We start from the raw sequence: 112,793 nt of genomic DNA, 5'->3' as shown, positions 1-112,793 counted from the left end.
AACGCCATGACGCCACCGGCGGGATGGACAGCATTGCCGCCACCTTGTCGAACGACGACATCCCGGCGGTAGCCCGCTACCTCGCCAGAATGTCGCCCGAACGACAGGGGACAGTAGCCCGATAGGTTCCGGCAGGACAGCAGAAAGTCAGCGGCATGCGCAGGTCGAGCAGCAGGCAAAGAATGAGCAGGCGCATACCGTCATGCCTGATGACCGGCGTGGCGCTGGTCATCATGTTGTGCATGGCGGTCGCCATGGGCGTGGTGCCGCGCAGCGCCTACCATGACCCAGATGCACCTCGCCGGCGGGAAGCCATACACTTGCCCGACCTGCGCGACCAGCTCGAAAGCCTGGCCGATGCCAGCGCAACCTACATCCACCAGGCGCCGATGCAGCGCGGCGACACCGTCGCCGCGCTGCATCGGCGCCTGGTGGATGACCCGGACGCACAACAATTCATCCCCGGAAATCCCGCGGCACGCGCCCTCTTCCAGCTTCAGCCGGGCCAGGTTGTGCTGGCTGAGGTCGACCAGGACAACCTGCTGGTCTCGCTACGCGCCTCCGTTGACGGCAATGTGACCGTATCACGGGAGCTGGTGATCCAGCGCGCCGGCGAAGAGCGAGGCTTCAAAGCGAGCGTGCACACGGTCAGGAACGAACTGCGCTACGAAATGCGTTCCGGCATCATCGCGGATGGCGGATTCTTCAAGACGATGGACGTCGCGAGCGTGTCCGAAGAGATCGTCCGGCAGATGGCCTCGATCTTCTCGGGCGTGGTCGATTTCCATCACGACATCATTGCTGGCGATCGCTTCCGCATTGTCTACGAGTCCGGATTCCGCGACGGCGCATTCGCGCGCAACGGCCGCGTCGTGGCAGTCGAATTCCTCAATCGCTCCCAGCTTTATCAGGCCTTGTGGTATGCCGACGGCGACAGCAACGCCGGCACCTATTACACCTTCGACGGCCGCACCATGGCACGCCCGTTCCTGCGCTCACCCGTCGAGTTTTCGCGCATGTCGCCTTCGGCTGGCGCAGTCACCCGCTGCGCCATCGGTGGATCCAGCACAAGGGGATCGACTTTGCGGCCCCGACCGGCACCAGGGTGTTCGCCACGGCGGACGGCACAGTGGACTATGTCGGCCAGCAGGCCGGCTACGGCAATGTCGTCATCCTCAAGCATCATGGCGGGTATTCGACCTACTACGCGCCCTTGTCGAAGTTCGCTGGCATCGAGCGGGGTCAGCGCGTCACGCAGGGCCAGCTGATCGCATACGTCGGGCAAAGCGGCTGGGCTACCGGGCCGCATTTGCATTACGAACTCCGCTTCCATGATGCACCACAGAATCCCCTGAGCGTCATGCTGATGGGACCGGTCATGCTGTCCGGCCATGCGCGCCAGCGTTTCCTCAGTCATGCGGGCAACCTGTTGAACCGCATCCAGTTGCTGCGCGGCATAGACATGGCATCCAATCGCTCCTGAGACACCTCTCCTGTCCGGCATGCCATTTCAGTCACAGGGCTGTCCGAGGCGCCCAGATAAAGCGCCGCATTGATCATTTTTCGCCCGTGCACGCCGGTTGCACCATGTGTGGCAGCGCGTATTCTGGTTGTAGGTTTCCCATCAGCGCTGGTGCCGGGCTACTTCCCTGATGGAAATGCCAGGCCGCCGACTGCGGGACAGATCATGCCCAAACAGCCTCATGACGGATCGGGAAAGGATCGTCCCTTGCCCCACGACCTCGGGGAGGGAGAGCTGCACTTCAGGCTGCTGGCCGACGGCATACCTCACATGATCATGACCGGCGATGCGGATGGCCGCATCGATTACTGCAACCGGAGGTGGTCAACCTATACCGGCCTCAGCCTGGAGCAAACGGACTCCGGCGCCTGGCAATCGGCCATCTACCCCGAAGACCTGACGAACAACCTTGCACGCTGGAACGAGGCGATTTCGCGAGGCTGCGAATACGAGATCGAGTATCGGCTGAGAAGGGCATCCGATGGCGCCTATCGATGGCACCTCGAGCGCGGGTCGCCATTGAGAGACGACGATGGGAAGATCACCAAGTGGCTTGTATCCTGCGCCGATATCGAGGAGTTGAAGCAGGCGCAGGTGGCGGCGGAAAGCGCCAACCGGGCAAAATCGGAGTTCCTGTCGAGCATGAGCCATGAGTTGCGCAATCCCCTGAACGCCATCCTTGGCTTCGCGCAACTGATGGCCTCCGACTCCCCCACGCCATCCCCCGCACAGCAGGCCGGCATCGACCAGATCCTGAAGGCAGGCTGGCATTTGCTGGAGCTGATCAACGAGGTCCTCGATCTCGCCAAGATAGAGGCCGGGCAGGCATCGCTGTCCCCGGAGCCGGTATCGGTGGTGGAGACCCTGCATGAATGTCATGCAATGCTTGAGCAACAAGCGTTGAAGCGCGCCGTTCGCATGCGATTCCCGATGCCCGACCTCCCGTGTTTCGTCCGCGCTGACCGGACCCGCCTGAAGCAAATCCTGCTTAACCTGCTGTCCAATGCGATCAAGTACAACCGGGACCAGGGCACGGTCGAGGTGCAAGTGCTGAGCGTGACCGACGATCGCGTCCGCGTCAGCGTGCGCGACACCGGCGCAGGCCTGGCACCGGGACGGCTCGCACAACTGTTCCAGCCGTTCAACCGGCTCGGGCACGAGGGGGGTCCCGTGGAAGGCACGGGTATCGGCCTCGTCGTGGCAAAGCGGCTGGCCGAAACGATGGGAGGCGCCATCGGGGCCGACAGTACGGTTGGCGTGGGCAGCGTATTCTGGGTCGACCTGCCCGCTGCACGCCCGACGGAGATGGATCGTGAAAGTGCAGAACCTGCGGAACCGGCCCAGGCGCAACCGCAGGGCCGCTCTTCAGTGCATTCCTTGCTGTATGTCGAAGACAACCCCGCCAACCTGAAGCTCGTCGAGCAGCTCATCGCGCGCCAGCCAGACGTGCAACTGCTGACTGCGATCAATGGAACCCTTGGCGTCGAGCTCGCGCGCACCGCGCTGCCCGACGTCATCGTGATGGATATCCACCTGCCCGATATCAACGGCATCGAAGCGCTGAGACGCCTGCGCGAAGACGCGAAGACCGCCCGCATTCCCGTCATCGCCCTCAGTGCCAACGCCATGCCGCGCGACATCGAGAAGTGCATGGCTGCAGGATTCTTCCGCTATCTGACCAAGCCGATCAAGCTCAATGAGTTCATGGACGCAATGCGTGCCGCCCTGGACAAACCGCCAGCCAAGGCGGTTCCGAGCGAACAGCGCGAAACACCATGATCAGTGCCTCGGCCGTCCTGTCGGCAAGAATCCTGGTCGTTGACGACATGGAGTCCAATGTCCTGCTGCTCGAGCAGATGCTGCGCAGAGCCGGCTATGTCTGCATCGCATCGACCATGGATCCCCATATGGTTTGCGACCTGCACCGCAGGAACCACTATGACCTGATCCTGCTCGATCTTCAAATGCCCGGCATGGATGGCTTTGAGGTCATGGAAGGACTGAAGCAGGTCCAGGCAGACAGCTACCTTCCGGTGATCGTCATTACCGCCCAACCCGATCACAAGATCCGTGCACTGCAAGCCGGTGCGAAAGACTTCGTCAGCAAGCCATTTGACCTGGCGGAGGTGCTGACCAGGGTTCGCAATATGCTGGAAGTGCGCCTGCTGCACGAGGAATCGTTGCAGCATGGAAAGAAGCTCGAGCAGACGGTGCGTGAACTGGAAGCGAGCCGGGAGACGATCGTTCGCCAAAGTAGCGAGCTCAGACGCCTTTACGATCAGCTCGTCTGCGAACAACAAGTAACGGAGCGGCTGTTGCTCAACCTGCTCCCCGCCCCCATCGCCGAGCGTTTGAAGCTGCGCTCCGATCTCGCGAACGCCGGTCCCCCGGAAGTCATCGCCGAAAAGTTCGAAGAAGTGTCGGTACTGTTTGCAGACCTCGTCCAATTCACCAGATTTTCTCCCACCCTGAGCCCGGAACGGCTTGTGGCAGTACTGAACGAAATATTTGCCGGCTTCGACGATATCGCAGACAGCCGGGGACTCGAGAAGATCAAGACAATTGGCGATTCCTATTTGGCGGTCGCCGGTCTGCCCCTGCCTGTGGCCGATCATGCGGCCCGTGCCACGCACATGGCATTGGACATGATCGAGTCATTGAATCAGTTCAATGAGCGCAGCGGCTTCGACCTGCAATTGCGAGTTGGCATCCACAGTGGTGCTGTCATAGCGGGCGTGATCGGGCGAAGAAAATTCATATATGACCTGTGGGGTGATACCGTGAATATCGCCAGCCGGATGGAGTCGCATGGCATTGCCGGCCGCGTTCAGATAACGGCGGCTACCCGGCAGAGACTAGGGCCACCGTTCGTGATAGAGGAGCGCGGGATGGTTACAGCAAGGGGCATTGGTGACTTGCCCACCTGGCTCTTGGTTGGGAGAACCACCGACGCACTCAACTGAGCGGAAGCCGATGCCTCTGCGCAACGGCACCATCGATCGAACTGCCGCAGACTTCGCTGGTGCATGAAGCCGAGAAATACCCGCGCGAGGATGCGAACCTCGCCCACTACGATTCGGTCTTACACAGCGTCTGCACGAAGCGCTCGTGGTTCGCGCTCCTGGGCTCCTCGACGGCGAGCTTCCTTCATCCGACAAGCCATCCGAACACGCGCCGGGCCGGCGGACACGGCATCGTGCGCACGGGTGCCTGGAGGAGCGGCTCCTTGCCCTGCGGAAAGAGAAGGCGGACCACGCAATTCCGCACGGCTGCCCGACTGCCCGTATAGCCTCGCTGCTTGAGTTCTTGCCTGCTCAGTTCAGGAAAGCGACAGCCCTGGGCGATTCGTTCCTCGATATTGCTGCGATAGGATCCAAAGGAGTCCGACCCCGCGCCCTGGGCGCGCGCTCCGGCAAGGTCCCCGGGGTGATGAAGTTGCGCACGGTTCGTTGGTCGATTGAGAGCTCGCGCACGATTTCTTTCATCGTGCCGCCCTGGGCGCGTGGCGCCATCACACGTTCGTACAGTGCCTCCCGCGTGGCGCGTTGCTGAACGCTCAGGCGCTGCCATGACCACAGCGAGTTGCGGCTCAGCACTCCCTGCCGGCCCAGGATCACGCCACCGACCTCGACTTGCTGCGCGGCTTGACGCAGTTGCGGCCCGATTCAGTACAGCAGCCTCTCCACGTTGTCGCGCAGGTTGCATAGCAGATGCAGCGATCGGAGACTTGCTTGGCTACCGGCAGTGCGATGTCGACCGCCTTTGCAAGCCGGCTGCCGCCTCACCACCGAGGGGCCTGACCCATCGCGGGCAACGCCCGAGCCTGCGATCGCGTTCGACTGCCAAGGAGTCGGTCGCTCCAACGATGGCAGCCAAGACAATGTGCCGCGCAAACCGCACGGCACGTTTCACTTGCGCAGCAGGATGCCTACCGGTGCCTTTCTTGTAAAAGAAGTTTAGCCGAGGTTTATTTTTACACAACGTGTGTTGCGTTAATTATAGATGCGAGCTATTGTTTGATCCATCGCTTCGAGCCGACGATCCATCACCACAGAACAAAGGAGACTCAACATGCTCATCACCCCGCCCCTACCACTTCCGGGCGCTGATCTCTCGTCGGCGACCCGTGTCGGCGACATGATCCGGGTGTCCGGTCAGGTGGGCTTCGACCTGGCCACCGCCACAGTGGCCAGGGGATGTAGGCACAGGCCCGCCAGGCATTCGAGAACCTGAAAACCGTGCTCGAAGCCGCAGGCGCCAGCATGGCCGACCTCGTCGAGATCATGATCTTCCACACCGACCTGCGCAGCGACATCCACGAGTTCGTCAAGGTGAAGGATGAATATTTGCCCGACCGCTATCCCTCATGGACAGGGGTCGGCGTGAGCCAGCTGGTCCGCCCCGAGTTCCTGATCGAAATCCGCGCCATCGCAGTAGCCGGCTGCGGCGCCGGCTGATGGCATGACGCCACGGTCCACAGCCTCACAAGAAGGTGCACGTGACCAGGAATCAGAAGAACAGCGACAACGCTGATGGAGACAAGGACATGAATCGCCCAGACACGATCGTCAGGCCCGACAAGGGACCCAACCTGCTTGCCCGGTTGGACCGGCTGCCGGTCATGGCATCCCATTACATCTGGGCCGCGCTGCTCGCGGCCAACCTGATGCTGGAGTACTATGACAACGCCATCTTTGCGTACGCCAGCCCGACGATCAAGGCGCACACCAACCTGAGCACCGAGCAGATCGGCCTTGTCAGCAGCGCATTCTTCATGGGGATGATCGTCGGCGCACTGATGGGAGGAAAACTGTCTGACAAATTGGGGCGGCGTTCGGTGCTGGTATGGACCACCGTGCTGTACTCGCTGGGCGCGCTGGCGACCGCGTTCGCGCCCAATTACGAGACCATACTGGCCTCCCGAATCGTCACGGGCATCGGCGTGCAGGCGGCCACATCGGTACTGCTGGTCTACATCGCCGAGATGTTTCCTGGCAAGGCACGTGGCCGCTTCGTCTCCATCGTGACGATCGGATTCGTGGTCTCCGCCGTTGGGGCAGCGGCACTGGCCATGTTCTATCTGCCGCACAGCAGCCCCGGCGCCTGGCGCAACCTGTTCCTCGCGGGCAGCATCGGGCTGCTAATCGCTCCGCTGGCGCGCGTGGTCCTGCCGGAGTCGGTGCGCTGGTGCGTCTCGCGGGGGCTGACCGACCGCGCCGAGAAGATCGTCGGCAAGCTGGAAGCTCGCGCACTGCGCCGCGGCCCGCTCGCCGAGCCAGCGATCGCAGACGTGCAGGAACACGCCAGTGCGCCGACGCTACGCGATCTTTTCGACAACAAGGCCGTTCTGCGCACCATGGCCGTCGTCGCGTTCGGCTATTTCGGCGCCACCCTGGCCTATTACTTGTTCGCGCAATGGGGCGCCTACGCACTTGTATACAGCCTCAAGTATTCCGAGGAGCATGCGTACCAGATCACCTTCCTCTGGAACGTGATCTATTGCGTCACGCCGTTCCTCGCCATGCTGTTCCTGGACCGCTATGAGCGCAAGTCCACCATCCTGGCCGTATCCGTGCTTAGCGCCCTGCCGCTGGTCGTGCTGGGCCTCTCGGCCAGCAGCTGGGTGCTGATCGCCGCGGGAGGCATGGCTTCCATCATCACCGGGCTGGTTGTCAACGCCTACTACACCTATATCCCGGAAACCCTTCCCACGCCGCTGCGCGCACTGGGCAGCGGCATCGTGATCTCCTGCGGGCGATTCGGCGGCGCCGCCGCCGGCGTCCTGGGCGCGGCGCTGTTCTCCGCCGGCGGCATGGGGGGCGTGATGCTCGCGGCGGCAGCCTGCTACATCGTCTTTTCCATCCCCGTCGCACTGTTCGGCCCACGTACCACGAACCGCTCTCTCGAAGCCGTCACCGACGAAAAACCCGGTGGTGCGGCGGGAACGCGTTCCTCCCAGGACACGCGCATGGCCGCCTGACCGCAGCAGTGTTCCCCAAAACCAATGGAAAGCACCCAAGTGACTGAGAACCTCAAGACTTACCGAACGTTAGGCGGATGGATAGAAAGGCCCGCCGACCTGCAGCCACAGCTCGATGGCCACACGATTGCGGATGTGGTGATTGTCGGCGCCGGCTTTGCTGGCCTCTGCGCGGCGCTGGAACTGGCGCGGCACAAGGTGAAAGTGGTCGTCCTCGAGCGCGATTTCGCCGGCTCCGGCGCGAGCAGCCGCAATGCAGGCTATCTCTCGGGTGCGCAGGGGCTCAAGTATGACCGCTTCCTCCAGCGCATCGGCCACGAGAAAGCGAGGCAACTAGTCCGCTTTTACGAAGACGGCGTCAGCTTCGCCGAGGCCAAGTTCGCGGAGCACGGGATCGACTGCGACTACAACCAATCGGGGCTCATCCGTGCCGGCATCGACCCCTCGCAGGAAGCCAAGGTGCGCGAAGGCATGCGCATCGGCGCCGAACTCGGATGCCTGTCGGAGTTCCTGGACCAGGCTGAAATGCGCGCGCGCGGAATCCCGCCGGCCTTCCTGTTCGGCAGCTACGTGTCGAACGGCGGCACGCTCGACCCCGGCAAGTACGTCTCGGGCCTGCGGCGCGCGGCCCTGCGGGCTGGCGTGACGATCCATGAGAACACGCCTTTGCTGTCCTACACCGAAGGCCCGGTCGTCACGGTGCGGACACCGCGAGGCAGCGTGAGTGCGCCGGTCCTGATGCTTGCCACCAACGCCTACACGCCGCAGCTCGGCCCGCTCGCGGACAAGGTGGTGCCGTTGCGGCTTTCGGCCATCGAAACCGAACCGCTTTCCCCGGTGCAGCTGGCGGCGCTGGGATGGCCGCGGCGCGAAGGCATCACGACAGTGCATTGGGTCATGGAGAGCCACCGCCTGACCGCGCGCAACACGCTCGTGGTGACGACCAAGCGGCTGCGCTACCCCTTCGGCTCGCGCACGCCTGACGTACCCGAGCACGGCCAGTATCGTGAGCTGCAGAGGGCTTTGCACGATCGCTTCCCGCCACTGAAGGGCATCGCCATCAAGAACTGCTGGAGCGGCTATATCAGCTATGCCAATGATGGGCTGCCAGTCGTCGGCGCCACCGGAGCGGATCAGAACGTCTATTTCGCCGCGGGTTGCTCCGGGCACGGCGTCGGCACCCAGGGCATGGTCGGCCACATGATGGCCGAGAAGATCCTGGGCAGCGAGAACCCGCTGCTCGCGATGCTGATGAGCCACAGCCCGCCCTCGACGCTACCCGAGCCGCTGCGCTGGTTCGCTCTCAACGGAGCACTGAAAATGGCAAGCCGGCTGGATGAGCGCTTGAACCGCAAGGCGCGTGCGACATGAGAAAGCGCCCTTTGGATGCCGGCATCCAGCCATGGCACGACACTGCATGACGGCGGGGCCTTGCACCGGCCATCGCCTCACCTGAAGCTCCGCACGGAAATTCTGATGAGAGAGCTGTACGATGTCGCCGTGATCGGCGCTGGCTTCGCAGGCGCGACCGCTGCCCGAGATCTCAGCATGGCGTGCCGCTCGGTGGTACTGCTCGAAGGGCGCGACCGCATCGGCGGCCGAACCTGGTGAGGCAAAGCCCTCGGCGTGCATCTGGATCTGGGCAGCACTTATGTGCACTGGGCCCAGGCGCATGTCTGGCGCGAACTCAAGCGCTATGGCATCGGCCTGGCGACGCCGGTGCCGGTTAGCAGGGCCTACTGGTACGCCGTCGGTCTGGTGCACTCGGGGATGCTAGCGGAACTCAAGCAACTGGCCGCGCCATTGGTCGCCCGCTTTTTTGCAGACCCCGGGCGCACTTTCTGCCGGTGGACGACCTGGCCGTCATGGATGTTGACAAGCAAACCGTCAGCGACCGGATCGACCCGCTGCTGCTGTCCCCGCACGACCGGGATCTCCTGCTCAACGCCATATCCATTCTGGTTTGCTCCGAGCACGAGCAAGGACCTGTATTGGCGCGCGATCTGCTTTGGCGACTGGCACGTCTTCAAGGAGCTTGCCGGGCATTGGCCGAACGACGGTGCGGATTCAACCGGTCGATGCAACGCATTGTTGGAATCGTTCAGCCGGTGTATCGAAGTTTAGGGTCTTGCGGGGACGTTCATTGAGGCGCCTCCGGCGACCTCGCGCGGCAGGCCCAAGCACCCAAGGGGCAAGCGGGAGAGAGTTGCATCGAGCCGCGCCGACGAACTGGTAGTGACTTTCGAGAGCTTGGTATCCACCAGCCCCGGGACGATGCCGTTGACGCGGATGCGATCTGGCGCCCAGGCTTCTCCCAAGGTGCGGGTCAGTCCCACCACGCCAGATTCGGATGCGGCATAGGCAGGATTCCCGCGCACGGAACGAAAGCCCGCGATCGAGCTCAACGTGATCAACGTGCCACCGCAGTCGCTGAGCTTCGGCCGGAACATGACCGCGTAGGCCATCACGCCCGACAGGTTGACACGCAGCACCTCGTCGAAGATCGTCATTTCGAATTCGGCGCGCACGTAGATGATGATGCCTTGCGCAAGCACCAGCGCATCCAGGTGATCGAAGGCGGGTTGAACCGCGCGACCGCCGCCAGGTCGGAAGCGTCCACCCGCGCACAGTGCAGGCCGGGAAGGTCGGAGCCCGTCGTCGATGCTGTAGTCGGACGCCCTGGCGCGGATGCTCCAGCAAAGCCGATTCACCGTTGGGCAGCGCCTCAAACGAACTCGCCCCGCGTCGGCCTATGGCATGGCACCCTTCTCTGTCCTCCCGTCAGCCAGTAAACAGCCAGTCTGCGGGAACTCCCGGTCGTCTTGGCGTTGCCATTAGAACCAGTCTGGCGCCATTGTCATCGTCGTATTGTCGAGACTGCGCAGGAGTGCATGATGGGGCTGCATGCGCGGCAGTTCGTGACGGAAAAACCAGCGGCAGGTCTGCAGCTTACCGCGATAGAACTTCACGTCGTCGGCATTCGTGGCATTCGCGAGCGCGCGCGACGCGGTAAGCCCCTGGCGTAGCCAGAGCCACGCGACAACCGTATGCCCGAACACTTCCAAGAACGCGTTCGCCTGCGACAATACGAGCGTCGTGTGCGCGGTAAGCGCCGGGCGCAAGATAGCGAGCGTTGCGCCGAGCTCCCGCCAAGCATGCGAAAGATCACGCGCTTCGTTGTCGAGTTCCGCAAACTCGCTCGCCTGCCTCACGGTCGTATCGATCTCACGGCCGAGCACCGTCACCCCATGCCCTTCGCGGGCCACGATCTTGCGGGCAAGCAGATCGATCGCCTGAATCCCGTGCGTGCCTTCGTGAATCATGTTGAGCCGGTTGTCCCGATAGAACTGCTCGACCGGATATTCGCGCGTGTAGCCGTAGCCACCGTGGACCTGGATCGCGAGACTGTTGGCTTCGAGGCACCACTGCGATGGCCACGACTTGACGATGGGCGTCAGCAGGTCGAGCAGCACCTCGGCCTCGGCGCGCACGCTTTCGTCGTCCGCGGTGCGCAGGTCGTCGACGAGTCTTGCCGCAAACAAGCACAGCGCAAAGCCGCCCTCGACGTACGACTTTTGGGCCAGAAGCATCCGGCGCACGTCCGCATGCTCGATCAGCGGCACCTGCGGCACATCCGGCCGTTTTTCTCCGGGCGGGCGCCCCTGGCAGCGATCGCGCGCGTACTGGAGCGACGCGAGATAGCCCCGATAGCCGAGCATGGTCGCGTTCATCCCGACGCCGATGCGCGCCTCATTCATCATCTGGAACATATAGGCGAGGCCGTGGTTGGGCTCGCCCACAATCTCGCCGATGCATGCGCCGCGCTCGCCGAACGACAGCATTGTCGATGTGGTGCCGCGCCAGCCCATCTTGTGAATCAGTCCCGCAAGGGCGACGTCATTGCGCTCACCAAGGTTGCCGTCCTCGTCTACGAGATACTTCGGGACGATAAAGAGAGAAATGCCTTTCACGCCGGGCGGCGCACCCGAGATCCGCGCGAGCACCAGATGCACGATGTTTTTGGACAGATCGTGATCCCCACCTGAGATGAAGATCTTGTTACCGGTGATCGAATACGTGCCATCTGGATTCGGCACCGCGCGGGTCGCCAGGTCGGCAAGGCTCGAGCCGGCTTGCGGCTCCGTCAATGCCATCGTGCCGAAGAAGCGGCCCTCAAGCAGCGACTTAAGATACTTGCGCTTTTGGGCGGGCGAGCCGAACCGCTCAATCACGTTGGCATTGCCGCTCGTGAGACCAAGGTACGAGCTCGTCGCGATGTTCGCGCTCTTGAACAGCGACTGGCACGCATGGGACACCAACGCAGGCAGTTGCATTCCGCCGGCTTCATAATCCTTGCCGGCGGCAAGCAGCCCGGCTTCGCAGTAGGCGCGTACCGCGTCGTGCACTTCCGGAATGGTTGACACGCTCTCTCCGTCGAACTGCGGCTCATGCTCGTCGTTGAGTCGGTTATGCGGAGCGAATTTGTCTTCTGCGATGGCCTGCGCTGTGTCAAGCGCAGCCATGAATGTCTCTCGGCTGTGCTCGGCGAAACGCTGTCGTTGAGTCAGTGCATCGGCATCGAACAACTCGAACAGTTGGAACTCCAGGTCGCGTCTATCAATGATTGTCGCGTTTGGCATGTCGACCTCCGGAATAGTCAAATTGCAGACTTACAGTCCGCATTGCTGAGATTGAGCCACGCTTCCAAGAAGAAGCGCGCGAATGTTTTGGCCTCAAAGGAGCCAAGCAGGCGAAGCTGTCTTTGGTCTGGCCTACACCGAAAGATCAGGGACTTTGCGGCGCGCCGCCGCGGTCGATGCTCACCCCAATCGATATACGCCGTCTTCGCTCACCTGCACCCGACCGTCAGCAAGGAGTTCGTCCAGATGCTGCGAGATCGTACGGGCCTCTGCACCGTTTACCCACGGTGCCTCAAAGCCCGCTGGATACAGTAGCCTGCGCTCGACCAACTGCGCCAGGGTCTTTGGCGCTTCACCAACCAATGCCAAGAGCCGCTGTTCGCGTTCGTCCAGCTTGGCTGCATAGGCATTAAGGTCGCGCAAGAAGCGTTCGCGATCGGTGTAGATTCCCCGGTGGTGAGACGTAACCCATACCTTTGCCGGAATATCTGGCAGTCGCGCCAAGCTGCGACGGAAATCGCGCAGGCTTGAACAGGCGTCGCCATAGTAGGGACCAAATCCAGTCAGATCGATATCCCCGATGAAGGCCACCCCTTCGGGTTCGACCAGCAGGACCGAGTGGCCCGGCGTGTGGCCTGGCATGTGGATCGCTTGAATTCGCGATAGGCCGACATCCCAGGTCGCGCCGTCCAAGTAACCTTGCGCGTCTGGTCGCGGCGCATAGAAGAAATTGCGCTGGAACTTGGCCAGCATCTCCGAAGCGTACGTGTCGTCCGCGCCGAATGCGTCGCGCAATCCATCCCAGCTTCGTGCGGCGGGCAGGTCCGCCTCATGTACATGTACAGAGGCCTCGGGAAGGCGGTGCAGACCGGCCATATGGTCCTCATGTATGTGACCCATTACCACCAGTTCCGTAGCTTCGAACCGGGCTCCGAGGTAGTTCGAGACGATCGGAGTGTCAAAAGCCGCTAGGGTGTCCGTGCCTGCCACGATCACCTGGTTTCCGTCGGGATATTTTCCGTTCGTCTCCCCGAAGTAGACCGAGACGCGACCAAACTCGAAGCGTTGGATGGATACTTGGGCACCGGGGCTTCCCGGAAACGACGGAGCAGTGGTCATGGCGGGTCCTCAAAATGATGCATTGCGAATATGCCGACTGGGCGAAGGGCTGCGGCAAGCGCCGCGCGATCGCCACAGAAGTCTCACGCCCGACCGGCAGACGTCCGCTGAACGCATTGGTTTCCCCTTCAGGATCAGCTACCTAGTCCTCACGGATCGTGCGTCCTGTCTGGGTCAAGCGGAGAATCATTTTATGATAACGCCCGTCATCTCAATTATGGAAGGCAGGGTAATCCCTGCCCGACCGCTATCCCGACGCCTCATGAGATCTGCACGTTATTTTACATCACACTTGTTGCCTTAAATCTGCCTGCCTGCTAACCTGAAATCCAACATGCCGCGAGCAGGACCAGCGCGTCATGCTGGACGTCGCGTGAGAGGCGCTTAGGAGCGTTGGGCCAAGGCCCAAGCGAAACGAGGAGTCTTGCGCACGACAGGGACGGGCGAATTTGCCCGTGACATGCCTGATGTACCGGAAGCGGCCCAGACAGTCGGCGGCTCACGACCTGCAGTGGCAATCCGCGCCCAATGCCGTGGCGGGAGAGGCTGGCTCGATAGAACGGTCGCTCAGAGTGGATCAGGCCAGACTATAAGGAGGAGACACAGTGACAACAGTTTCAATTTCAAAGAGCGGCAGCTCCGCGATCGAAAGCGAAGGCGAGAAGGCGGTGTTCGCCAAGGTGAGTCGGCACATCCTTCCACTGCTGCTCGTTGCTTACTTATTTGCCTACATCGATCGCATCAATATTGGCTTTGCCCAGCTTCAAATGAAGAGCGATCTGCATTTCACCGATGCGATGTTCGCGCTGGGCGCCGGTTTGTTCTTTGTCGGCTATGCCTTGTTCGAAGTGCCCAGCAACATAGTGTTGGAGAAAATCGGCGCCCGCAAAACCATCCTGCGCATCATGGTTGGCTGGGGCGCCTGCGTGATCGCGACGGCATGGGTGTCGGCGCCGTGGCAGTTCTATGTTTTGCGTTTCTTCCTGGGTGTATTCGAAGCCGGCTTCGTTCCCGGTGTCATCCTGTATTTCACATATTGGTATCCCCCCGCCAGGCGCGGGCGCGTCATCTCGATCTTCATGACTGCGGTCATGGTCGCGGGCATTCTGGTTGGCCCTTTCAACGGTGCAGTGATGAAGTTTGGTGACGGCTTCCTTAGCCTTCATGGCTGGCAGTGGATGTTCATCTCCAATGGTGCGCCTTGCCTGCTGATCGGCGTGCTCGCGTTCCTTATCCTCAGCGACGGACCGGCTGATGCGAAATGGCTGACCCCTGAGGAGAAGCGGCTGGTGATTAACTGCCTGGAGCGCAACCAGGCTTCGGCGAAGCATGGCGATCACGGAGCGCTCCGGACGCTGTTCAGCGACCCGAAGGTTTATGTGCTGTCCTTGACCTATATGCTGAACCTCGCTGCCCAATATGCATTGGTGTTCTGGGCGCCATCGATGATCCAGAGTTGGGGGGTAAAGGACGTCTTTCACCTCGGGCTCCTGAAGGCAATTCCCAGCATCGTCGGCGCGGCAGGGATGATTCTGATCGCTCGCAGTTCCGACAGCATGTCCGAACGGCGCGGGCACTACGTTTTCTGTGTTGGTCTCTCTGCAGTGTCCCTGGTGGCGATGGCAATGTTCAAAGGCGATCTCGTCCCTTCGTTGCTCTGCTACTCGCTCGCGGCCGTCGGCATGGCAGCCTCGCCAGCCCTGCTCTTTGCATTTGTTAGCGAATACATGTCAAAGGAAACTGCGGCGGCCGGCATCGCCCTCGTAAGTTGCCTGGCTAACCTGGGCCCCGCAATCAGCCCGTCGATCAACACCTGGATCCTGACGACTACCGGCGACCAGCAGTACAGCCTGTACTTCATCGTATCCATGTTCATGGCGTCCGGTTTCGTTATGGCTATGGCGGCACGATCTCGTCCGGCGCTGAGCGCTTCGCAACGGGCATAGCGCCACGTTATCCGGCAGAGCCGGTGCAGGAAGTGGTGAAACCAAATAGACGGGACGCCCGCTTACGGGCGTTTCCAAACAGATGATCGACCGCCCTTGCATTGGCTAATCGAGCGTGGCTTCAGGCCAGGCGACGTCCAGCGATAGCCCGTCAACGCTTCCCTAGTGTCCCATCGCGATACCCATGGTTGCGACGTGGCGGACCGGCGCGGCATCGGTCCCCACTCCAATACGATCGTCGTGCTGGCCGACGGTTGGATCTCTTTCATCAAAAGCTGGTACCAAAGGATTTTTCTGAATGGACTTTGTGCGCTACGACGTGTGCGGCCCCGTGGCCGTGCTCACCATGAACAACCCGCCGGTGAATGGCCTGGGATACGTGCTGCGCAGCGGCATCGTGGCCGGCCTGGACCGCGCACTGGCCGACCCCGCAATCCACGCCGTCGTGCTCACCGGTGGCGAATCGCTGTTCTCTGGCGGCGCCGACATCCGAGAGTTCGGCACCCCCAAGTCGTCACAGTCGCCTGACCTGCCAGACGTGATCCGCGCGCTTGAGAATGCCACCAAGCCGGTGGTAGCCGCGATCGCCGGCCACGCGCTCGGCGGAGGCCTGGAGCTGGCCATGGGCTGCCACTTCCGTGTAGCAAGGAAAGACGCCATCCTGGGCCTGCCTGAAGTCAAGCTCGGACTGCTGCCTGGTGCCGGAGGCACCCAGAGGCTGCCGCGCGCCATCGGTCTTGAGCATGCGCTCAACATGATTGTCTCGGGCACGCCGCAGAAGGCTGCAGCCTTTGAGGGCACTGCACTGATCGATGCACTGGTGGACACCGACGTCGTATCGGCCGCCGTCGGGTTCGCCCGGCAAGTTGCCGCGCAGACACGTCCGTGGCCCCGCCTGCGCGACGTGAGAATGCAGGCCGTCGGCACCGATGCCTTCCTCCAGTTCGCACGTACCAGCATCAAGGCCAGCGCCAAGGGCCTGCCCGCGCCGCTGGCCTGCATGGAAGCGGTTGCCGACAGCGTCACGCAATCGTTCGACGAGGGCCTCAGGCGCGAACGTGCCGCCTTCCTCGCTCTGGTCAACACACCCGAGTCGCGCGCTGCGCGCTACGTCGTTGCGGCCGAGCGCGCCGCTGGCAAGCTGCCCGATGTCCCGGCCGACACCCCGCTGCGACCGATCCGCACGATCGGTGTCATCGGGGCTGGCACCATGGGCGGTGGCATCGCGATGAACTTCCTGAACATCGGGCTGCCGGTTGTCTTGCTGGAGACCAGCCAGGAAGCCTTGGACCGCGGGCTTGCCACGATCCGCCGCAACTACGACAACAGCGCCAGACGCGGCAAACTAACCGCTGAACAGGTCGAGCAGCGCGTAGCTCTGATCACGCCCACGTTGGACTACGCAGACCTCAAGGACGTGGACCTGGTGGTCGAGGCGGTATTCGAACAGATGGACGTCAAGGAAAAGGTCTTCCGTCAGCTTGACGCGGTGTGCAAGCCCGGTGCCATCCTTGCATCCAACACCTCCTATCTGGATATCAACAGGATTGCCGGCTTCACCCGGCGCCCGCAAGACGTTCTGGGCCTGCACTTCTTCAGCCCGGCCAACGTCATGCGACTGCTTGAAATCGTGCGCGGCAAAGAGACCGCCGACGACGTGATGGCCACCGCCGTTGCACTGGGCAAGCGGATTCGCAAGATCCCGGTGGTTTCGGGTGTGTGCGACGGCTTCATCGGCAACCGGATGGTTGCCCGCTACGGTGCTGCAGCTAATGAACTCATTGTCGCTGGCGCTTCACCACAGCAGATCGACAAGGCACTGGAACGATTCGGCTTTGCCATGGGGCCCTTCCGCATGGGCGACCTGGCGGGCCTGGACATCGGCTGGGCCACGCGCAAGCGCAAAGCCGCGGAAGCCGGTGTCCCCTGCGACCCCACTGTGGCCGACAAGCTGTGCGAAATGGGCCGCTTCGGCCAGAAGACGAGCGCGGGCTGGTACCGGTACGAGCCCGGCGCGCGCGACGCGCTGCCGGATCCGGCCGTCGAGCAATTGCTGGCGGAGTTCCGCACCACCAAGGGCGTGACCCCGCGCATGATCAGCGACGAGGAAGTGGTGCAGCGCTGCGTCCTTGCATTGGTCAACGAGGCTGCGCGCATCCTGGAAGAAGGCATTGCCGTGCGCGCCTCCGACGTGGACCTGGTCTACCTCAACGGCTACGGATTTCCGGCTCGCCACGGCGGCCCGATGTGCATGGCGAACGAGATGGGGCTGCCCAATGTGGTGCGCACGCTGCAGGGTTTCGCCGCCAGACCCGGATCGTTTGACTGGTGGCAGCCTGCCCCCCTGTTGGTCAAGCTCGCGCAGGAAGGCCGCAACTTCGCCTGACGCACCCGCACTCAATGAGGAAAGCAAATGATTGACGCCGTAATTGTTTCCACCGCACGCACCGGTCTGGCCAAGAGCTGGAAGGGCGCATTCAATATGACCTATGGCGCCACGCTGGGCGGCCATGCCGTGCAGCACGCTGTCGGCCGGTCCGGCATCGATCCGGCCGAAATCGAGGACTGCATCATGGGCGGCACCTTCGGCGAAGGCACTACCGGCGGCAACATCGCCCGTGCCATCGCGCTGCGCGCCGGTCTGCCGGTCACCGTGGGCGGCGTAAGCGTGAATCGCTTCTGTTCGTCCGGCCTGCAGACCATTGCGATGGCTGCCCAACGCATCCAGACCGAAGGCTGCACCGCCATCGTGGCTGGCGGGGTGGAAAGCATCTCCTGCGTGCAAAACGAGTCCAACACGCACATGCGCCGGGACCCCTGGATCGTGGAGCACAAGCCCGAGTTGTACTGGAGCATGCTGCAGACCGCCGAGACCGTGGCTCAGCGCTACAACATAAGCAGGCTGGCGCAGGACGAATACGGCGCGCGCAGCCAGCAGCGTGCCGCCTCGGCACAGGCCGCGGGCAAGTTCAAGGATGAAATCGTGCCCATGACCACCACCATGGGCGTGCTGGACAAGGCCACGGGGCACGTTACCACGAAGGAAGTGACCATCAATGCCGATGAAGGCATCCGCCACGACACCACGCTCGAGGCGGTACGCAAGATCCGACCCGCCCTGCCCGGTGGCGTGGTCACGGCCGGCAACGCCAGCCAGTTTTCCGACGGGGCGTCGGCCTGCGTGGTGATGAACGGCAAGCGCGCCGAACAACTGGGATTGCAGCCGCTTGGCATATTTCGCGGCTTTGCTGTCGCCGGCTGCGAGCCGGACGAGATGGGGATAGGCCCGGTCTTTGCCGTGCCCCGCCTGCTGAAGCGCGCCGGCCTGAAAGTCGAGGACATCGACCTGTGGGAACTCAACGAAGCCTTCGCCTGCCAGGTGCTGTACTGCCGGGACCGGCTTGGCATCCCTGAAGAACGCCTGAACGTGAATGGCGGCGCCATTGCCGTGGGCCACCCTTACGGCGTCAGTGGCGCGCGGCTGACCGGCCACGCGCTGATCGAAGGAAAGCGCCGCGGTGCCAGGTATGCCGTGGTGACGATGTGCATTGGCGGCGGCCAGGGTGCGGCCGGCCTGTTCGAAATTTGCTGAAGGCCAAGACTATGAGCGTCAAACAATTGTTCCAACTGGACGGGCAAGTGGCCCTGATCACCGGGGGCTCGCGCGGCCTGGGCCTGCAAATGGCAGAGGCCCTCGGCGAAATGGGCTGCAAGGTCGCCATCAGCGCGCGCAAGGCGGATGAACTGGCCGAGGCGAAGGCGCATCTCGAAGCCCGTGGCGTCACGGTGCAGACCATCGTCAGTGACCTGCAGCAGACGGACCAGATTCCTTCGTTAGTCGACGGAGCGGTGGATGGCCTGGGTCCCATCGACATACTGATCAATAACGCCGGCGCCACCTGGGGCGCGCCCGCGGAAGACTATCCCGACGAGGCCTGGCACAAGGTGATGAACCTCAACATCAATGCACCGTTCGTGCTCTCGCGCGAGGTGGGCCGGCGCTGCATGATCCCGCGCCGACGTGGCAAGATCATCACTATCGCATCCGTGGCCGGGCTCAAGGGCATGGGCCCGGGTGTGCACACCATCGCCTACAACACTTCCAAGGCCGCTGCCATCAACTTCACCCGTGCACTGGCCAGCGAATGGGGACGCTACGGCATCAACGTCAATGCGATCTGCCCTGGCTTCTTCCCGTCGAAGATGACTGCCGGGCTGCTGGACCGTATCAGTGAGGCCGTTATCGCGCGCACGCCCCTGCAACGCCTTGGCGGCGACGAAGATCTGATGGGCGCGGTCGTGTTCCTGGCCAGCGACGCCTCTCGCCACATCACAGGGCAATACATTGCCGTCGATGGCGGCGCTTCGGCCATCTGAAGGGACAGCCGGCAAACGTGTTGCCAGACCATCTGCACAGAGACGCCGTGACAGAGACTGGCACGACACGCCCCAACACATGAAACCCCATAACTCTGCCATGCCCGCGCTGCACGCTGCACACTGGCCGTCCGGCCTTCCGCGGCACCTGACCTTGCCCGAGACCAGTCTTTGGTTCAACGCTGAAGTCTCCGCACGTCGGTTCCCAGACAAGCCGTTCATTCTCTACTACGACTCACCGCTGACATTCTCCGAGTTCCACGATCAGGCCGAACACCTGGCCGGTTACCTGCAGCAGGTATGCGGCGTGCAGGCGGGGGACCGGGTACTGCTGTACCTGCAGAACAGCCCACAATGGGTGATCGCCTATTACGCGATCCTCCGCGCCAACGCGGTGGTGGTGCCGGTCAACCCCATGAACCTGACTGAGGAACTCGCGCACTACGTCAGCGACAGTGGAGCGAGCGTGGCCATTGTGGCTCAGGACCTGCTGTCCCGACTGCAACCGCTGCATCGTCCCTCGGGCACGAGCCGCGGCGACGCGCTCGATCACCTCGTGGTGGCCACTTACGGCGACTACCTGCACATCCCGACCGACCTTCACCTCCCCGATTTCGTCTGCGCGGCGCGTCAGCCAGTGCAAGGCAGCGGGCTGCACGCCTGGGCCGACGCACTGGCCGCCGCCCACAAGCCCGGGCCTCACACAAGCGGGCCCGACGATCTGTGCGTCATGCCATACACATCGGGCACCACCGGCCGTCCGAAGGGCTGCATGCACACCCACCGCAGCGCACAGTGCACGGCCGTCGGCCCCATGCAGTGGACGGGGCGCAATCAGGACGCTGTCATTCTCTCCGTGCTGCCCTTCTTTCACGTCACCGGCATGGCGACCTGCATGAACGGCCCGCTCTACCTGGGCGCCACCATCGTCATCATGTCGCGTTGGGACAGGGACACCGCGGCAGAACTGATGCAGCGCCATGGCATCACAGGCTGGCTGGCCATCAGCACGATGGTGGTGGACTTTCTCGCCAACCCTCACCTCGGCGACTACGACCTCTCGCGCCTGGCCAGTATCCGCGGCGGAGGCGCCGCCATGCCCGAGGCAGTAGCCAAAAAGCTCAAGGACCTGCTAGACCTTGACTACCTTGAGGGCTACGGCTTGTCCGAAACCATGGCCGCGACCCACCTCAATCCGACGCACCGCCCCAAGGTCCAATGCCTCGGCATCCCGGTGTTCGACGTCGATGCGCGCATCGTGGATCCAGTGACCCTGCAAGTGCTGCCACAAGGCGAAGCCGGCGAAATCGTCATCCACGCCCCGCAGGTGATGCAGGGCTATTGGCGCAACGAAGCGGCCACGGCAGAGGCCTTCATTCATCTCGACGGCAAGCGTTTCCTGCGTACGGGTGATCTTGCGCGCATCGACGAAGACGGATACTTCTTCATGATGGATCGGCTCAAGCGCATGATCAACGCGTCTGGCTTCAAGGTCTGGCCTGCCGAAGTGGAAAACCTGATGTACCACCACCCGGCAATCCAGGAAGTCTGCGTGATTGGCGTGCGCGACACCAAGCGCGGCGAAACAGTCAAAGCCGTCGTCATACTCAAGCCCGACCAGCGCGCTCACGTGTCCGAGCAGGACATCATCGATTGGGCCAGCCAACACATGGCGACCTACAAGAGTCCACGCATCGTCGAGTTCGTCGAAAGTCTGCCAAAAACCGCTTCCGGCAAGATCATGTGGCGGCAATTGCTGGAACGCCAGAGCGAATTTGACAGCCAGGGAAGCGGCACATAACTACCTTCCGGAGCCCCGCACGACGAGCAGCTCTTCAAAAGTCGCATGCGAAGGCGTCCGTAGCCTGGCGAACTCATCTCCCTCTTGTCGCATCGACGAGGCGACGCGTGAGTTTGCCAATACACCCGCAGAAGGCAGTTTGCGCACCTGCCCCCGCTAAGTGACACACCGGCGCAGATTCGCAGGACGGCCACCAATACCACATCGTCGCCCCCTGTGTGCATATCGCTCGGGTGCCATCCGATCCGCAGCGGCGGGCGACCTGCTGCCGCTACTTCTACCGCTTAGCCAGCGGCTCTGTTGCAGCGCATCCGAGGAACAGGGAAAACACTGATTCCTTCTTTAACATTACACTTGTTATTCTAAACATCTCGCAGCCGACTGTATTGCCGTGATCTTTCAGAAAAGTGCTTGTCAAAGGGGCAAGGGAAAGGATTGATCAATTTCTCAGATGTATTTCATAACAAATAATTATTGACATAAGATGGAGGAGAAAAACTGTGAAGATTAAATTTGGCTTGGTGGCGGCTGCAGCAATGGCGGCAGGCAGTGTCCACGCGCAATCTGGCGTTACGTTGTACGGCGTTGTGGACGCCGCGCTTCGCTATACCACGAATCAGCCCAGCGCAAATGGTCCAAAGAGCCAGGTTGCGCTCGGAGAAGGCCCATATAACGGAGGCCGATGGGGCCTTCGTGGTACAGAAGATCTAGGGGCAGGTTCCCAAGCGATTTTTGCTTTGGAAAGTGGTTTTATGTTCGATACAGGGAAGTCTAGCCAGCAGGGTCAATTGTTCGGGCGTCAAGCTTGGATCGGCCTGTCGAATAAGACCTGGGGCACGCTTAAGTTAGGACGCCAGTATGGGTCCGCACAAATTCTTCTTTGGAATTTTGACCCACTCTACACGTCAAATTTTATTGAAATTGGATGGGAATATGGGTTTCCCGGGGTGCGGTTCGACAATACTGTTGAATACTCCAACACTTGGGGTGGCCTGAATGTAAACGCGCAGTACTCGCCCGGAGAACAAACTGGAAACACGTCGCGAGGTCGAACCACACAATTTTCGACCACATACGAGACGGGAAATCTGATGTTCGGCGTGGCAGCGCAACAGTCGACAGATGCTAATGGCAAAGATCTGAGGCTGTGGGAAGCCGGCGCACGCTACGCCTTTGGCACCTTTATTGTGATGGGCTATTACATTGACTCTCGTCGCGACGCCGGCTTTCTCGCTGGCGCTAGTGGCACTACCGCACCGCTGGCTAATGCGAGCTTCATTAGCAACGCCAATACTGTAGCCGGTGTGAATACACAGACCTCTTTGCGGCACGACCGCGCCGGCGTTCTCGGCTTTCAATATCGGCCTCAAGGAACTGCGTGGAGCTTTTATGGTGCATACATGAGAGACAACGTAGCTGGTGCATCGCGAGGCGCGTCCGGCATTATCCAAAGTGCCTATCTCAGTGCCATGTACAGTCTATCGAAGCGAACCGATGTCTACGTGGAAGCGGATCATAGCTGGCTCAGAGGAGCTTCTTTGACAGACCCGAATAGCCCGATTGGTACCTTCGGTGGCGCCAGCAATCGCACCGGGGTGGCACTTGGCATGCGCCACAAGTTCTAACCTTTAAGCATGAGCCTAGTCCGATTTTCATAAAGCGGTAGGCGCTGCCTCGCTTTGCCTAGCCCGAGTCCGCTGCTCGAGAGGTAGCTAGCGGACCCTGCAGATGAAGTCTTGCTACCGTCGCGGTTTCCAATCAAGGGCGTCCGCCTTCTGCGCAACACAGGTGACGGGTCACGCCAGAATCCACCGCCCTCGCCAGTTGGCCACCCACAAGTGCAGATGCCCGGCTTCGCCGGACGATTCCTATCGTGAACCGAGGAACTGTCCTTTGCGAGGAGCCTGTTTGCTCCCGTTGCTCGTTCCGAAGATTTGGATGTGACATTGATCACCACACTGTCTCGCTTCTTGTTGCCTAGACTTAAGACAACGATCGTTGTGTAAAATATGAAATTCGACTATTCTTTCTTTATCACCAGAACAAAGGTGAGCGATCGTGGAGGTTGCGATGGATGAATCATCGCGGGAACGTTCCGAGGCCCGTTGGCACGGATCCCGTTTTTGCCGGTGCACTAACCGGCCATCGGCGGCTTCCGACTGCAGGCAGTCTTCATGATTTCAACGTGGAGACCGATTTCCACTACCTCAGGACCACATCTCAAGAAGAGAGACTCATGATGCTTACCACCCAGTCCCAACGAGAGGCGTTCCGCAACGACGGCGCCACCCTCATCAAGAACTGCCTCAACGAAGCACAGTTGGCACAGTGCTATGAGGTGTTCCAGTGGAACATGGCCAACCCGGGCCCGCACCTCTCTAGGCAACAGAACGGGGACACGCTGGAAACCCATATCGACAACGCCAACCCCTACTCCAAGGAAAGGCTGGATTCCCTTGCCGCAGCAATGCCGTTTGGTCAGATCTTCCAGGAGCTGTGGGGCTCGGAACATGTCTGGTACTTTGCCGAGGAGATATTCGCCAAGCAAAACGGCAAGAGTATGCGTGGCCCGTGGCACCAGGACACCGCGAATCTGCCTTGGGCTGGTCCCCACTGGGGCAACGCCTGGATTACCTTCCAGCCCATCCCCAAGAAGAATTCGCTGGAGATCATTCGCGGCTCCCACCTCGGCATCCAGTACGACGGCGCCAGCTTCAGGAACCCCGACGATCCGACGGATCCGCTCTACGGCGATGGCTCCCTGCCACGCCTGCCACATATCGACAAGGAACTCGCGGCAGACCCCAAGGCCTGGGACGTGATGTCCTGGCAGATCACCCCCGGCGATGTCGTTTTCCTTCATCCGCGCTCGCTACACGGTGGCGCGGCCGTCGACGCTGAATGTCCGACCCGCCACACCCTGGTGATGCGCTTCTTTGGCGACAACGCCACGTTTCGCACCCTGCCGATGTCGCACCCGCGCTATGCGCGCAATGGCCCGCTCTTCAGCAACGAAATGGCGAAGCTCAACGAAGGGGACCCGTTCCGCTCGCCCATTTTTCAGCAAGTCGCCTGACCAGGCAGTACGAGGAGCACCACACCATGAAACGACAAATGATCAACCCACCGCTGACCCAGGCATCGTATGAGCGCCTGCACTTCTCGGCGGCAACCCGTGTCGGCGACATGATCTGGGTGTCCGGCCAGGTCGGCATCGATCGGGCAAGTGCCACCGTGGGCCAGGGCATGGAGGCGCAGGCCCGGCTGGCGTTTGAGAACCTGAAATCCGTCCTCGAAGCGGCAGGCGCCACCATGGCCGACATCGTCGATATCATGACCTTCCATCTCAGTATGCAAGGAAGCGATATGCAGGCGTTCGCCAAGGTCAAGGATGAATTCCTGCCCGACCGCTATCCCTCGTGGACGGGCGTTGGCGTAACCCAACTGGCGCGCCCCGAGTACCTGGTCGAGATTCGCGCCGTTGCGGTGGCTGGCTGCAGCGCCGACTGACGGCCAGATGCCGCGGCCTGCGGGGCGTGGCAATTCCCGTCCCTCAATCCGTCTTGCCGCTCGCAGCTTTCCTGGAAACGCGTTGTCTGATGCGCCGGGATGGCTGTCCCCTGAAACGGAGCCACGGACCACTTCATGCACTCGTTTGTTCGTGCAGCCTTTGAAAGAAGCATGACCACAGAACAGCGAACACTTGAAAATCGAAAGGAAATTCGCATGACCAGCACCAAAGCACGACGAGTCGGCATTTATGGCTCCGGCCGGGCAGCCGGGCAGATCCTCAACGCCCTGGCATCCAGTACGCACACCCTGACCGCTGCGATCGTCTTCTTTGATGAGCAGGCGGGTCAGGACATCGGGACGCTGATGGGTAGTGAACCTGTCGGAATCTTGGCGACGACAGACCTGGAAGGCGCGGTGCGCTCCGGCCAGTTTGATGTGTTGCTCTACGCTGGCCTGTCGGGCGATGTCCTCTTCAAGACCATGGAGCTGTGTGCCGATTTCGGTGTCGATCTGGTACATGCCTGCTTCGTGCACCCGCGCCTGCGGCTTGCGCCGGAACTTTTTGCGCGCCTGCAGAAGCGCGCAGCGGAAACAGGTTCGCGGATTGTCGGCACGGGCATGTTGCCGGGCCTGTGGCTGGATGTAGTCCCCTCGGTGCTGACAAGCGCGCTGCCTGCCCCGGTCTCCATCATCGGAGAATCCCTCTCGGACATCACATCATGGGGTTACGGGGTACTGAACAACGAACTGGGCATAGGACAGCCTCCGGCTCCGCCCGGATCAGCGGACGGGCACCCATCTAAGATCGGTCTTATCCTTCGAGAATCGGCAGAGATGATTGCCGAGGTGCTGGGCCTGAACGGTGCGCAATCGGAGGAGCGCGGTGGACTGGTGATCGCCGAGGCCCCCACTGAGGTTCTCGGCATCCAGGTTCGCCCAGGGGACCGCGTGGGCTTTGACGTCTCCGCCGTGGTCGTGCACGGCGGAAAGGAGAGAGTACGGATCGCATGGAAAGGCGTACCCAACGGCTCGTTTCCCGACTTTAAACCTGCTCTGACGATTAAGGCCATCGGCGGCGATGGCACGGAGATCGTCCTGGACATCACTCGCCCAATGGACCCTTACCCTGGCACGGCGGCGCGCTTCATCCACGCCATCACCGGGGTGCAATCACTTCCTGGCGGACTGCACACGCCTGTGCAACTCAGCATCTGATTGGCGCTCTCGCGGATGAGCATCCGCGAGACGACGGATGCAATGGCCTTATCCAATATCCCGAAAATGACCGTATAGCTCAGGTCGAAGCACCGCACAATCGGTATTGTGAACTGTGTGTTACACAGAGGCCTTCACCGCCACGCCCAGGAGGAACTCCCCCAGATCCGTCCGATGAAACGGAACGCTCTCGACGGGCCCCGCACATCAGCCGGTGCCCATCCCAGTGGTCGGCATGCAGGATGTTACACTTGAACGCAGGCTCCGCCCTTGCATTTGTTTCGATACCGACAGCGATAGCGAGGCGGCTTCGTTTTGATAATGTCTGGCTATCGTTGATTGTATGACCAACAATCGCACCCTCTCTGGAAGCACCCGCCGCCATGCCGACGACGGTGAAGTGGCACCGGCCGTCCGGGCACGTGGACGACCTGTGGGGGACCGCGAGGCGAAGCGGGCTGAGTTGCTGAAGGCAGCTATCTCAGTTATCGCGCAAGAAGGCCTGGCTGGCGCTTCACTGCGCAAGGTGGCGCAGCGTGCGGGATGCACGACGGGCGCAATGACCTATTACTTCGAAAATAAGGAGGGAATGGTCGCTGCGATTGCCGAAAATCTGTTCGACCAGTCCAACAGGGTGCTTGGGGGGACCCAGGATCGGATTGATCTCGCGACTGGCTTCCAGCGCTGGTTTGGGATGAAGACGGACGATCCGGACGTATGGCTGGCGGGGTTTCAGTTGCTGGCTTACGCGCGGCACAAGCCGGAGTTCGCTGCCATCTATGAGCGGCGATACAAGCAGTATCGCGAGGCCCTGACTTCGATGCTCTCGAAGGGACAGAGTCGCGGCGAAATCCGTGGCGACATCCCTGCCGACCTGCTGGCAGACCAACTCTGCGCGATGGGCGACGGCTGGATGATGATGCTACCGATCGAACCCAAGCGGTTCAAGCCGGCCAGAGTGCGGGCCCTGCTGGAGGCGACGATCGCCTTGATCTCGCAGCCCGCGCCGCAAGCAGGTACGACTCATAAGACAAAGCGTCCCACACCTTGACCGTCTCTTGGTGGCGTACTCCGGTGTTGATATCGGACAGGTTGCATCTGCGCCATCGCAGCAGCGAACTCTCTGCAATTCCTGCATACCATTGACGCCAATGTGCCTGCCAAGCTCGTCGCGCGTCTGATGATGGAGGCTATGGCACGCACAAGACGCCTTCGATAAAGGCTTGGCTTGGCTGGCAAGCGTCGTCCAGACGCACCTCATTGTCAAAATTGTAGACGACCGTAGTTGGGCGGAAAGCCGACGTAGTTGAGCGTGGGACGAACGGCAGCAATTGGCCGACTCGGCCGTTCGGCGCTGCGTAGTCGAATGACTCCGCAGGGTCGGTTGCGACCTCGACAACGTCACTAGGCAGGCCGGTGAAGCGTAGAGCCTTCACTTTCGCCTTGGCGTCTCTGATTTATGCGCCTGGGCAATTGCCGAGCGAGCAGTGGTGGAAGTTGCCTTGTAACGGCCCGACAGCCCGGTCTCAGCGAGCGGGCCAGCCGCGTCCCGCCGCTTGAGCGCCTTCACGCGTCTACAGTTGACGGTGTCGTAAGCTATGGCAGGCGCACCTGCCTGTCCAAGGTCATCTAATTAGAGCGCCGTGATGACGTTGGAGGTTCGCCGCATGCTTTCCCAGTCATTCCGACGCGCTGATACCGTATTGCGAGACTGAGAGCCAGCTTTGGCAACGATCCAAAGCTCTATGACATCGTCCGGGCCATCGCCAATAGCGCTCTTGATGTATTCTCTTTGCCGGACTAGGCGGCGCATGCGCCTTCGCCACGCACGGCGCCGATTCGCTCGGACGCAATACTCTCTGCGGTGCCACGCGGCCGCTTTTGCAACGCGCCAGTTCATTCGGCCCTAGTGAGCCTGCTCCGCAATGCGGCTTGTGCACCGACATCAGAAAGTCCTCGGTCGCCATCTGTGAGAATAAGACGAGCCTCAAGGAGTGGGCTCCACCCTTCTCCGTCGTCGTCCACCGCGAGCCAGTGCTCAACCCGCGCCCCCGCACGACTAATGTACGTCGCAATTTGCTGATAGCGCGACGCCGCAACGAACCAGTTGCTATCGAGGCGATGAGCGCCCTCACTATTGCGCCCCATCGCTGAATGCCATGTTCCCCCAATGACGCGATCGCGTAGCTCCTTGGGGAGATAGCTCTTGGCCCGACTGAATCCTAGAAGGCGAACCCATGACGTCGAAAGGACAATCTTCAGATCGGGGTAAGGTGCCAGAATTCGGGCAAGGATGGGGGCCCACATGAACAGTTCACCATCTGCCCGCAGCACCGGGCGGCCGTTGATCAAGTAGACATGATCAGGGTGCAAAACCCCGTCATAGTCGAGAAATAGGATCATTGGCTTGAGCAGTAAACCAACACGAAGCGGTTGCGAGAGACGCGACGTAGCCAGATGCGAAGCCACGAAATCAACGTAAATCGTCCCAAGCGCAATAGCGTTGACCGTCTCTTGCATGGAAAAGGAAGTCGTGATCGCGCTCCTCGGGTAAGAGCTTGACCGCCAGCCATTGCGCGCCCTCGAGTGTGCAACGAAGGGAAACCTTACTACCTTGCTTCAGGCAGATTTCCAGCCTTTCTAAGTCCTCAAAAAAAACTGCTTGCGCGACATCTGCTTGTTCTACGACAACGTGTAAGCCGAACTTCGACACTTCGACTTCGACCTTCTTTCGATCGGTCTGGACCTTCAGTTCAGCCTTTACGGATCTGCGGCCTTCGGCCACCGCTGTTCGGCGTGCGCTACGTGAGCTCATACGAGTTTGTGTATTCAACGAGGGCCCGCATTCTATCCTCAATTATCCTATTTTGGGATTTTTTGAGATCGATGGTCGCATTCGCGAGATGAAGACCATCCATTCCGAACGGTACGCGGTCGTCGTCGCCGAACTTCGCAAGGCCCGACTCGAACGAAAAGTGACTCAAAGCTCACTAGCAGAGCTTTTGCAAAAGCCGCAATCGTATGTCGCTAAGGTCGAATTGCTGGAGCGGCGGCTCGACATCGTCGAGGTTGTGGACTGGCTGCATGCGATCGGGCTCGAGCCTGCCACCTTCTTCCGGCGTTTTGATTGGTGGTAGCGTTACGGCTGCCTCTTCGGTTTCTGCACAACGCGACGCCTTGTCTCCAGCGGTACCGTCGCTGCTCGATCAATTCGAGGTAACGGCCGGTTCAACTCGGCTTGCGACATGCCTTTGACGTAGGCGTTGTACTGCCACACTACGAACTGCTCGAGCAATGTCGCGTTTTCTTGCTTCAGGCGAGCGTTCTCATTTTCCAGCCGCGCAATGCGTTCCGCCGCTAGCCTGGTGGAGTGCGGGAGAGCCGGAACATCGCCCTCTCCGGATCTAACCCGAGCCTTCGCCAATGTGAATGCAGCTTGTATGCGGGCAATCCGAGACAAGGTCTGCCGTGTCGGACTCATACCGATCACGCGCACGCTCGCATCACTTAAAGCCGCCCATGTGAGGGGCCCCTTCCAACCGTCCAAAAGCTCCACGAGCTTGAGGATATCCCCATCCCTCAGGTGTCGCCCCATCTCAGTTCTTCTTCAAGAATAGACTCGGCGCCATAGTTGACTCCAACACTTCTGATCGGCCACGCAGCGTGCGCCGCAACGGACTAAAGTCGCCGTCATCTCGCAATCGGATGATGGTTCCATCGGGGATTGCGCGATCTTCTAGGATGGATATCAGTTCGGCCAATCGCGCCTTGGTCTTGGCGTGGATCTCGTACCATCGATCCGCCCCAGCCGAGCCTTGCGCGATTTCCCCTTCGGCACGCTCTACCAGTTCGGACACTTGTTGGTAGCGTTGACGCAACCGATCCACCCGGCTATCCCCTTTGATGCATACCTGCTCTGTGCAGTTCAGACAGTCGCGGAAGCGCTGGCACGGTGACATCACGTAGTCATGGATACAGAAGCCGAACTCCGTGACGTGAGCGGTCGGTATGGCAAGCGAGTTGAACTCCTGTCGCGTCATCGGCAATTTTTCCGCAAGCCGTTCCGATATCTCCTGGAAGGGGCGATCTAGCCTGAGATTGCTGTCATGAGACCGGAGCATCTCGACAAGCTCAAACTCCGACATGTGATCATAGGCGCGATTCTGCCGCACATCGATGCGCCCGGACCATCGCGCCAACTCCGCTTGGCCCAATCCACCACGTTGCGCCAAGGTGTTCAGGTAGTGACGAAATTGATGCGATGTGATCTTATGAGCCGAGGCCTCCGACGTTTGGTAGCCATGACGCTCAAAGATTGAGGGACTCTGAACTTGCGGGCGGTCTCCCATGTCGTTGTTGAACACGTTAACGTTCGGCCACGCCAGTTCAAGAGCACTGGGGCATTTGCAATCCGTTCGCAACTGCCCTCTGCGAAAAATGAACAGAGCATCTCGGCACTTTACGCCCCGGCTGGCATCGCGAAAGGGGAAACTCTTCGGTAATCGTTCGTGCGCCCATCGATTCAAATCGCGAAGCGTATGAACACGTTCAGCACTCGACAAGCCCAAACTAATCAAGAATCTGCGTCCGGCGGGCAACTGGCCAAGGCCTAGCGCCTCAAGTACCTCTTGGCTCCCTAGCGGCTGGCTTTCGCGTATGTCGGGCGAACTCTCATGTCTGAAGAACCGATTGGGGTTGTCCTCCAACCATGCGGCTAGGCGACGCGCCTCCTCTGTCGCGCGCCTTATTCTGGCAATCGCCTCGCCCGCAATGCTCTCCATTGACGATGGGATCCACTTGATCCCTGGCAGCCCGCCTTTCCCGGGCTGAAATCGCCATCCATATGCGCGAGTGCCATCCCTCTTCTCTTCCCATACCTCACAATCGGCGCGCAGCGCCAATAACTCGGAAATACGACATGGTGCGCAGAGCAACATCGCGGCCACACTGGAAGTGAAGATATCGCGGGCGTGCGTAGGATTCGATGCAAATATGGCAGCGATTGCATCGAGCGCTTCCCTTTCGGGTAGCCGACGATCCCGTAGCGCCTTTGCTTTCGCGCCGGTTCGGATCGAGCTATTCGGCCGGGAAATAGGGTTCCTCCATTCTATGGGCTGGTGCACACACCGCTTCGACGTTACGAAGAAAGCGAGCAACTGGAGTTCCCGCCCAACCCTGTAGGCGCAACTCGGCGAGTAATATTCGCGGGCAATGACCGCAGCACGATCAAAGGCCGCCATGTCGGCCCACGTCAAATCAGACCCACCTTTGCCGTCGAGCAAGGCGCGCTCCAGACACCTGAGCGCGAGAAGCTTACGTACGGCTGACTTGGGTTGGAGCCCCTCGTGGTATCTGCAGTAGGCTTTCGCGAAGTCTAGAAAGGGGGATGTCAGTACCAGTCGATCATCCAACTTGCGCGTGCGTTGATCGACGTTACCAAACGTCACGCCTGCCGCTGGCCACATATGGCTATCCCAGTCTAGGTCAGCGCCTAGTATCGTGAGCTCATTCCGGCAGTAATGAATGAAATCCTTCAGATTCCGTTTGACCGAGGTTCGACTACGGGGAGAGAAGTGAGCTATCGTCATCGACCGCTTCCTACGCTCATGCTGGCCTTCCGTCCGTCGCACAGCCGTATGACTTGGGCGACGGCTAGCATGGTGCGATCCGTGACAGAAGCTATCGTGTTGTCGCCTGTGAGTTGATTAACCCGCGCTCGATCCGCCTCAAGCCACGCCAGCACGCTGCGGTGCGGGCCATCCAGCCACGGTTGGAAGTGTTGGCACGTGTAACACGCGATCGGGGCGAGCGCACCGCAGAATCCGTAATGGCCACACGTCCCCACGCCATTCCCATCATTTGTTCTCACACGACTAGACCGGTCGTCACCGCGCACCGCTTCACTCTCGCGATCAACCAGGATGCCCGCGAACGCTTGCGCCATTGGGGCGAGTTGCATGGCCACAGCGGCATTGATAGCCTCCACGTGCTCTGGGACGTTTTCCACATAGACCTTGACATTCTGCGTGTCAGAATGATCCAACAGCTCGGCAATTACCAGCTCGCCGTAGCCTTCCCTGGCCGCCCGAGTGCCTAATGTGCGACGCAGGCGAATCGGGAAAATGCGCAATGGCGCACCGGTTCTTTCTGATTGAATTGCGAGCGTGCCGACGATTTCTTCCAAGCATTTCCGCATGGCATGCGTTTCCATGTGCAATGCTTCCGACTGCAGTATCGATCGAAGTGTCTCTACCGACTCGCGCCTGATGCCTTCGATATCGCTCCATTTCGGAAACATTGGCATGAGCTCGAACAAGTCAGGACACTGACGAAACGCAGGAATCCTTTGAACCAACAATGCGCGATGCTCGCATAACAGCTGATGTAACGCCTCACCGATGTCTGCGGTCAATGCACAGGGTTTAAATTCGCTGCGCCAATCCGCACCGCGCTGCTTTCGTCTGGGTACTTTCAGCACGTACTCTCGCTCTCCATTCGGAGTAGTCACGAAAACAAAGTCGCACATCTTCAGATCGCCAACTTGCGACGGACGTCTGCCAGTCGCGATCATTAGCCTTGCAAATACATACTCGGGCAGGCATATGAAGCCGGATTCATGACTTCGATCCAGGCCGGCTATCAACCCTTCGTACTCAAGATCAGATAGCGCTCCCTGAATGGGGCAACTCAGAGAAACTGCTTCGCCTTTGAGGTTTCCTCGGAGTCGCCATTCACTCAGTAGGTCTGGAACGCCATGCCCTATGCCTGGATAGCTCAACCTGCACCACGTTTTCAATAGTCCGGAGATGGCAGCCATGTACCATTCGTGTGCTCGGTCGAGTGTGCCCCGATAGGAGATCAAGTCCTGCGTGCGGATCTGACGAACCTTCCCATGCGATGCACGGTTGATAAAGCGCACGAATCCCGCCATGCGCCAAGCCAGATTGTTCGTATGCGCCGCAGAAGCAGTTACCGCATAGTGCGCCAACACCTTACGCATGCTGGTCCGAACAGGCTCGTCCGTCTGTTCGTCTATCCAACAAAGCGAAAGGTTTACGTCCCGTGACAAGCGCCAGCGATCGTCGAGCGGCGAGAACTCCGCCCCCCCTTTGGAAATGACGCGCTCAGCCCTGTCCTCCACAGCAACGTTACGGTTCATGGCGATCCTTTCCACTAGCCCTCAGCGCCTGGAGTTGCAAAGAAGCCTGCTTGGCCAGCTGTTCCGTGCGTCGGCGCAAATAAGTTGCCGCGCTGCCCGAAGCTTCTCGCCACCCCATCCAATAGGAGCGCATCTTTTCTTCGTCCGCCACTGAAGTATTGCTGGCGTCCATCCGCGCGGAAAATCGCTCGTTCCACGTGTGGCGCAATACGTGAGGCGTCAACGCGGCCAACTTCGGCTCGGCACTTCTCAACAATGCAAAGATTTTCTCCAGCCCTTTGATCGACATCGGCAACCCTTCATGCGGTCCGCGCTGCTGTGTCACGATCAAAAAATCGTGGCGCTTTGCGCGCGGCAACTTGCCACGATCGTGCAACACATACTCGTAGACCGCTTTCGACAGTTCCGGAGAAACGGGAAGCCTTCGGTCCAATGTCTTTGCAACAGGCTGGTTTGGTCGGGGATCCTGCGGGTCGTCGTGGCGACGAGCGATGATGACTTCGTTAGCCTGCAGATCAAAGTCTTGTATCTTGAGCGCGAGCAGTTCGCCGGCTCGCACACCCAGTTCGCTCAGCAAACCGATGATCAATGCATTGCGTGTGCGTAACGCCGGAGCGAATGGGTTGCCGGAGAATGATGGGTGTACCAGTTCCGCTAGTCGCTGTTGCGCCAAGGTGTCCAAAGACCGACGGGCGCCGAAATTGCTGCCGCGACGCATGCGTGGCCGGCTCATCTCGATGCGAGTCACCATTCGCGCTAGCGGCTTTCGATTGGCCTCGTCTGCGCGAGAGCGATCCAGAATATAGTTGCCGAGCCAATTCACATATTGGGCGATATAGCTCAGACGAATATAGTGCGTGTTCGTGCTGATGCGCGCCGGTGAACTGGCTGTCCGGGATAGGCGCGTGCCTTCCGTCCGGCGCGGCAACGCGATGACCTTTGGGCGAGCGTGTCCGTGAATAGCGCTCTTCGTCTGTGCGAACGCACGAAGAGATTCAATCTCCGTATCGTTCAGGAACGCCTTCGCCTTGAAGCGCTCCTCTAGGCTGATCCCTCGGTCGTCGGCCCAGCGGAGAAGCATTCGCAAAGCGGCGAGCACAGCGAGGATGGTGTTAGGCGCCTTGCTTGCATTGCGTACCTGAGTGGTGACATAGAGCGTAGGCAGGTAAACAGGTATGCCATGTCCGTCCAGCAACACCGGCACTCGTTCACCATCAGCAAACTTGGCGACACGGATACGGAATGGCCGACTTATGGAAGTGGTTTGATCCAGAGTTGGCACGCGCCACTGCTCCATCAAAAATGAGACGTGGCGATACGGTGACAAATAACAAACAGAACGTCAACGTTAGTTAATCTAACCCGTTCGGAAGAAAATTCCACAATCTCATGCCAACGCAAACGGAATTTTTAAAGGAACGTCGTTCACCATGATCAACAAGCGGAATGTCACTGCCGCTCAGCAACAATTGGCGAACACAATCGCAGTTCAAGGGACTTATTCCAAACGGACGGATTCGACGTAACAGACCAACAGACCAACAGACCAACAGACCCAATCAGATCTTGTGGTTGCTACCACCGCCCTACGCAAAACATGTCATTGCCCCATCGTGGAAAGAAACCAACAACCATGCCAGGCAAAACTACACACGCCCGGAATGAAAAAGCCCGCAATTAAGCGGGCTCCAAGGTGAAACTTTACAAAAGGTCGTAAGGTAGGACCTAGAACGGGATATCGTCGTCCATATCCTCGAAACCATTCGAGGCCGGCTGCTGCGGCCGGCGCGCAGCGCCACCGCCCTGGCCGCCACCCTGGCCGCCACCCTGGCCGCCACCCTGGCCGCCCGCCTGACCACCGCGGCCACCGCCGTAGCCGCCGCCCGACGCTTCGCGGCTGTAGCCACCGCCGCCACCTGCGCCGCCACCACCGTAGCCGCCTTCGTCACCGCCACCGCCGCCGCCACCCTGGCGCGAGCCGAGCATCTGCATCTGGTCGGCAACGATTTCAGTGGAGTACTTGTCCTGGCCCGACTGGTCCTGCCACTTGCGGGTGCGGATGCGGCCTTCGATATAGACCGACGATCCCTTGCGCAGGTACTGGCCGGCGATTTCGGCGATCTTGCCGAAGAACGAGACGCGGTGCCATTCGGTGGCCTCCTTCATCTCGCCGCTCTGCTTGTCCTTGTAGCGATCGGTGGTCGCCAGGCGGATATTGGTCACGGCGTCGCCGCTGGGCAGGTAGCGGGTTTCCGGGTCTGCGCCGAGGTTGCCGACGAGAATGACTTTGTTGACCGATGCCATGTGAATGTTCTCCAAAAGCCACGCGCTGTGTTGAAAAGCGTGGCAATACGATGACGGTAAAGCGGATGTAGTGTGACGCGATACTGCGGTGACGTAAACGAACATCGCGCCCCCGGCCAGACGTCGGGTGGCGCGATCATGCTAGGCCTTTTCCAGGCCGGATTCTTTACGATGTGATGCGGATCAGGCCGGCGTTGCCGGTGCAGCTTCCTGCCCGCGCGCCGGCGGCGCCTTCATGCTCCAGGCGATTATAAGCCAGAGCAACAGCACCACCGCGCAACCGACGAACACGGCGCTGCGCCCCTCGTGCTTGAGCAGCCAGCCACCGGCCGCGCCGCCCAGGAACAGGCCCAGCGCCTGCGTGGTGTTGTAGACGCCCAGCGCCGCCCCGCGCGCGGCCGCGGCGTAGCGCGACACCAGCGAAGGCTGCATCGCCTCCAGCACGTTGAACGCGACAAAGAAGAGCAGCAGCACGCCGACGATGGCCCACAGCCCGTGCACGGCGGCAAACAGCAGCTGCACCGCGGTCATCAGCGCGACCGCGCCCAGCAGCACCGGGCGCACGCGGCCGTAGCGCTCGGCCGCCATCATCGGGCCCAGCATCAGCACGAAGGACACCAGCACCACCGGCAGGTAGACCTTCCAGTGCTGGTCCAGCGGCATGCCGGCATCGGCCAGCATGGCGGGCACCACCATGAACATGGCCACCTGGGAAGCGTGCAGCGCCAGCACGCCGACGTTCAGGCGCGCCAGGTCGGGGTTGAGCAGCACCTTGCGGAACGGCAGGCGCACCGGATGCGGCGGCGGCGGGGTCGGCACCAGGAACAGCGTCACGCCGATGGCCACCAGCCCCAGCACCGACATCAGCCCGAAGATGCCGGACATGCCGATGCTGTGCAGCAGCGGCGAGGCGATCACCAGCGACAACGCGAAGGTCAGGCCGATGCTGCCGCCCACCATCGCCATCGCCTTGGTGCGATGGCGTTCGCGCGTCAGGTCGGCGATGCAGGCGGTGATGGCCGCGGAGATCGCGCCCGTGCCCTGCAGCGCGCGGCCGGCGATGATGCCGCTGAGCGTGTCGGAGAAGGCGGCCACCAGCCCGCCGGCGATGAACAGCAGCAGCCCGGCCACCATCACCGGCTTGCGCCCGATGCGGTCGGACAGCCAGCCCAGCGGGATGTGCAGGAATGCCTGCATCAGGCCATAGATGCCCATGGCCAGGCCCACGCGCTGGGCGTCGTGCCCGTCGGGCAGGCTGTGCGCGTATTCGGCAAAGACGGGCAGGATCAGGAACAGGCCCAGCATGCGCAGCGCGAAGATGCTGGCCAGCGACACAGCGGCGCGCAGCTCGGCGCGGGTCATGCGTTCGCGGGCGGGGGCCTGGGATGCGTCAGCGGCACCCGCACCCGGGGAAGAAGACTGGATCGACGGCATTGCGATCGTGGGATCGTGGAATCTGTCAGGCTGGCTGCCGTTGCATCGCAACGGCAGTTTCGATCGGGATCGCGGGGGGGAAGTTGCCGCCCGGAACCCGGGGCCGGCGGCGGCTTCGCCGGGCGCCTGCATGGCGCGGGCCACCCCGGAAACCGAAGTTGGGTATATTAACAGGTTTGCTCCTTCGCGCTTCCCGGGTCACCTGGCCATGCCAGTTGGCCCCCGGGCGTGTGCCCGGGCGCGCATTCCGGCCGTCGCCAGCGGTCGGAAGTGCCAAATACGGTACTTGTTTCTGGGTTTTGCGATTCCTTCAGACAGCCTTGCCAACCCCGGCAGGGCGGCCTGTCTGGCGACGACTTTTCGGCATATGGAAGAAATCAAGATCCGTGGGGCGCGTACCCACAACCTGAAGAACATCAATCTCGACCTGCCGCGCAACCGGCTGATCGTGATCACCGGCCTGTCGGGCTCGGGCAAGTCCTCGCTTGCCTTCGACACGCTCTATGCCGAGGGCCAGCGCCGCTACGTGGAGTCGCTGTCCGCCTATGCCCGCCAGTTCCTGCAGCTGATGGAAAAGCCGGACGTGGACCTGATCGAAGGCCTGTCGCCGGCGATCTCGATCGAGCAGAAGGCCACCAGCCACAACCCGCGTTCCACGGTCGGCACCGTCACCGAGATCCACGACTACCTGCGCCTGCTGTACGCCCGCGCCGGCACGCCCTACTGCCCCGACCACAACCTGCCGCTGCAGGCGCAGAGCGTGTCGCAGATGGTGGACGCCGCGCTGGCCCTGCCGGACGACACCAAGCTGATGATCCTGGCGCCGGTGGTGGCCGACCGCAAGGGCGAGCACTCGGACCTGTTCGACAGCATGCAGGCGCAGGGCTTCGTGCGCTTTCGCATCCGCTCGGGCGGCGGCACCGCGCACGAGGCCGAGGCCAAGGTCTATGAGGTCGATGCGCTGCCGAAACTGAAGAAGACCGAGAAGCACACCATTGAGGTGGTGGTGGACCGCGTCAAGGTGCGCGCCGACATCAAGCAGCGCCTGGCCGAGTCGTTCGAGACCGCGTTGCGCCTGGCCGATGGCCGCGCGCTTGCGCTGGAACTCGACAGCGGCAAGGAGCATATGTTCAGCTCCAAGTTTGCCTGCCCGATCTGCTCGTATTCGCTGCAGGAGCTGGAGCCGCGGCTGTTCTCGTTCAACAACCCGATGGGCGCCTGCCCTAGCTGCGACGGGCTGGGCCAGATCACCTTCTTCGATCCCAAGCGCGTGGTGGCTTTCCCCAACCTGTCGCTGGCCTCGGGCGCGATCAAGGGCTGGGACCGCCGCAATCAGTTCTACTTCCAGATGCTGCAAGGCCTGGCAGCGTACTACGACTTCGACACCGAGACCCCGTTCGAGGAGCTGCCGGAAAACGTGCAGCAGTCGGTGCTGCACGGCTCGGGCGAGCAGCAGATCCCGTTCACCTATATCAACGAACGCGGCCGCACCACCGTGCGCGAGCATGTGTTCGAAGGGATCATCCCCAACCTGGAGCGCCGCTACCGCGAGACCGATTCGGTCGCCGTGCGCGAGGAACTGGCCAAGTACCAGAACAACCAGCCCTGCCCCGCCTGCCAAGGCACCCGGCTGCGCACCGAGGCGCGCCACGTCAAGCTGGGCGAAGGCGAGCAGGCACGCGCGATCTTCGAGATCAACGGCTGGCCGCTGCGCGACGCGCTGACCTACTTCCTGACGCTGGACATGCATGGCGCCAAGCGCGAGATCGGCGACAAGATCATCAAGGAGATCTCGGCGCGGCTGAACTTCCTGAACAACGTCGGGCTGGACTACCTGTCACTGGAGCGCAGCGCCGATACGTTGTCAGGCGGCGAGGCCCAGCGCATCCGGCTGGCGTCGCAGATCGGCTCGGGCCTGACCGGCGTGATGTATGTGCTGGACGAGCCCTCGATCGGCCTGCACCAGCGCGACAACGACCGCCTGATCGGCACGCTCAAGCACCTGCGCGACATCGGCAACTCGGTGCTGGTGGTCGAGCACGACGAGGACATGATCCGCGCCTGCGACTACGTGGTCGACATCGGCCCGGGCGCCGGCGTGCACGGCGGCATGATCGTGGCCGAGGGCACACCGCGGCAGATCGAGGATTCGCCGGCATCGCTGACCGGGCAGTACCTGTCCGGCCAGCGCCGCATCGAGGTGCCGAAGGAACGCGCCGCACCCGACGATGAGCGCCTGCTGCGCATCGTCAACGCCAGCGGCAACAACCTGCGCAACGTCACCGCCGAGGTGCCGGTGGGCCTGCTGACCTGCATCACCGGCGTGTCCGGCTCGGGCAAGTCGACGCTGATCAACGACACGCTCTACCATGCGGTGGCGCGCCACCTGTACGGCTCGACGCCGGAGCCGGCGCCGCACGACCGCATCGAGGGGCTCGAGCATTTCGACAAGGTCATCAACGTCGACCAGAGCCCGATTGGGCGCACGCCGCGTTCCAATCCGGCCACCTATACGGGCCTGTTCACGCCCATCCGCGAACTGTTCGCCGGTGTGCCCTCGGCCAAGGAACGCGGCTACGATCCGGGCCGCTTCTCGTTCAACGTCAAGGGCGGGCGCTGCGAGTCCTGCCAGGGCGACGGCGTGCTCAAGGTCGAGATGCATTTCCTGCCCGACGTCTATGTGCCGTGCGATGTCTGCCACGGCAAGCGCTACAACCGCGAGACGCTGGAAGTCCTGTACAAGGGCAAGAACATCTCCGAGGTGCTGGACCTGACCGTCGAGCAGGCGCACGAGTTCTTCAGCGCGGTGCCGGTGGTGCGGCGCAAGCTGCAGACGCTGCTGGACGTGGGCCTGGGCTATATCCGCCTGGGCCAGTCGGCGACCACGCTGTCGGGCGGCGAGGCGCAGCGCGTCAAGCTGTCGCTGGAGCTGTCCAAGCGCGATACGGGGCGCACGCTCTACATCCTGGACGAGCCCACCACCGGGCTGCACTTCCACGATATCGAGCTGCTGCTCAAGGTCATCCACAAGCTGCGCGACCAGGGCAATACCGTGGTCATCATCGAACACAACCTCGATGTCATCAAGACCGCGGACTGGCTGATCGACATGGGGCCGGAAGGCGGCGCCGGCGGCGGCCAGGTGATCGCGCGCGGCACGCCGGAGGATGTGGCCAGGAGCAAGGCGAGCTTTACGGGCAAGTATCTGGCACCGCTGCTCAGGCGGGCCTGAGCGTTCAGTCCAGCCCGGCGGCCGGCAGCACGCGCGTGCGCCGGGCCGCACCGTTCGGCTGCAATTCGATTGCTGCCCCACCGCCGCTGTCGGCGCCATGGCCGGTCAATGCGGTGATCACCACCTGGTGCGTGACCAGCAGGTAAGGCCCGCCGCGCGGATCGAGCCCGTCGATAAAGCGCGAAAGCTGCGCGGTCTGCGCTTCCCGGCGCTGCGCATCCGCGCCAAAAAATGAATTGAGCAATGGCTGGACCCGCACCGGACCCAGGTCGATCAGGCGGGCGGTGTCCTGGCAGCGGCACCAGGCGCTGCTGTAGACCCGCGTCGGCCGGAAGCCCGCCGCCTTCCAGCTGCTACCGAGCCTCGCCGCCTGCTGCCGGCCGTTCGCGTCCAGGTTGCGCTGGGTCGAACAGTCGTCCAGCTTGAAGCCCGGCGGATCGCCGCCCCCCGGCGCACTCGCATGCCGCAGCACGACGACGACATTGGGGCGTTTCAGCTCACTGACGGCGATTTCGCCCTGTGATGCCGGAACGACCTGGGCGGCGGCCACGCACGGCGCCATGGCAAGCCATGCGAGGAAGAGGCGAAGAAGCGGCATCGGCGTCTCCGTGACGGGCCAGTCCATCCGGTATAGCAGGTACGCGTGCCATGCGAGGATCCCTGCCCGCTTGCATTCACCACCCCGCGCCCTACCATGAACCGGATGGCGGCAAGCCGCGCCGCCATTCTGGAGCCAGCCATGGAACTGACGGTCGTACCGGTCACCAAGCCGGAAGCCACCAACTTCATCTTCGGCCATTCGCATTTCATCAAGACTGTGGAAGACCTGCACGAGGCGCTGGTCGGCACGGTGCCAGGCATCCTCTTCGGACTGGCGTTCTGCGAGGCCTCGGGCAAGCGCCTGGTGCGCTGGTCGGGCACAGATGAAGACCTGATCGACCTGGCCTGCGAGAATGCCCGCGCCATCGGCGCCGGGCATACCTTCGTGATCTTCCTCGGCGACGGGTTCTTTCCGGTCAACGTGCTGGCCGCGGTGCGGGCAGTGCCGGAGGTGTGCCGCATCTTCTGCGCAACGGCCAACCCGACCGAGGTGATCATCGCCCAGACCGATGCCGGACGCGGCGTGGTGGGCGTGATCGATGGCGCCTCGCCGCTGGGGATCGAGACCGATGCCGATGTGGCCGAGCGCAAGGCGCTGTTGCGGAAGTTCGGCTACAAGCTCTAGCGTCGCCGCTCAGTGCTGCGCTGCCTGCACGGTCGGCACCGCCGGCAGGTCGTCTTCCTTCATCCGGCTGCGGTTGAGCACCCCAGCCTGCTCCAGCACCGGATAAGCCGTCGCACAGAACAGCGAATTCAGCCGCTTGAGCTCGCTGATCACGTCCAGGTGCAATGAGCTGGTCTCGATGCTCTCGGCGGTCTGCACCGCCACGCGCTGCAGGTGGGTGCGCGCGTACTTGCGCTCCAGCTCGCGGAAGTTCGCTTTCTCGGCCATCAGCGCCTGCGCGCTCTTGAGGTCTCCGTTGAGAAACACCGACAGGCCCAGCCGCAGGTTGGCGACCAGGCGCGCGTGCATCTCTGCGATTTCCTGCATGCCCGCCTCGGAGAACATCAGGTTGTGGGCGATCTTCTTGTCCTTGGTATCGAGCAGGATGCGCTCGATGATGTCGCCCGCGTGTTCCAGGTTGATGGTGAGCGAGATGATCTCGGTCCAGCGCTGGCCGTCGCGCTCGTCCAGCGCTTCCAGGCTGATGCGCGTCAGGTAGAGCTTGATCGCGGTGTAGAGGTCGTCCACCTCGTTGTCGATGCGGCAGGTGGCGTCGGCCAGCTTGGCGTCGTTGGTGCGCAGCACGCGCAGCATGTTGTCCAGCATCTGCTCGACGCGGTCGCCGATGCGCAGCACTTCGCGCGCGGCGTTGGCCAGCGCCAGCGTGGGCGTGGACAGCGCGGCCGTATCGAGGTGGCGCGGCGTGACCTGGCTGTCGCCGGTATTGCGCCCGGGCAGCACCTTCTCGCACAGCCGCGCCAGTGGCGCGGTGGCGCCCAGCAGCAGCACCGCCAGCGCGACATTGAACAGCAGGTGGAAATTGACGATCAGCCGTTGCGGGTCATGGTCCAGCAGCGCCAGCAGCTCCTCGGCCTGGCCCAGCAGCGGCAGCGCCACCAGGCAGCCCAGCAGGCGCGACAGCAGGTTGCCCAGCGTCACGCGCTTGCCCGGCTGGTTGTTGCCCGAGGTGGTCAGCAGCGCCGAGATGCCCGAACCCAGGTTGGCCCCCAGCACCAGCGCCAGCGCCACGTGGATCGACACCACGCCGGCCGAGGCCAGCGCGCCGCAGAACAGCACCACGGCCAGGCTGGAATAGCACAGGATGGTCAGGAAGGCGCCGACCAGCATGTCCAGCCCCGCGTCGCCGGTCAGCGAGGCGAACAAGACCTTGACACCGGCGGCCTGCACCACCGGACGGGTGGCGATGGAGATCAGTTCCAGCGCCAGCGTGATCAGGCCCAGGCCGATCAGCACGCGGCCGACGTGGCCGGCCCTGCTGCCCTTCCAGGTCAGGTGGCAGATCACGCCGACAAAGATCAGCAGCGGCGACAGCCAGGACAGGTCCAGCGAGAACACCTGCACCATCAGCGCGGTGCCGACGTTGGCGCCGAGCATGATGGCCAGCGCCGGCGCCACGGCGATCAGGCCCTGGCCGACGAAGGAGCTGACGATGACCGCGGTGGCGTTGCTGCTCTGGACCAGCCCGGTGACGCCGAGCCCGGCAAGGAAGGCGGTGAAGCGGTTGGAGACGCTGGTCGACAGGACATGGCGCAGGTTCGCGCCGTAGACGCGCAGGATGCCGACCTTGACGATGTTGGTGCCCCAGACGAGCAGGGCAACGCCTGATAGCAGGTGAAGGAGTACGCCCATGGTGCGCCTTTGTGTGACCGGTGCCGAATACTGACTGGAGGCTCCGCCCGGTCATCGTGTCGTTGTCAAGAGGGCATTATGCGCCCGACACCTGGCACCGGCAACGGCATGGGCCCGCGATGCGGGCCGCAGGCAGCACAGGAACAACACCCTGGAAAGCCACGCCGCGCATGTGGCTGCGCAGCGTTTGGGCGGGCCGGGATCAGGGCAGCGCGACCTTGATCCCCAGCCCGACGAAGATCGCCCCGGCGGCGCGGTCCAGCCAGCGGCCGGTGGCCGGGCGGCGGCGCAGCCAGGCGCCCAGCCAGCCCGCGCACAGCCCGAACAGCGAGAACACCACCGCCGTCTGCAGCATGAAGACCACGCCCAGCAGCAGGAACTGCAGCCCCGGGTGCGCGGCATCGGCGCGCACGAACTGCGGCAGGAACACCAGGAAGAACAGCGTCACCTTGGGATTCATGATGTTGCCGAGCACGCTCTGGCGGAACACGCGCCCCAGCGGCACCGCATCGACGTCACCGCCCTGCGCCAGCCCGCCCCTGGCTCGCAGCGCCTGGATGCCGATCCAGATCAGGTAGGCCGCGCCCGCATACTTGATCAGCTGGAACGCCAGCGGCGACGAGCGCAGCACCGCGGCCAGCCCCACCGCCGCAATCACGGTGTGGAACAGGCACCCGACCGAAAAGCCCAGTGCCGCGACCAGCCCCGCGCGCCGGCCCTGTGCCATGCCGCGCGCCAGCACCTGCAGGTTGTCGGGCCCCGGGGCCACAGTCACGGCAATCGAAGTCAGCAGGAACAGCAACAGGTCAGGCATGGGGTCTCCTTGCGTGGAAATCTTGCGGGCCGGTCAGCGTGGCTCAGTGACCTTCGAACTTGCACACGGTGAACAGCGGCAGCCCGCCGTCCTGCAGCAGCTTCGAGCCGCCCAGTTCGGGCAGGTCGACGATGGCGGCGCCCTCCACCACCGTCGCGCCCAGGCGCTCCAGCAGCTTGCGCCCGGCCATCATGGTGCCGCCGGTGGCGATCAGGTCGTCGACCAGCAGCACGCGGTCGCCGGACTTGCAGGCGTCGGCATGGATCTCGACAGTGGCGCTGCCGTATTCCAGCTCGTACTCCTCGGCCACGGTCTGGAACGGCAGCTTGCCCTTCTTGCGGATCGGCACGAAGCCCAGGTTCAGCTCATACGCGACGATCGCGCCCAGGATAAAGCCGCGCGCGTCGATGCCCGCCACCAGGTCGAGCTGCGCATCCATGTAGCGGTGCACAAAGACATCGATCAGCACGCGCAGCGTCTTGGGGTTCTGCAGCAGCGGGGTGATGTCGCGGAACATCACGCCCGGCATGGGCCAGTCCGGCACCGTACGGATGCGCTCGCGCAGGTAGCCGGTGACGTCGCCGAGCTCGGGGGACTGGATGATGGAGTCTGCCATAGGGGTCTGGAAACGGTAGGCGCGCAGCGTGGCGCGCCAATCAGAAAGAGGGGTCGCAGCGGGTCGCGGCAGGATGGCCGCCGGCGCGGTAACCAGTTACCACCCGCGCCATCGGGGCGGCCAGCACAATGGCCCTGCCGGCCCGCTTGGCTAGCCAGGGGCCGGGCTGCCGCGTCCGGCACCCGCCGGACACCCGTAACCATACAGGAGACCGCGATGGCAAAAAAGATTCTGATGCTGGTGGGCGACTACGCCGAAGACTACGAAACCATGGTGCCGTTCCAGGCACTGCAGATGGTCGGCCACACCGTGCATGCGGCCTGCCCGGACAAGCAGGCGGGCGACGCCTGCGCCACCGCCATCCATGACTTCGAGGGCGACCAGACCTACACCGAGAAGCGAGGCCACAACTTCACCCTCAACGCGAGCTTTGCCGAGATCGACCCCGCCGGTTACGACGCACTGGTCATCCCCGGCGGCCGCGCGCCGGAATACCTGCGCCTGAACGCGCGCGTGCTGGAGATCGTGCGCCACTTCGCCCAGGCGGACAAGCCGATCGCCGCGGTCTGCCACGGCGCCCAACTGCTGGCCGCGGCTGGCGTGCTCGAAGGCAAGACCTGCTCCGCCTACCCGGCCTGTGCGCCCGAGGTGACGCTGGCCGGCGGCACCTATGCCGATATTCCCGTCGACCAGGCCCATACCGATGGCAACCTCGTCACGGCCCCGGCCTGGCCCGCGCATCCGGCCTGGCTGGCGCAGTTCCTTGCCGTGCTGGGCACGCGGATCGTACATTAGAGCTTTCCGCACGCGGCGCCCCCACGCGTGAAGGCACGGTCCGCCCCATAGCGCGAGCCGTGCACATGCACGCCGGCTGCGCCGCCCGCACGGGAGCATCCATGTGTGAAATCTTTATCCGCGCCAATCCGGCGTCGTACCAAAGCCAGTCGCGCTCGCTGCGCCTGCATGGCGTGGCCACCAGCATCCGGCTGGAGAGCCTGTTCTGGGAAGTGCTGGAAGAACTGGCGCGGCGTGACGACATGACGGTCAACCAGCTGATCACGCGCCTGCACGATGAACTGACCGAACATCGCGGCGGCGAGGCAGTGGCCGGCAATTTCTCGTCCTTCCTGCGCGTGTGCTGCCTGCGCTACCTGATGCTGCAGGGCGAGGGCCGCATCCCGGCCGACGCCAGCGTGCCGATCCGCTCGCTGGACGCGCGCGCCGTGCTCGACAACCTGCCGGAATCCTGGGTCGAGGCGCGTTCGCACTGACGCATCCGGCGGCCCTGCTCAGCCGTTCAGGATGCGCGTCTCTGCCGCTTCCAGCGCCTCGGGCGGGCCGCGCAGCACCACGATGTCGCCCGGTTCCAGCACGGTCTCGGGCTCCGGGTCAAAGGCGCGGATGCCGCGCCGGCGCACCGCGGTCACTTCCACGCCGATCCGCTCCAGCCCCAGCACGCCAAGGCGCCGCCCCACCGCCGTGGATTGCGGCCCGAGCGACACGGAGTGCAGCCGCACCGAATCGCGCTCGACCATGTCCTCATCATCGTCGCGGCCGTGGAAATAGCCGCGCAGCAGGCTGTAGCGCGCGTCGCGCGCCTCCTGCACACCGCGCAGCACATGCCGCATCGGCACGCCAAGCAGCACCAGCGCGTGCGAAGCCAGCATCAGGCTGCCCTCGATGATCTCGGGCACCACCTCGGTGGCGCCGGCCTTCTGCAGCGTGTCGAGCTCTGAATCGTCCACCGTGCGCACGATCACCGGCAGCGCCGGCGCCAGTTCCTGCACGTGGTGCAGCACCTTGAGCGCCGATGGGGTGTTGGCATAGGTGACGATCAGGGCGGCGGCGCGGTGGATGCCGGCGGCGATCAGCGCCTCGCGCCGGCCCGCGTCGCCATAGACCACGGTATCGCCGGCCGCGGCGGCCTCGCGCACGCGGTCGGGGTCCAGGTCCAGCGCCACGTAGTTGATGCCCTCGCGCTCCAGCATGTGCGCCAGGTTCTGCCCGCTGCGGCCGAAGCCGCAGATGATCGCGTGCTTCTCGGTCTGCAGGCTCTGCGCGGCGATGCGGGTCATGTTCAGGGACTGCATCAGCCATTCGTTGGCGGCAAAGCGCAGCACGATGGCGTCGCTGTACTGGATCAGGAATGGCGCGGCCAGCATCGACAGCAGCATCGACGCCAGGATCACCTGGATCAGCACCGGGTCGACCAGGTTCAGGCCGTCGATCTGGTTCAGCAGCACGAAACCGAATTCGCCGGCCTGCGCCAGCCCCAGCCCGGTGCGGATCGCCACCCCCTGGCGCGAGCCGAAGACCCGCGCCAGCATCGCGATCAGCACCAGCTTGAACAGCACCGGCACCACCAGCAGCGCCAGCACCAGCCATACGTGGTCGAGCACCACGCGGATATTGAGCAGCATGCCGATGGTGACGAAGAACAGCCCCAGCAGCACGTCGCGGAACGGCTTGATGTCCTCTTCCACCTGGTGGCGGTAGGGCGTCTCGGAGATCAGCATGCCCGCCATGAAGGCGCCCAGCGCCATCGACAGGCCCAGCCGCTCGGTCAGCGCCGCCATGCCCAGCGTCACCAGCAGCAGGTTCAGCATGAACAGTTCCTGCGAGCGGCGCGCCGCCACCACGTGGAACCAGCGGCTCATCAAACGCTGGCCCAGGAAGAAGATGACGCCCAGGGCCACCACGATCTTGACCGTGGCCAGGCCCAGCGCCACCATCAGGTCGCCCGGATCGCGCGACAGCGCCGGGATCACGATCAGCAGCGGCACCACCGCCAGATCCTGGAACAGCAGGATGCTGATGATATTGCGGCCCTGCTCGCTCTCAAGCTCCATGCGCTCGGACAGCATCTTGGAGACGATCGCGGTGGAAGACATCGCCAGCGCCCCGCCCAGCGCCACCGACGCCTGCCAGGACAGCGGGAACAGCCAGTTGAAAGCCCAGCTGGCCGGCACCACCGCCAGCATCGACAGCACCACCTGCGAGCCGCCCAGGCCGAACACCAGCCGCTTCATCGAGCGCAGCTTGGTCAGGTTGAACTCCAGCCCGATCGAGAACATCAGGAAGACCACGCCGAATTCGGCCAGGTACTTGGTCTGCGCGGTGTCGCTGGCCAGCCCCAGCGCATGGGGGCCGATCAGGATGCCGACGGCCAGGTAGCCGAGCATCGGCGGCAGCTGCAGCATGCGGAATGCGACCACGCCGAAGACGGCGGCGGCCAGCAGCACCAGGGTCAGTTCCAGCGGAGAATGCATCAGGCGGTCTGGGTGACCGGCCAGGCGCGCGTCCGACCCGGCACGGGCACCCTGCCGGCAAAATACGGCGAGCACGGCAAGCACGACGTGCGCCATGGGTCGGGCCAGGCGCCATCGCATTCGTTGGTATACTTCGTCGCCATGATAGCCAATTTCGATGCGGATCGAGCACTCAGGCTCGCCCGCGACACTCTCCAGACCGAAGCCGATGCGGTTTCCGCACTTTCCGGACGCCTGAACGGCGACTTTGCCCGTGCCGTGCTGCTGATCCTGCAATGCACCGGGCGCGTGGTCGTCTCGGGCATCGGCAAGTCCGGCCATATCGGGCGCAAGGTCGCGGCCACGCTGGCCTCTACCGGCACGCCGGCGTTCTTCGTGCACCCGGCCGAAGCCAGCCACGGCGACCTGGGCATGGTCACGCGCGACGACGTGCTGATCGCCTTCTCCAATTCTGGCGAGACCGGCGAGCTGCTGTCGATCATCCCGATCGTCAAGCGCATCGGCGCGCGGCTGATCTCGGTCACCGGCAACCCCGACTCCAACCTGGCCAAGCTGGCCGACGTCCACCTGGACGCGGCGGTCGAGAAGGAAGCCTGCCCGCTGAACCTGGCGCCGACGGCCAGCACCACCGCGGCGCTGGCGCTGGGCGATGCGCTGGCGGTGGCGGTTCTCGATGCGCGCGGCTTTGGCGAGGAAGACTTCGCCCGCTCGCACCCGGGCGGCGCGCTCGGGCGCAAGCTGCTGACCCATGTGCGCGACGTGATGCGCACCGGCAACGCCGTGCCCGAGGTGCGTGAAAACACCCCGCTGGCCCAGGCGCTGATGGAAATCACCCGCAAGGGCATGGCCATGACCGCCGTGGTGGACCCGGACGGACACGCCATCGGCGTCTTCACCGACGGCGACCTGCGCCGCCTGCTGGAAACCCCGCGCGACTGGAAGACCGTGCCCATCGGCGACGTCATGCACCGCAACCCGCACGTGGTCAACGAGAACCAGCTCGCCGTCGAAGCGGTGCAGGTGATGGAGGCCAACCGCATCAACCAGCTGCTGGTGGTGGATGACGACGGCCGCCTGACCGGCGCGCTGCATATCCACGACCTGACCCGCGCCAAGGTCATCTGAGCGGGCGCGGCCCGGCACAACCGGCACAACGCCAAGGACACCATGCAGGCACTCCTCGCCTCCCTCAGCGGCATCTTCATGCGGCTGCTGCCGCTGCTGCTGATGGCCTTCGTGGCGGGCAGCACGTTCTGGCTGGTCCAGATCAACTCCCCCAAGGAAGACCCGGCCGCGCAAAGCGCCAAGAAGCATGAGCCCGATTACTTCATGGACCGCTTCTCGGCCACTGAGCTGGCGCCGGACGGCAGCACCAAGATCCGCTTCACCGGCGAGCGCATGATCCATTTCGAAGATGACCAGACCTACGAGGTGACCCGGCCCGCCATGCGCGCGTACGAGCCGGATCGCCCGCCGGTCACCGCCCGCGCCGATATGGGCCGCATGAACGCCGAGGGCTCGGTGATCGACCTGTACGGCAACGGCTTCGTCATGCGCCAGCAGGGCGTGGACGTGTCCAAGGACCCGCAGCTGACCGCCGCATCCAGTTATTTCCAGCTGCTGGTCAATGACGACATCGTCAAGACCGACAAGCCGGTCAAGCTGACGCGCGGGCCGTCGGTGATGACCGCCAACGGCCTGATCTTCAACAACGTCACGCGCGAAGTACAATTGCTCGGCAATGTACGCGGCACCATCATCACCGGGCCGACCCCGGGCCGCGCGCCGGGGTCCTGAGCCCCGGCCCGGGGGCCGCACCAACCCGCACCAACGTACCCAGACGCCCTCAAGCAACCCTGCCAACATGACTGCTTCCCTGACGACATCGTCCCGTCGACGCACCGCCCCGGCCCTGCTCGCCCTGGCCATGGCCTTCGGCCTGCTGGCCCAGCCCGCCCTGGCCGAGCGCGCGGACCGCGACAAGCCGATGGTGCTGGAGGCGGACAACGCCAGCTACGACGACGTCAAGCAGATCTATACGCTGACCGGCAACGTGGTGCTGACCAAGGGCACCATGATCCTGAAGTCCGACGCCGCCGAACTGCGCACCGATCCCGAGGGCTACCAGTTCGCGGTGGCCACCGCCAAGCCGGGCAAGCAGGCCTACATCCGGCAGAAGCGCGAAGGCGTCGACGAATACATCGACGGCTGGGGCGACCGCATCGAGTACGACGGCAAGCAGGAGTACTCCAAGCTGATCGGCAATGCCCGCATGGCGCGCCTGCAGGGCGCCAAGCAGGTCGACGAGATCCGCGGCGCGGTGCTGACCTACGACAGCCGCAAGGAGTTCTACACGGCTGCCGGCGGCGGCAGCGGCGACGCCGCGGCCGCCAATCCGTCCGGCCGCGTACGCGCGGTGCTGTCGCCGCGCCAGGACCAGAAGGCCGGCGCCACGGGCAGCAGCGGCTCGCCGCTGGACCTGAAGCCAGCGCCCGCGCCTGCCAACAAACCCTGACGCCTGGCGCCGGCTGCGTGCATCGCATGCGGCCGGCGCCGGAAACGCCTGAACGCCAGACTGTGCCAATGACCGATACCGCAACCATCGCCGACAAGCCTTCCGTCGAAGCCTCCACCGTCCTTGCCGGCGGCAGCACCCTGGTCGTGCGCCACCTGAAGAAGCGCTATGGCTCGCGCACGGTGGTCAAGGACGTCTCGCTCGACGTGAAGAGCGGCGAGGTGGTCGGCCTGCTCGGGCCCAACGGCGCGGGCAAGACCACGTCGTTCTACATGATCGTGGGCCTGGTGGCGCTGGACGAAGGCGATATCGTGCTCGACGGCGACCACATTAGCGGCCTGCCGATCCACGAGCGCGCGCGCATGGGGCTGTCGTACCTGCCGCAGGAAGCCTCGGTATTCCGCAAGCTCAACGTCGAAGAGAACATCCGCGCGGTGCTGGAGCTGCAGCTGGACAAGGGCAAGCCGCTGGCCAAGGCCGAGATCGAGCGCCGCCTCGATTCGCTGCTCGACGACCTGCAGATCGCGCACCTGCGCAACAACCCGGCGCTGTCGCTGTCGGGCGGCGAGCGCCGCCGCGTGGAAATCGCGCGCGCGCTGGCGTCGTCGCCGCGCTTCATCCTGCTGGACGAACCCTTCGCCGGCGTGGACCCGATCGCCGTGGGCGAGATCCAGCGCATCGTCAGCTTCCTCAAGGCGCGCAATATCGGCGTGCTGATCACCGACCACAACGTGCGCGAGACGCTCGGCATCTGCGACCACGCCTACATCATCAGCGAAGGCACGGTGCTGGCCGCGGGCCAGCCCGAGGAAATCATCGCCAATGACGCAGTGCGGCGCGTCTACCTGGGCGAGAACTTCCGCATGTGATGCAGCGGCCTGCCATGGAGCGGCAGGCCTATTCGCGGGCGCACGTGGGCCTGCCACAGCCAGCAGCGATCAGACCGCATAAGCGATAGCAATTTCCGTTCCAACAACGGAAAGATGCGCATAGAATAGGTCGCATGAAACCGTCGCTACAGCTCCGCCTTTCCCAGCATCTGGCCCTGACCCCGCAACTGCAGCAGTCGATCCGGCTGCTGCAGCTTTCCACGCTGGAACTGCAGCAAGAGGTCGAACAGGCGCTGACGGAAAACCCTCTGCTCGAACGTGAGAACGACTGGATCGAAAGCCCGCTGCGCGTTGCGGCCGACGGCTCGGTCAACCTGCAGAGCGCACCGGCGCCCGCGCCGGCAGAGCCGCAGGGCAATGGCGAGGCCCGCGCCGATGGCGCGGCTGACGACGACAGCTATGGCGACAGCGGCAACGGCGACGACTATGGCAGCGGCGACTGGAGCCTGGACGACTTTGCCCGCCGCCCCCAGGGCGACGAGGATGAAAAAACGCCGATGCAGCTGCGCGAAGCCGAGCCCACGCTGCGCGAGTACCTGATGGAACAGCTCACGCCGCTGAAGATCTCCGCGCGCGACAAGGGCCTGGCCATCTTCCTGATCGAATCACTCGACGATGATGGCTACCTGAGCGCATCGCTTGAGGAGATCTGCACGGAGTTGCCGGAAGAACTCGAGTTCGAGATCGAGGAAGTCCACGCCATCCTCACGCTGCTGCAGAGCTTCGACCCGCCCGGCGTGGGCGCGCGCAACGCCGCCGAGTGCCTGGCCCTGCAGTTGCGGCGCCTGACGCACCCGCAGCGCGAACTGGCCCTGAACATCGTGACCAACCACCTGGAGTTGCTCGCAGTACGCGACTACACGCGGCTGAAGAAGGCGCTGCAGGTCGATGAAGCGGCGCTGAAGTCCGCACACGAACTGATCCGCTCGCTGGCGCCCTACCCCGGCCATGCATACAGCCGCCCGGAGGCGGACTTCGTGGTGCCGGACGTGTTCGTGCGCAAGGGTGGCGGCGGCTGGATCGCGCAGCTCAATCCGGATGTGATGCCGAGGCTGCGCATCAATGACATGTATGCACAAATCCTGCGTGGCGCGAAGGGTGAGTCCGGCACCGCCGGGCTGCAGCAGAAGCTGCAGGAGGCGCGCTGGCTGATCAAGAACATCCAGCAGAGGTTCGACACAATCCTGCGTGTCTCGCAGGCCATTGTCGAGCGTCAAAAGAACTTTTTCAGCCACGGCGAAATCGCCATGCGCCCCTTGGTTTTGCGGGAGATTGCCGATACACTGGGTTTACACGAGTCAACCATCTCCCGGGTGACGACCAATAAATATATGGCAACGCCGATGGGTACTTTCGAACTGAAGTACTTCTTCGGCAGCCACGTGTCCACCGAAACCGGTGGCGCGGCTTCATCAACGGCCATCCGCGCCTTGATCAAGCAACTGATAGGAGCCGAAGACCCGAGGAATCCCCTTTCCGACAGTCGCATTGCCGAACTGCTGGGCGAACAAGGCTTCGTTGTCGCACGCCGCACCGTTGCCAAGTATCGCGAAGCCCTGAAGATCCCCGCAGTCAATCTCCGCAAGTCTTTGTAGCCGAGCCCACCGCCTGCCTGGTGAGGCTCTTTCAGAAGGAGAAGCGCTATGAACTTCAAGATCAGTGGACACCACCTGGACATCACGCCCCCTCTGCGTGAGTACGTGGAAACGAAGCTGGAGCGAATCGTCAGGCATTTCGATCAAGTCATTGGCGTTAGTGTGCTGCTCTCTGTCGACAACCATAAGGAAAAGGACCGGCGTCAGTACGCGGAAATCAATCTACATCTCAAGGGCAAGGACATCTTTGTCGAAGCGCATCACGAAGACCTGTATGCAGCGATCGACGCACTCGTCGACAAGCTGGACCGTCAGGTGATCCGCTACAAGGATCGCGTGCAAGGCCACGACCGCGAAGCGGTCAAGTACCAGATGGCCGCAGCGCAAATGCAGCAATGACCGTGCCCGGCAGCCCCGCAGCGGGCTGCTGAATCAGGATTGAACAGGCAAGCCGCGCCACGAAGCGCGGCTTTTTTGCGCCCTCGCGTTCCCGGTTGCCGCCGGCATGCCGCGCCCGCACTGGCGGCGCGGCCCGGCTGTGGCGCCGGAGCCAATGCTTTTCACCCGAATGAGCAAGGGTGTTCGCAAGCGCAGCGCCAAGGTGTATGCTGCGCCATACAAAGAGAGGGAATCCTGGCCGTGCCCCGCACCGGTGCACCGGCTCCCCGCCGCGGAGGCACGATTGCATCACCATGTATCGTTCTGCACCGGCTTGCCCCGTTGCGCTGCACAATGCGGGAGTAGTCGCTGCTCTATAATGGGCCGGACGCCTCCGGCCAGGCCAACGGCAGGCCGGAGCCAGCCCACTGCCCGGCGGGGCGGTCCGCCCGCTAACTGAAATCCTGCGCATCGCCCATGAATCGTTTGGCCAAATTGCTGCCACCCGGCAACATCACCCTCGACGTCAGCGTCACCAGCAAGAAGCGTGTGTTCGAGCAGGCCGGGCTCCTCTTCGAGAACAACCATGGTGTGGCGCGCGCCATCGTGACGGACAACCTGTTCGCGCGCGAGTCGCTTGGATCCACCGGCCTGGGCGCCGGCGTGGCAATCCCGCACGGCCGCATCAAGGGCCTGAAGCAGCCGCTGGCCGCGTTCATGCGCCTGGCCGAACCAATTCCGTTCGAATCGCCCGATGGCAAGCCGGTATCGCTGCTGATCTTCCTGCTGGTGCCCGAACAGGCTACGCAGCAGCACCTGGAAATCCTATCCGAAATCGCGCAACTGCTTTCCGACCGCGACATGCGTGAAGGGCTGGCCACGCTGCCCACGCCCGATGCCGTCCATCAGTTGCTGATCGCATGGCATCCCTGATCCCCTGATCCCCCAAGCGGGCCGGCACCAGACCGGGCAGGCGCCAAGGCGCTTCGCAAAACCGCCCCACCAGTCATACCGCATGGAACTCACCGGCGTCACCTCCCAGTCCATCTTCGACGACAACGCAGCCGACATCAAACTCTCGTGGGTGGCCGGCCTGGAAGGTGCAGACCGCGCCTTCGACGTGGAGTTCGCCCGCGAAGCCACCTCCGCCGCCGACCTGGTGGGCCACCTGAACCTGATCCACCCCAACCGCATCCAGGTGCTCGGCAAGCCCGAGATCACTTATTACCAGCGGCTCGACGACGAGACCCGCAAGCGCCAGATGGGCGAGCTGATCCTGCTGGAGCCGCCCTTCCTGGTGATCGCCGACGGCATGGAGCCGCCGCCCGACCTGGAACTGCGCTGCACGCGCTCGTCCACGCCGCTGTTCACCACGCCGGTGTCGTCGGCCGCGGTGATCGACCACCTGCGCCTGTACCTGTCGCGTATCTCCGCACCGCGCGTGACCATGCACGGGGTATTCCTCGACATCCTGGGCATGGGCGTGCTGATCATGGGCGAATCGGGCCTGGGCAAGAGCGAACTGGGCCTGGAACTGATCTCGCGCGGCCACGGGCTGGTAGCCGACGATGCCGTAGACTTCGTGCGCCTGGGGCCGGATTTCATCGAAGGCCGCTGCCCGCCGCTGCTGCAGAACCTGCTTGAAGTACGCGGCCTGGGCCTGCTCGACATCAAGACTATCTTCGGTGAGACCGCGGTGCGCCGGAAGATGAAGATCAAGCTGGTGGTGCAGTTGGTGCGCCGCAATGACGGCGAGTTCGAGCGGCTGCCGCTCGATTCGCAATATCTCGATGTGCTGGGCCTGCCCATCCACATGGTCAAGATCCAGGTGGCGGCCGGGCGCAACCTGGCCGTGCTGGTCGAGGCAGCGGTGCGCAACACCATCCTGCGCCTGCGCGGCATCGATACGCTGCGCGACTTCATGGACCGGCAGCGCGCCGCGATGCAGGCCGATGCGGTTTCGCGCGGCCAGGGCCGCCTGCTCTGAGCGCCAGCGTTTTCATTTGCTTACAACGACGTTGACGCAGAACGTCAACGTTCTTCAGGCATGCTCCGTTTTGTGCTGTAATGGGCATCGCGCCCGTTACGGAAGCTGCAACGCCGGCAATGGCGAGCGGCCATGAAGTTTTCCACACCCAGGAGAGCAAGCATGAAGAAACTGATCGCGATGTGCGCGCTGGTCACCCCGATGATCGCCGCCAGCGCATTTGCGCAGACCACTGCCACGCCGGCAACCCCCGCCACGCCAGCCACGCCAGCCAAGCCAGCGGCCACCGCCCCGGCAACACCGGCCATGCCTGCCACGCCTGCCACCCCGGCTAACCCGGACAAACCCGCAGCCAATTCCCAGCAGGACAAGATGAAGGCCTGCAATACGCAAGCCGCCGGCAAGAAGGGCGACGAACGCAAGGCGTTCATGAAGGAATGCCTGTCCAAGGGCGCATCCAAGACCCAGCAGGAGAAAATGGCCTCCTGCAGCAAGTCGGGCAAGGGCAAGAAGGGCGACGAATACAAGGCCTACATGAAGGAATGCCTGTCCAAGGCAGCCTGAGCCGCAACCAGCTCCGCAAGCTGACGCCAAAAGCATGGCGAACCGCGAGGTTCGCCATGCTTGCTTTTGCGCGTGGTGTCATGACGCCTTCATCACGTGATGCTATGCTTCAGGTGCTATGCGCATCATCCTCATCACCGGCATATCCGGTTCCGGCAAGTCCGTCGCACTGAACGTGCTCGAAGACGCAGGCTACTACTGCGTGGACAACCTGCCGGCTCAGTTCATCCCGGAACTGACCCGCTATCTCGACAGCCAGGGCTATACGCACCTGGGCGTCGCCACTGACATCCGCAGCCGCGAGTCGCTCGACCAGTTGCCCGACACCGTGCGCGCGCTGGCCGCGGAGCACCAGGTCGAGGTGGTGTTCCTGACCGCCAGCACCGATGCACTGGTGCAGCGCTACTCCGAGACGCGCCGCCGCCACCCGCTCTCGGTCCGTACCGACGGCGTGCCGGGCCCGGGTGGTGAACCCGCCTTCAACGACACCGCGCTGATGGAAGCGATCGAGATGGAGCGCGCGCTGCTGAGCCCGCTGGCCGAGGCCGCGCACCGCATCGACACCAGCAATGTGCGCACCAATACGCTGCGCAGCTGGATCAAGGAGCTGATCCGCGACGACAGCCAGCGGCTGACGCTGCTGTTCGAGTCGTTCGGCTTCAAGCACGGCGTGCCCAGCGATGCGGACATGGTGTTCGACGTGCGCTCGCTGCCCAACCCCTATTACGACCTGGCCTTGCGCCCGCTGACGGGGCGCGACACGCCGGTGATCGACTTCCTGCAGGCCCAGCCGATGGTGCTGGCAATGGCCGAGGATATCCGCGCCTACGTGGAAAAGTGGCTGCCAAGCTTCATTGCCGACAACCGCAGCTACCTGACCGTCGCGATCGGCTGCACCGGCGGCCAGCATCGCTCGGTCTATATTGCGGAAAGGCTTGCCAACTACTTCCGGGCGCATGGTAATGTGCTGGTAAGACACCGAGAGCTCGCACCGGCGGGCTGACGCAGGCGGGACTGCCAACTGGCATCTGCGCGCCGCGTTGGCCGGCTGGCCCATTGCTGCGCGATACCCAAGCTGGCACTGCATGTCCTCGACCGACCTCTACCGTCCCACGGGATCAGAAGATCCGCCGCGGACGCTCGACAACCTGCCGCTGTTCCCGTTGCACACCGTGCTGTTTCCCGGTGGACGGCTGCCATTGCGCGTGTTCGAGGCGCGCTATGTCGACATGGTGCGCAACTGCCTGCGCGACAACACGCCCTTTGGCGTTTGCCTGATCGAAAGCGGCGAGGAAGTGGCCCGGCCGGACCAGCCCACCGTGCCGGAACCGGTCGGCTGCCTGGCGGAGATCGTCGACTGCAACATGGAACAGCTGGGCGTGCTCTTGATCCGCGCGCGCGGCCGCGAGCGCTTCCATATCGTCAGCCACGACACCCGCGACGACGGCCTGCTGGTCGCCCGCGCCGAGGTGCTTCCCCCCGACATCATCGACTGCAAGCTGGAGCTGCTGGGCGAATGCCTGGATGCGCTGCGGCGCATTGTCACGCGGCTGCATGCCGAGCAACCCGACCGGCTGCCGTTCGACGAGCCCTACCTGTGGGACGACCCGAGCTGGGTCGCCAACCGGCTGTGCGAGTTGCTGCCGGTGCCGCTCAAGGCCAAGCAGATGCTGATGGCGCTGCCCGATGCCGGCATGCGCATCGAGATCGTGCACCGCTACATGCGCCAGAACCACATGCTCTAGGCGCGGATCCCGCAGATGCGCCTGCCAGGCTTCAGAACAGCCCGCCGCGCGCCTGGTCCTCCAGCAGCCTGCGCACCGGCGCGGGCGTCCCCACCACATCGAGATCGTCAAGCGAGATCCAGCGCTGCGCGGCTTCCGCGGCGCCGCCCTGCGCCATCAGGCTTGCGCCGTCCGCGCTCACATCGACCCGGATGGCACGGATCAGCAGGCGGAAGTGCGTGAACACGTGGGTCAGCTCGCCGGTCAGCGCGGCGCGCGCGGGCTTGCCGAAGGCGCGGGCATAGTCGAGCGCCGCCGCCTCGGCGGCTTCCGCGTCGAAGGGCACGCTGTCGACCGGCATCTCCGGCAGGCTCCACAAGCCGCCCCAGATGCCGCTGCCCGGGCGCAGGCGCAGCAGCACTTCGCGCTGGCGCCGCACCAGCAGCATTACCGTGCTGCGCTCGGGGATGGCCGCGCGCGGCTTGGGCGTGGGCAGCACGCCGGTGAGCCCGTCGCGGCGCGCCACGCAGTCGGCCGACAGCGGGCACGCACCGGCATCGGCCAGGCAGGCCGGCTTGCCGCGCGAGCACACCGTGGCGCCCAGGTCCATCAGCCCTTGCGTATAGGCGATCATGTCCTCGGCCTGGCGCGGGCCTGCGGCCGGCAAGGCCAGCTCGGCCAGCTGCCACATGCGCGTTTCCACCACGCGCTCGCCCGGATGGCCGTGGATGCCGAAGCAGCGCGCGAACACGCGCTTGACGTTGCCATCCAGGATAGGAGAACGCACGCCGGCGCTGAACGCGGCGATCGCCGCGGCGGTGGAGCGGCCGATGCCGGGCAATGTGGCCAGCACCGCGGGATCGGTCGGGAAACGGCCACCATGCTCGCTCACCACCTGCATGGCGCAGCGGTGCAGGTTGCGTGCGCGCGAGTAATAGCCCAGCCCCGCCCACAGCGCCATGACCTGGTCGGCAGGCGCCGCCGCCAGCGCCTGCACCGTGGGCAGCTGCGAGACAAAGCGCTGGAAGTAGTCGATCACCGCGCTCACCTGGGTCTGCTGCAGCATGATCTCCGACAGCCAGATGCGGTACGGGTCGCGCGTGTTCTGCCACGGCAGGTCGTGCCGGCCATGCTGGCGCTGCCAGTCGACCACGCTGGCGCCGAAGTCGGGCGGCACGCAGATATCGTCGGGGATGGCGGGAACGGCGCGGGGGGCTGGTTTGCGGGGCATCTGGGTAAAACGTTCTGAAGCGCGGGGGCGCGCGGCGCACCAAAGAAAAAGGCGCCGCTAAGTGCGGCGCCACATGATATACCGGCTTCAGGATCAGGCCACCGCAAGGCTCGCGCTGTCGGCTGCAGCCGTCGGCCGCAGCAGCCGCTGCGCGTAGCCCTCGATACGGCCGCTGCGCTCGTCCAGGCCGTTGAGCACTTCCTCGAGCTCGGCAATGCGGCTTTCCAGCGTGTCGGTGGCCTCGTGGATGCGCTCGATCGAATCGACGCGCCGGCGCAGCTGCTTCTGGTGCTCGCGCACCTGCGCTTCCAGCGGCGTCATTACCGACTTTAGCCAGACCTCGATATCGCGGTTCAGGTCGCGGAAGTTCTCCAGCACGCGGCTGGCCATGGTGCTGAAGGCGCTCTGGACCAGCTGCGGGCGCGAGCGCGTCAGCATGCTGACCGTGCCGAAGTGCGCATGCACCAGGCGCAGCGTTTCCTCAAGCTCGGCCACGTAGCGCTCGGCAGTGAACTGCATCGGTGCGGGCAGCGTGAAGCCGTGCTCGGCGTTGAAGCGCCGGTACATGCTTTCGATCAGCTGGTGCAGCTGGCCGATCTTGTTGTCGGCATCGGTCACCAGCCTGGTCAGCTGCGCAAACAGCGCGTCCATGTCTTCGCGCAGTCCGCGCGAGAAGAAGCGCTCTTTCATCTGCTCGCGCGCGCTGCGCATGGTCAGGCGCACGTCGCGCAGTTGCAGGCTCTTGATGATGTCGGCACTGTGGCGGCCGAAGACCAGGCGCAGCGCCTGGAACTTGCTGATGCTCTGCTCGAACTCTTCCTTCTCGCCCTGCACCCGCATCAGCATGTGCTTGACCATCGCGTGGTTCTTGCCGCGCAGGCCGCGCAGCTCGAACAGCTGCTCGACGATATCGCGGCGGCGGCTCTGCAGCAGCTGCTGCGCGGCGCGCGCCATATCCTGCACCAGCCGGTGCGCCTGGTCCGAGACGATCTCGCGCCGGCGCGGGATCAGCTGGTCGGACAGCACGTGCTCGAACTCGGGCAGGCCGCTGCGCGCCAGCAGCTCGTCGTCGTGCGTGACCTTGGCCACCAGGCCCTTCTGCGCCGATACCGGATAGACGCGCGACTGTTCGATGCCCAGCACCTGCGCGGTGGTGGACACCTGCCGCGCGATCTCCTGCGCGATCTCGCCCGGCTCGCGCAGCGGATCCCACAGCCCGTCGATCTTGTTGAGCACCGCCAGGCAGCCGCGCCGGTGGCCGGCGCCGACATGGCTGCGCCACAGCTCCAGGTCGCTCTTGGTGACACCCGCATCGGCGGCCAGCACGAACACCACCACATGGGCGTCGGGGATCAGCCGCAGCGTCAGCTCGGGCTCGGTGCCGATCGCGTTCAGGCCGGGCGTGTCCAGGATCACCAGGCCCTGGCGCAGCAGCGGGTGCGGGAAATTGATGACGGCGTGGCGCCAGCGCGAGATCTCGACCATGCCCTCGGCATCGACCGCGTAGGCGGCATCGGGATCGTTCTCGTGGTACAGGCCCAGCGCCTCGGCCTGCGCGGGAGGCACGCGCACGGTCTGCACCACGTGCTGGAACGCAGCCAGCATGCCCTCGGGCGAAGACGGGTCCAGCGGCACCGAATGCCAGTGCGAAGCCGAGGTGCCGGCCTCCAGGAAGTCGGCGGTAGAGGCCTCCTGCAGGCGTGTCTCGATCGGCAGCAACCGGATGCACGGCGGCTCGGCCTCGTCATAGCGCAGCTCGGTCGGGCACATCGTGGTGCGCCCCGCCGACGACGGCAGGATGCGGCGCCCGTAGTCGGCAAAGAAGATGGCGTTGATCAGCTCGCTCTTGCCGCGCGAGAACTCGGCAATGAACGCGACCTTGAGCCGGTCGCTGCGCAGCACGCTCTGGATGCGCTGCACGCGGTCATCGGCCTGGGCGTCGTACAGGTCGTGCTGCTGCAGCCAGGACTGGAATTCGGCCAGTGACTGGAGGACCCCGGTTCTCCAGGCGCCGTATTGTTCGAATTGGTGGGCGAGCGTTGTCATGGAGCTGTTCGGCTGACTTGGTTTTACCTCGGGGCACGCCGCTTGCGCGCTGCGCCCGTGTTCGCACAATGCCGGCCTGACCACTGCCTACCCGGCAAGCGGTTGGGCCGTTTTGTAACTTTTTATGACTGCGCACACGATACAGGTTTCCACGGCGGTTTTGTGGAATTCACGCCCCTCCGTAATGGCTTGCACAAGGAGTGTTGCGCCGACCCATCGACAATCGCCGGCGGCGCGCATTGTGCGCCACACGGCGCCTGCCCGGGGTGGCCGCCAAGGCTCAGTGCTGGCAGTTCGGGCAGTAGAAGGTGGAGCGCTGGCCCTGCACGATCTGGCGCACCGGCGTGGCGCAGACCCGGCACGGCTGGCCGGCGCGGTCGTAGACCAGGCAATCAAGCTGGAAATAGCCGCTGGCGCCGTCGCTGCCGACAAAGTCGCGCAGCGTGCTGCCGCCGCGCTCGATCGCCTGCGCCAGGGTCTCGCGCACCGCCTGCGCCAGGCGGTCGCAGCGCGCGCGGCTCAGGCGCCCGGCCGGGGTGGTCGGGCGGATGCCGGCGCGGAACAGGCTTTCGGACGCATAGATGTTGCCCACGCCCACCACGATGGCGCCGGCCAGCAGCACGGTCTTGATGGCGGCGCTGCGCCCGCGCGTGTGGCGGTGCAGCCAGGCGCCGTCGAAGGCAGGATCGAAGGGCTCGATGCCGAGCGTGCGCAGCAGCGGGTGCGACGGCAGTTCGGCCTCGGGCAGCGTGCTCCACAGGATGGCGCCGAAGCGGCGCGGATCGCGGAAGCGCAGCACGATGGTGCCCGCTTTGGTATCCACCGCGGCGCCGGACGCCGGCGCCAGCACCAGGTCAAGGTGGTCGTGCGCGCCAGGCGGCGGCGCCTCGGGCAGCACCCGCAGCGTGCCGGTCATGCCCAGGTGGACCAGCAGCCAGCCGGCCGGCTCGCCCGCCGCCTCGCTCACGCATTCCAGCAGCAGGTATTTGCCGCGGCGCTCGATCCGGCGCACCACGCGCTGGGCCAGCCGCATTTCCAGTTCCGGATCGACCGGCCAGCGCAGGCCGCGGTGGCGCACCGTGACCGCGGCGATGCGCCGTCCCACCACATGCGGCAGCAAGCCGCGCCGGGTCACCTCGACCTCGGGCAATTCTGGCATCGAACCTCTCCGTTGGTTACCGCTCAAAACTCCAGCGGCGCCTGCGGGCACCGGCCTGCGGCGCCAAGCAGCGCATTGTAGCGGCAGGCTACAATGCCCTTATCAATGCGCTTTCTCCCATCCCTCGCCAGCGCGCGCCGGAGCAATCACTACATGTCGGACCTCATGCCGGACCTGATGCCGGACTCCACATTGCAAGCCACCGCGGGCGGCCTCCCGATCGCCTTTCCAGGCGCCGTTTCCCGCACAGCGCGCACGGCTGGCGCCCTGGCCCGGTTTTTCCAGGCGCCCCGCCGCCATGCGCGTGCGCTGGCCGCCTCGGCATTGCTGGCCCTGGCCGCCGGCACCAGCCACGCCGCGCCGCCTGCGGGCGCCATGCCATTGCCATCGGCACTGCAGCTGGCCGCGGCCGAAAGCGAGCGCCCCGCCGCCGCCAAGCCCGCACGCAGCGCGCTGCCGTCGCTGGAGCTGACCGACGACATCGTCTATATGGTGCTGGCCGCGGAGATTTCCATGCAGCGCGGCCTGGTCGGCCCGGCCTACCGGACCTACATGGAACTGGCCCGGCAGACCCGCGACCCGCGCTTCGCGCAGCGCGCCACCGAGATCGCCTTCAATGCGCGCATCCCGCAGCAGGCACTGGACTCCGCGCGCCTGTGGAAGGAGATTTCTCCGACTTCGCCCGCGGCAGCGCAGGTGCTGTCGACGCTGCTGGTGCTCAACGGGCGCTGGGACGATGCCCGGCCCCTGCTGCAGCAACAGCTGGCGGCGGTGCCGGCCAGCCATCGCGGCGAGGCCATCCTGCAGCTGCAGCAGCAGCTGTCGCGCACCAGCGATGCGGCCGGCGCGGCCACACTGCTGCAGGACCTGACCAAGAATGACACCAAGCTGCCGGAAACGCAGCTGGCCCTGGCGCGCGCCAGGGAAGTCGCCGGCGACGAGCCGGGCGCGCTCGCCGCGCTCGACCAGGCATTGCGGCTGCGCCCGGGCTATGAAGCGGCCGCGCTGATGGCGGCCGAGCTGCGCGCCGAGAAGCAGCCGGACGAAGCCGTCGCGATCCTGAAGCGCTTCCTCGACAAGTCGCCCGATTCGGTCAACGGCCATATCACGCTGGCGCGGCTGTACCTGCTGCGCAACGACATGCAGTCGGCCCGGCAGGAGTTCGAGACCCTGCGCAAGGTAGCCCCGGGCGACCCGCGCGTGCCGCTGGCATTGGGCCTGACCAGCCTGCAGGCCAAGAGCTACGGCGAGGCCGAGCAGTACCTGAAGGAATACCTGCAGCTGGTCGAGAAGCAGCCCACCGCCAACCCCGACATTGCCTACCAGTACCTGGCGCAGATCGCCGAGGAGCGCAAGGACTACGCCGGCGCCATCCGGTGGCTGGACCGCATCGAGGACATCCGGCTGGCGCCCGCGGCGACCGCCAAGCGCGCACAGCTGCTGGCGCGCATGGGCAAGCTCGACGACGCCCAGGCGCTCTTCGGCGAGATGCTCACCGACGCCGAGGACATCTCCGATCCTGGCCAGCGCGCGCAGCGCATGACCGCCATCCGCCAGGCCGAGGTGGCCACGCTGATGGAAAGCAAAGCCTATGACCGCGCCCGCAAGCTGCTCAACGACCGCATTACGGCCGAGCCCGACAACGCCGACTGGATCTACGAACTGGCCATGCTCGACGAGCGCCAGAAGCGTTACGACAGCATGGAGAAGGGCCTGCGCAAGGTGATTGCGCTGCAGCCGCAGCAGAAGCAGGGCTACAACGCGCTGGGCTACTCGCTGGCGGACCGCAACGAGCGGCTGCCGGAGGCGCTCAAGCTGCTGGAGCGCGCCTCCGAGCTGGGGCCGGACGATCCGTACATCATGGACAGCCTGGCCTGGGTCAAATTCCGCATGGGCGACCTGCGCCCGGCGGCCGACCTGCTGCGCAACGCCTATTCCAAGGCGCCCGAGGCCGAGATCGGCGCGCACCTGGGCGAGGTGCTGTGGCAGCTCGGCGAGCATGACGAAGCGCGCAAGACCTGGACCGAGGCCGTCCGCATCGATCCCGAGAACGAGACCCTGGTCGACACGCTGCGCCGCTACAAGGTCAACGTGCAAGTGTCCAAGTAACCCCGCCCGCCGCGGCCCGCAGCCCGGGTCCGCGGCGCCGGATTTCCGTCAGCCGGCGGACGCCGCCGCGCCGCCGTTCTCACGACCAAGCCTATGAACCGATCCCGACGCCTGGCGCTCTTCTGCCTTGGCGCCCCGCTGCTGCTGCAGGCGTGTGCCAGCGTGGCACCGTCGCGCAGCTTTGATGGCGACCAGGCCGCCGCCAGCCAGCAATACACCGGCCGCTTCTCCGCCAACTACGTGCGCTACGGGCGCGACGAAGGCGTGCAGGGGAGCTTCCGCTGGGAAGAACAGGGCCGCAACGTGCGGCTGGACCTGGTGTCCCCGCTCGGCCAGACCCTGGCCGTGGTCACCGCCACGCCGTCCGGCGCCACGCTCGACCTGCCCAACCAGCCGCCGCGCAACGCGCCTGAGGTCGACACCCTGATGGAGGAGGCGCTCGGCTTTGCGCTGCCGGTGGCCGGCATGCGCGACTGGCTGCACGGCCGCGCCACGCAGGGCGCGCCCGCGCGCACCACGCGCGACGAGCAGGGCCGGCTGGCCACGCTGGCGCAGAACGGCTGGACCGTACGCTACGTCGCCTGGCAGGACGCAGCCGCCCAGCTGCCGCGCCGCATCGACCTGGCGCGCGACGCCGGCAGCAATCCGCTGTCGGTGCGCCTCGTGATCGATCCCCGGACGCCGTGAACCACGCCATGCATCGCAGCCAGCCCCTGCCCCCGCCCGAACTGCGCGACTGCCCCGCGCCGGCCAAGCTCAACCTGTTCCTGCACGTGACCGGCCGCCGCGCCGACGGCTACCACACGCTGCAGACCGTGTTCCAGCTGGTCGACTGGTGCGACACGCTGCATTTCCGCCGGCGCGACGACGGCGTGGTCGCACGCGTCACCGACGTGCCCGGCGTGCCGGCCGAGACCGACCTGGTGGTACGCGCCGCGCGCGCGTTACAGGCGGCCACCGGTACCACGTTCGGGGCCGACATAGCCATCGACAAGGCGCTGCCGATGGGCGGCGGCATCGGTGGCGGCTCGTCCGATGCCGCCACCACGCTGCTGGCGCTGAATCACCTGTGGGGACTGGGCCTTGCGCGTGCCGAACTGATGCGCATCGGGCTGGCGCTGGGCGCCGACGTGCCAGTATTCGTGTTGGGCCAGAACGCCTTTGCACAGGGCATCGGCGAGGACCTGACGCCAGTCGAGTTGCCCGAGAGCTGGTTCGTGGTCATCCACCCGAAACAGCATGTCCCCACTGCTGAAATTTTTTCGGACGAGTGCTTGACAAGGGATACGCCGCTCTCCATAATTGCGGTCTTCGCTGCTCGCACAAACAAATTCGATTTCGGTCGCAACGACCTGGAACCGATAGCAACAGCGAAGTTCGGCGAAGTCGCCCGAGCCCTGGCATGGCTGAAGCAACACAATCAGCATGCCAGGATGACCGGTTCCGGAGCCTGCGTGTTTGCGCGTTTTCCCGACGCAGCAACAGCGCAGCAGGTTTTGGAAAGGTTGCCTCCCGAATGGGACGGCAGGTGTGTGCGCAGTCTGGCACGTCATCCGCTCGCAGCGCTCGCGTAGCAAGTTTTCGTTCGGCGCGGTACGGCAGTCTGGTACCACGAAGAACGGCCCGGTTGTGTAGGGGAGTCGCCAAGTTGGTCAAGGCACCGGATTTTGATTCCGGCATTCGAAGGTTCGAATCCTTCTTCCCCTGCCATTACATTCCTATAGTGTCCTTACGGACTCTCTGTATCAGTCACCGGCTTTGCCGGTGACGCCAAGCTCCCCCAGCAGCAAGACAGGTGCCCCGAATGAGCAGCGAAGGCTTGATGGTATTTACCGGCAACGCCAACCCCAAACTCGCGGAGGCTGTCGTACAGCACCTCGGCATTCCCCTGGGCAAGGCGTTAGTTGGCCGTTTCTCCGACGGCGAAGTTCAAGTTGATATCCAGGAAAACGTTCGCGGCAAGCACGTCATCGTGCTGCAGTCCACCTGCGCGCCGACCAACGACAACCTGATGGAGCTGATGGTGATGGTCGACGCGCTCAAGCGCGCCTCGGCACGCAGCATCACCGCCGCCATGCCCTACTTCGGCTATGCCCGCCAGGACCGCCGCCCGCGTTCGGCGCGCGTCGCGATCTCGGCCAAGGTCGTGGCCAACATGCTCGAAGTCGCCGGTGTCGAGCGCGTGCTGACGATGGACCTGCACGCTGACCAGATCCAGGGCTTCTTCGATATTCCCGTCGACAACATCTACGCTTCGCCGGTACTGCTGGGCGACCTGCGCGAGAAGAACTACGGCGACCTGCTGGTGGTGTCGCCGGACGTCGGCGGCGTGGTCCGTGCCCGCGCACTGGCCAAGGAACTGAACTGCGACCTGGCGATCATCGACAAGCGTCGTCCCAAGGCCAACGTGGCCGAGGTGATGAACATCATCGGTGAAGTCGACGGCCGCAACTGCGTCATCATGGATGACATGATCGACACCGGCGGCACGCTGTGCAAGGCCGCCCAGGTGCTGAAGGAGCGCGGCGCGCTGAAGGTTTTCGCCTACTGCACGCACCCGGTGCTGTCGGGTGGCGCGGCCGCCCGCATCGCGGACTCGGCGCTGGACGAAGTGGTGGTGTGCGACACCATCCCGCTGTCCGAAGAAGCCGCCAAGTGCACCAAGATCCGCCAGCTCTCGACCGCCCCGCTGCTGGCCGAGACCTTCACCCGCATCGTCAAGGGCGACTCGATCATGTCGCTGTTTGCGGGTTCCTGATAGAATTTAAGGCTTTACTGCGTTGATCGCCGTTTTTCGGCGATCAACGTGGCTTGATCGGCGCATCATTTTCTGTTTGCGCCGCAACGAGGCTGTCTGGTCGCGGACGGCCTTCTTACTTTTGGAGTCATCATGAAAGTTGTCGCTTTCGAGCGTAGCGTACAGGGAACGGGTGCGAGCCGCCGCCTGCGCAATTCGGGCAAGACCCCCGGCATCATCTACGGCGGCGCCGCCGAACCGAAGATGATCGAACTGGATCACAACGCGCTGTGGCACGCCCTGAAGAAGGAAGCGTTCCACTCGTCGATCCTGGAACTGGAAGTCGCTGGCAAGTCGGAACAGGCCCTGCTGCGCGCATTCCAGATGCACCCGTTCAAGCCGCTGGTGCTGCACGTCGATTTCCAGCGCGTGTCGGCCAACGACAAGATCCACGTCAAGGTGCCGCTGCACTTCATGAACCAGGAAACCGCTCCTGGCGTGAAGCTGGGCCACGGCATCGTCAACCACATCCTGAACGACCTGGAAGTGTCGTGCCTGCCGGCCGACCTGCCCGAGTTCATCGAAGTGGACCTGGCCGCCGTCGAGCTGAACCAGACCGTCCACCTGTCGGACATCAAGCTGCCGAAGGGCGTGACCGTGATCACCCACGGTGACGACAACCCGGCCATCGCCAGCATCTCGCAACCGGCTGGTGCCGTGTCGGAAGCTGCCGAAGGCGGCGAAGCCGCTGGCGAAACGCCGGCTGCCTAAGCTGCAGCAGCGGTCGCGGCCTGCCGGCCGCGCCAGGAAGAAACCGCCGCTTCTTGCGGCGGTTTTTTTTCGCCCGGCAGCCGTCTGCCGGTTTTTCGGTATCCTTGGCGCTTGTGGCACAGCCTTGCGCGCCAACGACCCAGTCAAACGCATGATCAAGCTCATCGTCGGCCTCGGCAATCCCGGTGCGGAGTACGAGGCCACCCGACACAACGCCGGCTTCTGGCTGGTGGACCAGCTGGCCCGCATGGGCGGCGCCACGATGCGCGTGGAAGGCCGCTTCCACGGCCTGGCCGCGCGTGCGCGGCTGTGGGACCAGGACATCTGGCTGCTCAAGCCGTCGACCTTCATGAACCGCTCCGGCCTGGCCGTGGTCTCGCTCGCGCGCTTCTACAAGGTCCTTCCCGACGAGATCGTGGTCGCGCACGACGAGATGGACCTGCCGGCGGGCGCGGCCAAGCTCAAGCGCGGCGGCGGCGCGGGCGGCCACAACGGGCTCAAGGACATCTCGGCCCACCTGTCCACGCAGGACTACTGGCGCCTGCGCCTGGGCGTGGGCCATCCGCGCAACGCGCCCGGCGGCGCCGGCACGGGCCGCGAGGACGTGGTCAACTTCGTGCTCAAGCCACCGCGGCGCGAGGAGCAGGAAGCCATCGATGCCGCCATCGACCGCTGCATCGAGCCGCTCGGCCTGCTGGCACGCGGCGACGCCGAACGCGCCATGGCGCAGCTGCATACCACGCGCTGACAAATACGCATATTCCTGCGACAAGAGTATGAAAACGGGCCGCATCTGCGGCCCGTCGTGGTTTGGCGGCCCAAGACTGCTGTTGCAGACAATATGTCATCAAAGTGCCATGGGCGGCACATAGATTCCGTGGTTTCCAATCGCGTCGGTATCGCATGGTGGCCGATGCGCATGACAACCCACAGGAGGAAAGCCCATGTCGTACCTGACCGATGAAGCGCGGGCCGCCAGTCGCGCTGCCAAGCCCGACGTTGACGTGCCCGGCCAGATGCTCGAAGACATCGTAGCCGCCAACCCGGCCCGCCGCCGGGTGCTGCGCGGCGGCCTGGGCCTGTCGCTGGCCTCGGCGTTCGGCAGCGGCCTGCTGGCCGCCTGTGGCGGCGATGACGATCCCGCACCGGCACCGGCACCGGCCCCCGCTCCTGCCCCCGCGCCCGGCCCGGTCAGCCCGAGCTACGAAGTCACCTTCGAGCCGGTCGCCAAGTCGACCGCCGATGCCGTGGTCGTGCCCAACGGCTACAGCGTCGACGTGCTGTTCTCCGCCGGCGACCCGGTCGAAGCCGGCGCCACCGGCTATGCCGGCGCCTTCCAGTCCTCGGCCGAAACCGAGCGCCAGGCCGGCGGCAACCACGACGGCATGCACTACTTCGCGCTGCCGGGCGTCGATCCGCAGAAGGGCGGCCTGCTCGCCATCAACCACGAGCTGCCGGATTACAAGATCCTGTTCGCGGGCGGCACCTATGACGCCGGCACGGCCAGCTCCGAACAGAAGCGCATCGCGCTGTCGGCCGTCGGCATCTCGGTGATCGAAGTGGAACTGGCCGCCAGCGGCAAATGGCAGGTCAAGCGCGACTCGATCTACAACAAGCGCTACACCGGTAACACGCTGTACCGCGTGGGCGGTCCGGCGGCATCGGTAGTGGGTTCGACCGTGGTCGGCATGCTCAACAACTGCTCGAGTGGCCATACCCCGTGGGGCACCTACCTGACCTGCGAGGAAAGCACCGACAACTACATCGACCCGACCCAGGCCGACAACGGCTACGGCTGGGTGGTGGAAGTCGATCCGTACGGCACGCTGGGCGCGCCGGCCAAGCGCACCGCAATGGGCCGCTTCGACCATGAGAACGTCGCCTTCCTGACCGACGCCAACAACAACGTCGCGTTCTACATGGGCGACGACGGCACGCCGGGCTGCATCTACAAGTTCGTGCCGAGCAAGGCGTTCGACCCTAACAACCGCGCCGCCAACGCCAACATCCTGGACACCGGCACGCTGTACGTGGCCAGGTTCAATGCCGACGGCAGCGGCCAGTGGATCGAGCTGTCGCAGGGCAAGAACGGTCTGACCGTGGGCGCTTCGGATCCGGGCAACTGGACCCAGTCGGCAGTCTCGCCGGCGCCGACCACCGTCGACTTCGCCAGCCAGGCCGACGTGCTGATCAACACCAAGTCGGCCGCGCGCGTGGCCGGCGGCACGCTGATGGACCGCCCCGAGTGGATCACGGCCGCACCGGACAAGACCCTGTACTGCACGCTGACCAACAACAGCGGCCGCCAGCAGACCGACGCCGCCAACCCGCGCAAGAACAACCTGCACGGCCATATCGTCAAGTGGAACGAAGCCGGTAATTCGCCGCTGGCGACCACCTTCACGTGGAGCATCCTGCTGCAGGCCGGCGACCCGTCGCTGGCCACCGACAACCTGAAGGGCAACATCAACGGCGACACGTTCTCGAGCCCCGACGGCCTGCGCGTCGACCCGCAGGGCCGGCTGTGGGTGCAGACCGACTCCAGCACCAGCGCCACCTACACCAGCACGTTCGGCAACAACAGCATGTACTACATCTCGCCGACGGGTCAGTCCAGGCGCTTCCTGGTCGGCCCGACCGGCTGCGAGATCACCGGCATCGCCTACACGCCGGACCTGACCACCTGCTTCATTAACATCCAGCACCCCACCGGCGCGTGGCCGGACGCGGCCAAGCCGCCGCGCTCGTCCACCATCGTGGTGCGCCGTAGTGACGGCAAGCCGATGGGGGCGTGACCGCGCAGTGTAGTAGGTAGTACCAGCAGTAACTGGGGAAAAGTTAAACCCCCGTCACCTTGCGGTGCCGGGGGCTTTTTTTGCCTTGCTGAAGCTGCGGGTCAGGCCGCGTGCTTGGCGGCCGTCAGCAGCCGGTAGCGCTGCATCAGGATCTCATGCGTTTCGACGCGGTTCGGATCCTTGGGGATACAGGCGACCGGGCAGACCTGCTGGCATTGCGGCTCGTCGAAGTGCCCGACACACTCGGTGCACTTGTTGGGGTCGATTTCATAGATCTCGGGCCCCATCGAAATGGCTTCGTTCGGGCACTCGGGTTCACAAACGTCGCAGTTGATGCAGTCGTCAGTGATCATCAGCGCCATGGTGTTTCCTTCCTGCGGACACGCCCGCGCCCGACTGGCCGCGACTCGACGTATCTGAGTCTGCTATTTTATTCCGGTTTGCCGATTTTCTCTTGCAGCCAGCGTTCCACCGACGGGAACACGAACTTGCTGACATCGCCGCCCAGCACCGCGATTTCGCGCACGAAGGTGCCGGAGATGAACTGGTACTGGTCCGACGGCGTCAGGAACATGGTTTCCACGTCGGGCAGCAGGTAGCGGTTCATGCCTGCCATCTGGAATTCGTACTCGAAGTCGGACACCGCGCGCAGGCCGCGCACGATCACGCGCGCATTGTTGTTGCGCACAAAGTCCTTGAGCAGGCCGGAAAAGCCTTCGACGCGCACATTGGGATAATGCCCGAGCACTTCACGGGCAATGCCGATGCGCTCTTCGAGCGAAAAGAACGGGCGCTTGTTGGGGCTGTGCGCCACGCCGACCACCAGTTCGTCGAAGATGTTCGACGCACGGCGGACCAGATCCTCGTGTCCCCGGGTCATTGGATCGAACGTGCCGGGATAGACCGCGATGACCATACTTCCTCCTTGATCTGCCCGCTGCCGGCCTTGGGCCGCCTCTTGCGCCGGCCGGACCGGCGTGGGTGCTGCGTCGCGAGCGTTGTAACAGCGGCGTAGTGTAACCCCAAATGCGCCACTTGGAAGCCGCCCGGCACACCGTTTTGCCGCAGCGCAGCTATGAAACCGTTTCCCATTGAGGAAGGGGACCTTCCTCATTGCGGAACAGGCCTACCCGGACCATCGCCCCGGACTGGTGCATCAGGCAGCGCCGTTGCCCGGCACGCGATGCTGCAGCAGGTGGAAATGCACCGCGCCGGCGCGCGCGTGGCGCACGATTTCAAGCGACGCCGGCACCGGCGCGTCGGCACCGGTCAGCGCATGGTCGGTCTCGACATAGACCGCGCCGCCGGGCCGCGACAGCCGCGCCGCGTGCTCCAGCGCCGGCCCGATCCAGTCCTCGGCGAAGGGCGGATCCAGGAAGACCACGTCGAAGCTGGCATCGGGCAGTTGCGCGGCAATGGCAAAGGCATCGCCCTGCATCACGCGCACCTGGGCCGCATCGAGCCGGTACTGGTTGTCGCGCAGCTGCTTGGCCACACGCGCATTGGACTCGACCAGCGTGACCGCGGCGGCGCCGCGCGAGGCGGCCTCGAAGCCGAGCGCGCCGGAGCCGGCGAACAGGTCCAGGCATTCCAGCCCGGACAGGTCCTGGCCGAGCCAGTTGAAGAGCGTCTCGCGCACGCGGTCGGGCGTGGGGCGCAGGCCCTGGGCATCGGGAACGGGCAGCAAGGTGCGCTTCCAGCGGCCGCCGATGATGCGGACCTGGGACGGCTCCTGGCGCGGTGCCTGGCGTGGCGCCGCGGAAACGGGGGAACGCCCGCCGCTGGCAGCGGCAGGAGAGGCGGGTCGCCCGCCGGTGGCGGGCGACGGCAATCGGGAACGCGAATTCATCCCGTGATTGTAGAGCCTGCGGGCCGGTTCGCCGCACGCACCGGAGCCCCGGCGCGCATGACGGGCCCAAGCGGTGCCGGCATCACTGCCTGGCGGCGGTCGCAGGCGCCGCGACCGGGCCGCCGACGATCACCGTCGCCATATTGTCCGGGCGCACATGGCGCTGGAAAGCGGCCCTGACCTGCTCGCGCGTGACCTTGCCAATCTGGGCGGTCCAGGTGTCCAGGTAATCCAGCGGCAGCCCGTACCAGCCGATATTGGCGACGTTGGTCAGCAGCTTGCGGTTGTTGTCGATGCGCAGCGGGAAACCGTTGATGAGGTTGTCCTTGGCCGCGCGCAGCTCTTTCTCGGTCGGGCCCTCGGCGACAAAGCGCGCCAGCACCTGGCGCACCAGCGCCAGCGCTTCGTCGGTCTGCGCCTTCTTGGTCTGCAGGCTGATGCCGAACGGACCCGGCTGCTTGGACGGCGCGAAGTAGCTGTCCACGCCGTAGGTCAGGCCGCGCTTCTCGCGCACCTCGTCAGTCAGGCGCGAGCTGAAGCCGCCGCCGCCCAGCACGTAGTTGCCCACCAGCAGCGCGAAATAATCAGGGTCGCCGCGGGCAATCGCCGGCTGGCCGATGGCCACGCTGGACTGCTGTGCCGGATGCGGCATGCGCTGCTCGCTCGGGGCGATGTTCAGGCGCACCTGCGGCATGGCCGGCGCCGCGCTGCCGGGCGGCAGCCCGCGCGTGAGCTGCTCGGCAATGGCTTCGGCCTGCTTGCGGTCGACCGCGCCGATCAGCGTCACCACCGCGCGCTGCGCGCCGTAGTTGTCGCGCCAGAACCTGACGATGTCGTCGCGCGTGATCGACGCCACGCTGTCCGGGGTCGCGGCCACGCCGTAGGGATGGTCGGGGTACATGGCCTTGGCCAGCGCCTTGTCGGCGATCACGCCGGGCTTGGCGTCGGCTTCGCGGATGGCGGTGATCAGGCGCTGCTTCTCGCGCCCGACCACGGCGTCCGGGTAGGTCGGCGCCTTGATCAGTTGCGCGGCCAGCGCGACCGACTGGTCCAGCTCCGGCTGGGCGGTCAGCGTGCGCAGCCCGATGCCGCCGCGGTCGCCGCCGGCGGCGCCGCCAAAGGCGGCACCGGTATCGGCAAAGCCATCGGCGATCTTCGCTTCATCGCGCGCCGGCTGGCCCTCCAGCGCCGCGGCGCCCTTGTCCAGCAGCGCGGCGGTCAGCGTGGCCAACCCGGCCTTGCCCGGCGGGTCATAGCGGCTGCCGGCGTCGAAGTCGATATTGACGTCGAGCATCGGGATCGACGGGCTGTGCACGAAGAACACCCTGGCGCCGGTTGACGCGGTCCAGTGCTCGATCGGGATCGCGGCCTGCGCCAGTTGCGCAGCCAGCAGGACCATGGCGCCCAATGCGGCGCCGGCCAGTTTGCGCAGCGCACGCTGCGGGATGGTGACGTACTGAGTCATCGCCTTTCCTCAGTGGCGCAGGCCCGACGGGGCCTGGGGCTTGGGCTTGTTCGGATCGATCGGCTGCGGCACCAGCGTGGCCACGGTCAGGTTGTCGTCGTTGAAATACTTCGCGGCGACGGCCTGCACCTGCGCCGGCGTGACGGCCTTGATCTTGTCGAGCATGCGGTCGATCTGGCGCCAGGAGATATCCGAGATCTCGGACACGCCGATTTCCATGCCCTGCCCGAACACCGAATCACGCTTGTAGATCTGGCCGGCCACCACCTGCGCCTTGACGCGCTTGAGCTCCTCCGGCGACACGCCCTCCTTGGCGATACGCTGGACCTCGGCGCGCAGCGCGCGCTCGATCTCGTCGGTGTTGTGGCCCGTGGCGGGCGTGCCGTCGAGCACGAACAGCGACTCGCCGCGGTTGATGCTGTCATAGCCGACGTTGACGTCGTCGGCCAGGCGCTGCTCGCGCACCAGTTCGCGCGTCAGTCGTGCGTTGTCGTAGCCGTTGAGCACGGCGGCCAGCACCTCCAGCGCGTAGGGGTCGACGTCCTTCTCGATATCGCGCAGGCGCGGCACCTTGTAGGCCATCACCATGTACTGGTTCTCGGCCGGCGCCTTGACCCAGATGCGCTTGATGCCCTTTTGCGCCGGCTCTTCCTGGTCCTTGCGCAGCGGCAGCGTGCGCGGCTTGAGCTTGCCGTAATAGCGCTCGGCCAGGGCGCGCACTTCCTCGGCCTTGACGTCGCCGGTGACAATCACCATGGCGTTGTTGGGCACGTACCAGTGGCGGTACCACTCCTTGACGTCGTCCACGCGCATATTGACCAGGTCGTCCATCCAGCCGATCACCGGGTGGCGGTACGCGGCGGCGGTGTAGACCGTGGCCAGCAATTGCTCGTAGACGGTGCCGCGCGCGGAGTCGTCGGTGCGCAGGCGGCGTTCTTCCATCACCACCTTCATCTCGCGTTCGAACTCGTCCTTGGTGATGACGAGGTTGGCCATGCGGTCGGCCTCCAGCTCCATCATCCTCGGCAGGTACTGCTTGCCGATCTGCTGGTAGTACATGGTGAAGTCGCGGTTGGTCATGGCGTTCTCACGCCCGCCCAGCGCGGCCACCTGCTTGGAGAACTCGCCCACGCCGACCTTGGGCGTGCCCTTGAACATCATGTGCTCGAGCATGTGCGCCACGCCGGTGGTGCCGCTGACCTCGTCGATGCCGCCCACGCGGTACCAGATCTGGTGCGCCACCGTGGGCGCGCGGTGGTCTTCCTTGACGATCAGCCGCAGCCCGTTGGACAGGCGGTATTCGGTCGTGCCATGCGCGGTCGCGCCGGCCGGGGCGGTCTGCGTGCCGGGCATCGGCGAGGCCACCACGCCCTGCGCCCCTGCCGGCATCGACCACGGCAGCAAGGCCAGCAGCAGCGTGGGAATGACTCGCCGCGCGAGACGCGCGGCGCGGGCGGGAAGCGGTTCGGAGGAGGATGAAAGGCGTTGGAAGCGCGTTGGGACGCAGGCTTTGGTGCCTTGTGCGCCCGCAGCGGTCAGGACAGCGCAATGGTTCATGCGACCCCGTCTGCTAGAATTTTGCCGATCGACTCACGTGCGCAAGACTGCGCGCATGAATCTGCCATGTAGCGAACTATACGCAATCGCCGGCCGGGACCACAACGGTTTCTCCCCAGCCATCGCGACGCCTGCGTAACCCATTGATTTATAACCGGTTGCCTGCTGGCATTGGCTGCCGCCAGGGTATCGGCCCCGGTATTGACCCCATTCCCCAATGTTTAGTTTCTGGAAGAAGCGCAAGGCCGAGCCCGCGCCCGCCGAGGCGCCAGCCCCGGCCCCCGCTCCGGTCGAGGTTCCCGCCCCCGTACCGGCACCGGCCCCCACGCCTGCGCCAGTCCCTGCGCCCGCACCGGCACCGGTCCCGGCGCAAGTGCCACCCCCTGCCCCAGCGCCCGTGGCGGCCCCGATCCCCGTGCCGGCGCCCGCACCGGCCGAAGCGCTCGAACTGGTCCCGCCGCCCGCCCAGACTGCTGAAGCGAAGCTGGGCTGGATGCATCGGCTGCGTACCGGGCTGTCCAAGACCAGCCGCAACATCGGCACGCTGTTCGTCGGCGTCAAGGTCGACGAGGCCCTGTTCGAAGAACTGGAAACCGCGCTGCTGATGGCCGATGCCGGCGTGGAAGCCACCGAGTACCTGCTGGGCGAGTTGCGCAAGCGCGTCAAGGCCGAGCGCATCGAGACCGCCGAAGGCGTCAAGGCGGCGCTGCGCGAGCTGCTGACGCAGCTGCTGCGCCCGCTGGAAAAAACCATGGCGCTGGGCCGCGAGCAGCCGCTGGTGATGATGATCGCGGGCGTCAACGGCGCCGGCAAGACCACCAGCATCGGCAAGCTGTGCAAGCACTTCCAGCGCTATGACCAGAAGGTGCTGCTGGCCGCCGGCGATACCTTCCGCGCCGCCGCGCGCGAGCAACTGACGATCTGGGGCGAACGCAACAACGTCACCGTGGTGGCGCAGGAAAGCGGCGACCCGGCGGCGGTGATCTTCGACGCCGTCAATGCGGCCAAGGCGCGCGGCATCGACATCGTCATGGCCGACACCGCCGGCCGCCTGCCGACGCAGCTGCACCTGATGGAAGAGCTCAGGAAGGTCAAGCGCGTGATCAGCAAGGCCATGCCGAGCGCGCCGCACGAGGTGCTGCTGGTGATCGACGCCAATACCGGCCAGAACGCCCTGCAGCAAACCCGCGCCTTCGACGACGCGCTGGGCCTGACCGGCCTGATCGTGACCAAGCTCGACGGCACCGCCAAGGGCGGCATCCTGGCGGCGATCGCGCGCCAGCGCCCGGTGCCGGTTTATTTCATTGGCGTGGGCGAGAAGGTGGAGGACCTGCAGCCGTTCAAGGCGGATGAGTTCGCCGAAGCGCTGCTGGGGTAAGGCCCGGCAACCCGTGCAAAGCAAAAACGCCCCGGCAGTGCCGGGGCGTTTTGCCTTGCAGGCCTGCGAACGCTTATTCCGCGTCAGGCTGCGCCTTCGGCTCCGCCTTCTGGAAAGCAGGCAGCTCCATGCAGGTTTCATAGATCCTGGCGATCGCCGGGTAGCGGGCCAGGTCGATATTGAAGCGCTGCGCGTTGAATACCTGCGGCACCAGGCAGATATCGGCCAGCGTGGGCGTATCGCCAAAGCAGAAGCGCCCGGCCTTGCCGCCGCGCTCCAGGTTGGCCTGCAGCGACGCAAAGCCCAGCTCGATCCAGTGGTGGTACCACGCGTCCTTGACCTCGTCGGTCACGCCCACGGTGTGCTTCAGGTACTTCAGCACGCGCAGGTTGTTCAGCGGGTGGATCTCGCACGCGATCTCCTGGGCCAGTCCGCGCACATAGGCGCGGTCCAGCGCCGTGCCGGGCAGCAGCTTCGGCTCGGGATGGACCTCGTCCAGGTATTCGACGATGGCCAGCGATTGCTGCAGCACGTGCTCGCCGTCGGCGAGCGCCGGCACCAGGCCGTCGGGATTCACGGCGCGAAACTCCGGCTTGAGCTGCTGGCCGCCTTCCTTCAGCAGGTGCACCGGCACATAGTCATACGACAGCCCCTTGAGTTCCAGCGCAATGCGCACGCGGAATGAGGCCGAACTGCGGAAATAGCTGTAAAGCTTTAGCATCGGATCAGACTACCTTGATGGTGAGATCGCCCACGCCGCCGACGTGGCACTGCATGACATCGCCCTTGACCACCGGGCCCACGCCTTCGGGCGTGCCGCTGAAGATCAGGTCGCCCGGCTGCAGCTCGAACAGCTTCGACAGGTACGACACCATCTCCGGCACCGACCAGATCAGGTCGGACAGGTCGCCGCGCTGCTTCTCCACGCCGTTGACCGCCAGCGTCACCGCGCCCTTCTCCGGATGGCCGATGGCCGAGACCGGCACGATCGGGCCGATCGGCGCGGACTGGTCGAAGGCCTTGCCGGTCTCCCAGGGACGGCCAGTCTTCTTCGATTCGTTCTGCAGGTCGCGGCGGGTCATGTCCAGGCCCACGGCGTAGCCGAACACGTGGCCGGCTGCCTGGTCGACCGGGATGTCCCGTCCGCCCTTGCCGATCGCCACCACCAGCTCCACTTCATAGTGGCAGTTGCTGGTGCCCGGCGGGTACGGGAAGGCACCTTCGGTGCCGTCGGCGACGTAGCTGACCGCGTCGGACGGCTTGCAGAAGAAGAACGGCGGCTCGCGGTCGGGGTCCGAGCCCATTTCACGGGCGTGGGCAGCATAGTTGCGGCCGACGCAGTACACGCGCCGGACCGGGAAACTAGCATTGCTGCCGCGCACCGGCACGCCAACGGGCGCGGCCGGGGCGAACACGAATTCGGTCATGCATCTCTCCAGATTGTTCTGATCGGTGCTGCGGCGCGGGTGGGCAGGATTGCAGGATGCAGCCATGCGCGGCGTCGCCAGCAGACGCCCCGGCGCAGCAGGGCAACAGGATACACCGCGAGAGTTGGCTCTGCGTACGACCGCATACAATGAATCCAGGCATCCTCGCAGCGCCAGCGCACCGGACTGGCGCAGGTACCGGATACTTGCCCGGCGCGAATCTTGCATGGCGCACTGCAACAGAGCCTAGCCATGACACGACGCCACCCGCCCCCATCGCCCACCGCTGCTGCACCTGCCCCGCCCACTGCCGGCGGCCGGGTGTTGCGGATCCTGCTCGTGCGCGACCCGCATGACGCCGACCCGCTGAACGTCGAAACCATCCGCGGCGGGCTGGTCAGCGCGGGCTTTACCGAGATCCAGATCGTCGACGCCGACCTGCGCCTGCCGGATGTGATCACGGCCACCCAGCCCGACATGCTGATCATCGCGTCCGAATCCGCCGCGCGCGACACCATCGAGCATGTCTGCGTCTCGACCCAGCATGCGCCGCGTCCGATCGTGCTGTTCACCGACAACGACGACAGCCAGCGCATCAAGGCAGCGCTGACGGCGGGGATCACCGCCTATATCGTCGACGGCCTGCGCGCCGAGCGCGTCAAGACCGTGCTCGACGTGGCCTACGCGCGCTTCGAACTGGACCAGCAGCTGCGCGCCGAGCTCGATGCCACCCGGCTCAAGCTGGCCGAGCGCAAAGTGGTCGAGCGCGCCAAGGGGCTGCTGATGCAGGCGCGCGGCCTCAGCGAGGACGAGGCCTACAAGCGCCTGCGCAGCATGGCGATGGAGCGCGGCCTGAAGCTGGTGGACGCGGCCCAGCGCGTGATCGACGTGATGGGCTGAGCCGCTCCCGCCTGCCAGCCGTGGTGCGCTGCCGCACGCGACTGGTGCAATGCACGCTCCTGGCGCTGCCGCGCTGCTCCACCTCCCTCCTATGCTCCCCCGAATGTGGCGGCGGCCAGCGCGCGCGCACCGCATCCGATCATTACCTCCCGATCCGTCACAAATCCGCCCTCGAATGCTGCACTGCACAGGCTGGCACACGCCTTGCGTTATGCAGGTATCGGCCAACGGCGGCCGACCAACAATTTCGGCGGACACGGCCAACGCGGGCTGCGTCACGCCACGGACAACGGCGTCCCTGCGCCGCACCGGTCTTCTGGCGAAGCCGGTCGCGGAGGGGACGCTTTTTTCTTGGAGCCATGCAATGCCCTCTCGCCTCAGGATTGCCAAGCCGCTGCACGCAGCCGTCCACGTTCCCGACGCGGCTGCCGACGCCGTGCCGGCCAGCAGCGGCCGCCGCCGCGCGCTGGCCACCATCGCCGGCGCCAGCGTGATGACGCTGGTCGATCCGCTGGTGCGCGCCGGTGCGTGGGCAGCGGGCTCGGACGCGCCCGAGAAGGCCGACGTGCGCATCGGCTTTATCCCGCTGACCGACTGCGCCTCGGTGGTGATGGCCGCCACGCTCGGGCTGGACAAGAAATACGGCATCAAGATCACGCCGACCAAGGAAGCCTCATGGGCCGGCGTGCGCGACAAGCTGGTCAACGGCGAGCTGGACGCGGCGCACGTGCTGTACGGCCTGATCTACGGCGTGCAGCTGGGCATCGGCGGCCCGAAGAAGGACATGGCCGTGCTGATGAACCTGAACCACAACGGCCAGGCCATCACGCTGTCGTCCAAGCTCGCCGAGAAAGGCGTCAAGGACGGCGCCAGCCTGAAGGCGCTGATGATGAAGGAGAAGCGCGACTACACCTTCGCCCAGACCTTCCCCACCGGCACGCACGCGATGTGGCTGTACTACTGGCTGGCGGCCAACGGCATCAACCCGATGCAGGACGCCAAGGCCATCACGGTGCCGCCGCCGCAGATGGTGGCCAATATGCGCGTGGGCAATATGGATGGCTTCTGCGTGGGCGAGCCCTGGGGCGCGCGCGCCATCGCCGACAAGATCGGCTTCACCGCAGAGACCACGCAGGCCATCTGGAAGAGCCACCCCGAGAAGACCCTGGGCACCACCGCGGAGTTCGTGCAGAAATACCCCAACACCGCGCGCGCGATGGTGGCCGCGGTGCTGGAGGCATCGAAGTTCATCGATGCGTCAGCCTCCAACCGCCGCAAGACCGCCGAGACCATTGCCGCCAAGTCCTACGTCAACACCGACATGGACATCATCCTGGACCGCATGCTGGGCCGCTACACCAACGGCCTGGGCAAGACCTGGGACGACCCCGACGCGATGAAGTTCTACCAGGACGGCAGCGCCAACTACCCGTACCTGTCAGACGGCATGTGGTTCCTGACCCAGCACAAGCGCTGGGGCCTGCTGAAGGAACATCCGGACTATCTCGCCGTGGCCAGGCAGGTCAACCGCATCGACGTCTACAAGCAGGCCGCCGCCGCCGCGCAGGTGCCGCTGCCCAAGAGCGACATGCGCAGCGCCAAGCTGATCGACGGCGTGGTCTGGGACGGCAAGGACCCCAAGGCCTACGCCGACGGTTTCAAGATCAAGGCCTGACGCAAGCCTTCCCCCACTGATCCGCAGTGCCCCTGACGAAAGGAGCCAGACGTGAATGCCATAGCCCACCCCACGCCTGATGGTGCAACCGTAGCCGCCAGCGCCGACCCCGACACCAAGGAGCGGGCGCGCCGGCGCGAGCAGGAAATCGCCGCGCAGGCACGGCGCTCGCAACGCCGCGAGGCGGTCGCCGCGCTGGTGCTCAAGGCCGTGCCGCCGGCACTGGGCTTTGCCCTGTTCGTGCTGGCCTGGCACGGCATCGCCACGATGATCCCGGCCATCCCCACGCCGCAGGCCACATGGAACGCCGCGGTGCCGCTGTTTGCCGACCCGTTCTACCGCAACGGGCCCAATGACCAGGGCATCGGCTGGAACGTGCTGGCATCGCTGGCGCGCGTCGCGGCGGGCTTCGGCCTGGCCGCGCTGGTCGGCATCCCGGCCGGCTTCCTGATCGGGCGCTTCGCCTTCCTGAACGCGATGACCGCGCCGGTGATCAGCCTGCTGCGGCCGGTCTCGCCGCTGGCGTGGCTGCCGATCGGCCTGCTGCTGTTCAAGGCCGCCAACCCGGCCGCGATCTGGGCGATCTTCATCTGCTCGATCTGGCCGATGGTGATCAACACCGCGGTCGGCGTCACGCGCGTGCCGCAGGACTACCTGAACGTGGCGCGCGTGCTGGACCTGTCGGAATGGAAGGTGTTCACGCGGGTGCTGTTCCCCGCGGTGCTGCCCTACATGTTGACCGGCGTGCGGCTGTCGATCGGCACCGCGTGGCTGGTGATCGTCGCGGCCGAGATGCTGACCGGCGGCACCGGCATCGGCTTCTGGCTGTGGGACGAATGGAACAACCTGAAGGTCGAGCACATCGTGATCGCGATCTTCGTGATCGGCATCATCGGGCTGCTGCTGGAGCACGCGCTGCTGGCGCTGGCCCGGCGCTTCAGCTACGGCACCAACTGACACGCGGGGAGAATCGCCATGGACAAGTTCGTCAGCATCGAAAACGTCGGCCAGACCTTCAAGACCCGCAAGGGCCCGTTCGTCGCCCTGCGCGATATCAACCTGCATATCGCCGAGGGCGAGTTCATCACGCTGATCGGCCATTCAGGCTGTGGCAAGTCCACGCTGCTGAACCTGGTCGCGGGACTGGCCACGCCCACCACCGGCGCGCTGATCTGCGCCGGGCGCGAGATCGCCGGGCCGGGGCCGGAGCGCGCGGTGGTGTTCCAGAACCATTCGCTGCTGCCGTGGCTGACGTGCTTCGAGAACGTCTACCTGGGCGTGGAGCGCGTCTTCGCCGCCAGCGAGAGCAAGCCGCAGCTCAAGGCGCGCACGCACGACACGCTGGCGCTGGTGGGCCTGACGCACGCCGAGAACAAGTACCCGCATGAGATCTCCGGCGGCATGAAGCAGCGCGTGGGCATTGCCCGCGCGCTGGCGATGGCGCCCAAGGTGCTGCTGATGGACGAGCCCTTCGGCGCGCTCGATGCGCTCACGCGCGCGCACCTGCAGGACGAGCTGATCAAGATCGTGGCGCGCACCCGCAGCACCGTGGTGATGGTGACCCACGATGTCGACGAGGCCGTGCTGCTGGCCGACCGCATCGTCATGATGACCAACGGTCCGGCCGCGACCATCGGCGAGATCCTGAAGGTGGAGCTGCCGCGTCCGCGCGACCGCGTCGCGCTGGCCGACGACAAGGGCTACCACGCCTGCCGCACCGCGGTGCTGGACTTCCTCTACCGCAAGCAGCGCAACCCGGCGCTGCAGGAAGCCGCGTAGTGCCCGCCGGCCGCGTGCGGGTGGGCGGCCCTATGTGGCACAGGCGGCGATGGGCGCGGCGGCCTGGCTCCGCTATCATGAACCCAGAACAGACTACCCCCACGCCGCCATGACCACGCCAGCCACGTCCTTCCCTGCTGCCCGCTATATCAAGGAGATCGGCCGCGGCGTCAACGGCGCGCGGGCGCTGCCGCGCGAAGACGCGCAGGCCCTGTTCGACGCCATGCTGGCCGGGCGCGTCTCGGACCTGGAGCTTGGCGCCATCCTGATGGCCTACCGCATCAAGGGCGAGGCCCCGCACGAGCTGGCCGGCATGCTGGAAGCCGCCCATGCGCACTGCCAGCCGCTGCCGGCGCCGCCTGACCGGCAGGTGGTGGTGATCCCCAGCTACAACGGCGCGCGCAAGCAACCCAACCTGGTGCCGCTGCTGGCGCTGCTGCTGGCGCGCGAAGATGTCCCCGTGCTGGTGCACGGCACGCGCCTGTTCAATGGCCGCGTGACCAGCATGACGCTGTTCGAGGCGCTGGGCGTGCCCTTGTGCGCGACTACCGGCGAGGCCTCGGCACGGCTGCGCGAGGGCAGCGACCTCGGGCCGCTGGCGGTGCTGCCGGTGGATGTGCTGTCGCCCGGGCTGTCGCAGCTGCTGGAGCGGCGCACCGTGATCGGCCTGCGCAATTCGGCGCACACGGTGGCCAAGATGCTGCAGCCGGTGGGCGAGCATTCGCCCGCGGAAGGGTTGCGCCTGTACAGCTACACCCACCCCGAATACCGCGAGACGCTGACCGACTACTTCTCGCATGAACCCGCCAACGTGCTGCTGGCACGCGGCACCGAGGGCGAAGTGGTGGCCGATGCGCGCCGCACCAGCCGCATCGACTGGCTGCACGAGGGGCACCAGCAGACGCTGGTCGATCCGGCCGTGGGTTCGCTGGCCGAAGTGCCTGAACTGCCGCCCGGCAGCGACGCCGGCCAGACCGTGGCCTGGATCCGGCGCGTGCTGGACGGCGCGGCGCCGGTGCCGGCGCCGATCGCGATCCAGGTCGAGGCTATCCGCGAATGCCTGCGGCAAGGCACCCGCGTGACCTGGGCCAGCCCGGTCTGAGCCAGCCCCGGGACCGCTGTCAGGGCTTGCGCGGGGGCAGCGGGATGCGCTCGGTCTCGCCCGGCACGTGCGGGAACTGGTCGTCCTCCCAGCGCTGGGCGGCGGCCTCGATCGCCACCTTGCTGCTGGCAACGAAATTCCAGTAGATAAAACGGTGCCCGTCGGTCGGGTCACCGCCCAGCAGCATTACGCGCGACGGTGTCGTGGCCGTCAGCGTTGCGGGCTGGCCCGGCGTGAGCACCACCATATGCTCGGCCGGCAGCGGCTCGCCGTCGAGCGCCACCGCGCCATCCACCGGATAGATGCCCCGCTCGGCATGATCGGCCGGGATCTCCACGCTCGCGCCCGCATCCAGCTCGATCGCCACATACAGGGTGCGGCTGAAGATCTTGACCGGAGAGACCTGGCCAAAGGCATCGCCCGCAATCACCACCATGCGCACGCCCGGCCGCTCGATCCGTGGCAGCGTGGCGGCTGGATGGTGGAAAAACGACGGCTCGGCACCCTCATGCTCCTGCGGCAGTGCCACCCAGGTCTGGATGCCGTGCAGGCGGGCCCCGGCGGGGCGCACATGCTCGGGCGAGCGCTCCGAGTGCACGATGCCGTGCCCGGCGGTCATCCAGTTGACATCGCCCGGGCGGATCGCCTGGTCGCTGCCCAGGCTGTCTCGGTGGATGATCTCGCCCTCGAACAGATAAGTGACCGTGGCCAGTCCGATATGTGGATGCGGGCGCACGTCGGCTCCGCCGCCCGGCGGCAGTTGCACCGGCCCCATATGGTCGAAGAAGATAAACGGCCCGACAGTCTGGGAGGCGGCGGCGGGCAACAGCCGGCGCACGGTAAAATCGCCCAGGTCGCGCACATGCGGCTTGAGCAAGTGTTCGATAGCAGACATAACTCCTCCGGTGGAATGAGAGAGGCTTGCAAGGATGCCAGCGCGCCGCAGCTTGGTCGAGTGTAGCCGCTGCTGCAACAAATCATTGCAGCAGCGGGCAGAACCCCCATGCCCCGCACCGCTCTAACATCCAGTGCGCCGAACCGTGGGTATCGTTCCCGCCGCTCGAAGTGGCAAGTAGCTATGCCAGCAGCAAGAGCAATCGAGAGGAACTATCACGACCATCGGGGCTCCAATTAGCACTCACCCGGCCTGAGTGCTAATATGTGTTGCAGTGCCACCGCCCCAACAGGCGCGGCATCCCGGCAACCGAACCGCCGGATGCGAAAGGAGCCATTGAGTGAACGCAGTCTTGTCTGCCGACCAAACCCTGAATAACCGTCTGCCGACGGCACCCCGGAGCACGGGCAGCTTCGCGCTGACCTTCCCGGCCACCGTTGGCAACCTCGACAGCTATATCCAGGCTGTCCACCGGATTCCGCTGTTGACCGCGGAGGAAGAGCAGCGCCTGGCGCGCGAGCTCCGCGACCACGATTCCGTTGATGCTGCCCGCCAGATGGTGATGTCCCACCTGCGTCTGGTGGTGTCGATCGCCCGCCAGTACCTGGGCTATGGCCTGCCCCACGCCGACCTGATCCAGGAAGGCAATATCGGCCTGATGAAGGCGGTCAAGCGCTTCGACCCCGACCAGGGCGTGCGCCTGGTGTCGTACGCGATGCACTGGATCAAGGCCGAGATCCACGAATACGTGCTGAAGAACTGGCGCATGGTCAAGGTGGCCACCACCAAGGCCCAGCGCAAGCTGTTCTTCAACCTGCGCAGCCACAAGCAGGGCGCGCACACGTTCACGCCGGAGCAGGTCGAGGCCGTGGCGCGCGAGCTGAACGTCAAGCCCGAAGAAGTGATGGAGATGGAGACCCGCCTGTCGGGCGGCGACCTGGCGCTGGAAGGCCAGATCGACGACGGCGAAGAGGAATTCGCCCCCATCGCCTACCTGGCGGACAACCACAACGAGCCCACCCGCGTGCTGGAAGCCAAGCGCCACGACCGCATGCAGGTCGAGGGCCTGGAAGAAGCGCTGGGCAAGCTGGACGAACGCAGCCGCCGCATCATCGAGGCGCGCTGGCTGCACGTCGAGGACGATGGCTCGGGCGGGTCCACGCTGCATGAGCTGGCTGACGAGTTCGGCGTCTCGGCCGAGCGCATCCGCCAGATCGAGGCCGCGGCCATGAAGAAGATGAAGGGGGCGCTGCAGGCGTTCGCCTGATCCGCACCCCCAGCCATGCAAAAGGCCGGTCCACTGGACCGGCCTTTTTGTTGCCCGCGAGAGGGTGAGTGCGACCTTATGCCGCACCCCTTCCCTCCCTTTCACGTCACGACAGCAGCTGTTTCAGGTCGTGCGCGATCGGATCCGGACCCTGGCCGTGGCGGATGAACAGCCGCAGCTTGCCGTCCGGGTCGAACACATAGCTGCCCGCGGAGTGGTCAACCGTGTAGTTGGTCGGGGAGCTGCCCGGCACCTTGGCGTAGAACACCTTGAAGTCCTTGGTCAACTTCTGCAGTGCGGCTTCGTCGGCCGGGCGCAGCCCCAGGAAGCGCCCATCGAAGGCCGGCACGTACTGGGCCAGCAGCGCCTGCGTGTCGCGTTCCGGGTCGACCGTGACGAACAGCACCTGCACGCGGTCGGCGTCGGGGCCCAGTTTCTCCATCACCGCCTTCAGTTCGGCCATCGTCGTCGGGCACACGTCGGGACAGTGGGTGTAGCCGAAGAACATCACCACCGCCTTGCCCTTGAAGTCGGCGATGGTGCGCACCTTGCCGTGATGGTCGGTCAGCGAGAAGTCCTTGCCGAAGTCCGCCGCGCCGGTGATGTCGACATTGCGGAACGAGGCCTTCTGCTGCCCGCAGGCAGCCACGGCCAGCGCAAGCGCGGCCAGCAGGGAAAAGCGGCGGAAGGCGGCGAACAGGCCGGAGGCGGGGCTTAGGCGGGGCATGCGGCGGAGACCGGTCAGGGGTGGGAGGAAACAGCGGCAGCGGAGGGCGGCGACATCACGCAGTATCGCCGATCGTGCCGCCACGCTGCGCCGGCCGCGACAAGATGCCGCAGCCGGTCGGCCACAGGTCAGACCTGCGGCACGAACTTGAAGTAGTGGTCGACCAGCAGCGCGGCGAACAGCAGCGACAGGTACAGGATCGAGAAGCGGAAGGTGCGCTGCGCCAGCTCGTCTGAATAGTTGCGGTACATCTTCCAGGCGTAGGCCAGGAAACCCGCGCCCAGCGCCAGCGCGGCCGCCAGGTAGATATAGCCGCTCATGCCGTAGACAAAGGGCAGCAGCGTCGCGGCGATCATGATCAGCGTGTACAGCAGGATATGCAGCAGCGTGTAGCGCTCGCCGTGCGTGACCGGCAGCATCGGCAGGCCGGACTTGGCGTAGTCGGCGCGGCGGTACAGCGCCAGGGCCCAGAAGTGCGGCGGGGTCCAGGTGAAGATGATCAGCACCAGGAACCAGGCCTCGGCCGGCACCTCGCCCGCCACCGCGGCCCAGCCCAGCGCCGGCGGCATCGCCCCCGACAGCCCGCCGATCACGATGTTCTGCGGCGTGGCCGGCTTGAGCAGGATGGTGTAGACCACCGCGTAGCCGAGGAAGGTGGCAAAGGTCAGCCACATCGTCAGGTCGTTGGCGTAGACGTGCAGCAGCCACATGCCGGCGCCGCCCAGGATGGCGGAGAACACCAGGGTCTGCGGCGTGGTGATCTCGCCGGTGGCCGACGGGCGCCACGCGGTGCGGCGCATCAGCGCATCGATCTTCTGCTCGACCAGGCAATTGATGGCAAAGGCCGCACCGGCCAGCAGCCAGATGCCGGCGGCGCCGCCGATCAGCACGCGCCACGGCACCATGCCGGGCGTGGCCAGGAACATGCCGATGATGGCGCAGAACACGGCCAGCTGCGTCACGCGCGGCTTGGTCAGGGCGGCATATTGTCGGGCAAGGTGCCGTATCCGGCTCAACTTGCCCAGCGAATGGGGGTGGGTAGCGGTAACCACGGAAGGGGTCTTGTCTTTCATGTGGCGCGGGCGGCGTTCGGCACGGCAGCGGGGGCGCCGGCGGCCCGCATGGTGAGCCCTGCGAGCCCTGTATTGTAGTGGAGGCGGACCAGCAGCAGCAGGAGCAGCGCCGCGCCGCCGTTATGCGCAACCGCGGCCACCAGCGGCCAGTCGAACACGATATTGGACATCCCGGTGGCCAGTTGCAGCACCAGCGTGGCCAGCAGCCAGCCGGCCGCGCGCGCGAGCCCTTCAAGCCTGCGCGCGCGCAGGCCAAGCCACGCCAGGTAGCCCAGCACGACAAAGGCAAAGCCGCGGTGCACCCAGTGGATCGCCACCAGCGCCGCGTGCGGGATGTAGTCGCCGTCGGCGGTCATGCCAAGCTGGCGCCACAGCGTGAAGCCGTGGCGGAAATCCATCTCGGGCACCAGCTGGCCGTTGCACAGCGGGAAGTCGGTGCAGGCCAGCACCGCGTAGTTGGTGCTGACCCAGCCCCCCAGGAAGATCTGGATCACCAGCAGCAGCAGGCCGATGCGCACCGGCCAGCGCAGCCGCGCGGCCTGCGCCGCGACCGGGTGCGGTGGATCGTTGCGCGAACCCAGCTGGATCAGCACGGCCAGCAGAGCCATGCCCAGCATCAGGTGCGTGACCACGATGATCGGCTGCAGCTTCAGGGTCACGGTGAAAGCGCCGAACGCACCCTGCACGCACACCAGCAGCAGCACCCCGGTGGCGAACCACGGCGACTGCTTCAGCTCGCGCCGCTTGACCCACGCCAGCACCATCAGCGTGATGATCAGCACCCCGACCGCCATGGCGAAGTAGCGGTGGATCATCTCGATCCACGCCTTGGCCAGCGTCACGGGGCCGCTGGGCAGCGCGGTCTCGGCCGCGCGGATCGGCTCCATCGCGGCGTGCGGGTTGGAGTGCCCGTAGCAGCCGGGCCAGTCGGGGCAGCCCAGGCCAGAGTCGGTCAGGCGCGTGAAGCTGCCGAACATGATCAGGTCCAGCGTCAGGAACGCCGTGATCCAGGCGAGCTTGCGGTACTTGTTGCGGTCCCCCTTCACCAGCACGTAGGACAGCGGGAACAACGCGATCAGGATGCCGATGATGGCCAGTTGCAGCAGCATGCCGTCCCCTTTTAGCCGATGCGCGAGACCTTGAGCAGCTTCTTCAGGTCGCCGCTCATCTTCTTGGGGTCCGGGTCCTGCGGGAAACGCATCATCAGGTTGCCCAGCGGGTCGACCAGGAACAGGGTGTCCTCGGCGCGCTTGCCGGGTTCGGCCGGCAGCCACTGATGCGCGGCCTGGCGGTCGATGCGCAGGAAGCGCACACCCGCGTAGGGCTCGTTGTAGGCGGCGTTCAGGCGCTCGTCGATCTTGCCGTCGTCGGTCACCAGCCACACCGGCACGATGCGTTCGCGGTCCTGGCCCTGCCCCGCGCGGATCTGGCGGATGGTGAAGAGCTTCTTCGCGCAGGCCTCGTCGCAGGCGGACGGATCGGTGGTCACCAGCAGCCACTTGCCGCGGAACTGCTCCAGCGGCACGGCCCGGCCCTGCTCGTCGGTGACGCGCACCGGCGGCATCGGCCGCTGCGGGTCGACCAGCGTGCCGTAGTTGGTGGCGCCGCCACGCGGCTTTATGACGTAATAGGTGAAGTAAGAGGCGATCACCGGCGACGCGCACACCAGCAACAGCATCAGCATCTGCAGGCGGCCGCGGCGCGTGCGCGCATCGATGCGGGTATCCGGCGGCGAGGCCGCGGTGGCCGGGGCGGAGTCTTGCTGTGCCATGGAGTACGTCTGTCCTTTGTCTTCGGCGAGCGCATGCGCCCGGTTCATTCGAGTTACGGTGCTGCCACCCGGCGCGCGCGGCGCCAGCCCAGCACGACCACCAGCACCACCGTCAGCGCGGCCAGCCCGAACCACTGGAAGGCATAGCCGTAGTGCCGCTCCGCGCCCAGGTCGGCCGGGGCCCAGTCGCGCGCCAGGCCATCGCCGCTGTCGCTGCGCTGCTCCAGCACCAGCGGGTGCAGCGCCAGGCCGGTTTCGGCCGCATAGGCAGCGAGGTCCAGGTTCTGGCGGATCTTGCTGCCGGCGGCGTCCTGGCCCAGGCTATAGACCCGCGGCACGGCCGCCAGTGCCGTGCCTTCGATCGTCACCTCGCCCTCGGGCGTGGGGAACGGCGCAATCCGGGTGCGGTCCTGGGCGTCGCGCGGCAACCAGCCGCGCAGCACCAGCACCGCCTGCATGGCGCCGGCGGCACCTGCGGGCGCCGGCGAGGCGGCTGAAATCCGTAGCGGCGTCAGCACCAGGAAGCCGGCGCGGCTATCCCCGGGGCTGCTGCCATTGCCGTGGGGGCGATTATCCAGCAATACGGTGCGGGCTGTGTCAAAGCGCCCGGTCACGCGGACCGTGCGGTCGGTCACAACCTGCGGCAGCGGGGCCGTGCCCAGCACCACCGGCGGCTGCGCCGACAGCGCCTGCAGCCGCGCCGCGCGCGCCTCCTTGTCGTGCGCGCGGTTGAGCTGCCAGTTGCCCAGCGCGCAGGTCACGGCGATCACCACCAGCGCAGCGGCCAGCGGCAGCGGGCTGAACCAGCGGCGCACCGTCATCGCCAGGCGGGACCGCTACGCGGGCCGGTGCGATAATGGGCTTTTCCGTCGCTCCTGGCCCCGACCTGCCCCGCCATGCGCTTTGTCATCATCGTTGCCTTCATCCTGATCATCGCCAGCCTGGCCTCCGCCCTGTTCTTCATGATGCGCGACCGCGGCACGACCCCCAACATGATGCGCTCGCTGATGCTGCGCGTCGGCTTCTCGGTGGCGCTGTTCCTGTTCATCCTGTTCGCGAACTGGATGGGCTGGATCCACAGCACGGGCATCCGCATGGCGCCCTGAACGCCAGCAAGCGGGCACCAGGCTCGCAAAAGACAAACGCCGCAGGCTGGACCACCTCCTGCGGCGTTTCTCTTTTGCGTTGGCGCCGGCGGCCTCCGGGAGACGCGCCGGCGGGTACGGCAGCCGGATTTACAGCCAGTACACCACGACGTAGAGGAACAGCCACACCACGTCAACAAAGTGCCAGTACCAGGCAGCGCCTTCGAATGCAAAGTGGTGGTCAGGCGTGAAGTGGCCCTTCAGCACGCGGACCAGCACCACGGCCAGCATGATCGCGCCCATGGTCACGTGGAAGCCGTGGAAGCCGGTCAGCAGGAAGAAGGTCGAGCCGTAGATGCCCGAGGTCAGCTTCAGGTTCAGTTCCGAGTAGGCGTGCATGTACTCGTACACCTGGAAGCACATGAAGACCGCGCCCAGCAGGATGGTCAGCGACAGGCCCTGGATCAGCTGGTTGCGCTTGCCGGCCAGCAGCGCGTGGTGCGCCCAGGTCAGCGTCAGGCCGGACATCAGCAGCAGCGCGGTGTTGATGGTCGGGATCGGCCACGGACCCATGGTCTGGAAATTTTCCACCACGCCGGCCGGGCCGGTGTTGGGCCACACCGCGGCAAAGTCGGGCCACAGGATCTTGTTGTTCAGGTCGCCCAGCCAGGGCATGGCGATGGTGCGGGCATAGAACAGCGCGCCGAAGAAGGCCGCGAAGAACATCACCTCCGAGAAGATGAACCAGCCCATCGACCAGCGGAACGACAGGTCGATGTTCTTGCCGTACATGCCACCTTCGGACTCGCTGATGGCGTCGCCAAACCAGCTCTTGAGCACGAACAGGAACCACAGCAGGCCGAAGCCGCACAGGTACGGCGCCCAGGGCTGCCCGTTTACCCAACCGGCGGCTCCCGCGCCCGTCATCAGCAGGCCGAAGCTTGCCGTGATCGGGTGGCGCGACGGGCCCGGTACGAAGTAGTACGGAGCGTTTGCGCGATTCGCACTCATTCTTTTATCTCCAGCTCAGAGTCTTTGATTCAGTATTCGTGATCCGCGCTTTGGCACTGCGGGCCGTCCCCTCCTCCGGGCCAGCCCCGCCGCCGCGGTTGCTTTGTTCTGCGACTGCTTTTGTTGTCTACCCTTCCTGCCCTGCTATCCCGCTGCCTGCCCCACCACGGTGCGCACGATGAGCACCAGCACCGCGATGAAGATGGCCGCCGCGATCACGCCGGCGATCACCACATGCACCGGGTTCAGCCGGGCCATGTCGCGCTCGTGCTCGGCGCCTTTGCGCAGGCCGATGAACGACCACAACACCGCGCGCATGGTCTGCCCGAACGACATCTTGCGCTTGACCGCGTCCTTCATCTCATCCATCGCCCGTCCTCCTCAGCCCCGGCATGCACCGCGCCGCCTCAGATGCCCTTGCCGGCCGGTGCCGGCTGCGGCGCCAGCTGGCCCTCGGGCGCCTGCGCCACCGGCGCACCCACCTCGAAGAAGGTGTACGACAGCGTAATATTCTTCACATCCTTGGGCAGCGCGGGATCGATCACGAACACCACCGGCATCTCGCGCGCCTCTTTCGCCTTGAGCGTCTGCTGCTTGAAGCAGAAGCACTCCAGCTTCATGAAATACTGGGTCGCCTGCTTGGGCGCGTAGCTCGGGATCGCCTGCGCCGAGATATCGCGCGGCTGCCCGTTGGCCACCTCGTAGACGATAGTCGCCATCTCGCCCGGATGCACTTCCATGCTGTTCTTCACCGGCCGGAAGGCGAAGGGCCCGCGCGCGTTGGAGTCGAACTCCACCGTGACGGTGCGGCTCTTGTCGACCTGCGTGTTCTTCACCGCGCCGTGCAGCTCGCGCGTGGTGATCACGTTGATGCCGGTGATCTCGCAGATCTTCTTGTACAGCGGCACCAGCGCATAGCCGAAGCCGAACATCACGGCCACGATCACGACCAGGCGCAGCATCATGCCGCGGTTGAACCGCTTATCCGCTTCTTTGCCAGCCTGCTGGTCGATGCTCATCTCGCTACCCTGCCGCCTCAGCCAAGAAACATCATCTTGGCGAAGAACCCCAGAAAGAAAACCACCACGATCGACAGCAGGATCAGGCCAAGGCGCCGGTTGGCGGCCTTCTGGTCCGGGCGTGATGGGCTTTTGTCTGGAGACTGCATAGCTGCTTCTGTTGCTTGCCGGCGCGGGAGGCGACGCTGCCGCCTCCCGCTGCCTGATTACGCTGGCCGCGCCTTAGCGGACCTGCGGGGGAACTTCAAAGGTGTGGAACGGCGCCGGCGACGGCACGGTCCACTCCAGGCCCTCGGCGCCATCCCAGGGCTTGTCGGCGGCCTTCTCGCCACCGCGGTACGACGGCAGCACCACGAAGAAGAAGAAGTACACCTGCATCAGGCCGAAGCCCAGCGCACCGATCGACGCGATCGCATTGAAGTCAGCGAACTGGGTCGGGTAGTCGGCATAGCGACGCGGCATGCCGGCCAGTCCCAGGAAGTGCATCGGGAAGAAGGTCACGTTGAAGAAGATGATCGACCCCCAGAAGTGGATCTGGCCGCGGGTTTCGTTGTACATGAAACCGCTCCACTTCGGACCCCAGTAGTAGAAGCCCGCGAACAGCGCGAACAGCGAGCCGGCCACCAGCACATAGTGGAAGTGCGCCACGATGAAATAGGTGTCCTGCAGCTGGATGTCGATCGGGGCCACGGCCGGCATCAGGCCGGTAAAGCCGCCGATGGTGAACACGAAGATGAAGCCGATCGAGAACAGCATCGGGGTCTCGAAGGTCATCGAGCCGCGCCACATGGTGGCGATCCAGTTGAAGATCTTCACGGCGGTGGGCACCGCGATCAGCATGGTCGCGTACATGAAGAACAGCTGGCCGGTCACCGGCATGCCGGTCGTGAACATGTGGTGGGCCCACACGATGAACGACAGGATGGCGATCGAGGCGGTGGCGTACACCATCGAGCTGTAGCCGAACAGGCGCTTGCGGGCAAACGCCGGCACCACCTGCGAGACGATCCCGAACGCCGGCAGGATCATGATGTACACCTCGGGGTGGCCGAAGAACCAGAAGATGTGCTGGTACATCACCGGGTCGCCGCCGCCGGCGGCCGAGAAGAAGCTCGTGCCGAAGTGGCGGTCGGTCAGCACCATGGTAATGGCGCCGGCCAGCACGGGCATCACGGCGATCAGCAGGTAGGCGGTGATCAGCCAGGTCCAGCAGAACATCGGCATCTTCATCAGCGTCATGCCCGGGGCGCGCATGTTGAGGATGGTCACGATGATGTTGATCGAGCCCATGATCGACGACGCACCCATGATGTGCATCGCGAAGATGGCCATGTCCATGCCCGGGCCCATCTGCACCGACAGCGGCGCGTACAGGGTCCAGCCGGCGGCGGTGGCGCCGCCCGGGACCAGGAACGAACCGGCCAGCAGCAGCGCGGCCGGCGGCATCAGCCAGAAGCTGAAGTTGTTCATGCGCGCGAACGCCATGTCGGACGCGCCGATCTGCAGCGGGATCATCCAGTTGGCGAAGCCGACGAAGGCCGGCATGATCGCGCCGAACACCATCACCAGGCCGTGCATGGTGGTGAACTGGTTGAACAGCTCGGGGCGGAAGAACTGCAGGCCCGGCTCGAACAGCTCCAGGCGGATCAGCAGTGCCAGCAAGCCGCCCGACAGCAGCATGATGAACGAGAACAGCAGGTACAGCGTACCGATGTCCTTGTGGTTGGTCGCGAACAGCCAGCGGCGCCAGCCATGCGGGTGGTCGTGCGCGTGGTCGTCATGCGCATGATCGTGCGGATGGGCGAGCGCGTCCGGGGTAGCAGTACTCATCGCAAATGCTCCTCTAATCCTGTTCTGTCTTCAGCGGGTCAGCCCGCGACGCGGTTGCCCGCGAGGCTGGCCTGCTTGTCAGCCTTGTCGGCCGGCTTGGCTTCGGCCTTCGGCGCCGCGCCGCCTGCCGCGCCGCCGCCCTCGGGGAACTTGCCCGCACGGGCACCCACGAAGTCGCTCGGCTGGACCACTTCACCCGTCTTGTTGCTCCAGGCGTTGCGCGTATAGGTCATGACCGCGGCCAGCTCGGTGTCCGAGAGCTGCTTCCACGACGGCATGGCACCCTTGCCTTCCATCATGATGTGCATCTGGCCGGCCTTGGGGCCATTGACCAGCTTGGAGCCGTCCAGCGCCGGGAAGGCGCCGCCGCCCTTGCCGTTGGGCTGGTGGCAGACCGCGCAGTTGGCGGCGTAGACCTTCTCGCCACGCACCTTCGACTCGTCCAGCGTCCAGGTCTTGTTGGGATCGTCGGCCTTGGCCGCCAGCTCCTTCTTCTTGCCGTCGACCCACTTGGTGTAGTCGGCGTCCGAAACCACGCGTACCACGATCGGCATGAAGGCGTGTTCCTTGCCGCACAGCTCGGCGCACTGGCCGCGGTACACGCCGATCTTCTCGGCCTTGAACCAGGTGTCGCGCACGAAGCCGGGGATCGCATCCTGCTTGACGCCGAAGGCCGGGATCATCCAGGCGTGGATCACGTCGTTGGCGGTGGTGACGATGCGGATCTTCTTGTTGACCGGCACGACCAGCTCGTTGTCCACCTCCATCAGGTAGGTGTTCGACTTGGGCTGCTCGTTGTTGATCTGCTCGCGCGGGGTGGTCAGGGTCGACACGAAGGAGATGCCTTCGCCTTCGCCCTTCAGGTAGTCATAGCCCCACTTCCACTGGTAGCCGGTGGCCTTGATGGTGATGTCGGAGTTGGTGGTGTCCTTCATCGCCACCACGGTCTTGGTCGCCGGCAGGGCCATCGCAATCACGATAATGAACGGGACGATGGTCCAGATCACTTCGACCGTGATGCTCTCGTGGAAGGCAGCCGGCTTGGCACCTTTGGCCTTGCGGTGCTTGAAGACGGAATAAAACATCACGCTGAATACCGCGATGAAGATCACCGTGCACATGATCAACATCATCCAGTTCAGCCAGTGAATCTGTTCGGCGATCTTGGTTACCGGCTCGGTCAGGTTGAGCTGGCGCACGGCGGGGCCGCCCGGCATGTCGCTGACCGCGGACGCCGCCTGGCTGGCAAGCAGGGACGCGCCGGCCAGACAAACTGCGGATGCCTTCTTCCACATTTTCATTTGTTATCTACCCAATTTACAGATTCAAATCTGTCCCCGCCGCCGCCACCGCCGCCTCTCAGAGGCGGCGCAAGGCCGCTGCGAGCTCCTGCGCGAACTTGCGTCGCCGGTACGGGTCCACGTAACACCCCACCTGTACCTCACGTCCGCCCGAGCGCAGCGTCACCAGCGCGCGGAACGATTCACCCAGTTCGACCCGCACCCAGCGCGGGTTGAATTCCTGGCGCGTCACCTTTGTGCCGCTGGCTGTCTCCACGACCAGCATGCCGTCGGTAATGCTGACGCGCTCATAGTCTGTCGCATGGCGCGCATACACCAGCAGCGCGATCCCCAGCCCGATCAGCTCGATGCTGGCAAACGGCAGCACGAGCCAGGACCCTTGCCACGCGAAAAACAACGCGATGGCAAGCGAAACCGTGAGGATCGAGAGGTAAAACCAGCCGACCTGGCGTGGACTCAGCGAGCAATTCCGCTTCATCAGCCAGTCGTGGGGCGCGGGGGGAGGTCCGTCGAGATTTCCGCCGGAGTCACCACCTGCCGTCTGGAATGCGATACCCAAGTCTTGCATCGCCAACCACTCTGCATCGGATGCACACCCGGGACGATGGCGTCCGGGCCGCACAGTGCAAGTGCAAAACCAGGACGTTCTTGTGCCAGGGGACCACTGCGACAAACTGGCGCATTATAGGGCGCTTCCCATACACGGACAAGGGCGCGCCTTGACCGGACGGCTTGCGCGCCGCTTGATTCTGTGCATAGGGAAGGGCCCCGCCATCGCCCTGCCCGCCGCGTCGGCGCTATGTTTGCGGCAATCCCGCACCGGCGCAAGTTAACTCTGTTTTAACTTGTCCGACGCGGCCTTGCACGGCCGATCTGGTCCAGCGGCACCACCGCGCGGCCCTGGTCGTCGAGCGCCTGGCCGCCACGCGGGGCCAGCTTCCAGGCGTGGCCGTAGACGATCTCGAAGGTCAGCGGGATCACGCCGTCGGCGTTGCGCCGGCGCTCCAGCGCCTGCGCCAGCGCCTGGTACCAGCCGCGGCCGCGCAGGCCCTGCGGCAGCGCCCCGGCCGGCCCGCGCAGGCCGCCGAAGGCCTGCACCTCGCGCAGCAGCGTGGCGGGGGACTCGTAGGTCACGGTCAGCGCCTCCATGTCCATCACCGGGGTGGACCAGCCGCTGTGCACCAGCATGTCGCCGATATCGTGCATGTCGACAAAGCGCAACGTATGGGGTGCCTGGTCGACTTCGGCAAAGGCCGCGCGCAGCTCCTTCAGGGTATCCGGGCCGAACAGCGAGAACAGCACCAGACCTTCGTCCCGCGCCACGCGGTGCCACTCCGGAAACACGCGGTGCGGCTCCGGATGCCAGTGCAGCGCCAGGTTGGACCACAGCAGGTCGAAGCTCGCGGGCGCAAAAGGCAGTGTGGCAAGATCGCCCTGGACCAGGTCAAAGAGCGGCCGCTTGCCCAGCATGCGGCCGATCCAGCCGGGCCGGCGCTGCGGGTCGCGCTGGCCGGCCTCGGCCAGCATCGCGCCGGAGATGTCCAGCCCGGCGATCTGCGCATCCGGGAAGCGCGCGCGCAGCCCGGCCAGGCCCTGGCCGTGGCCGCAGCCGATATCCAGCGCGCGCTGCGGCGCCAGGCGGATCACTTCCATGCGCTCCTGCATGCGGCGGCCGATCTCGCCCAGCAGGAAGTCCAGCTGGCCGAAGCCGCGGCTGCGCCGGTCGAAGGCTAGCCGGGTCAGGCGCGCGGGCGGCAGGAAGGCATCGGGGGAATCAGCGGCATGCAGGGACACGGGCAGACAGGGCAGCAAGAAAACCAGGAACCGGCGCGGGGACAGATACAGGATCAGGCCCGGACGCCGGATGAACGCGGCCGCCGCGCCCGATGGGCCGCGGCCGGACGGCAAGTATACGCGCGCGCCGCGCTGGCTGCCGGCGCCGCCGGCAAGGTGCTGGCCGGCGCCGGCGAACTGCTGCTGCCGAGCGCCTGCGCGCTGTGCGGCGCGGTGCAGCGGCAGGTGGTCTGCGCGCCCTGTGCCGCCGACTTGCTGCGCCCGGTGCGGCGCTGCCCCGCCTGCGCGCTGGCGCTGGGGCGCCACTTCCACTGCCCGGCCTGCGCGGCATCGCCCCCGGCCTACGACCAAGCCCACACGCTGGGCGACTACGCTTCGCCGCAGGACCAGCTGGTGCTGGCGCTCAAGTTCGGCCACGCCCTGCCGCTGGCGGGCTGGCTCGCGGCCAGGCTGGCCGCAGGACTGCAGGGGGCCTGGGCCCGACAGCCCGCGCCCGACCTGCTGGCGCCGATCCCGCTGTCGCCGCAGCGGCTGGCCGCGCGCGGCTTCAACCAAGCCTGGGAAATCGCGCGGCCGCTGGCGCGCCACCTGGGACTGCGCGCCGACCCGGTGCTGCTGCAGCGCCAGCGCGACACCGGCAGCCAGAGTGCGCTGGACCTGGCCGCCCGTCAGGTGAACCTGCGCGGCGCCTTCAGGCTGGCGCGCGCCGCGCGGCTGGACGGCCTGCACGTGGCACTGGTGGACGATGTGATGACCTCCGGCGCCACCCTGCACGAGGCCGCCGGCGTGCTCAAGGCGCATGGCGCGGCCCGCGTCAGCGTGATCGTCGCGCTGCGCACGCCGTAGCTTTGGATGACAGTGGCCGGTGCGCGCGGTAAGCTGCGCACCGTTCTGACGAAAGGCGCAGTGCGCCCGCCATCCCCGCATCATGTTCAACGTCGTCCTGGTCGAACCGGAAATCCCGCCCAATACCGGCAATGTGATCCGCCTGTGCGCCAACACCGGCGCGCAGCTGCACCTGGTCAAACCGCTGGGTTTTCCGCTGGAAGACGCGCGCATGCGCCGCGCGGGACTGGATTACCACGAGTACGCCACCATGCGCGTGCATGAAAGCTGGGACGCGCTGATGGCCAGCGAGCAGCCCGACCCGGCGCGCATGTTCGCGCTGACCACGCGCGGCTCGACACCGTTCGGCCAGGTGGCGTTCCGCCCCGGGGACTGGTTCGTGTTCGGTTCCGAAACACGCGGGCTATCGCCGGAGCGGCGCGACTGGTTCCCGGCCGCGCAGCGCATCCGACTGCCGATGCGGCCCGACAACCGCAGCCTGAACCTGTCGAACACGGTCGCCGTGGTGGTGTTCGAGGCGTGGCGCCAGAACGGGTTCGAAGGCGGCAGCTGAGCCGCCCGGCCAGTGCCTACTCCGGCTGCACGCCGGCGGCGCGGATCACCTTGTCCCAGCGCGCCTTCTCGCTCACCATGGTCTGGCGCAGCGAGGCCGGCGCGGTGCCGGCCGGCACGAAATACTGCGCGCGCATCTTGTCGCGCACGTCGGCGCTGCCGATGATCGCCACCAGCTCGCGGTAGAGCCGGTCGATCACAGCCTGCGGCGTGCCCGCCGGCGCCAGCACCGCCTGCCAGGAAATCGCCTCGAAGCCCGGGTAGCCGGATTCCGCCACCGTCGGCACCGACGGCAACACCGCCGTGCGCCCCGTCGTGGTCACGGCCAGCACGCGCAGCTTGCCCGCGTTGACCTGCGGCATCGCGATCGCCGGCACCATGAAGCCCGCCTGCACCTGCCCGCCCACCATCGCCGTGGTGATCTGCGGGAAGCCGGGGTATGGCACGTGCTGCAGGTCGATGCCCGCCATCGCCTTGAGTTGCTCCATCGCCAGGTGCGAGGCGCTGCCGTTGCCGGGCGAGCCATAGTTCAGCTCGGCCGGCTTCGACCGGGCCAGCGCGACGAACTCGCGCAGGTTGTGCACCGGCAGGCGTGCATCCACCACCAGCACGTTGGGCGAGGTCGCCACCAGCGTGACCGGCGCCAGCTGGCGGAACGGGTCGTAGTTCAGGTTGCGCGACAGCGTCGGCGCTGTCACCAGCGGGCCGTTGATGGTGAACAGCAGCGTATAGCCATCGGGGGCGGCGCGCGCCACCATGCCGGTGCCGATATTGCCGCCGGCGCCGGGACGGTTTTCCACCACCACCGGCTGGCCCAGCGCGGCGGCCAGCTTTTCGGTCACGATGCGCGCGATCAGGTCGGGCGATGAGCCCGGCGGGAACGGCACCACCATGCGGACCGGGCGCGCGGGCCAGGGTTGGGCGAAGACGCTGCCGGAAGTCCCGGCGGCGCAGGCGGCAGCCAGCGCGATCAGCGCTTGTCGTCGTGTGGGCATGCGGTGCGGAGGATCAGAAGGTGGATACGCGAGTCATCATTCGTCGCGCGCGTCGCGCTGCAGCAGCTGCGCCACCGCATCGGCGGCGCTCAGCCCGTCGAACAGCACCGCGCAGACCGCGCGGGCGATCGGCATCTCGACACCGTTAGCCGAGGCCAGCTCTGCCACGGCCTGGGCGCAGCGCACGCCCTCGGCGACGTGGCCCAGACCGGCCAGGATCTGCTCCAGGCTCTGCCCCGCCGCCAGCTGCTGGCCGACCTTGCGGTTGCGCGACAGGTCGCCGGTGGCGGTCAGGATCAGGTCGCCCACGCCGGCCAGGCCCATGAAGGTCTCGACCCGGCCGCCCAGCGCCAGCCCCAGGCGCGTCATCTCGGCCAGCCCGCGCGTCACCAGCGCGGCGCGCGCGTTCAGGCCCAGGCCCAGCCCGTCGCTGGCGCCGGTGGCAATGGCCAGCACGTTCTTGACCGCACCGCCGACTTCCACGCCGGTCAGGTCGTCGCTGCCGTAGATGCGCATCGCATGATGGTGGAAGGCCGCCTGCGCGCGCTCCGCCAGCGACGGCTCGTTGCCCGCCACGGTCAGCGCGCACGGCAGCCCCAGCGCCACCTCGCGCGCGAAGCTGGGGCCGGTCAGCACGCCGTAGGCAAAGCCCTCGGTGCGCCCGGCGGCGTCGAGTTCGGCCCGCACCATCTGGTGCGGCAGCAGGTGGGTGCCGGACTCGAAGCCCTTGCACAGCCACAGCATCGACACCGGCCTGGCGCCGCGCGCGGCCAGCCGGCGCGTCATCTCGCGCAGGCCCGCCACCGGCGTGGCCACCACCACGATGCCGTCGGCATCGTCGGCGGCATGCGCCACGGCCTGCTCGAAGTCCGCCTGCACCGCCAGCCTCTCGGACAGCGTCACGCCGGGCAGGTAGGCGGCGTTCTCACGCGTGGCCGCGATGGCCGCGAGTTGCGCGGGGTCGCGCCCCCACAGCACCACGTCATTGGTGGCCGCGGCATGGCTGGCGAGGGCGGTGCCCCAGGCACCGGCACCGAGGAAGGTCAGTTTCATGGCAGCTCGATCCGAGGATGGACGCAGTCGATGGTAGCCCAAAGGCAAAACGGGGCCGCAGCCCCGTTTCGATGATGGCTCAGGACGCCGGAATCAGTGGCGGGCCTGGCTGCCGTCGGGCATCACGATGCCGCTGTTGCCGCCTTCGGCACCCTGGGCTTCTTCCATGGCGGCCTGCAGGCGTTGCTCATACAGCGCCTGGAAGTTGATTTCCGACAGGTGGATGGCCTGGAAGCCGGCGCGGGTGATCACGTCAGCGATATTGCCGCGCAGGTACGGGTACAGGATGGTCGGGCAGGCGATGCCCAGCAGCGGGTCCAGCTGCTCCACCGGCACGTTGCGGATATCGAAGATGCCGGCCTGGTGCGCTTCCACCAGGAAGGCAACCTTGTCCTGCACCTTGGTCGTCACGGTGCCCGTCACCACCACCTCGAAGATCCCTTCCTGCAGCTGCGAAGCGCCGACGTTGACCTGCACCTCCACCGACGGGGCTTCCGATTCCAGGAAGATGCCGGGCGAATTGGGCTGCTCCAGCGACATGTCTTTCAGGTAGACGCGCTGGATGTTGAAGAAGGGTTGATCGTCCTGCTGGGTGTTTTGCTGGTCGCTCATGAAAGGCTTCCGGGAGGATGGGCTGGATGTGCATCGGGCGCGGCGGCCGCAGTCCTTGCGTCGTGCAAGGCTGGCCGGTGCCCGCTTGGAAAACGCATATGGTACATGACGCGGGTGGCGAATTCACCCGCGCCGGGGTATGCCGGAACCAGCGCGGCGCGGAATCAGACGATTCCGCGCCAGCGCCGGCGCAACCGGCTCAGGCGGCCAGCAACGGCACCAGGCCGCCCTGGCGGTCCAGCGCCGAGAGGTCGTCGAAGCCGCCCACGTGGGTCTCGTCGATGTAGATCTGCGGCACGGTGCGGCGACCGGTACGGGCCATCATCTCTTCACGCTTGCCGGGTTCGCGGTCGATCAGGATCTTCTCGATCGTTTCCACGCCCCTGGACTTGAGCAGGCGTTCAGCCATCAGGCAATACGGGCACACCACGGTGCTGTACATGACGACACGGGCCATGCGGGTTCTCCTTGACTGCAATGCGCGCGCGGCCCGGCCTGGCCGGGCGCGCGCGCTGTGACGGATACGGCGGTGCTGCCCGGGATTACTTCACCAGCGGCAGGCCTGCCTGCTGCCAGGCGGCGATGCCGCCCTCGAGCGCGTAGATCTCACTGTAACCGGCTTCCTTCAACGCTGCCTGGGCCTTGCCCGAGCGCTGGCCGGTCTGGCATACGACGATGATGGGGGCAGCCTTGTCCTTTGCAAGGCCGGCCGCGCGCGAGGGCAGGTCGGCCAGCGGCGCGCTCTTGGCTTGCGGCAGGTGACCCTTGGCATACTCGGCGGGCTCGCGGATGTCGACCACGACCGCGCCGCGCTTGTTGATCAGCTGGGTCGCGGTGGCCGTATTGACGGTCTTGCCGCGGGTGCTGCGCGAGATCGCGGGCCAGGCCAGCAGGCCGCCCGAGACCACGGCAAGGGCGATCAGAGCGAGGTTGTTGTAGTCGGCGAAGAAATTCACGTTGGCATTCCGGTAGGTTGGGTCGGCGGCATTATAAAATACGCGGTTTGGCGTCCAGGCCCTGCCGTCGCATGGCCATCCGCCATTGTCGCCTGTCTGAGACATGGGATGTCCAAAAGGAACCCATCAGCCCCTCCAGGTGACGGCGCGGACGCATGCAGGTTACCTACTCTCTGGAAGCAGCAGCATGTACAAGCTCGTCCTCATCCGCCACGGCGAATCCACGTGGAACCTTGAAAACCGCTTTACCGGCTGGGTCGACGTCGACCTGACCGAAACCGGCGCCAACCAGGCGCGCCAGGCCGGCAAGCTGCTCAAGGATGCCGGCCTGGGCTTTGACGTGGCCTATACCTCGGTGCTCAAGCGCGCCATCCGCACGCTGTGGCATGTGCAGGATGAAATGGACCTGATGTGGATCCCGGTGCGCAACGAATGGCGCCTGAACGAGCGCCACTACGGCGCGCTGGCCGGCCTGAACAAGGCAGAAACGGCCGCCAAGTTCGGCGACGAGCAGGTGCTGGTGTGGCGCCGCAGCTATGACACGCCGCCGCCCGCGCTGGAGCCCACCGATCCGCGTGCCTCGTACGACGATCCGCGCTACGCCAATGTGCCGCGCAATGAGATCCCGCTGACCGAGTGCCTGAAGGACACCGTGGCCCGCGTGATGCCGCTGTGGAACGAATCCATCGCCCCCGACATCCAATCCGGCAAGCGCGTGGTCATTGCCGCCCATGGCAACAGCATCCGCGCGCTGGTGAAATACCTGGACCAGATCTCGGATGACGATATCGTCGGACTCAATATCCCCAACGGCACCCCGCTCGTCTATGAGCTGGACGCCGACCTGCGCCCCCTGCGCCACTACTACCTGGGTGACCAGGACGCCATCGCCGCCTCGCTGGCGGCCGTGGCCAGCCAGGGCAAGGCACGCTGAAGGCGGCCCGGGCGGCCGCGCGCGGATGTGCGGCCGCCCACCCTGAGCCGGGACGGGACAGGCCCTTTTCACCACTCGCACTTATACTGTCGGACAAACCGCCCGGCGCCGGGCGGCCGCAGCCGGCATAATCCCCATACCGTACACCAGTACTTCGAGTACACGTTCAGGCAGCCCTCATGCGCAAGACGCTCAAGAACATCAGCCTAGTTTCTGTCGGTCTCGTCGCCGGCGTGCTCGCCACGCTGCAGATTTCGGCGACCGCCCAGAATTCATCGGGGCCCTTGCCGCTTGACCAGCTGCGGCTGATGGCCGATATCTTCGGGCAGATCAAGCGCGAGTACGTGGAGCCGGTCGATGACAAGAAGCTGCTGACCGAAGCCATCAAGGGCATGGTCGCCAGCCTCGACCCGCATTCCTCCTATCTCGACGAGAAAGACTTCAAGGAACTGCAGGAAGGCACGCGCGGACGCTTCGCCGGCCTGGGCATCGAGATCTCGCAGGAAGAAGGCCTGGTCAAGGTGATCAACCCGATCGAGGACACCCCTGCCTTCCGCGCCGGCATCCAGCCGGGCGACCTGATCACCCGCATCGACGACAAGCCCGTGCGCGGCCTGCCGCTGGAGCAGGCGGTCAAGCGCATGCGCGGCGAACCCGGCACCAAGGTCACGCTGACCATCTACCGCAAGAGCGAGGAACGCACCTTCCCGGTCTCGATCACGCGCGCCGAGATCCGCGTGCAGTCGGTCAAGGCCAAGATGCTGGACAACAATATCGGCTGGATCCGCCTGACCAGCTTCCAGGAACGCACCATCGCCGACCTGTCCCGCAAGCTGGCCGAGCTGGCGCAGAAGAACCCCAACATGAAGGGCCTGGTGCTGGACCTGCGCAACAACGGCGGCGGCGTGCTGCAGGGCGCGGTCGGCGTGGCCGCGGCCTTCCTGCCGGAAGACGCCACGGTGGTGTCCACCAACGGCCAGGTGCCAGATGCCAAGCGCGTGTACAAGGCGACGTACAACAACTACCGCCTGTCGTCGCTGGAAGACGATCCGCTCAAGGACCTGCCCGCGCTCTACAAGAAGATCCCGATGGTGGTGCTGACCAACGCCTACTCGGCCTCGGCCTCCGAGATCGTGGCGGGCGCGCTGCAGGATCATCACCGTGCGCAGATCATGGGCAAGACCACCTTCGGCAAGGGCTCGGTGCAGACCGTGCGCCCGCTGACCAACGACACCGGCATCAAGCTGACCATCGCGTACTACTACACGCCGAGCGGCAAGTCGATCCAGGCCAAGGGCATCCGTCCGGACATCCCGGTCGACCAGAACCCCGAAGGCGATCCGGACGACGCGCTGATCACGCGCGAGATCGACACCGAGCGCCACCTGCACAACAAGCAGGAATCGGAACAGCCGGAAATGACCGAGCGCGAGCAGCGCCGCGTGGACGAGCTGCGCCGCCTGGAAGAAGAGAACGCGAAGAAGACGCCGGAAGAGCGCGAGAAGGATCGCCGCAAGAAGCCGGTGGAATTCGGCACGGCCGACGACTTCATGCTGCAGCAGGCCATCGCCCAGCTCAACGGCCAGCCGGTCAAGCGCTCCAAGTCGAAGCTGGAAACCAATCCGCCTGCCGACAATGGCAAGGCGGCAAAGCCCTCGGGCAAGAGCGGCGCCAAGGGCGCCAGCGCACCGGCAGCCAAGCCGGCGGCACCGGCCCCCGGCAAGCAGCCGCCGGCCAGCGCCCCGATCGGCGAGCCGCTGGGCACGCCGACGGGCAAGGCACCCTGAGACCCTGGGGCTTTAGTCAGGCTGCCGGTTTGCTCCCCTCTCCCGCTTGCGGGAGAGGGGCAGGGGGAGAGGGCAGGAGTGTCAAAGGCTGAGGGCGGCGGGTTAACACCCCTGGCTTCGCTTGAAGTGGTTCCTTGCCAGTCCACCCCTCTCCCCAACCCTCTCCCCCTGAGGGGAGAGGGAGAACACCTTGCTTGGGCTAGCTCGGGCGGCTTTGGAGCACCCAAAACCGCCCTCCCCTTCAGCACTCGAGGGATTACCTCATGAGCGACGACGGCCTCAACGACGAACAACTGCTGCGCTACTCGCGCCACATCCTGCTGGACGAGCTCGGCATCGAGGGCCAGCGGCGCCTGCTTGCCGGCCATGCGCTGGTGATCGGCGCCGGCGGCCTGGGCGCAGCCGCGCTGCCCTTCCTGGCCTCGGCCGGGGTGGGCCGCATCACGGTGGTCGACAACGATGAGGTCGACCTGACCAACCTGCAGCGCCAGATCATCCACACCACCGCCAACGTGGGCCGGCCCAAGGTGGATTCGGCGCGCGAAGGCATGCTGCGCATCAACCCGGGGCTGGAGATCGTGACGGTGACCGCGCGCGTGGGCGACGCAGAGCTTGACCAGCTCGTCGCCACGGCCGACGTGGTGCTCGACTGCTGCGACAACTTCGCTACGCGCCAGGCAGTCAACCGCGCCTGCGTGCGCCACAAGGTGCCGCTGGTGTCAGGCGCGGCGCTGCGCTTCGATGGCCAGATCAGCGTGTTCGACCGGCGCCAGCCCGACGCGCCCTGCTACGCCTGCCTGTTCCCGCCGGCCGAACCCGCGCCGGAAGTGGCCTGCGCCACCATGGGCGTGTTCGCGCCGCTGGTCGGCATGGTCGGCACGGTGCAGGCGGCCGAGGCGCTCAAGCTGCTCGCGGGTGTCGGCGAGAGCCTGGCGGGCCGGCTGCTGATGGTCAATGCGCTGTCGATGGAATGGACCACGATGCGGCTGGCACGCACGCCGGATTGCCCGGTCTGCGCCGGGCACTGAAGCCGCAGACTAGTCGCGCTGCGCCGTGTGCGCCCGCAGCCAGTCGGTGACTGCGGCGCGGTCACCGCGAAAGACGATGCGCGCCTCACGCTGTTCGCGCTGGAAGGCGTACATCGGATCGTAGTACTCGCGCAGCAGCACTTCGATCCAGCCGCGGTGCAGATCCACCTCGCCCCGCTCCGCCTGCTGCGCCAGCGCCTGGTCCAGCAACGCCGACAGCTTGCCGTAGCGGGCACCGCCCAGCCGCGGCGAGATCCCGGCCATGGCCTCGCGCAGGCGCGTGGCGTAGGCTTCGAAGCCTTCCGTGCTGCCCTTCTCGGCAATGAACTCCGCCGCCAGCCCCTGCACATAGTCGCGCAGCACGCGCCCCACGCGTTCGTCGAACGACGCTTCCAGCCACACCAGCGGGCTGGCCTGCATGCGCTGCGTCAGCGCCTGCGGCACGTCGCGGCTGCCGATAAAGCGGCCCTCGTCCTCCACCAGCAGCGCGCGCCAGCCTGCGTCAATATGACGCAGCACGTCGATGGCCAGCGCGTTCTCGAAATCGATCTGCGGCGGCTGCGCCAGCGCGCGCCGCCCGAAGGCCGAGCCGCGGTGCCGCGCATGGCCTTCGAGGTCGATCGCGGCGGGCACGTCGGCCAGCACATCGGTCTTGCCGCTGCCGGTCAGGCCGCCCAGCACGAACCACTGCTGCTCGGCCGCCGCGGCATCGGTGGTCTCGATCAGGAAGCCGCGCATGGCCTTGTAGCCGCCGGTCACGCGGGGGTAATCGACACCGGCCGCGTGCAGCCATTGCTGCACCAGCTGCGAGCGCAGCCCGCCGCGGAAGCAATAGAGGTAGCCGTCCGGATGCGCCCGCGCAAACTCCGCCCAGGCTGCGATCCGCGCGGCCTTGCGCAGCCCGGCCACCAGCTGGTGGCCAAGTTCGATTGCCGCCTGCTGGCCCTTCTGCGCATAGCACAGGCCCACCTCGTGGCGCTCGGCATCATCCATCAGCGGCAGGTTGACCGCGCCGGGAAAGGCCCCGCGTGCGAATTCCAGCGGCGCGCGCACGTCCAGCATGGCCACGCCGCTGAGGAACAGGGTGCGGAAGTCCGCGGTGTCAGGGCGCATCATTGGTCATAGGGTGAGATTTGCGCGGCGCCATGGCGGGACAGGAGCCTTTGCCCGCCAGGGACGCCTGGATAAAGAACAGGAATCGGAATGAGAAGGGTTACTGCCTGCAGGCGAGCAACAAGGCGGAGCCGAACGGCGCCGCGCGCTGGGGCGGCCGCTCATCGAGAGCGGCCACGCCGGAGACCGGCTTATTGCTCGCCCGGCTCCATCTGCGACTGCAGGTAGTTCTGCAGCCCGACCTTGTCGATCAGGTCCAGCTGCGTTTCCAGGTATTCGATATGTTCCTCGGTATCGGTGAGGATATCGACCAGGATTTCGCGGCTGACGTAATCGCCCACGGATTCGCAGTAGGCGATGCCTTCCTTGACGGTGGCATGCGCGGTCTGCTCGAGCTTCAGGTCGCACTTGAGCATCTCGGGCGTGTCTTCGCCGAGCAGCAGCTTGTGCAGATCCTGCAGGTTGGGCAGGCCGTCCAGCATCAGGATGCGCTCGATCAGGCGGTCGGCGTGCTTCATTTCGCCGATCGATTCCTTGTACTCCACGTCGCCGAGCTTCTTCAGGCCCCAGTGGCGATACATGCGGGCGTGCAGGAAATACTGGTTGATCGCGGTCAGCTCGTTCTTGAGCTGGGCGTTCAGATGCTGGATGACCTTCTTGTCACCTTTCATTGGCGGCTCCTGTTGCATCGGGCCCGCGCAAAAACACGAAACGGCGCCAATGGCGCCGTGCAGTCAGTGAAAAAGGAAAAAGCACAAAAGCGCGCCGTGAACTGGATCTTCAGTTCATGGGCGCGTTCAGGCCACCAGCGCCTTGCGCTGGTCGTTCGCGACTGCCGGGTCCCGAGTGTCCATTATGGTACATGGGCCCGACGCGGAACAGGAAGAAATCTCCACAACCTGGATGTTGGCGAGGGTCGCCACGGTGACGTTGCGCACCGCCGCCACGCCTTCCTGCAACACCTGGTGCGCGCACTCGCGGCAGCGGCCGCAGCAGGTGCCGACGCCAAGCGTTTCGGCCAGTTCGTCGAGGGTTTCGATGCCCAGGTGCGCAGCACCGTGAATCTCACGATCGGTGATCTGGTTGCAGATGCAGACGTACACAAGTCCCTCCGTTGGGGCGCGTGGCACCGGCATGCCACTGCGAATGAACGTCAGAATATCAGAGATCAATAATGATAACAATTCCCATTAAGCCACATTGGGAGAGGTCGGGTAGACGCCACAGGATGCAAAAAGAAGGCGGCTTGGGCGGCACTTTCCGGCTTGCGGAAGTGCTGCACCAGCCGCCTTTCTGCATCAGAAAACCCTGATGGCTTCAGGGTCGTGCCAGCTGCCGCAGGGCGGCCGCCTGCTCCTCGGGATCGAAGGCCTGCAGGACCTGGTCGACCAGCGGCTCGAGCCGCTCGCAGTGGGCATGCAGGATCTCCTGCTTGACCCGCAGCAGCTGCGCCGGGTGCATCGAGAACTCGCGCAGCCCCATGCCCAGCAGCAGCCGGGTCATGGACGGGTCGCCCGCCATTTCGCCGCACACGGCCACCGGCACGCCGGCGCGGTTGGCCTCGCGGATGGTGCGCGCCACCAGCTGCAGCACCGCCGGGTGCAGCGGGTCGAACAGGTGCGCCACCGCGTTGTCGGCACGGTCGATCGCCAGCGTGTACTGGATCAGGTCGTTGGTGCCGATGGACAGGAAGTCCATCTTGCGCAGGAACAGCGGCAGCAGCAGCACCGCCGCCGGGATCTCGATCATGGCGCCGACCTTCATGCCCGGGTCGTAGGCCTCGCCGCGCTCGTCGAGCTGGCGCTTGGCCTTGGCGATCAGCGCCAGGGTCTGGTCGATCTCGCTGGCGTGCGCCAGCATCGGCACCAGCAGCCGCACCGGGCCGAAGGCCGAAGCCCGCAGCAGCGCGCGCAGCTGGGTCAGGAACATGCCCGGCTCGGACAGCGACCAGCGGATCGCGCGCAGGCCCAGCGCCGGGTTCAGCGCGGTCTCGAATTCATCGCCGCGGCCGTCGCCGCGGGCATCGAGCGGCTTGTCGGCGCCGATGTCGATGGTGCGGATGGTCACCGGCAGCCCGTGCATGGCATCGACCGCGCCGCGGTAGGCCTGGAACTGCTCGTCCTCGCCCGGCAACTCGTCGCGCCGGTTCATGAACAGGAATTCAGAACGGAACAGGCCCACGCCGACCGCGCCGGCCGACAGCGCCGCGCCGGCGTCCTCGGCCATCTCGATATTGGCCAGCAAGTCGATTTCCAGCCCGTCCAGCGTCACCGCCGGGGTATGCCGCAGCCGCTGCAGGCGCTTCTTTTCCAGCGCGCGCTCGCTCTGCCGGTGGCGGTATTCTTCCAGGATGATGGCGGTCGGGTCGACGATCACCAGCCCGGCATCGCCGTCGATGATGATCCAGTCGTCCTGGCGGATCAGCTCGCTCGCGCTCTGCACCCCGACCGCGGCCGGAATGTCCAGGCTGCGCGCGACGATGGCGGTATGCGAGGTGCGCCCGCCCATGTCGGTGACAAAGCCGTGGAAGATGGTATGGCGGAACTGCAGCATGTCGGCCGGGGCGATATCGTGGGCCACCACGATCACCCCGGTCGCGGCCTCGCCGTCGGCGGCCAGCGCCGGCACCGGCGCGGGCACCAGCACCGGAGCCCCGGCCAGCGCCTTCAGGATGCGCTCGACCACCTGCCGGATATCGGTCTTGCGCTCACGCAGGTATTCATCCTCGATCTCGTCGAACTGGCGCATCAGCTCTTCGAGGCGCGTGGTAAGTGCCCACTCTGCATTGTAGCGGCGGCCCCGGATCAGGGCCTCGGGCTCGCGCGCCAGCGCCTCGTCGTCGAGGATCATCGCGTGCACGTCCAGGAACGCGCCCAGCTCCTCGGGCGCATCGCGCGGCAGGTCGCGCTTGAGCGCGGCCAGTTCCGCGCGCACCGCGGCGCGCGCTGCGCGCAGCCGTTCGACCTCGGCGTCGAGCTGGTCTTCATCGACCAGGTAGTGCGACACGTCCAGCGCCGCGGGCGCAAGCAGGTGCGCGCGACCGATGGCGACGCCGCGCGAGACCGGGATGCCGTGCAGGGCGAAAGGCATGTACCGCTCCGTCAGGAACGTTTAAGAATTCGGGTCGAGGCCGCCGGCCTCACTCTCCCTCACCAAAGCGGTTGGCGATCAGCGCCAGCAGCGCGTCCATCGCCTCCTGCTCGTCGGGGCCGTCGGTCTCGAGGGTCACCGTGGAGCCGATCCCGGCGGCCAGCATCATGACACCCATGATGCTCTTGGCGTCGACCTGGCGACCATTGCGGGACATCTTGACCTGGCTGACAAAGTTGCCGGCGAGCTGGGTCAGCTTGGCGGACGCGCGCGCATGCAGGCCGAGCTTATTGATGATGGTGGTGTCCCTCTGCAGCATATTTGTCGGGATGGTTTGCGGTTTGGTTCTGGACAGTCGTGGTGCCGACCTGCAGCACACCCTGCGAGCCGCCGGCCAAGGCCTTGGTGGCAAGCTGGTCGAGCTTTTCGCCGCGGTAGCAGATCGCGCGCACGAGCATGGGAAGGTTGACGCCGGCCAGCACGCGCACGCGGCCCGGCTCGGCCAGGCGTGCGGCGATATTGGCGGGGGTGGCGCCGAAGATATCGGTGAGGACCAGCGCGCCGTTGTCTTCGCAGATGGCCGCCAGCCGGCGCCTGGCCTCGGCCAGCACGACGGCGGGGTCGGCATCGGGAAGGACGTCGATGGCTTCCAGCCGCTGCGGCTGGCCGCAGTAGACGTGGGCGGCGCAATCGCGCAGCGCCGAAGCCAGCGGGGTGTGCGCGATGATCAGAATGCCTGCCATGATGGTGAATCCGTTGGATTGCCCCGATTGTAGCAGGCGCCCCCCGCGCTCCCGCTGCCGGCCAGGCTCAGCGCCCGGCCGCGTCCACGGCGTGCTCCAGCGCGTCGATGAACATCGCCGCGACATGGAAGCCGGTTTGCTGGGTGATCTCCTGGAAACAGGTCGGACTCGTCACATTGACCTCGGTCAGGTAGTCGCCGATGACGTCCAGGCCCACCAGCAGCAGGCCCTGCTCCCACAGCCCCGGCGCCAGTGCCTCGGCGATCTCGCGGTCGCGCGGGCTCAGTTCCTGCGCGCGGCCGGTGCCGCCGGCAGCCAGGTTGCCGCGCACCTCGCCGGCCATCGGCACGCGCGCCAGCGAATATGGCACCGGCACGCCGCCGATCAGCAGGATGCGCTTGTCGCCGTCCTTGATCGCCGGGATATAGCGCTGCACCATCAGCGTGCGGGCGCCGTCGTGGCCCAGCGTCTCGACGATCGCGGCCAGGTTCATGCCGTCCGCGCCGACGCGGAACACACCCATGCCGCCCATGCCGTCCAGCGGCTTGACGATGATGTCGCGATGCTCGGCGTGGAAGTCGCGGATGCGTGCCAGGTCGCGCGTGACCAGGGTCGGCGTGATGTATTCCGGATACTGGGCAATGGCCAGCTTCTCGGAATGGTCGCGGATCGCGCGCGGCTTGTTGAACACGCGCGCGCCCTGCGACTCGGCCAGCTCCAGCAGCCAGGTGCTGGTGACGTACTCCATGTCGAAGGGCGGGTCCTTGCGCATCAGCACCGCGTCGAAGGCCGACAGCGGCTCCAGCGCGCTGTTGCCCTCGCGGTACCAGGCGCTGTGGTCGGCGTCGCTGGTCTCGCCGGTCAGGTGCAGGCGCGTGGCCACGGTCTCGACGGTGCGGCCGGACAGCGCCAGCTGCGGCTGCAGGCACCAGTACAACTCGTGGCCGCGCGCGGCGGCCTCGGTCATCATGGCGTAGGTGGAGTCCTTGTATGTCTTGAAGGTCTCCAGCGGATCGGTGATGAAGAGGATGCGCATGGCGGCGGCTCAGATAATCGGGTTCGGGTCGGTCTTCTCGAGTTCCAGCGACGCCGCCAGCAGTGCCAGCCGGGCCACCACGCCATACATGTAGAAGCGGTTCGGCACGGCGGCGCCAGGCTTGGCGTGGCTGTCCGGGATGCCGTTGGGCGCAAACGCCAGCGGCACGAAATGCATGCCCGGCGCGTTCAGGTTCTCGTCGTTGCCGCGGCCCGTGTGCACGCGGTAGAAGCCGCCGACCACGTAGCGGTCGATCATGTACACCACCGGCTCGGCCACCGCTTCATTGACCTTCTCGAAGGTGTGCACGCCTTCCTGGATGATGACGTCGCTGACCTCAAGGCCTTCCTTGACGACGCTCATCTTGTTGCGCTCCTTCCGGTTCAGGCCCTTGACCTCGGACGGGTCGCGCACGGTCATGATGCCCATGCCGTAGGTGCCGGCATCGGCCTTGACCACCACGTACGGGGTCTCCTTGATGCCGTACTCGCGGTACTTCTTGGCCACCTTCTTGAGCACGCCCTCGACCGCGTCGGCGAGTTCTTCCTCGCCCACGCGCTCATGGAAGTCCACGCCGGAGCAGCGGGCGAAGTACGGGTTGACCATCCACTGGTCGATGTCGATCAGCTTGGCGAACTTCTTGGCAACCTCGTCATAGGCGGCAAAGTGGCTGCTCTTGCGGCGGGTGGACCAGCCGGCGTGCAGCGGCGGCAGCAGGTACTGCTCGTTGATGTTTTCCAGGATCGGCGGGATCCCGGCCGACAGGTCGTTGTTCAGCAGGATCGAA

The 112,793-nt window shown here is 65.3% G+C and carries 106 protein-coding genes, 1 tRNA gene and 1 pseudogene (2 of these 108 cut by a window edge); 56 read left to right on the top strand and 52 right to left on the bottom strand.

Annotated features, from left to right (window positions below; genetic code table 11):
- The 9 genes and pseudogenes from AC3WLF_RS08050 to AC3WLF_RS08010 form a co-directional block, all read left to right on the top strand.
- Positions 1-125: the 3' portion of a c-type cytochrome gene (locus tag AC3WLF_RS08050; protein ID WP_492358043.1), read on the top strand. Its footprint begins 550 nt before the window's first position; 125 of the gene's 675 nt are visible here — the last part of the coding sequence; its start codon lies off the left edge, out of view; it ends in the stop codon at positions 123-125.
- Between the two features lie 57 nt (positions 126-182).
- Positions 183-1,483 (top strand): annotated as a pseudogene (locus tag AC3WLF_RS08045) (M23 family metallopeptidase).
- Positions 1,484-1,729: 246 nt separating this feature from the next.
- Positions 1,730-3,301 carry a PAS domain-containing hybrid sensor histidine kinase/response regulator gene (locus AC3WLF_RS08040; protein ID WP_492358042.1) on the top strand — a complete coding sequence of 524 codons (1,572 nt, stop codon included), beginning with the start codon at positions 1,730-1,732 and terminating at the stop codon, positions 3,299-3,301.
- The gene (locus AC3WLF_RS08035) at positions 3,298-4,485 is read left to right on the top strand and encodes an adenylate/guanylate cyclase domain-containing protein (RefSeq protein ID WP_492358041.1); all 1,188 of its coding nucleotides are present in this window, start codon (positions 3,298-3,300) and stop codon (positions 4,483-4,485) included. The genes AC3WLF_RS08040 and AC3WLF_RS08035 overlap by 4 nt, the downstream gene beginning before the upstream one ends.
- 1,299 nt (positions 4,486-5,784) lie before the next feature.
- Positions 5,785-5,979, top strand: coding sequence for a Rid family hydrolase (locus tag AC3WLF_RS08030; protein ID WP_492358040.1), 195 nt, complete (start codon positions 5,785-5,787; stop codon positions 5,977-5,979).
- A gap of 89 nt (positions 5,980-6,068) precedes the next feature.
- The gene (locus AC3WLF_RS08025) at positions 6,069-7,502 is read left to right on the top strand and encodes an MFS transporter (protein ID WP_492358039.1); all 1,434 of its coding nucleotides are present in this window, start codon (positions 6,069-6,071) and stop codon (positions 7,500-7,502) included.
- Between the two features lie 24 nt (positions 7,503-7,526).
- Positions 7,527-8,873 carry an NAD(P)/FAD-dependent oxidoreductase gene (locus tag AC3WLF_RS08020; RefSeq protein WP_492358038.1) on the top strand — a complete coding sequence of 449 codons (1,347 nt, stop codon included), beginning with the start codon at positions 7,527-7,529 and terminating at the stop codon, positions 8,871-8,873.
- 105 nt (positions 8,874-8,978) lie between these two features.
- A complete protein-coding gene (locus tag AC3WLF_RS08015) occupies positions 8,979-9,113 on the top strand; it encodes an FAD-dependent oxidoreductase (RefSeq protein WP_492358037.1) in 135 nt (44 codons plus the stop codon).
- Between the two features lie 15 nt (positions 9,114-9,128).
- Complete coding sequence (locus AC3WLF_RS08010) at positions 9,129-9,626, top strand: hypothetical protein (protein ID WP_492358101.1); 498 nt, start codon at positions 9,129-9,131, stop codon at positions 9,624-9,626.
- Here the strand turns inward: AC3WLF_RS08010 and AC3WLF_RS08005 are convergent.
- From AC3WLF_RS08005 to AC3WLF_RS07995, 3 genes are all read right to left on the bottom strand, one after another.
- Positions 9,623-10,213 carry an SDR family NAD(P)-dependent oxidoreductase gene (locus tag AC3WLF_RS08005; RefSeq protein ID WP_492358036.1) on the bottom strand — a complete coding sequence of 197 codons (591 nt, stop codon included), beginning with the start codon at positions 10,211-10,213 and terminating at the stop codon, positions 9,623-9,625. The genes AC3WLF_RS08010 and AC3WLF_RS08005 overlap by 4 nt on opposite strands.
- A 123-nt stretch (positions 10,214-10,336) precedes the next feature.
- Complete coding sequence (locus tag AC3WLF_RS08000) at positions 10,337-12,142, bottom strand: acyl-CoA dehydrogenase (RefSeq protein WP_492358035.1); 1,806 nt, start codon at positions 12,140-12,142, stop codon at positions 10,337-10,339.
- A gap of 180 nt (positions 12,143-12,322) precedes the next feature.
- The gene (locus tag AC3WLF_RS07995; RefSeq protein WP_492358034.1) at positions 12,323-13,261 is read right to left on the bottom strand and encodes an MBL fold metallo-hydrolase; all 939 of its coding nucleotides are present in this window, start codon (positions 13,259-13,261) and stop codon (positions 12,323-12,325) included.
- 605 nt (positions 13,262-13,866) lie between these two features.
- On the opposite strand from AC3WLF_RS07995, the gene AC3WLF_RS07990 reads away from it, so the two are divergent.
- The 10 genes from AC3WLF_RS07990 (at position 13,867) to AC3WLF_RS07945 (ending at position 27,164) form a co-directional block, all read left to right on the top strand.
- Positions 13,867-15,207 carry an MFS transporter gene (locus tag AC3WLF_RS07990; RefSeq protein WP_492358033.1) on the top strand — a complete coding sequence of 447 codons (1,341 nt, stop codon included), beginning with the start codon at positions 13,867-13,869 and terminating at the stop codon, positions 15,205-15,207.
- 298 nt (positions 15,208-15,505) lie between these two features.
- Positions 15,506-17,593, top strand: a complete 2,088-nt coding sequence (locus tag AC3WLF_RS07985; RefSeq protein WP_492358032.1) for a 3-hydroxyacyl-CoA dehydrogenase NAD-binding domain-containing protein — start codon at positions 15,506-15,508, stop codon at positions 17,591-17,593.
- Positions 17,594-17,620: 27 nt separating this feature from the next.
- A complete protein-coding gene (locus AC3WLF_RS07980) occupies positions 17,621-18,799 on the top strand; it encodes an acetyl-CoA C-acyltransferase (RefSeq protein ID WP_492358031.1) in 1,179 nt (392 codons plus the stop codon).
- A gap of 11 nt (positions 18,800-18,810) precedes the next feature.
- Entirely contained in the window at positions 18,811-19,584 is a 774-nt protein-coding gene (locus AC3WLF_RS07975; protein ID WP_492358030.1) for an SDR family oxidoreductase, read from the top strand.
- 100 nt (positions 19,585-19,684) lie between these two features.
- Positions 19,685-21,385: a long-chain fatty acid--CoA ligase gene (locus tag AC3WLF_RS07970; RefSeq protein WP_492358097.1), complete on the top strand. Its 1,701-nt coding sequence runs from the start codon at positions 19,685-19,687 to the stop codon at positions 21,383-21,385.
- 500 nt (positions 21,386-21,885) lie between these two features.
- The gene (locus AC3WLF_RS07965) at positions 21,886-23,010 is read left to right on the top strand and encodes a porin (RefSeq protein WP_492358029.1); all 1,125 of its coding nucleotides are present in this window, start codon (positions 21,886-21,888) and stop codon (positions 23,008-23,010) included.
- Positions 23,011-23,624: 614 nt separating this feature from the next.
- On the top strand, positions 23,625-24,461 hold the full coding sequence (locus AC3WLF_RS07960; protein ID WP_492358096.1) for a phytanoyl-CoA dioxygenase family protein: 837 nt from the start codon (positions 23,625-23,627) through the stop codon (positions 24,459-24,461).
- A 38-nt stretch (positions 24,462-24,499) separates the two neighbouring features.
- The gene (locus AC3WLF_RS07955; protein ID WP_492358028.1) at positions 24,500-24,895 is read left to right on the top strand and encodes a RidA family protein; all 396 of its coding nucleotides are present in this window, start codon (positions 24,500-24,502) and stop codon (positions 24,893-24,895) included.
- 216 nt (positions 24,896-25,111) lie between these two features.
- Entirely contained in the window at positions 25,112-26,113 is a 1,002-nt protein-coding gene (locus AC3WLF_RS07950; RefSeq protein ID WP_492358027.1) for a hypothetical protein, read from the top strand.
- 343 nt (positions 26,114-26,456) lie between these two features.
- Positions 26,457-27,164 carry a TetR/AcrR family transcriptional regulator gene (locus AC3WLF_RS07945; RefSeq protein WP_492358026.1) on the top strand — a complete coding sequence of 236 codons (708 nt, stop codon included), beginning with the start codon at positions 26,457-26,459 and terminating at the stop codon, positions 27,162-27,164.
- Between the two features lie 845 nt (positions 27,165-28,009).
- On the opposite strand, the gene AC3WLF_RS07940 is transcribed toward AC3WLF_RS07945, so the two are convergent.
- Together AC3WLF_RS07940 and AC3WLF_RS07935 are read right to left on the bottom strand one after the other, a co-directional pair.
- Positions 28,010-28,633, bottom strand: coding sequence for an HAD domain-containing protein (locus AC3WLF_RS07940; RefSeq protein WP_492358025.1), 624 nt, complete (start codon positions 28,631-28,633; stop codon positions 28,010-28,012).
- Positions 28,587-28,928 carry a hypothetical protein gene (locus AC3WLF_RS07935; protein WP_492358024.1) on the bottom strand — a complete coding sequence of 114 codons (342 nt, stop codon included), beginning with the start codon at positions 28,926-28,928 and terminating at the stop codon, positions 28,587-28,589. The genes AC3WLF_RS07940 and AC3WLF_RS07935 overlap by 47 nt, the downstream gene beginning before the upstream one ends.
- A gap of 88 nt (positions 28,929-29,016) precedes the next feature.
- Between AC3WLF_RS07935 and AC3WLF_RS07930 the strand changes: the two genes are divergently transcribed.
- The gene (locus AC3WLF_RS07930; RefSeq protein WP_492358023.1) at positions 29,017-29,250 is read left to right on the top strand and encodes a helix-turn-helix domain-containing protein; all 234 of its coding nucleotides are present in this window, start codon (positions 29,017-29,019) and stop codon (positions 29,248-29,250) included.
- A gap of 459 nt (positions 29,251-29,709) precedes the next feature.
- On the opposite strand, the gene AC3WLF_RS07925 is transcribed toward AC3WLF_RS07930, so the two are convergent.
- From AC3WLF_RS07925 to AC3WLF_RS07905, 5 genes are all read right to left on the bottom strand, one after another.
- Positions 29,710-31,395 carry an integrase gene (locus tag AC3WLF_RS07925; protein WP_492358022.1) on the bottom strand — a complete coding sequence of 562 codons (1,686 nt, stop codon included), beginning with the start codon at positions 31,393-31,395 and terminating at the stop codon, positions 29,710-29,712.
- A gap of 302 nt (positions 31,396-31,697) precedes the next feature.
- Positions 31,698-33,272 carry a site-specific integrase gene (locus tag AC3WLF_RS07920; protein ID WP_492358021.1) on the bottom strand — a complete coding sequence of 525 codons (1,575 nt, stop codon included), beginning with the start codon at positions 33,270-33,272 and terminating at the stop codon, positions 31,698-31,700.
- Entirely contained in the window at positions 33,262-34,554 is a 1,293-nt protein-coding gene (locus AC3WLF_RS07915; protein ID WP_492358020.1) for a site-specific integrase, read from the bottom strand. Before AC3WLF_RS07915 ends, AC3WLF_RS07920 begins: the two co-directional genes overlap by 11 nt.
- Positions 34,555-34,997: 443 nt before the next feature.
- Positions 34,998-35,576 carry a single-stranded DNA-binding protein gene (locus AC3WLF_RS07910; RefSeq protein ID WP_492358019.1) on the bottom strand — a complete coding sequence of 193 codons (579 nt, stop codon included), beginning with the start codon at positions 35,574-35,576 and terminating at the stop codon, positions 34,998-35,000.
- Between the two features lie 183 nt (positions 35,577-35,759).
- Complete coding sequence (locus tag AC3WLF_RS07905) at positions 35,760-37,010, bottom strand: MFS transporter (RefSeq protein WP_492358018.1); 1,251 nt, start codon at positions 37,008-37,010, stop codon at positions 35,760-35,762.
- Positions 37,011-37,377: 367 nt separating this feature from the next.
- On the opposite strand from AC3WLF_RS07905, the gene uvrA reads away from it, so the two are divergent.
- A complete protein-coding gene (gene uvrA / locus AC3WLF_RS07900) occupies positions 37,378-40,242 on the top strand; it encodes an excinuclease ABC subunit UvrA (RefSeq protein ID WP_492355860.1) in 2,865 nt (954 codons plus the stop codon).
- Positions 40,243-40,246: 4 nt separating this feature from the next.
- On the opposite strand, the gene AC3WLF_RS07895 is transcribed toward uvrA, so the two are convergent.
- On the bottom strand, positions 40,247-40,840 hold the full coding sequence (locus tag AC3WLF_RS07895; RefSeq protein ID WP_492355861.1) for a histidine phosphatase family protein: 594 nt from the start codon (positions 40,838-40,840) through the stop codon (positions 40,247-40,249).
- A gap of 141 nt (positions 40,841-40,981) precedes the next feature.
- Here AC3WLF_RS07895 and AC3WLF_RS07890 point away from each other — a divergent pair, with 141 nt between their 5' ends.
- Complete coding sequence (locus tag AC3WLF_RS07890; protein ID WP_010814398.1) at positions 40,982-41,467, top strand: adenosine-specific kinase; 486 nt, start codon at positions 40,982-40,984, stop codon at positions 41,465-41,467.
- A gap of 9 nt (positions 41,468-41,476) precedes the next feature.
- On the opposite strand, the gene AC3WLF_RS07885 is transcribed toward AC3WLF_RS07890, so the two are convergent.
- The 3 genes from AC3WLF_RS07885 to AC3WLF_RS07875 form a co-directional block, all read right to left on the bottom strand.
- On the bottom strand, positions 41,477-43,156 hold the full coding sequence (locus AC3WLF_RS07885) for a Na/Pi cotransporter family protein (protein WP_492318969.1): 1,680 nt from the start codon (positions 43,154-43,156) through the stop codon (positions 41,477-41,479).
- Between the two features lie 202 nt (positions 43,157-43,358).
- Entirely contained in the window at positions 43,359-43,970 is a 612-nt protein-coding gene (locus AC3WLF_RS07880; protein WP_492318968.1) for a LysE family translocator, read from the bottom strand.
- A 43-nt stretch (positions 43,971-44,013) separates the two neighbouring features.
- Entirely contained in the window at positions 44,014-44,586 is a 573-nt protein-coding gene (locus AC3WLF_RS07875) for an adenine phosphoribosyltransferase (RefSeq protein ID WP_010814395.1), read from the bottom strand.
- Between the two features lie 216 nt (positions 44,587-44,802).
- Between AC3WLF_RS07875 and AC3WLF_RS07870 the strand changes: the two genes are divergently transcribed.
- Both AC3WLF_RS07870 and AC3WLF_RS07865 read left to right on the top strand, forming a co-directional pair.
- Positions 44,803-45,381, top strand: coding sequence for a DJ-1/PfpI family protein (locus AC3WLF_RS07870; protein ID WP_492358017.1), 579 nt, complete (start codon positions 44,803-44,805; stop codon positions 45,379-45,381).
- 101 nt (positions 45,382-45,482) lie between these two features.
- The gene (locus AC3WLF_RS07865; protein WP_492358016.1) at positions 45,483-45,857 is read left to right on the top strand and encodes a ribbon-helix-helix domain-containing protein; all 375 of its coding nucleotides are present in this window, start codon (positions 45,483-45,485) and stop codon (positions 45,855-45,857) included.
- Positions 45,858-45,875: 18 nt separating this feature from the next.
- Here AC3WLF_RS07865 and AC3WLF_RS07860 read toward each other — a convergent pair whose 3' ends face one another.
- Complete coding sequence (locus tag AC3WLF_RS07860; RefSeq protein WP_492318966.1) at positions 45,876-47,855, bottom strand: monovalent cation:proton antiporter family protein; 1,980 nt, start codon at positions 47,853-47,855, stop codon at positions 45,876-45,878.
- A gap of 141 nt (positions 47,856-47,996) precedes the next feature.
- On the opposite strand from AC3WLF_RS07860, the gene AC3WLF_RS07855 reads away from it, so the two are divergent.
- From AC3WLF_RS07855 to AC3WLF_RS07805, 11 genes are all read left to right on the top strand, one after another.
- The gene (locus AC3WLF_RS07855; protein ID WP_010814391.1) at positions 47,997-48,980 is read left to right on the top strand and encodes a KpsF/GutQ family sugar-phosphate isomerase; all 984 of its coding nucleotides are present in this window, start codon (positions 47,997-47,999) and stop codon (positions 48,978-48,980) included.
- Between the two features lie 42 nt (positions 48,981-49,022).
- Positions 49,023-49,652, top strand: coding sequence for an LPS export ABC transporter periplasmic protein LptC (gene lptC / locus AC3WLF_RS07850; protein WP_492318965.1), 630 nt, complete (start codon positions 49,023-49,025; stop codon positions 49,650-49,652).
- A 67-nt stretch (positions 49,653-49,719) separates the two neighbouring features.
- Positions 49,720-50,370, top strand: a complete 651-nt coding sequence (gene lptA, locus AC3WLF_RS07845) for a lipopolysaccharide transport periplasmic protein LptA (RefSeq protein WP_492318964.1) — start codon at positions 49,720-49,722, stop codon at positions 50,368-50,370.
- 68 nt (positions 50,371-50,438) lie between these two features.
- Positions 50,439-51,239, top strand: coding sequence for an LPS export ABC transporter ATP-binding protein (gene lptB, locus AC3WLF_RS07840; protein WP_492318963.1), 801 nt, complete (start codon positions 50,439-50,441; stop codon positions 51,237-51,239).
- 134 nt (positions 51,240-51,373) lie between these two features.
- Positions 51,374-52,855, top strand: coding sequence for an RNA polymerase factor sigma-54 (locus tag AC3WLF_RS07835; RefSeq protein WP_439671233.1), 1,482 nt, complete (start codon positions 51,374-51,376; stop codon positions 52,853-52,855).
- Between the two features lie 48 nt (positions 52,856-52,903).
- Positions 52,904-53,254 carry a ribosome hibernation-promoting factor, HPF/YfiA family gene (hpf, locus tag AC3WLF_RS07830; protein WP_010814386.1) on the top strand — a complete coding sequence of 117 codons (351 nt, stop codon included), beginning with the start codon at positions 52,904-52,906 and terminating at the stop codon, positions 53,252-53,254.
- A 456-nt stretch (positions 53,255-53,710) separates the two neighbouring features.
- Positions 53,711-54,166 carry a PTS IIA-like nitrogen regulatory protein PtsN gene (gene ptsN, locus AC3WLF_RS07825; RefSeq protein WP_010814385.1) on the top strand — a complete coding sequence of 152 codons (456 nt, stop codon included), beginning with the start codon at positions 53,711-53,713 and terminating at the stop codon, positions 54,164-54,166.
- 82 nt (positions 54,167-54,248) lie between these two features.
- Entirely contained in the window at positions 54,249-55,220 is a 972-nt protein-coding gene (gene hprK / locus AC3WLF_RS07820; RefSeq protein ID WP_010814384.1) for an HPr(Ser) kinase/phosphatase, read from the top strand.
- A 162-nt stretch (positions 55,221-55,382) separates the two neighbouring features.
- Positions 55,383-55,784 (top strand): PsiF family protein, encoded by a 402-nt coding sequence (locus tag AC3WLF_RS07815; protein WP_492358015.1) that lies wholly within the window; start codon positions 55,383-55,385, stop codon positions 55,782-55,784.
- 118 nt (positions 55,785-55,902) lie between these two features.
- Entirely contained in the window at positions 55,903-56,787 is an 885-nt protein-coding gene (gene rapZ / locus AC3WLF_RS07810; protein WP_010814382.1) for an RNase adapter RapZ, read from the top strand.
- A gap of 82 nt (positions 56,788-56,869) precedes the next feature.
- Entirely contained in the window at positions 56,870-57,529 is a 660-nt protein-coding gene (locus AC3WLF_RS07805) for an LON peptidase substrate-binding domain-containing protein (RefSeq protein ID WP_492318960.1), read from the top strand.
- Positions 57,530-57,560: 31 nt separating this feature from the next.
- On the opposite strand, the gene mutY is transcribed toward AC3WLF_RS07805, so the two are convergent.
- The 3 genes from mutY to mutM all read right to left on the bottom strand — a co-directional run bounded on the left by mutY (position 57,561) and on the right by mutM (position 61,944).
- Entirely contained in the window at positions 57,561-58,739 is a 1,179-nt protein-coding gene (mutY, locus tag AC3WLF_RS07800; protein WP_492358014.1) for an A/G-specific adenine glycosylase, read from the bottom strand.
- A gap of 93 nt (positions 58,740-58,832) precedes the next feature.
- Positions 58,833-60,785 carry a dynamin family protein gene (locus AC3WLF_RS07795; RefSeq protein WP_011614482.1) on the bottom strand — a complete coding sequence of 651 codons (1,953 nt, stop codon included), beginning with the start codon at positions 60,783-60,785 and terminating at the stop codon, positions 58,833-58,835.
- A gap of 280 nt (positions 60,786-61,065) precedes the next feature.
- Positions 61,066-61,944, bottom strand: coding sequence for a bifunctional DNA-formamidopyrimidine glycosylase/DNA-(apurinic or apyrimidinic site) lyase (gene mutM / locus AC3WLF_RS07790; protein WP_492318958.1), 879 nt, complete (start codon positions 61,942-61,944; stop codon positions 61,066-61,068).
- A gap of 153 nt (positions 61,945-62,097) precedes the next feature.
- On the opposite strand from mutM, the gene AC3WLF_RS07785 reads away from it, so the two are divergent.
- From AC3WLF_RS07785 to AC3WLF_RS07750, 8 genes are all read left to right on the top strand, one after another.
- Complete coding sequence (locus AC3WLF_RS07785) at positions 62,098-64,053, top strand: tetratricopeptide repeat protein (RefSeq protein WP_492318957.1); 1,956 nt, start codon at positions 62,098-62,100, stop codon at positions 64,051-64,053.
- 93 nt (positions 64,054-64,146) lie between these two features.
- Positions 64,147-64,740 (top strand): lipoprotein insertase outer membrane protein LolB, encoded by a 594-nt coding sequence (gene lolB / locus AC3WLF_RS07780; RefSeq protein ID WP_492318956.1) that lies wholly within the window; start codon positions 64,147-64,149, stop codon positions 64,738-64,740.
- An 8-nt stretch (positions 64,741-64,748) separates the two neighbouring features.
- On the top strand, positions 64,749-65,627 hold the full coding sequence (ispE, locus tag AC3WLF_RS07775) for a 4-(cytidine 5'-diphospho)-2-C-methyl-D-erythritol kinase (protein WP_492318955.1): 879 nt from the start codon (positions 64,749-64,751) through the stop codon (positions 65,625-65,627).
- Positions 65,628-65,686: 59 nt separating this feature from the next.
- Positions 65,687-65,763, top strand: a tRNA-Gln gene (locus AC3WLF_RS07770).
- Positions 65,764-65,857: 94 nt separating this feature from the next.
- Entirely contained in the window at positions 65,858-66,811 is a 954-nt protein-coding gene (locus AC3WLF_RS07765; RefSeq protein WP_010814374.1) for a ribose-phosphate pyrophosphokinase, read from the top strand.
- A gap of 132 nt (positions 66,812-66,943) precedes the next feature.
- Positions 66,944-67,561 (top strand): 50S ribosomal protein L25/general stress protein Ctc, encoded by a 618-nt coding sequence (locus AC3WLF_RS07760; protein ID WP_492318954.1) that lies wholly within the window; start codon positions 66,944-66,946, stop codon positions 67,559-67,561.
- Between the two features lie 151 nt (positions 67,562-67,712).
- Positions 67,713-68,309, top strand: coding sequence for an aminoacyl-tRNA hydrolase (gene pth, locus AC3WLF_RS07755; protein WP_492318953.1), 597 nt, complete (start codon positions 67,713-67,715; stop codon positions 68,307-68,309).
- A gap of 196 nt (positions 68,310-68,505) precedes the next feature.
- Positions 68,506-70,356 carry a PhoX family protein gene (locus tag AC3WLF_RS07750; protein ID WP_492318952.1) on the top strand — a complete coding sequence of 617 codons (1,851 nt, stop codon included), beginning with the start codon at positions 68,506-68,508 and terminating at the stop codon, positions 70,354-70,356.
- A 101-nt stretch (positions 70,357-70,457) separates the two neighbouring features.
- On the opposite strand, the gene AC3WLF_RS07745 is transcribed toward AC3WLF_RS07750, so the two are convergent.
- The 5 genes from AC3WLF_RS07745 to AC3WLF_RS07725 form a co-directional block, all read right to left on the bottom strand.
- Positions 70,458-70,718, bottom strand: coding sequence for a YfhL family 4Fe-4S dicluster ferredoxin (locus tag AC3WLF_RS07745; RefSeq protein WP_035822613.1), 261 nt, complete (start codon positions 70,716-70,718; stop codon positions 70,458-70,460).
- Between the two features lie 68 nt (positions 70,719-70,786).
- A complete protein-coding gene (coaD, locus tag AC3WLF_RS07740) occupies positions 70,787-71,272 on the bottom strand; it encodes a pantetheine-phosphate adenylyltransferase (protein ID WP_010814369.1) in 486 nt (161 codons plus the stop codon).
- Positions 71,273-71,512: 240 nt separating this feature from the next.
- On the bottom strand, positions 71,513-72,205 hold the full coding sequence (gene rsmD / locus AC3WLF_RS07735) for a 16S rRNA (guanine(966)-N(2))-methyltransferase RsmD (protein ID WP_084187366.1): 693 nt from the start codon (positions 72,203-72,205) through the stop codon (positions 71,513-71,515).
- 82 nt (positions 72,206-72,287) lie between these two features.
- Complete coding sequence (locus AC3WLF_RS07730; protein WP_492318951.1) at positions 72,288-73,670, bottom strand: M16 family metallopeptidase; 1,383 nt, start codon at positions 73,668-73,670, stop codon at positions 72,288-72,290.
- A 9-nt stretch (positions 73,671-73,679) separates the two neighbouring features.
- On the bottom strand, positions 73,680-75,227 hold the full coding sequence (locus AC3WLF_RS07725; RefSeq protein ID WP_492318950.1) for a M16 family metallopeptidase: 1,548 nt from the start codon (positions 75,225-75,227) through the stop codon (positions 73,680-73,682).
- A gap of 217 nt (positions 75,228-75,444) precedes the next feature.
- On the opposite strand from AC3WLF_RS07725, the gene ftsY reads away from it, so the two are divergent.
- Positions 75,445-76,605 carry a signal recognition particle-docking protein FtsY gene (ftsY, locus tag AC3WLF_RS07720; RefSeq protein WP_492358013.1) on the top strand — a complete coding sequence of 387 codons (1,161 nt, stop codon included), beginning with the start codon at positions 75,445-75,447 and terminating at the stop codon, positions 76,603-76,605.
- Positions 76,606-76,678: 73 nt separating this feature from the next.
- Here ftsY and maiA read toward each other — a convergent pair whose 3' ends face one another.
- Positions 76,679-77,326: a maleylacetoacetate isomerase gene (gene maiA / locus AC3WLF_RS07715; RefSeq protein WP_010814801.1), complete on the bottom strand. Its 648-nt coding sequence runs from the start codon at positions 77,324-77,326 to the stop codon at positions 76,679-76,681.
- Between the two features lie 4 nt (positions 77,327-77,330).
- Entirely contained in the window at positions 77,331-78,032 is a 702-nt protein-coding gene (locus AC3WLF_RS07710) for a fumarylacetoacetate hydrolase family protein (RefSeq protein WP_340526850.1), read from the bottom strand.
- 252 nt (positions 78,033-78,284) lie between these two features.
- Here AC3WLF_RS07710 and AC3WLF_RS07705 point away from each other — a divergent pair, with 252 nt between their 5' ends.
- From AC3WLF_RS07705 to ybiB, 5 genes are all read left to right on the top strand, one after another.
- Positions 78,285-78,932, top strand: a complete 648-nt coding sequence (locus tag AC3WLF_RS07705; protein ID WP_035822600.1) for an ANTAR domain-containing response regulator — start codon at positions 78,285-78,287, stop codon at positions 78,930-78,932.
- Between the two features lie 364 nt (positions 78,933-79,296).
- On the top strand, positions 79,297-80,607 hold the full coding sequence (locus AC3WLF_RS07700) for a CmpA/NrtA family ABC transporter substrate-binding protein (RefSeq protein WP_492318946.1): 1,311 nt from the start codon (positions 79,297-79,299) through the stop codon (positions 80,605-80,607).
- A gap of 51 nt (positions 80,608-80,658) precedes the next feature.
- On the top strand, positions 80,659-81,564 hold the full coding sequence (gene ntrB, locus AC3WLF_RS07695; protein WP_492318945.1) for a nitrate ABC transporter permease: 906 nt from the start codon (positions 80,659-80,661) through the stop codon (positions 81,562-81,564).
- 18 nt (positions 81,565-81,582) lie between these two features.
- Positions 81,583-82,386, top strand: coding sequence for an ABC transporter ATP-binding protein (locus tag AC3WLF_RS07690; RefSeq protein ID WP_492318944.1), 804 nt, complete (start codon positions 81,583-81,585; stop codon positions 82,384-82,386).
- A gap of 109 nt (positions 82,387-82,495) precedes the next feature.
- Positions 82,496-83,488, top strand: coding sequence for a DNA-binding protein YbiB (gene ybiB / locus AC3WLF_RS07685; RefSeq protein WP_492318943.1), 993 nt, complete (start codon positions 82,496-82,498; stop codon positions 83,486-83,488).
- A gap of 19 nt (positions 83,489-83,507) precedes the next feature.
- Here ybiB and AC3WLF_RS07680 read toward each other — a convergent pair whose 3' ends face one another.
- A complete protein-coding gene (locus AC3WLF_RS07680) occupies positions 83,508-84,383 on the bottom strand; it encodes a pirin family protein (protein ID WP_492358012.1) in 876 nt (291 codons plus the stop codon).
- 340 nt (positions 84,384-84,723) lie between these two features.
- On the opposite strand from AC3WLF_RS07680, the gene rpoH reads away from it, so the two are divergent.
- Positions 84,724-85,650, top strand: a complete 927-nt coding sequence (gene rpoH, locus AC3WLF_RS07675; protein WP_011614472.1) for an RNA polymerase sigma factor RpoH — start codon at positions 84,724-84,726, stop codon at positions 85,648-85,650.
- Between the two features lie 106 nt (positions 85,651-85,756).
- Here rpoH and AC3WLF_RS07670 read toward each other — a convergent pair whose 3' ends face one another.
- The 5 genes from AC3WLF_RS07670 to AC3WLF_RS07650 all read right to left on the bottom strand — a co-directional run bounded on the left by AC3WLF_RS07670 (position 85,757) and on the right by AC3WLF_RS07650 (position 90,042).
- Positions 85,757-86,377: an SCO family protein gene (locus tag AC3WLF_RS07670; RefSeq protein WP_492318941.1), complete on the bottom strand. Its 621-nt coding sequence runs from the start codon at positions 86,375-86,377 to the stop codon at positions 85,757-85,759.
- Positions 86,378-86,505: 128 nt separating this feature from the next.
- On the bottom strand, positions 86,506-87,450 hold the full coding sequence (gene cyoE / locus AC3WLF_RS07665; RefSeq protein ID WP_013955446.1) for a heme o synthase: 945 nt from the start codon (positions 87,448-87,450) through the stop codon (positions 86,506-86,508).
- The gene (locus AC3WLF_RS07660) at positions 87,447-88,559 is read right to left on the bottom strand and encodes a COX15/CtaA family protein (RefSeq protein WP_492318939.1); all 1,113 of its coding nucleotides are present in this window, start codon (positions 88,557-88,559) and stop codon (positions 87,447-87,449) included. Before AC3WLF_RS07660 ends, cyoE begins: the two co-directional genes overlap by 4 nt.
- 11 nt (positions 88,560-88,570) lie before the next feature.
- A complete protein-coding gene (locus AC3WLF_RS07655) occupies positions 88,571-89,221 on the bottom strand; it encodes an SCO family protein (protein WP_492318938.1) in 651 nt (216 codons plus the stop codon).
- 53 nt (positions 89,222-89,274) lie between these two features.
- Positions 89,275-90,042 (bottom strand): SURF1 family protein, encoded by a 768-nt coding sequence (locus tag AC3WLF_RS07650; protein WP_492318937.1) that lies wholly within the window; start codon positions 90,040-90,042, stop codon positions 89,275-89,277.
- Positions 90,043-90,117: 75 nt separating this feature from the next.
- Here AC3WLF_RS07650 and AC3WLF_RS07645 point away from each other — a divergent pair, with 75 nt between their 5' ends.
- A complete protein-coding gene (locus AC3WLF_RS07645; protein ID WP_492318936.1) occupies positions 90,118-90,327 on the top strand; it encodes a twin transmembrane helix small protein in 210 nt (69 codons plus the stop codon).
- 129 nt (positions 90,328-90,456) lie between these two features.
- On the opposite strand, the gene AC3WLF_RS07640 is transcribed toward AC3WLF_RS07645, so the two are convergent.
- The 8 genes from AC3WLF_RS07640 to AC3WLF_RS07605 all read right to left on the bottom strand — a co-directional run bounded on the left by AC3WLF_RS07640 (position 90,457) and on the right by AC3WLF_RS07605 (position 97,261).
- Positions 90,457-91,317: a cytochrome c oxidase subunit 3 gene (locus AC3WLF_RS07640; protein ID WP_492318935.1), complete on the bottom strand. Its 861-nt coding sequence runs from the start codon at positions 91,315-91,317 to the stop codon at positions 90,457-90,459.
- 144 nt (positions 91,318-91,461) lie between these two features.
- Complete coding sequence (locus AC3WLF_RS07635) at positions 91,462-91,686, bottom strand: DUF2970 domain-containing protein (RefSeq protein ID WP_010814817.1); 225 nt, start codon at positions 91,684-91,686, stop codon at positions 91,462-91,464.
- 38 nt (positions 91,687-91,724) lie between these two features.
- Entirely contained in the window at positions 91,725-92,336 is a 612-nt protein-coding gene (locus AC3WLF_RS07630; protein WP_492318934.1) for a cytochrome c oxidase assembly protein, read from the bottom strand.
- Between the two features lie 17 nt (positions 92,337-92,353).
- A complete protein-coding gene (locus tag AC3WLF_RS07625) occupies positions 92,354-92,485 on the bottom strand; it encodes a cytochrome oxidase small assembly protein (protein ID WP_010814819.1) in 132 nt (43 codons plus the stop codon).
- Between the two features lie 73 nt (positions 92,486-92,558).
- Positions 92,559-94,166: a cytochrome c oxidase subunit I gene (gene ctaD, locus AC3WLF_RS07620; RefSeq protein WP_010814820.1), complete on the bottom strand. Its 1,608-nt coding sequence runs from the start codon at positions 94,164-94,166 to the stop codon at positions 92,559-92,561.
- A 38-nt stretch (positions 94,167-94,204) separates the two neighbouring features.
- Complete coding sequence (gene coxB, locus AC3WLF_RS07615) at positions 94,205-95,467, bottom strand: cytochrome c oxidase subunit II (RefSeq protein ID WP_492318933.1); 1,263 nt, start codon at positions 95,465-95,467, stop codon at positions 94,205-94,207.
- A gap of 58 nt (positions 95,468-95,525) precedes the next feature.
- Complete coding sequence (locus AC3WLF_RS07610; protein ID WP_492319069.1) at positions 95,526-96,035, bottom strand: DUF2244 domain-containing protein; 510 nt, start codon at positions 96,033-96,035, stop codon at positions 95,526-95,528.
- Between the two features lie 272 nt (positions 96,036-96,307).
- Positions 96,308-97,261, bottom strand: coding sequence for a methyltransferase domain-containing protein (locus AC3WLF_RS07605; protein ID WP_492318932.1), 954 nt, complete (start codon positions 97,259-97,261; stop codon positions 96,308-96,310).
- Here AC3WLF_RS07605 and AC3WLF_RS07600 point away from each other — a divergent pair.
- Together AC3WLF_RS07600 and trmL are read left to right on the top strand one after the other, a co-directional pair.
- Positions 97,250-98,107 (top strand): ComF family protein, encoded by an 858-nt coding sequence (locus AC3WLF_RS07600; protein WP_492358011.1) that lies wholly within the window; start codon positions 97,250-97,252, stop codon positions 98,105-98,107. The genes AC3WLF_RS07605 and AC3WLF_RS07600 overlap by 12 nt on opposite strands.
- A gap of 82 nt (positions 98,108-98,189) precedes the next feature.
- Positions 98,190-98,660 carry a tRNA (uridine(34)/cytosine(34)/5-carboxymethylaminomethyluridine(34)-2'-O)-methyltransferase TrmL gene (trmL, locus tag AC3WLF_RS07595; RefSeq protein WP_492318930.1) on the top strand — a complete coding sequence of 157 codons (471 nt, stop codon included), beginning with the start codon at positions 98,190-98,192 and terminating at the stop codon, positions 98,658-98,660.
- Positions 98,661-98,676: 16 nt separating this feature from the next.
- On the opposite strand, the gene AC3WLF_RS07590 is transcribed toward trmL, so the two are convergent.
- The 5 genes from AC3WLF_RS07590 to AC3WLF_RS07570 all read right to left on the bottom strand — a co-directional run bounded on the left by AC3WLF_RS07590 (position 98,677) and on the right by AC3WLF_RS07570 (position 102,275).
- Complete coding sequence (locus tag AC3WLF_RS07590) at positions 98,677-99,654, bottom strand: Bug family tripartite tricarboxylate transporter substrate binding protein (RefSeq protein WP_492318929.1); 978 nt, start codon at positions 99,652-99,654, stop codon at positions 98,677-98,679.
- Positions 99,655-99,690: 36 nt separating this feature from the next.
- Positions 99,691-100,707, bottom strand: a complete 1,017-nt coding sequence (locus AC3WLF_RS07585) for an NAD(P)H-dependent glycerol-3-phosphate dehydrogenase (RefSeq protein WP_492318928.1) — start codon at positions 100,705-100,707, stop codon at positions 99,691-99,693.
- A 93-nt stretch (positions 100,708-100,800) separates the two neighbouring features.
- Complete coding sequence (secB, locus tag AC3WLF_RS07580) at positions 100,801-101,319, bottom strand: protein-export chaperone SecB (protein WP_010814828.1); 519 nt, start codon at positions 101,317-101,319, stop codon at positions 100,801-100,803.
- Positions 101,320-101,518: 199 nt separating this feature from the next.
- On the bottom strand, positions 101,519-101,776 hold the full coding sequence (gene grxC, locus AC3WLF_RS07575) for a glutaredoxin 3 (protein WP_492318927.1): 258 nt from the start codon (positions 101,774-101,776) through the stop codon (positions 101,519-101,521).
- Positions 101,777-101,861: 85 nt separating this feature from the next.
- On the bottom strand, positions 101,862-102,275 hold the full coding sequence (locus tag AC3WLF_RS07570) for a rhodanese-like domain-containing protein (RefSeq protein WP_010814830.1): 414 nt from the start codon (positions 102,273-102,275) through the stop codon (positions 101,862-101,864).
- A gap of 187 nt (positions 102,276-102,462) precedes the next feature.
- Between AC3WLF_RS07570 and gpmA the strand changes: the two genes are divergently transcribed.
- From gpmA to AC3WLF_RS07555, 3 genes are all read left to right on the top strand, one after another.
- A complete protein-coding gene (gpmA, locus tag AC3WLF_RS07565) occupies positions 102,463-103,209 on the top strand; it encodes a 2,3-diphosphoglycerate-dependent phosphoglycerate mutase (protein WP_492318926.1) in 747 nt (248 codons plus the stop codon).
- Between the two features lie 179 nt (positions 103,210-103,388).
- Entirely contained in the window at positions 103,389-104,996 is a 1,608-nt protein-coding gene (locus tag AC3WLF_RS07560; RefSeq protein WP_010814832.1) for a S41 family peptidase, read from the top strand.
- A gap of 263 nt (positions 104,997-105,259) precedes the next feature.
- Positions 105,260-106,024 carry a HesA/MoeB/ThiF family protein gene (locus tag AC3WLF_RS07555; RefSeq protein WP_492357312.1) on the top strand — a complete coding sequence of 255 codons (765 nt, stop codon included), beginning with the start codon at positions 105,260-105,262 and terminating at the stop codon, positions 106,022-106,024.
- 9 nt (positions 106,025-106,033) lie between these two features.
- Here AC3WLF_RS07555 and mnmH read toward each other — a convergent pair whose 3' ends face one another.
- From mnmH to gshA, 8 genes are all read right to left on the bottom strand, one after another.
- A complete protein-coding gene (gene mnmH / locus AC3WLF_RS07550) occupies positions 106,034-107,137 on the bottom strand; it encodes a tRNA 2-selenouridine(34) synthase MnmH (protein ID WP_492352693.1) in 1,104 nt (367 codons plus the stop codon).
- 191 nt (positions 107,138-107,328) lie between these two features.
- The gene (bfr, locus tag AC3WLF_RS07545) at positions 107,329-107,808 is read right to left on the bottom strand and encodes a bacterioferritin (RefSeq protein ID WP_010814835.1); all 480 of its coding nucleotides are present in this window, start codon (positions 107,806-107,808) and stop codon (positions 107,329-107,331) included.
- A 126-nt stretch (positions 107,809-107,934) separates the two neighbouring features.
- Positions 107,935-108,240 (bottom strand): (2Fe-2S)-binding protein, encoded by a 306-nt coding sequence (locus AC3WLF_RS07540; RefSeq protein ID WP_010814836.1) that lies wholly within the window; start codon positions 108,238-108,240, stop codon positions 107,935-107,937.
- Between the two features lie 214 nt (positions 108,241-108,454).
- The gene (gene ptsP / locus AC3WLF_RS07535) at positions 108,455-110,227 is read right to left on the bottom strand and encodes a phosphoenolpyruvate--protein phosphotransferase (protein WP_492352682.1); all 1,773 of its coding nucleotides are present in this window, start codon (positions 110,225-110,227) and stop codon (positions 108,455-108,457) included.
- A 49-nt stretch (positions 110,228-110,276) separates the two neighbouring features.
- Positions 110,277-110,546, bottom strand: a complete 270-nt coding sequence (locus AC3WLF_RS07530) for an HPr family phosphocarrier protein (RefSeq protein WP_010814838.1) — start codon at positions 110,544-110,546, stop codon at positions 110,277-110,279.
- A complete protein-coding gene (locus AC3WLF_RS07525; protein WP_013955422.1) occupies positions 110,515-110,970 on the bottom strand; it encodes a PTS sugar transporter subunit IIA in 456 nt (151 codons plus the stop codon). The genes AC3WLF_RS07530 and AC3WLF_RS07525 overlap by 32 nt, the downstream gene beginning before the upstream one ends.
- A 67-nt stretch (positions 110,971-111,037) precedes the next feature.
- Complete coding sequence (gene gshB, locus AC3WLF_RS07520) at positions 111,038-112,006, bottom strand: glutathione synthase (RefSeq protein WP_114131493.1); 969 nt, start codon at positions 112,004-112,006, stop codon at positions 111,038-111,040.
- 9 nt (positions 112,007-112,015) lie between these two features.
- On the bottom strand, positions 112,016-112,793 hold the 3' portion of the coding sequence (gene gshA, locus AC3WLF_RS07515; protein ID WP_492318922.1) for a glutamate--cysteine ligase. Its footprint extends 518 nt past the window's final position; 778 of the gene's 1,296 nt are visible here — the last part of the coding sequence; the start codon falls outside the window, past its right edge — the gene reads right to left on this strand; it ends in the stop codon at positions 112,016-112,018.

This window comes from Cupriavidus sp. FW306-01-F10A, from assembly GCF_058782785.1.
The sequence above is the reverse complement of the archived record's forward strand: the minus strand, read 5'-3'. Positions and strand labels throughout refer to the sequence as shown.

What these genes read in the sequence shown, in the direction of transcription:
- AC3WLF_RS08035 (WP_492358041.1), top strand. Translation starts at nt 3,298, where the DNA reads ATGATCAGTGCCTCGGCCGTCCTGTCGGCAAGAATCCTGGTCGTTGAC.
- AC3WLF_RS08030 (WP_492358040.1), top strand. Translation starts at nt 5,785, where the DNA reads ATGGCCGACCTCGTCGAGATCATGATCTTCCACACCGACCTGCGCAGC.
- AC3WLF_RS08025 (WP_492358039.1), top strand. Translation starts at nt 6,069, where the DNA reads ATGAATCGCCCAGACACGATCGTCAGGCCCGACAAGGGACCCAACCTG.
- AC3WLF_RS08020 (WP_492358038.1), top strand. Translation starts at nt 7,527, where the DNA reads ATGGAAAGCACCCAAGTGACTGAGAACCTCAAGACTTACCGAACGTTA.
- AC3WLF_RS08015 (WP_492358037.1), top strand. Translation starts at nt 8,979, where the DNA reads ATGAGAGAGCTGTACGATGTCGCCGTGATCGGCGCTGGCTTCGCAGGC.
- AC3WLF_RS08000 (WP_492358035.1), bottom strand. Translation starts at nt 12,142, where the DNA reads ATGCCAAACGCGACAATCATTGATAGACGCGACCTGGAGTTCCAACTG.
- AC3WLF_RS07995 (WP_492358034.1), bottom strand. Translation starts at nt 13,261, where the DNA reads ATGACCACTGCTCCGTCGTTTCCGGGAAGCCCCGGTGCCCAAGTATCC.
- AC3WLF_RS07985 (WP_492358032.1), top strand. Translation starts at nt 15,506, where the DNA reads ATGGACTTTGTGCGCTACGACGTGTGCGGCCCCGTGGCCGTGCTCACC.
- AC3WLF_RS07980 (WP_492358031.1), top strand. Translation starts at nt 17,621, where the DNA reads ATGATTGACGCCGTAATTGTTTCCACCGCACGCACCGGTCTGGCCAAG.
- AC3WLF_RS07975 (WP_492358030.1), top strand. Translation starts at nt 18,811, where the DNA reads ATGAGCGTCAAACAATTGTTCCAACTGGACGGGCAAGTGGCCCTGATC.
- AC3WLF_RS07970 (WP_492358097.1), top strand. Translation starts at nt 19,685, where the DNA reads ATGCCCGCGCTGCACGCTGCACACTGGCCGTCCGGCCTTCCGCGGCAC.
- AC3WLF_RS07960 (WP_492358096.1), top strand. Translation starts at nt 23,625, where the DNA reads ATGCTTACCACCCAGTCCCAACGAGAGGCGTTCCGCAACGACGGCGCC.
- AC3WLF_RS07955 (WP_492358028.1), top strand. Translation starts at nt 24,500, where the DNA reads ATGATCAACCCACCGCTGACCCAGGCATCGTATGAGCGCCTGCACTTC.
- AC3WLF_RS07950 (WP_492358027.1), top strand. Translation starts at nt 25,112, where the DNA reads ATGACCAGCACCAAAGCACGACGAGTCGGCATTTATGGCTCCGGCCGG.
- AC3WLF_RS07945 (WP_492358026.1), top strand. Translation starts at nt 26,457, where the DNA reads ATGACCAACAATCGCACCCTCTCTGGAAGCACCCGCCGCCATGCCGAC.
- AC3WLF_RS07940 (WP_492358025.1), bottom strand. Translation starts at nt 28,633, where the DNA reads ATGCAAGAGACGGTCAACGCTATTGCGCTTGGGACGATTTACGTTGAT.
- AC3WLF_RS07935 (WP_492358024.1), bottom strand. Translation starts at nt 28,928, where the DNA reads ATGAGCTCACGTAGCGCACGCCGAACAGCGGTGGCCGAAGGCCGCAGA.
- AC3WLF_RS07930 (WP_492358023.1), top strand. Translation starts at nt 29,017, where the DNA reads ATGAAGACCATCCATTCCGAACGGTACGCGGTCGTCGTCGCCGAACTT.
- AC3WLF_RS07920 (WP_492358021.1), bottom strand. Translation starts at nt 33,272, where the DNA reads ATGAACCGTAACGTTGCTGTGGAGGACAGGGCTGAGCGCGTCATTTCC.
- AC3WLF_RS07910 (WP_492358019.1), bottom strand. Translation starts at nt 35,576, where the DNA reads ATGGCATCGGTCAACAAAGTCATTCTCGTCGGCAACCTCGGCGCAGAC.
- AC3WLF_RS07905 (WP_492358018.1), bottom strand. Translation starts at nt 37,010, where the DNA reads ATGCCGTCGATCCAGTCTTCTTCCCCGGGTGCGGGTGCCGCTGACGCA.
- uvrA (WP_492355860.1), top strand. Translation starts at nt 37,378, where the DNA reads ATGGAAGAAATCAAGATCCGTGGGGCGCGTACCCACAACCTGAAGAAC.
- AC3WLF_RS07895 (WP_492355861.1), bottom strand. Translation starts at nt 40,840, where the DNA reads ATGCCGCTTCTTCGCCTCTTCCTCGCATGGCTTGCCATGGCGCCGTGC.
- AC3WLF_RS07890 (WP_010814398.1), top strand. Translation starts at nt 40,982, where the DNA reads ATGGAACTGACGGTCGTACCGGTCACCAAGCCGGAAGCCACCAACTTC.
- AC3WLF_RS07885 (WP_492318969.1), bottom strand. Translation starts at nt 43,156, where the DNA reads ATGGGCGTACTCCTTCACCTGCTATCAGGCGTTGCCCTGCTCGTCTGG.
- AC3WLF_RS07880 (WP_492318968.1), bottom strand. Translation starts at nt 43,970, where the DNA reads ATGCCTGACCTGTTGCTGTTCCTGCTGACTTCGATTGCCGTGACTGTG.
- AC3WLF_RS07875 (WP_010814395.1), bottom strand. Translation starts at nt 44,586, where the DNA reads ATGGCAGACTCCATCATCCAGTCCCCCGAGCTCGGCGACGTCACCGGC.
- AC3WLF_RS07870 (WP_492358017.1), top strand. Translation starts at nt 44,803, where the DNA reads ATGGCAAAAAAGATTCTGATGCTGGTGGGCGACTACGCCGAAGACTAC.
- AC3WLF_RS07865 (WP_492358016.1), top strand. Translation starts at nt 45,483, where the DNA reads ATGTGTGAAATCTTTATCCGCGCCAATCCGGCGTCGTACCAAAGCCAG.
- AC3WLF_RS07860 (WP_492318966.1), bottom strand. Translation starts at nt 47,855, where the DNA reads ATGCATTCTCCGCTGGAACTGACCCTGGTGCTGCTGGCCGCCGCCGTC.
- AC3WLF_RS07855 (WP_010814391.1), top strand. Translation starts at nt 47,997, where the DNA reads ATGATAGCCAATTTCGATGCGGATCGAGCACTCAGGCTCGCCCGCGAC.
- lptC (WP_492318965.1), top strand. Translation starts at nt 49,023, where the DNA reads ATGCAGGCACTCCTCGCCTCCCTCAGCGGCATCTTCATGCGGCTGCTG.
- lptA (WP_492318964.1), top strand. Translation starts at nt 49,720, where the DNA reads ATGACTGCTTCCCTGACGACATCGTCCCGTCGACGCACCGCCCCGGCC.
- lptB (WP_492318963.1), top strand. Translation starts at nt 50,439, where the DNA reads ATGACCGATACCGCAACCATCGCCGACAAGCCTTCCGTCGAAGCCTCC.
- AC3WLF_RS07835 (WP_439671233.1), top strand. Translation starts at nt 51,374, where the DNA reads ATGAAACCGTCGCTACAGCTCCGCCTTTCCCAGCATCTGGCCCTGACC.
- hpf (WP_010814386.1), top strand. Translation starts at nt 52,904, where the DNA reads ATGAACTTCAAGATCAGTGGACACCACCTGGACATCACGCCCCCTCTG.
- ptsN (WP_010814385.1), top strand. Translation starts at nt 53,711, where the DNA reads ATGAATCGTTTGGCCAAATTGCTGCCACCCGGCAACATCACCCTCGAC.
- hprK (WP_010814384.1), top strand. Translation starts at nt 54,249, where the DNA reads ATGGAACTCACCGGCGTCACCTCCCAGTCCATCTTCGACGACAACGCA.
- AC3WLF_RS07815 (WP_492358015.1), top strand. Translation starts at nt 55,383, where the DNA reads ATGAAGAAACTGATCGCGATGTGCGCGCTGGTCACCCCGATGATCGCC.
- rapZ (WP_010814382.1), top strand. Translation starts at nt 55,903, where the DNA reads ATGCGCATCATCCTCATCACCGGCATATCCGGTTCCGGCAAGTCCGTC.
- AC3WLF_RS07805 (WP_492318960.1), top strand. Translation starts at nt 56,870, where the DNA reads ATGTCCTCGACCGACCTCTACCGTCCCACGGGATCAGAAGATCCGCCG.
- mutY (WP_492358014.1), bottom strand. Translation starts at nt 58,739, where the DNA reads ATGCCCCGCAAACCAGCCCCCCGCGCCGTTCCCGCCATCCCCGACGAT.
- AC3WLF_RS07795 (WP_011614482.1), bottom strand. Translation starts at nt 60,785, where the DNA reads ATGACAACGCTCGCCCACCAATTCGAACAATACGGCGCCTGGAGAACC.
- mutM (WP_492318958.1), bottom strand. Translation starts at nt 61,944, where the DNA reads ATGCCAGAATTGCCCGAGGTCGAGGTGACCCGGCGCGGCTTGCTGCCG.
- AC3WLF_RS07785 (WP_492318957.1), top strand. Translation starts at nt 62,098, where the DNA reads ATGTCGGACCTCATGCCGGACCTGATGCCGGACTCCACATTGCAAGCC.
- lolB (WP_492318956.1), top strand. Translation starts at nt 64,147, where the DNA reads ATGAACCGATCCCGACGCCTGGCGCTCTTCTGCCTTGGCGCCCCGCTG.
- ispE (WP_492318955.1), top strand. Translation starts at nt 64,749, where the DNA reads ATGCATCGCAGCCAGCCCCTGCCCCCGCCCGAACTGCGCGACTGCCCC.
- AC3WLF_RS07765 (WP_010814374.1), top strand. Translation starts at nt 65,858, where the DNA reads ATGAGCAGCGAAGGCTTGATGGTATTTACCGGCAACGCCAACCCCAAA.
- AC3WLF_RS07760 (WP_492318954.1), top strand. Translation starts at nt 66,944, where the DNA reads ATGAAAGTTGTCGCTTTCGAGCGTAGCGTACAGGGAACGGGTGCGAGC.
- pth (WP_492318953.1), top strand. Translation starts at nt 67,713, where the DNA reads ATGATCAAGCTCATCGTCGGCCTCGGCAATCCCGGTGCGGAGTACGAG.
- AC3WLF_RS07750 (WP_492318952.1), top strand. Translation starts at nt 68,506, where the DNA reads ATGTCGTACCTGACCGATGAAGCGCGGGCCGCCAGTCGCGCTGCCAAG.
- AC3WLF_RS07745 (WP_035822613.1), bottom strand. Translation starts at nt 70,718, where the DNA reads ATGGCGCTGATGATCACTGACGACTGCATCAACTGCGACGTTTGTGAA.
- coaD (WP_010814369.1), bottom strand. Translation starts at nt 71,272, where the DNA reads ATGGTCATCGCGGTCTATCCCGGCACGTTCGATCCAATGACCCGGGGA.
- rsmD (WP_084187366.1), bottom strand. Translation starts at nt 72,205, where the DNA reads ATGAATTCGCGTTCCCGATTGCCGTCGCCCGCCACCGGCGGGCGACCC.
- AC3WLF_RS07730 (WP_492318951.1), bottom strand. Translation starts at nt 73,670, where the DNA reads ATGACTCAGTACGTCACCATCCCGCAGCGTGCGCTGCGCAAACTGGCC.
- AC3WLF_RS07725 (WP_492318950.1), bottom strand. Translation starts at nt 75,227, where the DNA reads ATGAACCATTGCGCTGTCCTGACCGCTGCGGGCGCACAAGGCACCAAA.
- ftsY (WP_492358013.1), top strand. Translation starts at nt 75,445, where the DNA reads ATGTTTAGTTTCTGGAAGAAGCGCAAGGCCGAGCCCGCGCCCGCCGAG.
- maiA (WP_010814801.1), bottom strand. Translation starts at nt 77,326, where the DNA reads ATGCTAAAGCTTTACAGCTATTTCCGCAGTTCGGCCTCATTCCGCGTG.
- AC3WLF_RS07710 (WP_340526850.1), bottom strand. Translation starts at nt 78,032, where the DNA reads ATGACCGAATTCGTGTTCGCCCCGGCCGCGCCCGTTGGCGTGCCGGTG.
- AC3WLF_RS07705 (WP_035822600.1), top strand. Translation starts at nt 78,285, where the DNA reads ATGACACGACGCCACCCGCCCCCATCGCCCACCGCTGCTGCACCTGCC.
- AC3WLF_RS07700 (WP_492318946.1), top strand. Translation starts at nt 79,297, where the DNA reads ATGCCCTCTCGCCTCAGGATTGCCAAGCCGCTGCACGCAGCCGTCCAC.
- AC3WLF_RS07690 (WP_492318944.1), top strand. Translation starts at nt 81,583, where the DNA reads ATGGACAAGTTCGTCAGCATCGAAAACGTCGGCCAGACCTTCAAGACC.
- ybiB (WP_492318943.1), top strand. Translation starts at nt 82,496, where the DNA reads ATGACCACGCCAGCCACGTCCTTCCCTGCTGCCCGCTATATCAAGGAG.
- AC3WLF_RS07680 (WP_492358012.1), bottom strand. Translation starts at nt 84,383, where the DNA reads ATGTCTGCTATCGAACACTTGCTCAAGCCGCATGTGCGCGACCTGGGC.
- AC3WLF_RS07670 (WP_492318941.1), bottom strand. Translation starts at nt 86,377, where the DNA reads ATGCCCCGCCTAAGCCCCGCCTCCGGCCTGTTCGCCGCCTTCCGCCGC.
- cyoE (WP_013955446.1), bottom strand. Translation starts at nt 87,450, where the DNA reads ATGAAAGACAAGACCCCTTCCGTGGTTACCGCTACCCACCCCCATTCG.
- AC3WLF_RS07660 (WP_492318939.1), bottom strand. Translation starts at nt 88,559, where the DNA reads ATGCTGCTGCAACTGGCCATCATCGGCATCCTGATCGCGTTGTTCCCG.
- AC3WLF_RS07655 (WP_492318938.1), bottom strand. Translation starts at nt 89,221, where the DNA reads ATGGCACAGCAAGACTCCGCCCCGGCCACCGCGGCCTCGCCGCCGGAT.
- AC3WLF_RS07650 (WP_492318937.1), bottom strand. Translation starts at nt 90,042, where the DNA reads ATGACGGTGCGCCGCTGGTTCAGCCCGCTGCCGCTGGCCGCTGCGCTG.
- AC3WLF_RS07645 (WP_492318936.1), top strand. Translation starts at nt 90,118, where the DNA reads ATGCGCTTTGTCATCATCGTTGCCTTCATCCTGATCATCGCCAGCCTG.
- AC3WLF_RS07640 (WP_492318935.1), bottom strand. Translation starts at nt 91,317, where the DNA reads ATGAGTGCGAATCGCGCAAACGCTCCGTACTACTTCGTACCGGGCCCG.
- AC3WLF_RS07635 (WP_010814817.1), bottom strand. Translation starts at nt 91,686, where the DNA reads ATGGATGAGATGAAGGACGCGGTCAAGCGCAAGATGTCGTTCGGGCAG.
- AC3WLF_RS07630 (WP_492318934.1), bottom strand. Translation starts at nt 92,336, where the DNA reads ATGAGCATCGACCAGCAGGCTGGCAAAGAAGCGGATAAGCGGTTCAAC.
- AC3WLF_RS07625 (WP_010814819.1), bottom strand. Translation starts at nt 92,485, where the DNA reads ATGCAGTCTCCAGACAAAAGCCCATCACGCCCGGACCAGAAGGCCGCC.
- ctaD (WP_010814820.1), bottom strand. Translation starts at nt 94,166, where the DNA reads ATGAGTACTGCTACCCCGGACGCGCTCGCCCATCCGCACGATCATGCG.
- coxB (WP_492318933.1), bottom strand. Translation starts at nt 95,467, where the DNA reads ATGAAAATGTGGAAGAAGGCATCCGCAGTTTGTCTGGCCGGCGCGTCC.
- AC3WLF_RS07610 (WP_492319069.1), bottom strand. Translation starts at nt 96,035, where the DNA reads ATGCAAGACTTGGGTATCGCATTCCAGACGGCAGGTGGTGACTCCGGC.
- AC3WLF_RS07600 (WP_492358011.1), top strand. Translation starts at nt 97,250, where the DNA reads ATGCAGGGACACGGGCAGACAGGGCAGCAAGAAAACCAGGAACCGGCG.
- trmL (WP_492318930.1), top strand. Translation starts at nt 98,190, where the DNA reads ATGTTCAACGTCGTCCTGGTCGAACCGGAAATCCCGCCCAATACCGGC.
- AC3WLF_RS07590 (WP_492318929.1), bottom strand. Translation starts at nt 99,654, where the DNA reads ATGCCCACACGACGACAAGCGCTGATCGCGCTGGCTGCCGCCTGCGCC.
- AC3WLF_RS07585 (WP_492318928.1), bottom strand. Translation starts at nt 100,707, where the DNA reads ATGAAACTGACCTTCCTCGGTGCCGGTGCCTGGGGCACCGCCCTCGCC.
- secB (WP_010814828.1), bottom strand. Translation starts at nt 101,319, where the DNA reads ATGAGCGACCAGCAAAACACCCAGCAGGACGATCAACCCTTCTTCAAC.
- grxC (WP_492318927.1), bottom strand. Translation starts at nt 101,776, where the DNA reads ATGGCCCGTGTCGTCATGTACAGCACCGTGGTGTGCCCGTATTGCCTG.
- gpmA (WP_492318926.1), top strand. Translation starts at nt 102,463, where the DNA reads ATGTACAAGCTCGTCCTCATCCGCCACGGCGAATCCACGTGGAACCTT.
- AC3WLF_RS07560 (WP_010814832.1), top strand. Translation starts at nt 103,389, where the DNA reads ATGCGCAAGACGCTCAAGAACATCAGCCTAGTTTCTGTCGGTCTCGTC.
- AC3WLF_RS07555 (WP_492357312.1), top strand. Translation starts at nt 105,260, where the DNA reads ATGAGCGACGACGGCCTCAACGACGAACAACTGCTGCGCTACTCGCGC.
- mnmH (WP_492352693.1), bottom strand. Translation starts at nt 107,137, where the DNA reads ATGCGCCCTGACACCGCGGACTTCCGCACCCTGTTCCTCAGCGGCGTG.
- bfr (WP_010814835.1), bottom strand. Translation starts at nt 107,808, where the DNA reads ATGAAAGGTGACAAGAAGGTCATCCAGCATCTGAACGCCCAGCTCAAG.
- ptsP (WP_492352682.1), bottom strand. Translation starts at nt 110,227, where the DNA reads ATGCCTTTCGCCCTGCACGGCATCCCGGTCTCGCGCGGCGTCGCCATC.
- AC3WLF_RS07530 (WP_010814838.1), bottom strand. Translation starts at nt 110,546, where the DNA reads ATGCTGCAGAGGGACACCACCATCATCAATAAGCTCGGCCTGCATGCG.
- AC3WLF_RS07525 (WP_013955422.1), bottom strand. Translation starts at nt 110,970, where the DNA reads ATGGCAGGCATTCTGATCATCGCGCACACCCCGCTGGCTTCGGCGCTG.
- gshB (WP_114131493.1), bottom strand. Translation starts at nt 112,006, where the DNA reads ATGCGCATCCTCTTCATCACCGATCCGCTGGAGACCTTCAAGACATAC.